Origin of the sequence: Arthrobacter sp. NPDC056886, assembly GCF_042788715.1 — a bacterium.
GTDB lineage: Bacteria > Actinomycetota > Actinomycetes > Actinomycetales > Micrococcaceae > Arthrobacter.
Map to the genome: position 1 here is coordinate 1 of NZ_JBHUBT010000004.1, position 109,892 is coordinate 109,892.

Consider the following 109,892-nt stretch of genomic DNA (forward strand, 5'->3'; position numbering starts at 1 on the left):
GGCGAGCTGAATTTGCGTTCCTCGCCCATGATGTTCAGCACCCCGGCGTCGTGCTGGTGCAGGCCGGCGATGATCTTGATCAGCGTGGACTTGCCCGCGCCGTTATCGCCCAGGACGCAGGTGACGCGGCCGTTGTCCACGGCCATGGTGACATCGGACAGGGCGATGATGTTGCCGTAGTGCTTGCCGACCCCGTCCAGGGAGAGCAGGTGCACCGGGGTGTGGGTGAGCGGGTCTTTTTCGTTCTGCAGCAGGGTCTGCTGGTCGATCTCTTTGGCGTTCATGGTTCTCTCCGGGCCCCTTCTATTTCAGTTCCGCGCGGCGCTTGACGATGAGGTTGACGATGGTGGCCAGCAGCAGCATCAGGCCCAGGAAGAACTTGAACCAGTCCGGGTTCCACTGCGCGTAGACGATGCCCTTGTTGGCCATCCCGAAGATGAACGCGCCGATCGCGCCGCCGATCGCCGAGCCGTACCCGCCGGTCAGCAGGCAGCCGCCGATCACCGCGGCGATGATGTAGAGGAACTCGTTGCCCACGCCCTCACCGGACTGCACGGTGTCGAAGGCGAAGAGGTTGTGCATGCCCAGGATCCAGGCGCAGAACCCCACGGCCATGAACAACCCGATCTTGGTGGCCCTGACCGGCACGCCCACGGCGCGGGCCGCGTTCGCGTCCCCGCCCACGGCGAAGATCCAGTTCCCCACCCGGGTCCGCATCAGCACCCAGGTGGCCACCGCGACCAGCGCGAACCAGATGAACACCGTGATCTTCACATCCACCCCGCCGATGGTGATGGAGGACGCGAAGACCGCCCGGGCCGAGTCGAAACCGTCCATGTTCGAGATCGACGGGGAGGACACCGAGCCGCCGATCAACCGGGTCAGGCCCAGGTTCAGGCCGGTCAGCATCAGGAACGTCGCCAGGGTCACGATGAAGGACGGCAGCTTGGTCTTGATCAGGATCCAGCCGTTGATGAAACCGATCGACAAGGACACCAGCAGGGCCAGGCCGACACCGACCCAGACGTTCGTGCCGAAGTTCCAGCTGAACAGCGACGCCGTCAGCGCCGAGGTGATCACCGCGACACCGGTGGAAAGATCGAACTCCCCGCCGATCATCAGCAACGACACCCCCACCGCCATGATCCCGATCGTGGAGGAACCGTACAGGATGGTGGCCAGGGCACCGGGCTGGGTAAACGTCGGGGACACCAACGCGAAGAAAATGAAGAGGACGATCGCGCCCACCAGGGCACCGACCTCGGGACGCCCCAAAAGCTTCTGGAACGGACTGCGCTTGGCGACGCGCTCATCGGGCGCCGCTGACTCTGTCTTGGTCTGGGTGATAGTCATGATAAGTCTCCTTGCCGCCGGGCCGGCGCGGGGCCGGCCCGGCCAGCGGGCTGTTAGCGGATACCCTGCTCGGCGAACTTCAGGACATCGGCTGAGTTGTTCTTGTCGATGACAGCAGGGCCCGTGTAGACCTGCTGGCCGCCGCCGACCTTGAAGCCGCCCACCTTGTTCAGCCAGATCGAGTCAACGCTGCCGTAGCCCTGCAGGTACGGCTGCTGATCCACCGTGAATTCCACAGATCCGTCGTCGATGGCCTTGGCCAGCTCACCGTTGAGGTCAAAGGAGGCAACCTTGACCTTGCTTCCGGACTCCTTGACGGCTTTGACAATCGTCAGCGTGAAGGGGGCCCCGAGGCCGATAATGGCGTCGGCATCCGGGGTGGACTGGAGCTTCGCGCTGACCGTGGAGGAAACTGACGTCATGTCCGCGCCGTTGACGTTGAGGATCTCCGTTCCGGGGACGTTCTCCTTGACGCCAGCACAGCGGTTCTCAAGGCCCACGTGGCCCTGCTCCTGGATCACGCAGATGGGGTGCTTGATGCCCTCGGAAGCGAGCCGCTGTCCGACCGTGACGCCGGCGAGCTTGTCGCTCTGCCCGAAGTGGGTGAAGGCACCGAGGGCTTTGGACTGGTCTTCACCGGCGTTCATGCTGACCACGGGGATGCCTGCGTCCACGGCCTTCTTCACAACGTCTTTGAGGGCTTCGGGCTTGGCGAGCGTGACCACAATGCCGTCCACCTTCTGGTCGATGGCCTGCTGCACGAGCTGGGCCTGGCGGCCGCCTTCAGCGTCACCGCTGTAGAGCAGGTCGACGTTGTCCTTCTTCGCAGCGGTTTCGGCGCCTTTCCTCACGATGTCCCAGAACGTGTCGCCTGCGGCGGCGTGGGTGACCATCGCAATCTTGATGCGGGGGGTGTCGACGGCTTGGCCGCCTCCCCCGCCGGTACTTGCCGTTTCGGTCTTGCCGCCACTGCTTGAGCATGCCGCCAACGCCAGAAGCGGAACGACGGCGAGCGCAGTAACGCCCCGACGCCAGGTGAACTTTGCCACGAGAAATCTCCTTTGATTCGCGCTTTATCGGCCTTCGGAACGCTTCTGTCTCATGCCGCGGCATGGAGGGAAAACGGAGGCCGTCAGTTGGTGAACGATTGTGATCCACCTCTCACAGTGGAACGTTCCAACTCTAAGACGAGGGAAATCCAAATGTCAATGGAACGTTCCATCGATGTGTGGTTTCATACTTATATCGCCCTGACCGCTTCCAGCGGCCGTCCCGGATTTTGCTTCAAAGGAGAAGAATGGCCCACACACCTGCTCCGGAACTCGTCGCCTCCTGCTGGACCAGTGCCGGTAATGTTGCCCCGCTGCAAAGCCCCGAGACCAGCCCCGTGGCGATTGCCGACCGCATCGAAGCCATCGCCGGCACGGGATGGTCAGGCTTCGGGCTCGCCCATGACGATCTGGCCGACGCACGCTCCACGCTGGGTTTTCCAGCCTTGCGGAGCCTGATCGACGACGCCGGCCTCCGCTACGTTGAAGTTGAACTTCTCAGCGGCTGGTGGGACGAGAGCCTCTCCCACCAGTGGCGGGCCCAGTTCGACCTTCTCCTGGAGGCTGCCGGGACACTCGGCGCCAGATTCATCAAGGTCGGAACAGCTTTCGGGAAGCCCTTGGATGAGCTCGACTTTCTGGTGAAACCCCTCCGCCGCCTGACAGCTGAAGCCGCTCTTCGGGGGACGCGCATTGCTCTGGAACCAATGCCGTTCTCGATGGTCGGAACGGTCCCGGCGGCGGCTGATCTCATGCGAAAAGTAGACATGCCCGGATGCGGCTTGGTGGTTGACTTCTGGCACGTCTTCCGCGCCGGAACCACCCTGGACGAGTTGGCCGCCAGCCTCGACGCTCCTCAGGTTTTCGGAGTGGAGCTCAACGATGCAGACGCAGAAACCAGGGGAACTCTGTTCGAAGACACACGCGACAATCGCCGCCTCTGCGGACAGGGGGACCAGGATGTTGCCGGGTTCATCAAGACACTGAAGTCCATTGGTTTCAACGGTCCCTGGGGTGTGGAAATCCTGTCCGAGGAACATCGCGCACTTCCTGTTCGGGAGGCACTGCAGGCGGCCTACGCCACGGCATTGGCCTGCTTTCCTGCGAGCCCGCCCCTGGGCATAGCGGTTCCCGGTAAGAACGCCGACGTGGCGCGGTAACGCAGTCTCAGCAGGGGGGACCCGGCGAAAAATATGCTGCATCTGCAGGCCGAGCGGTTCCCGGTTGTGGGTGAGATTGCCGAAACCCGTCTCCATGACGACTCTGGCCGAGGTCGCCGGAGACCTGCGGGCTCGCCGGAACTTTCCGGCGACTGGGCACGTTTCCGGCGACTTCGGTCGCGGGCCCACTCCACGAACGTGACCGGGTGGTCGTTCGCGCGTCCTCTCACCCTTCAGTGCGTTCCGGTTCAGGACACCGGGCTGCTCTGAAGCGGTTCGCCCGCCGGGGCAGCGGCAATCGGGCCGGCGTCGGCCGGATAGATCATGTGCGCCGGTGCGTTCGAGTTTCGCTTGGCCAGCGGATAAAACACGAGGGCGGTGACCACCAGGCCAACCAGCCAGGAGATGTCGGCGCCGCCGAGCATCTTGGTCATCGGTCCCGTGTAGAGAGTCTGGGCAAGGAACGGAATCTGGACGAGAATGCCGACGGCGTAGGAGAAGAGCGCGGTCTTGTTCCACCGCCCGTACCGTCCATCAGGATCGTACAGCGCCGGGATGTCCACCTTTTCCTTCGAGACGAGGTAGTAGTCCACGAGGTTGATCGAGCTCCACGGGATGAAAACCATGAGCAGGAGCAGGACGAAGTTCTTGAAGTTGGCGATGAAGTCCGGCGAGGCCAGTACCGCGATGAGGACGGAGAGCCCGATGAAGGCGACCACGTAGACCAACCGGGTCCGTGACGGTGCCGTCGATTTGCGCGTGAACGCTGTTACAGAGGTCAGCATCGTCATGTATCCGCCGTAGGCGTTGAGGGTGTTGACGGTCAGTTTGCCAGTCACGATCACCAGGTAAATGACGACGGCGATCAGCCCGCCGCCGCTGAGGTTGCCGAGGAAGGCCACCTGACCGTCGAGGAACCGCTGGCCCTTGGGCAGCGCCAAGGCAGCAAACAGGGCGCCGAGGGTCATGGACCACTGTGATCCAAGCACCGTGCCAAAGAATGCGGCCAGGAACGTTCGGCGTGGCGCGGTGTCCGCCGGCAGGTAACGGGAGTAGTCGGCGACGTACGGGCCGTAAGTCAGCTGCCAGCCAGCGCCGAGGGAGACGGCCAGGAGGAACGTGGGGAATTCGAAGCTGCCGGAGCTGAGCAGTGCGCCGACGTCCTGGCTGGCCAGGAGCCTGATGCCCAGGTAGGTGAAGCCTAGGACGCCGACGACGGTCGAGATCCGGCCCATCAGGTGGATGTACTTGTAGCCCAGGGTCGCCACCAGCACAGTCAAGGCCCCGAAGATGACCATGCCCACGGCCGGCGTTCCAGTGTGTGTGATCTGCTCTACGGCCTGCCCCGCCAGGACAGTTCCGGTGGCCGCGAAGCCCAGGTACATGATGATGACCAACACCAGGGGGATCACGGCGCCCAGGACACCAAACTGCGCACGGCTGGAGATCATCTGCGGGAGACCCAGCTTGGGTCCCTGGGCCGCGTGCAGCGCCATCACGGCTCCGCCGAGGACGTTGCCGACCAGCAGTCCGAGGATCGCCCACAGGGCATCGGCGCCGAATAGCACCGCCAGCGCTCCGTCCACGATTGCCGTGATCTGCATGTTCGCGCCGAACCATAGGGTGAATTGCTGCGCCGGTGACCCGTGGCGTTCGTGTTCCGGGACGAAGTCGATGGAGCGGCGCTCGACGCGCGGCTCTGCTGTTCCCGTTCTGGTGGTGGCCTGCATGACTGTTCCTCACATTGAGAATGGATCCTGACGAAGTCGTGATTACATCTGAGCACGGCGCGTGAGCTGCATCACGGCAAAGATTGATTCTCCGTCCGGGATTTCAGACTAGGGTCCTAACCCTGCGGCCTACCCGGCGCGCCACTTCGCCGGAAACCCTCGAGTTCGCCGGAACGTTCCGGCGAGCCCGCAGCGTTCCGGCGACTTCGGCTGGGTGCGGGGCCTGCTACGCGCCTCTCCTGTCGCGGGCCGCCGCGTCCTTCCCGAACCAGGCGCTGACCAGCAGCCACACGGACCACACCAGGATCAAGACAATCCCGGCCAGTATGGGAATGGTGTTCGCCGCGGAGAAGCCTTCGACCCCGACGATCCAGCCCTGGGCAACGTACGCCAGCCCGGAGAGCGCCATGAGATAGCCGATCAGTCTGGAGACCCGGCGTGCCCCGACAATCACGGCACCGGTCAGGAGCAGGGCCGCGCCCAGCACGAAGCTCTGGTAGCTGCGCATGCCCCACTCGAGCCATCGGATGCCCTCGGCGGTCGCAAACCGGGCGGATTTCTCCGGTTCCGGGGCGGCAGCCCAGGCGTCCACGGCGTGCTTGAGGGCAACGCCGTCGACGGCCTGGAGCGAGGCATACAGGGCCAGCGCGGCGCCCGCCGCCGCAACGCCAAACCGCGCCGCCCAGGCCATGGCCCCCTCCGGCGCTTTCAGGACCACCAGCAGGACCAGCAGCCCTGAGATGAGGAGCGCCATGCCAGCGAACTGGCCCAGGTGGACCGCCGTCCAGATGCCGCTGCGGGCATACTCCGCGAACGTGGCCCGGTGGTCGTTCGCGCTGGCGGTGTCGGCATGGAACAGCCCAGCAATCACCGACACGGCGAAGCCGGCAAACGCCAGCGTGGCGGCAAGGCGCACCGGCGCGCGCAGTGATGAAAGCGGTTCCGGTCCAGCCGACGCGCCTGGCCGCGGGGTGTTGCCGTCCTGTGACTCGAACTTATTCATGGGCGCCGCCCGCCTCGTGCCGACGCGCAGGTGCGCAATACCCGCGCCTAAGCGCAGGCTACGCCGATCGCGCCGGCGAAGCCACGGACCTTGGATGGCATTTGGCGGCCGCATGTGCCGGCCACCGGGACCACCCGATGCGCGAATTCGCCGGAGACCTGCGGGCTCGCCGGAACTTTCCGGCGACTGGACAGGTTTCCGGCGACTTCGGCCGCGCGGGGCCGTGCAGCCCGCGGCGTGCGACCCGCGGCACCCTTCAGAAGCGCGCCGTCAGTGGCCAAGCCCGACTGCGAAACGCGCGACTGCGTCTTCCGGAGTTGGCGCGGGACCGAAGACTTCTGTCTGGCGGCTCGTGTTCGCCACGTATCGGCCGGTTTCGAACCAGGCCGCCATAGCTCCCATGTCCCACATACGCGAGCCGGACTTTCCTGAAATCTTGCCTATCCTGAGGAGCAGTCCGGTGGGAAGGGAGAGCACCCTAATTTTCTTATCCGCCAGCCGCGACGCCAGTTCAGCGCCTTCACGCATGCTGATGGGGCGCGTCCAGCCGAGATCGATGCGTTCGCCGTCGGCGATGTCGGCGTCAACGGCTTCGGCAAGGTATCTCGCGAGGTCGCTGGTCAGAATGAACGTCAGTGGGACGTTTTTGGAGCCGAGCCAGATGATCCGACCCTTCTCGAAGGGATCACCGCCAAGCCGGGCGATCTGGTCGAAAAATGCTCCGGGCCGCAGCGCGACGAACGGGACGCCGAGCTCTTCGAGCTTGTCCTCGGTGAGCTTCTTGTGCCAAAAATGTGGCACGCCGGGTGTCTGGTCACTCGTGAGGATGCTAGTGAGCACGAAGCGCGGCACCCCGGCCTTGCTGGCAGCGATGGCGAGATTGGCGTTGCCACGCGTGTCGATCTCGTCGGCGTTCTTGTTCTTGCCGGTGTAGCCGGCCGCGGTCGAGATTACCGCCGCGGTACCGGTCATCGCGACGACGAGCGAATCGAGGTCGAGCATATCGCCGCGGGCAATCTCGACGCCCTTGGCCTCAAGTTTGCCGGCGTCCGAGGCCGGGCGCACAAGGGCGCGCACCTTTTTGCCGCGGGCAAGGAGCCGGTCGACCACCTGGCCGCCGAGCCATCCCGTTGCACCGACCACCAGGACAGGTTCCTGTTCAGACATTGACTTCTCCTCGATTAACGGCCCCGCCCTTGGCAGCGCCTAGCCAGCCCCGTTCCACAGCCGCCGCCACCAGGACCGCTTCGGTTCCGGTTCCGGCAGGGCAGCGGCGGCGGCCGCATCCCTGCGCCCCCGCCAGCGCTCCAGTTCGACGTCGACGTCCCGGGTCTTGGTGATCACGGGCGGCCCGCCCTGGAGCTGCCGCCGGGCATCAATGACCCGGGCGTTGAAGTCCTCCACGATCTCGCGCACCTGCTTTTCACTGAACTGGGCATCGAGACGGGCATCAAGCTCGGCGTCCTCGGTGCGGAGCAGGATCGCCTTCGGGCCCAGGCCGGAGATGTTCTCCCGCTGGATCAGGCCCTTGACCCACCAGTCGGGGTCATACGCCTCGCCCAGCCCGGGAATGGGTTTGCCGGCGTACTTGAGGTTGTCGAACTTGCCCTGCGCCATGGCATCCCTGATCAGGTACTCGGCCTTGGCGGCGTCGTCGATCTTGGCGCGCTTTTGCCGGAGCTCTTCCTCGGCGGCGTTGAGCGCGTCGTTCTCCTGGGCGGTGCTGCCCGAGGCGCGCACCGCGCGGAGTTCCGCGGCACGCTCCACCCGGCGCCGGAACGCACTGCCGGAACCGTCTACCCCGCTGCTCATCAGTCGCCACCGTCCTCACCTGCCGGAATCGCGGATCTGCTTTCCAGTATGCGGAACAGCGGGGCGGTGGCAAAAGGTCCGTTCGGCGGTGTCGCCCCGGGGCCCGGCCAGCATGCGCACCCTCGACGAGACGGGATCCTTACACTCCCGTAACCCCGCGTTAACCCGCCCGTGCGAAGCTGGGGACTTCTGGTAAAACTAAGCACCCTTCCCTTCCTTTCTGCACCGCAGATCCCAAGGAGTTGCAGCCGTGAACAGCCAAAACCGCAGCGCGTCCGGAAACTCCCAACAAACCAGCGTCGAGCAAGCTGCACAGGAACAGAGCAGCACACACGTCACGCATGTCCGCGAAGACGTGGCCATGGCCGGACGGTGCGCCAACGTCCACTTGCCCACCGGGCGCACCTGCACCTTGCCCGTGCGCCACCCGGGCTCGTGCAACTTCGTCGGGCCCCAGGATGCGGAAGACGTCGCAGTCCACTAAACACGGGGCACTAGAACACAGGCACTAGACCGCAGGGCACAAAATCAAACCGGCGCCAATGCAGGTTTGCGCAAGGATTCCGGTGTCCGGCCGCGGCGTCACTGCGGGGGCGTCGAGAGTCAAAGACTTCGGTGGGACGTGGCTGCCGCCTCAGCCCCCTTCGAGGCAGAGGATGAAGCCGGGAAACACGTGCCGGCCGGGGCGTTCGCCCACCTCGTCGATGGCCCGGCGGATTTCCCGGAGCTGCCCGACGGTCATTTGCAGCGGTGGTTCGTCGGGCTGGTATGTGGTGAAGACCGGATAGTCGACGCCGGAGTCCCGCGACATTTCGATGTGGCAGCCCAGGACGTGCGTGACGGGGTGGGTGCTGCAGAACCCGATCAGCCGGTCGACGGTGCGGACAAACGCGGGCCAGTCCTGGATATACAGCCGGCCGGGGTAGACCGTGTCTCCGGTGAGGAGAAACCCGGTGTGGGGATCGTAGAACGTGACCGCCGCGTTGTGGTGCCCCGGGCTGGGCCAGCACTGCAGGACGCGTCCGCCCAGATCCACCTGCGCCGGCAGGGCGGTGCCGCCAACCCCGCCAGACCCGTCGCCGTCGTCGCCGGTATTGGCGGAAGCGCCGGGAGCGCCGGCAAAGCCGAAGAATTCCCAAGCACTATCCCGGTCGGCATCCACCACAACGGTGCCGGGGCGGCCAGCGAACTGGGAGTCCCCCGCAACATGGTCCCCGTGCGGATGGGTGTGCAGGACAAGGAGCTGGTAGCCGGGGCGGGGATGCGCGACCAGCCATGCGTCCAGGAGGCCGTCGATAACCTGGCGCAGCGGGAAGAAGTCCGCAGATGCGGTGGCGCCGGTATCGATGAGCACGGCCCGGTCGTTGCCGAACAGCAGGAACATGAACGGCGCCTCATAGTTGACCGCCATGTTCTGACGCAGGATGAACGTGTGCTCGTCGTAGGCATGGACCTGAATGTCCGGGTCCGTGTTGTGCTTCGCGGATTCCGAACCGTGGATCCAGGAAACGTCAAGATCACCGGAACGGGGGTGGCCTGCGGTGAAGTCGATCAGTTCCGGGGGCGTCTCCATGCGTTCTCCTGTGTGCGTCGGCGCCGGTGGCGGGTTGTGGCGGACGTCGGTCTGCAATGATGCACCAACACTCCATGATGACCGGTTTCCGACGGCGCCGGCGCGAGCCACACGTTGCGAGTGGGCAGTTCGCGGCTGGGGCTTACACCGCGACGCTCTGGGCGGCCGGATCGGCGTCGGGTTCCGGATCGGGAACGGCGGCCTTCCATGTCCCGGTGAGCGGAATGCCGTCATCGCACGCCTCGGCCCGGCCGCCCACCTCGCGAGAATTCCCGATCGCGGATGCGCCGGGGGGCAGGCTAACGCTTCGCGCGGATCGCCGGAAGGGCCAATAGCCTTTTCGCAAGCTATTCCCAATGTGCCGTGATTACTTTGTATGCATAACCGGGATTCGGCTCTCGTCTGCCTTCAAAGGAGCATTGGCGATGGAAAAGGAAAGGTCACACGACGTTGTGGATCTGGGAATGGCACTTCTCACCACGTTTGTCCACAATGACGCACAGGGATACACGGCGATGACTAGAGACCTTCCGGGGGGTGATTCCGAGGCTATTGCCGGGCTCGGCAGGGTAGGCGAACTGCTGGTCGGCATAATCGCCGAGATGCTGGGGGCGTCCAAGGAAGAATCTGTGCACCGGATTGCGGCGGCCCTTGCTGGTGCTGACTGAATCCGCGGACCGCTGCCCGGATCCTCACTGATCCCCGGATCGACTCCGGACTCCAAGAAGCGACCAACAGGGCGGCGACGATCCGCCCGCGTGGAGTTTCGCCGGGAAAGGTCCGTTGCCCACAAACGCATTTGCATGTTCCTGGTTGCGCTATCAGTCCTGGTTGTCATTCGGTGTCCATGACCGCCAAGACTGACAGCGCAACCGGTGGTTGGAGGGGTGCTTAGACGGACGACCACACGACGTCGGACGCGTGCCGGCGATGCGGCAGCGCTGACCAGCCGCGCATCCGCCCCAGCCCGGCCGCATACTCTCGCCGCATCGCCGCCTATCCCCCGGTCCCTGACCGGACGTCTACCCCCGTCTCGCCGCCTATCCCCCCGGTCCCTGACCGGACGTCTACCCCCGTCTCGCCGTCTACTCCCCCGTCTCGCCGTCTAGGGCCTCGCGGAGGAGGTCGGCGTGGCCGTTGTGCCGGGCATACTCTTCGATCATGTGGCACAGGATCCACCGCAGGCTCGGTGCCGAACCGTCTTGCCACGGGCGCCTGGCCAGCTGGTCCAGGCCGCCGCCGGCCAAGGCTTCCGCGACGCGGATCCGGGACCGATCCACGGCGTCCTGCCACAATGCACGCAGCTGGTCCGGGGTGTCCCCGGCGGCGGAATGCCATTCCCAGTCCGGGTCGGCCTTCCAATCCACGGTGTCGAACGGCGCCTCCCGGTCCCTCGCGTGCAGGGAATGGGAAAACCATGCGCTCTCCACGTAGGCCATGTGCTTCAGCATCCCGCCCAGCGTCATCGATGAGGCGGCGGTGGTGGCCCCGAATCCGGCGGCGTCCAGTCCGGCGCACTTCCACGCCAGCGTGGCCCGCTGAAAGTCCAGGAAGCCCAAGAGGGTCGCGGTTTCGTCGCCTGCCAGAGGAGGTTCCGGGCGGCCCTGATCGTCAACAATTGTCATGCGCGTGAGTCTAGCGGCGCGGCACCGGGCGGCTCCGTGGCGCGCCGATGCAGTCCACCCGGCTGCCCGCCCAGCCCCACAGCCCCGCCCAGCCTCGAATTCGCCGGAAATTCTCCGTTTCGCCGGAAGATTCCGGCGAGCCCGCACGCTTCCGGCGACTTCGACGGCGGGCGCGGGGGCGACGGGTGGGCGGGGGCGCCGGCGACGGGCGCGGGCGCGGCCGCACCTAGCCCGGCGTGACAGCCCCCGCCACGGCCGCCCGCACGGACCGCCTGGCGCGACGGCGGATGACGTACTCGGCCACCGCAACGTTGAGCACCCAGGCCGCCCCCAGGAGCACTGCCCTGGTCGGCTCGTCGGGCGGGCCCACCAGAAGGATCCACGGCAGACCCGTCAGCGCCTGCGTTCCCGCGGCGACGCCGATCGCGTAGCCCCGTGTCATCCACGCGCCGTGCTGCACAAAGTCCCGGCGCACAATCGCGGCGATTCCCAGGACGATGCTCGCCGCCATCGCCGAGCCGAAGACCAGCCGCAGGACGAAGAGCGCGGGCCCGTCGCCGGGCGGCAGCGGATAAAAGAGCGTCATCCACAAACCGGACAGGGCGGCCAGCAGGCCTGCCGGCGCCAGGATGCGGCCGGCCACCCGGTGCCAGCCGCGGCGTCCCCGCAGTGCGGGGAGGAATTGGAACGCCCCGAGCAGGCTGTAGATGGTGACGCTGACAATGTGCGTCACTACGGGGACGGGCGAGGCGAAGAACCGGGCGTTCTGGGCCGTGACGACGGCGCCCCCGGTCAGTTCCGTCAGCCGCGCCGCACCCGCGATCACCGGGATGAGGCTGAGAAGGATCAATCCGGCGGGCACGGGCCACTGCGGGCGGCGGCGGACACGGGGCACGGGGGCACTGCTGGCTCGAATTGTCACGGCGGTCCTTGGCTGGGAGGGCTGACGGCGGTAAATGCATGCGCCGTGGTGTACGGCGTACACCTGATGCGGCCAACGCTAGGTGTACGGCGTACACTTGTCAATAGAAATCCGTCACAGGGAGGTAGCCGGATGACCCAGCAAGCCGAACGCACGCGCAGGATTCCGTTGAGCCGTGCGCGTGTCCTGACTGCCGCCGTCGCGCTGGCCGATGACATGGGGATCGAGGCGCTGAGCATGCGGCGGCTGGCGCAGGAACTCGGCGTCGTGCCGATGGCGCTCTACAAGCACGTGGCCAACAAGGAGGAACTCCTCGACGGCATGGTGGACGCCCTTGTCAGCGAGATCGATCCTCCCGTCCGCGATGCCGGCTGGAAGGACGTCGTGCGCCTGCGGGTGCTCTCGGCGCGGCGGGCACTCCTGCTGCACCCATGGGGCCGGCAGGTATTGGAGTCACGCACCAACCAGACACCGGCCGTCCTTGGCTACATGGACTCGTTCATCGGCATGTTCCTGGCCGGCGGCTTCTCCGTGGACCTGACCCATCACGTTATGCATGCCCTCGGCAGCCGCATGTGGGGCTTCACCCAGGAGCTGTTCGACGACTCCGCCGGCGGGGGCACGGAGGCGCCGCCAGCCCTGCCGCCTGAGTCACAGGCCGCGATGTTCCGGGAGATGGCCGAACGGTATCCGAACATCCTGAAGGTCACCACCGCTTCCGTGCACACGGGCTCTGCGGTGGGACGGGGCTGCGATGACCAGTTCGAGTTCGAGTTCGCCCTCGACCTGCTCCTGGACGGCTTTGAGCGGCTTCACCGCGAGCACTGGACCTCTGCCCCGTAGATCCTCTACGGGGCAAAGGCTCCGACGCCGGCACGGTCCTCTCCGCCGACGGAACTAGTCCTCCAGGAACCGCAGCAGGTACGGGACGGCGGTCCGCATGGCCCGCAGGTCGCCGCCGCTGGCGGCCAACTCGCCAAGGTAGTCGCCGTGGCCGCCGGGCACGATCATCAGGCGCGCTCCCGGAATGACGTGGGACATGCGCACGGCATGTTCCGCACTGACGACGTCGCGGTCCGCGCTCAGCACCAGGGTGCGGGCCGTGATGCGGCGCAGGTCCTCGTCCGGCCAGCCGGAGAAGGTCAAGATCCGCTGGCGGTCCAGCTCGAACATTCGCTCGAGGTGCCCGGGCTCCGGGTTGAGCCGGCGGTCGGCGTCCTTGTACGCCTCCGGCATGTCATCGAGGGTGGCCTTCGCCATGCCTTCCCAGAACTCGTCGGCCACCGCGTCGCGGCTGACGAAGGTAGAGGCGGCGATCAGGCACCGCACGTACGACGGATGCCGCATGGCCAGCGTCAGCGCGGTGTGGCCTCCGGCGCTGAACCCGAGCACGTCCACGGAATTTACGTTGAGCGCATCCAGTACGGCTTTGACGTCCTCGGCCGAGTCTTCGGCGGTGAGCGGCCGGCCGGTGGCCGCGGTCCGGCCGTGGCCTTCCTCGTCGACGGCGATCACCTGGCGGCTCTCGGCCAGCAGCGCCGGGATGAGCCCGGCGAAGCTGGTCTCGATGGTGGAGCCTCCGCCGGGGATCAGGAGCAGCGGGGGCTGGTCGGCCAGCGCGTGGCCATGGACCTCGTAGTACATGCGGAGGTCGCCGTTCGCCGCGTAACCGTGCGTGAATGCCACAGGGCATGGTACCGCCGCGCGGGCCGGGCTGAACAGGGGCTTTGCGAACGACGGCGGGAACCTCCCGCCGTCGTCCGCTTGCGTCGCAGGTCAGGCGTTGACGGACTCGGCGAGGATCGCGTCGACCTGGCCCAGCGCCTCCCTCATGCCCTCTTCCATGCCCATGGCGACAATCTTCTCCATCTGTTCCTCCGCCTCGAACGTGGACAGGATGGTCATTCGGGTGCGGTCGCCGATGGGCTCCAGCGTCACAACACCGTGGATGGTGCCCATGTCCGCCACGGGGTCGCCGTTGTCATCCGCGAAGCCGTCGTCGAACTCAAGGCGGTGCGGCGCGTCAATGGCCGTGAACCGCCACCAGCCCCGGGCCTTCTCCCCCTCGGGCCCCGTCATGAAGTAGCTGGCCGCGCCGCCGGGGACAAACTCGTGCTTCTCGAAGGTGGCCGGCCATGTGGGCGGCCCCCACCAGCGCTCGAGCAGGCGCGGGTCTTCCCAGATTTGCCAGACGCGCCCGACTCCGGCGTCGAACTCGGCGACCACGGTGAGGCTCAGCGCCTCAAGATTCTTGACTGAACTGATAACCGTCATGACGAACCCTTCCTATCCTTAGGCTTTGTTGCGTTGCGTGTTCCTGGTTTCCTTGTTGCCTGTCTGTGTCTTGTCAGGTTCTGTGGTGGCTGTTTCGGCGAGAAGGTCTGCGATCCGGTCCGCCCGCTGCCGCCAGATGACCTCGTACTCGTCGAGCAGCCGGCGGGCCCGCTGCAGTCCGTCGTGATTGGCCCGCACAATCTGCTCCCTTCCCCGCCTCTCCTTGGAGACAAGGGAAGCGCGCTCCAGCACCGCCACATGCTTCTGGACGGCCGCGAAACTCATGGTGTAGAGGGCAGCGAGCCCCGAGACCGAGTACTCGCCAACAGTCACGCGCCGCACGATGTCCCGGCGGGTCGTATCGGCGAACGCCTGGAACAGGCGGTCGAGTTCTTCGTCGCTGAGCTGGGCCCGGAGCTGATCTACAACCATTTGGTTGTAGAATAGTCCGGCCGTTCGGAGGTGTCAATGGGTGTCCTGAGGTCCGCTTCACGGCCCAGTTCGCCACGTTCGCCATGCCTCCCCCGCCGAGTTCGCCGGAAAGTCGCGGGCTCGCCGGAACTTCCCGGCGAACCCGCACGGGTCCGGCGACTTCGCGCATGGTGCCGGGCCGCGCCGCGCTCTGCCCTCGGCCCCGCCATCGCCGCCGCACCCTGCCGCACCCGGACGGCACCGCCACGCCTGTAACCATCGGGGTGCCAGGGCCCCGGAATGACGGGTAGTTTTAGGGGATGACGGCAAGCTACAGGTACGACGTCGAGGTCCTCCACCTCCTCGTGTCCCCGGCACACGCCTACTTCGGCCGCGCACGCGATGGTGCAGCCCAAGTCCCCACCACAGACGCGGACCGGGTGGAGCTGGTGGCCGGCAAGGGCATCGTCGGAGACCGGTTCTTCGGCAAGGCCGCGCACATGGACGCCGCCGTCACCCTGCTTTCGATTGAGGCCCTTGAAGCGATGGCCGAGGAGCTGGGAGCAGCGCCCTTCGACCCGCTCCTGACGCGGCGCAATGTGGTCCTTAGGGGCGCGCACCTCGCTCCCCTGCTCGGCCATGACTTCGCGCTCGAATCAAGGGGCGACATGGTCCGGCTCCGGGCCGGACGGCCTGCCCATCCGTGCGCCTGGATGGATCGGATGCTGGCCCCGGGCGCGCACGCCGCCATGCGCGGACGGGGAGGCGTGCGCTGCCAGCCGCTCTCAAGCGGTCCGCTGAGCCGCGGACCGGCCGTGCTTGTGAGCCCCGTGCCGCTCGACCCGGGACAGGCAGGCATCGCCACACTGCTGCGCCCGTCGCGGCTGCCTTAGCCAACAGGCGCTGCTGTGGCCGACAGGCTTCGCGGCAGCCCGGACGAGTGGCAGCAGCAGTCACCGGCACCCGAACCGGATATTCCCGCCCGGCTTCGAACCTGGGCTATTCCCGCCCTAATTCTTCTTGCTCTGACTATTGCCGTTCGGCGATTGCTTTCACGCTCTTCACCAGGCTGTCCCACATGCCCTTCGAGTGCTCGGCCTCCTCGGCACTTGCATTGTTGTCCTGCGAAAGCGTGAATTCTGTGGCGCCGGAGTGGTCCTCGAGCGTCCAGGTGAGCGTGTGGTAGTTCTCGGGCACATCCTCCTGCCCGCTCAGCGGGCTGAAGTGCGTGACGACGAGCCGCCGGCCGGGTTCGAACTCCAGGACGCGGCCCCTGTCCTCGTACGCCTTGCCGTCCCAGACGCCGCGCCACACGATGGGGCCGCCGACGGTCCAGTCGGTCACCACATCGGTGCCGAACATGAACTCCTTGATGGCCGCAGGGGCGGTGAGCACGGACCACACGCGTCCCGCGGGCGCCTTGATGGTGATGGTCGACGTCGCTACATACTTCCCGGTCATAGCTTTCCCTTCCGCCGGAAACGGCTTCTCCCGGAATCGATTAGCGCCGGCAGCGCCCCGCACCGAGACTACTCCGCCGATCGGAACGTCCGTAAGCCCATCTCCGACGCCGCGATACCCATCGCGCCGCACCCGGCCCACGCTTCGCCGCGGCCCCGGCCGCCTGAACCCCGCTTACGCCGGATAGATGGCGATGGCGGCGGCCTTGATGACGAAGTAGACGGTCATGCCGGGCGTGAGGCCAAGGTCCGCGGACGCGGCCGGGGTGATGTCTGCGGAGAGGCCGCCGGCATGGACGCGGATCTGATCCCCGTGCGGTTCGAGGTCCGTGATTCTCACAGGGAAGGAGTTCCGCGGGCTGCCGTGCTCTTCGGTGAGGAACACGGACACGGCCGAGGGCGGAAAGACCGCCACGCCGTCCTGCCCGGGACCGACGGTGCCGTCGTGGTGGCCCGCAACCACCATCCCTTCGGCGGTGGTGACGCCGGCGTCGCTAACCGTGCCGGCAACCAGATTCAGCCCGGCCAGGCCCGCGGCGAACCGGCTGCGTGGCCTTTCGAGGACGTCGCGGGTGGGTCCTGCCTCGCTGATCCGGCCGTCCTCGAGGACGATCACCCGGTCTGCCAGCATCAGGGCGTCCAGGATGTCGTGGGTGATGATGATGGCCCGGCGGCCGGCGAGGACGCGCTTGAGGAGCCGGCGGAGAAGCGGGGCCGCATGGATGTCGAGGGCGGCCATGGGTTCATCGAGCAGCAGCAGCTCGGGATCGGCCGCGAGGGCGCGGGCCACGGCCACGCGCTGGGCCTGGCCGCCGGAGAGCTGCCCGGGACGCCGCGAGGCGAGGTCCCCTGCGTCGACTTCGGTGAGCCAGTGCATGGCCGTTTCGCGGGCATCGCTGTTGGACGCGCCGGCGCTGCGGGGTCCGAACGCGACGTTGTCCAGGGCGCTGAGGTGCGGGAAGAGGAGGGCCTCCTGGGCCAGGAGCGCAGTGCCCCTGGTGTGCGGCGCCCGCCAAATGTTCCTGTCGGCGGCGAGGTCGAACAGGACCCTGCCGCCCAGCACGGCCTTGCCCGTATCGGGGCGCAGCAGCCCCGAGATGATCGAGAGCAGGGTCGATTTCCCGGCACCGTTCGGGCCGAGGATGGCGATGGTCTCGGCCGGCCCGACGCTGAGGGAGACCTCGAAGCCCCGCGCCGCGAGCGTTGCGTCCAGCTCAAAGGTCACCGGAACACCCCTTCCGGTGCTGCTTCGACGCGCGGGCGCCGGTAGGAGAGTCCGACGACGGCGACGGCCACGGCGACCAGCAGGAGGGAGAGCGCGACGGCGGCGTCGGCGTCGGTTTCGCGTTGCAAATAGATCTCCAGCGGGAGGGTGCGGGTGACGCCCTGCAGGCTGCCGGCGAAGGTCAGGGTGGCACCGAATTCGCCTAGGCTGCGGGCGAAGGACAGCACGGCGCCGGAGGCCAGGCCGGGCAGCACGAGCGGGATGGTCACGCGGCGCAGCACGGTGCTCGGCCGTGCCCCGAGGGTCGCGGCGACCGCCTCGTATTTGTTGCCCGCGGTGCGCAGCGCGCCTTCGAGGCTGACCACCAGGAACGGCAGGGCGACGAAGGTCTGGGCGAGGACGACGGCGGTGGTGGAGAAAGCGATCTGGATGCCGGCCAATTCGAGGCTTCTGCCCAGGAGTCCCTGGCGTCCGAAGGTGTAGAGCAGGGCGATGCCGCCCACCACGGGAGGCAGGACCAGAGGCAGCAGGACGAAGGCCCTCAGCAGCCGCTGGCCGGGGAAGGGGCTCCGGGCAAGGACGAGTGCCAGCGGCACACCGAGGACGATGCAGGCGGCGGTGCTCGCCGCCGACGTGCGCAGGCTCAGGCCGAGGGCAGTCAGTGAAGATTCTGAGGTGATCAGCGGGATGAACTGCGGCCAGTTGACCTTGGCCACCATGGCCACCAGCGGCAGCAGGACGAAGACTGCCCCTGCCGCCGCGATGGCGTAGATCCATGGCGGGATGCCGGTGTACCCGGTGCCGCTGCGTCGATTCATGCGGCCCTCTACGGGGTGCCGAAGCCGGCGTCGCTCAGGACTTTCTTGCCCTCGCTGCCGGTGACCGCAGCGATGAAGGCGGCGGCCTGCTCCTTGTTCTTGCTCGTGCCGACGGCGGCGATCGGATAGGTGTTCACAGCCTGGTCCGACTCGGCGAAGGGGATGCCCTTGACCTTGTCACCGGCGGTCTTGACGTCTGTGACATAGACCAGCCCGGCGTCGGCCTCACCGGAGGTGACCTTGCCCAGGACATCGGTGACGGAGGATTCCTCACTGACCGGCGTCAGGGTGGTGCCGGTGGCTTTTTCGACCGTTTCGGTCGCGGCGCCGCAGGGAACCTGGGGTGCGCAGACCACCACCTTCACACCCGGCTTGGCGAGATCGGCGAAGGCGCTGATCGAGGCCGGGTTGGACGGCGGGACTGCGATCTCCAGGACGTTCGTGGCGAAGTTGACCGGTGCGCCGTCGACCAGTTTCGCGTCGGTCAGCTTGGCCATGTTCTTCGTGTCGGCGGAGGCGAAGACGTCGGCCGGGGCGCCTTGGGTGATCTGCGTGACCAGATCCGAGGAGCCTGCGAAGTTCAGCGTGACCTTGGCGCCGGGGTGCTTGGCCTCGAAGTCGCTGGCCAGCTGGGTGAAGGTCGATTTCAGCGAAGCCGCAGCGAAGACGGTGACCGTGCCCGTGAGTGCCGGCGCCGTGGACGCGCCGGCAGTGCTCGAGCCGCTTCCGGTGGCACCGGGCGCCCCGGAGGCGCAGCCGGCCAGGGCCGCGGTCAGGGCGCCGGCGGCCAGCAGCGCGGTGGCGAGTCTGCGGTGCGTGCTCATATGACGCTCTTTCCGTGGGGCGTTTCGATGATGACCGTGGTGGCCTTGACCACGGCGGTGGCGACAGATCCGAGCTCCAGGCCCAGTTCCCGGACGGCTTCGCTGCTCATCAGGGACACAACCCGGAAGGGGCCGCACTGCAACTCAACCTGGGCCATGACTTTGTCCGCGGTGATGCCCGTGACCAGGCCGACGAACCGGTTGCGGGCCGAGGACCCCACCCGGGTGGGGTCCTCGGGAAGCTGGGCCTGGTCGCGGGCGAGGTGGGCAAGCTCCAGACCGTCCACGGCCAGCCGCCCGGAGTCGTCCTTCACCGGGGTGAGGATCCCGTTCTCGGTCCAGCGCCGGACAGTGTCGTCACTGACCCCGAGAAAACGTGCTGCTTCTGATACGCGAATTTTCGGCATAGCTCCATAATCTCCTATTTGCGGAAAATATGGGCACGGTGATCCTCAAATCAGTAAACAAACTCGCCTCTGAGTGTCATCCGCGGTCTGGCGGAAGTCCCCCCGGTCCTCGCTGAGGCGCTGCGTCTAGGCCAGGACCTTGTCGAGCTTGGTGAACGAGGTGCCCCAGCCCTCGCGCGTCATGTCCACAAATTCGGCGCTGCCGAACGGGCCTTGGGTGAGGTGCAGCCGGGTCCGGCCGCCCAGGTCCTCGAACTCCAGCCGCATTTCGGTCCGGACGGTGGGGCCGGCGTCGGGCTCCGCCCGCTGGGTGGCCACCAGGAGCGACGGCGGGTCGTAGACGGAGATCACGGCGTCAATTGGTCCCTCCTTGGCGACGCCGGCTTCCTCCCAGACCATGACCAGCTGCCACGCGCCGCCGACACGGGGCTCCACCACGATCCGGTCCCGGGGCGAGTCCACCCCTACGGGGCCGAACCAGGCGGCGAGCTGGTCCGGGTCGGTAAAGGCGTCGAAGACCAGTTCGCAGGGAGCATCGAACTCCCTGGTCATGGTGAGGATGTGGGACTCACGGGTGTTCTGCTGCGTGTTCATTGCCTGGCTCCTGATTCTTGGGAACTTGCTGGATCTTCCGCAAATGCGCATCGAGACGACTGAAACTGGCATCCCAGAAGCGCCTGTACTCTTCCATGTATTCGGCAACCTCGCGCAGCGGTGCAGCCTCGAGCTTCGAGGAGCGCCACTGCGCATTCCGGCTCCGGGTGATCAGCCCGGCGGCTTCCAGCACCTTGAGGTGGCGGGAGACCGCAGGAAGGCTGATGTCGAAGGGCTCGGCCAGCTCATTCACGGTGGCCTCGCCCTCAGCCAGCCGGGCCAGGATGGCCCTGCGGGTCGGGTCGGCGAGCGCCGAGAAGATGAGGCTGAGCCGATCTGTTGGCATCTGGTGTGCGCGCCCTTCATATTTAACACTCTCGCTAATTAACTGATGTGTTAAATATGCTCCCGCGGCCGCCCGCGCGTCAAGGGTTTTCTGCTCCCGCCTTCATACACACAGTCTCTCGATTTCGGCGCCCGCCCGGCCCATAATCGGGGGTATCCAGTCAACGTTCTGCCGAGAGGAGCCGGCTGTGGCAACTACAACCTTGCTGGCAGGGATAAGGAATGTCGCCGTCGCTCTCACGCTGGGGGCGGTCCTCCTGACTGGCACCGGCTGCTCCTACGACAATCCGGCAGAAACCACGAAAATCACGCCCGCGACCAACGGGATCAACACAGTGGTCGGTGCCATAAAGCTGGCGGACTTCCTCATCCTCTCCCATGGCGCGGACCAGCCCGGCCGGATCATGGGAACTGTATTCAACACGTCGTCAACGGACGCGATCGTTACCATTTCAGGCAATTCCGGGCCGAAGGTATCGATTCCGGTCAAGGCCAACGGCAGTACCTCCCTGGCCCAACCGCCGGCCATGATGCTGGACCCCACGGCGGGAGCCCCCGGCTCCATGGTCACTGTAAGCGTCAGCGAAGACTCCACAGGCACGTCGGCCGATGTACAACTCCCGGTCCTCGACTCCACGCTGCCCGAATATCAGTCCTACATGCCTGCGGCGCCCGGCTCCCCACCCGCCACACCCGGGAGCACAGCTTCGCCAGGCACACCCGAGACCAGTCCAACCTCGCCCAGCCCCTCCCCCAGCCCAACCCACTGAGCCCCGTCCCGGCCCGCTGAATGCGCGCACAAACGCCGGGAGTGTCCGTTGAACAGTGGATCCACCGTTCAACGGACACTCCCGGCCGTGGCCGAGCAATCGCACTTCAGCGAGTTCCCGGAGACCGTTAGGGAATGGCCGCGACCACGTCAATCTCGACCAGGAAGTCCCCCAGGAACGATCCCACCGTGGTTCGCGCAGGGTAGGGAGCCTCAATGAACTCTGCGTAGATGGCGTTGAACCCGTCAAAGTCCCGTCCTGGGTGGTGCAGATGCACGGTCGCCTTGACCACGTGGGAAAAGTCCAGGCCGTGCCCGCCAAGGACGGCGGCCAGGTTCTTCATGGTCTGCGCGGTCTGTTCTTCAATGGTGGTGCCGACGGTTTCGCCGGTGTCCGGGTGGTGTGGCGTCTGGCCGGCGGTGTAGAGGAACCCGTTGGCGGCGATGGCCTGGGAATAGGGGCCCGCCGGGCTGGGCGCGAGGTCGGTGCTGATCTGCTGTCGCGGCATGGAGTGGTGTCCTTTCAGGCGGCCGGCCTGCTGGCCGGCCCGAATTGCTGATGGTCGGTGGATGTTGTTCTAGAGGACCTTTGAGAGAAAGGCCTGTGTGCGTTCGTGTTGCGGATTGCCCAGTACATCGGCCGGGGCCCCGCTTTCGACCACGACTCCCTGGTCCATGAAGACCACCTGGTCGCTGACCTGGCGGGCGAAGCCGAGCTCGTGCGTCACCACCACCATGGTCATCCCCGCCTCGGCCAGGGACTTCATGACGTCGAGCACTTCGCCCACGAGCTCCGGATCGAGCGCTGACGTTGGTTCGTCGAAGAGCATGAGCCGGGGTTTCATGGCCAGTGCGCGCGCAATCGCGATCCGCTGTTGCTGCCCGCCGGAGAGCTCCTGGGGGTAGGAGTGCCCCCTGTTGCCGAGTCCGACGCGCTCCAGCAGGGTCTGAGCTTCGGCGGTGACTTCGCTCCGGGGACGGCCAAGGACATGAACGGGCGCTTCCACGATGTTTTCCAGCACGGTCATGTGCGGGAACAGGTTGAAACGCTGGAACACCATTCCTGCGGTCCGTCGCGAGCGTGCCGTCTGCCGCTCTTTCATTTCGTAGAGCCGTCCGTTGCGCTCGGCGTAGCCCACCAGCTGTTCGTCCACGTACAGGCGTCCGGCGTCGACCTTTTCCAGGTGGTTGATGCAGCGCAGGAAGGTCGTCTTTCCGGAACCGGAGGGGCCGATCAGGCAGGTCACCGAGCCGCGTTCGACCCTGAGATCAATGCCTTTGAGGATCTCCGTGGAGCCGAAGCTCTTGCGGACTCCTTGGGCTTCCACCATGGCGGTGTTCATCGTAGTGTCCTTGTCGTTGTCCGGGTCGTTGAACGGGTCTTTGAACGGGTCTTTGAGCGGAGGCTCCGTCGCGGCGCTGCGTCGAAGCCGCGGCCATAGCGCCGTTCGAGTTTGGTTTGGAAGAAGCTGAGGATGGTTGTCATCAGCAGGTACCAGAGACTGGCGACAATCAGCAGCGGGATGGTTTGGTAGTTGTTGGAGTAGATAATCTGGGCCGAGTACAGCAGGTCCGAGATCGCCAGGACGCTGACCAAGGCCGTGCCCTTGAGCATGGAAATGACCTGGTTGCCGGTGGGCGGGAGGACCACGCGCATCGCCTGGGGCAGGATGACCCGGCGCATGAGCTGGCTGCCGTTCATCCCCAAGCCCCGGGCGGCGTCGTACTGGCCCTTGTCCACCGAGCCGATGCCGCCGCGGATAATCTCGGCCATGTAGGCGGCCTCGTTCAAGGACAGCCCCAGCAGCGCGGCGCCAAGGGGCGTGATGAGCACATTGGCCGATCCCAGGACCAGGGACGGTCCGCCGAGGGGAAGACCGAAGGCGATCACCGGATACAGGGCCGCGATGTTGTACCAAAAGATCAGCTGCACCAGCAGGGGTGTGCCGCGGAAGAACCAGATATAGCCCCGGCTGATGGTGCTCACGATCGGGTTTGCCGAGAGCCGCATGACCGCCAGGACCGTGCCGAGGGCGATGCCGACGCTCATGGACACCAGGGTCAGGAGGACGGTCAGCCCGGCTCCGGCCATGATCTGCGGGGCGAAGAGATAGGAGACGACGACGTCCCAGTGGTACCGCTGGTTCACCGCCACATCCCAGGCGGCGCTGAGCGCGACCAGGATGAGGACGACGGCGATCGCCAGCCGGAGCGGGTGCCTGAGCGGCACCACCGGGATGGGGTCGCCCGGCGTCGCCGGCGTGATCTGACGGGTGTCGGGGAGGGAATGTTGTTGCTGCACGGTTGTCACCTCCTATTGGGCGAAATTGACGCGGGCGTCGGTGATGGCGCTGGACTCCAGGCCGTACTTCCCGAGGACCTTGAGGTAGGAGTCGCTCTGGATGACACCGGAGAGCGCAGCGGAGACGGCTTTGACCAGGCCGGAGTCCTTGGGCATGCCCACACCGACCGGTGTGAAGTCATATTTTGAGGCGATTTCGATCTGGGGGTTCTGGGTGGCGGCGAAGTTCAGGATCGGTGAATCCGCCAGTACGGCGTCCAGCCGCCCGCTACTCAGGGCCGAAATGGCCTGCCGCGTGTCCTGGAATTCGCTTCTCTGGATCGTTTCCTTACCGCCCGCGGTGCAGGCTGTGTCGTACTCGGGGACGTTGACGGTGAGCTGGTAGGACCCGGTCAGGAGGCCCACCTTCTTCCCGCACAAGGCGTGTTGATCGCTGATCCCGTGCGGGTTCCCCTGGGCCACGGCAATGGAGTTGCCCATTTGCATGTAGTCGACGAAGTCCAGGACCTCCATGCGCTTTTCCGTGGGGGTCATGGAGGAGACGGTCATGTCGTACCGGCCAGCGGCAATCCCCGGGATGATGGAGTCGAAATTGGCTACCTGGATCTCCACCTTTACGCCCAGGGCCTCACCGAGGAGGCGGGCGATGTCCGGGTTGGTCCCGGTCATGTCCTGGGTTCCTTCACGGTAGAACTGTGTCGGCGGTTCGTTGGTGGGGATGGCAACGCGCAGGACCTTCGTTGATCTGATCGATTCCGGGAGCAACGCTGCGGCGGCGTCGTTGACCGCGAGGGCCGGGACGCCGGTGCCGGCGGAGTCTCCCGACGGCGTCGACTGTGTCGATTGTGAGGTGGCGGCGCTTGGCGCGCAGGCGGTGGCCGCCAGGAGGAGTGCGGCGGTGGCCATGACGGCAGGCACGCCGCGGCGAACGAGCTTCACAGGAGCGGGTGATGTGCGTGTTTTCATCAGGGGGTCCTCAGATCGGAGTAGGCCAGCTGGGACTGGGGGTCTTGGGCAGAGGGGATTTCGGTGGGAAGGTTGCGGTCGAAAGCCGCGCTGCGGTGCCGGATCAGGTCCAGGCCCTCGTCGCGCAGCTCCTGGATGGTGGATACTCCGAGCAGCATCATGGTGCGCGTCATTTCCGCAGCCAGGAGCTTCAGGACATGGGCAACACCGGCCTGGCCGGCGGCGGCAAGCCCGTACAGGTAAGGGCGGCCAATCGAACAGGCGTCGGCGCCGAGGGCAAGGGCCTTGACGACGTCGGAGCCGCGGCGGATGCCGCCGTCGACGATGATTTCAACCCGGCCGGCCGTCGCCTCGACGATTTCGGGCAGTACGTCCAGGGCCGAGGCCATGTGGTCCAGCTGCCTGCCGCCGTGGTTGCTGACCTGGATGGCGTCGATGCCGATCTCGGCTGCCAGGACGGCGTCCCTGGGGTTGACCAGACCTTTGAGAATGATGGGACCGTTCCACCTCTCCCTCAGGTCCCGGATGTCGTCCCAGTCCGTCGGTTCGTAGGACCCCGCCAGCAGCGTCCGCCACATGTCGGGGGTGCTGGAGAGCGGGCCTTCGGGGATTTCGGCGTCCAGGTTCGGGAAGGCGATCGCATCGTTGGCCAGGAATCCAAGGGCCCAGCGGGGGTGCAGCGCCCCTTCGATGACGGTCTTGGGCTTGATTGACGGCGGCGCGGTGAATCCGTTGCGGTAGTCGCGTTCCCGGTGGCCAATGGCGCGGCAGTCGACGTTGACCACAAGCGCCTCGTACCCGGCGTTCGAGACCCGGTCCAGGACAGCCTGCAGGAGGCCTTTGTCCGCCGTCGGCTCGAGGTTGAACCACCGCCGCAGCCCTGGGGCGGCGGCGCTGACGTGCTCCATGGTGGTGGTGCTCAGGTGTGCCAGCCCGTAGGGAACGCCGGCGTCGAGGGCCGCGCGGGCCACCGCCGTCTCGCCGCCGGGGTGGAACAACCTGGTGCCGCCCGTTGGGGACAGGGTCAGCGGCATCGCGACCCTGCCGCCCAGGAGAGTGGAGCTGAGGTCCAGGTGCTCCACCGATCCCCACTTCGGGAGGAAGGCCCAATCATCAAAGGACCGCCGGTTGCGCCGCAGGGAGACCTCGTCCTCGCCGCCGCCCTCGATGTAGTCGAACACGCTGCCGGGAAGGCGCTTGGCGGCCAATTTCCGCATGTCCTCAACGCTGTAGCACCGCCGCGACAGCCGCTCTGCCACTGTCCGGGCCGGCCCTTGAACTGCCGCCAGTGACTTGATGTCTTTGATTCTCATTTCGCGTCCTTCTGTGTCTTGCATGTATGTCCTGCGTGGAATCTTCGGTCAACTGCGTCCCTCAATGGTGACGAAGATCTCACCTCGTCTACATGTTGATTCCTCCAAAAGAATCGACTTTGGCCTGTGATATCGTCCACACATGGATGCAAGGGAACAGGGTAGTACTGAGCTTGACCAGAACGCTGCGCCGGTGCGGTTGTCGGACTGCATCCAGCTCATGCAGGCCGATCTGGTGCATGCCAATCCCGCGCCGGACAACCTCGCGCATGCCGTCTCGGACGTCCTCATGTATGACCCGATGGACGAATGGACCAGCATTGAGGACCGGATCATCCTGGCCGTCGGGCTCAGCTGTGGCTCGCCGGATTTCGACCAGCTGCTGCACCGGGCGTCCAACAGCAACGCGGCCGCAGTGATCGTCAAGGCGCACGGGGCATCCCTGGAGCAGCTGCGGTCGGCCGCTGTCCGCCACAGCCTCGCCGTTCTGGTCGCACCGGACAACGCGGATTGGACGCGGCTGGTGGCACTGGCCCGCGCATCGGTCATGGGCGCGGCCGTGGATTCCGTCTCAGGGGTGCGGCTCGGGGATCTCTACGCCTTCGCCAATGCTGCCGCGTCCATCACCAGCGGCGCAGCAAGCATCGTGGACCCGCTCGGACGGGTGCTCGGCTATTCGACCCTGCCGGGCCAGCCCATCGACGAGTTGCGCCGCGTCACCACGCTTTCCCTGCAGGAGATCACGCCGCCTGCCTTCGACGCCGACTTCAAGATCGTCTATGCGTCCGGGAGCGCGGTGCTGATCCCCGCAGCAGATGATGAGATGGCCCGCCTGGCCCTCGCCGTGAGAGCCGGCGGTGAACTGCTCGGCTCGATCTGGATCATCGACCCCGGCGACGACAAGCGGCAGACGGCCCTGGAGGCGCTCAACAGGATGGCGCCGCTGGCAGGGCTGCATATGCTCCATGCCCGCTCGGCGTCCGATTTTGGCGAACGCCGGAACGGGGACTTGATTCGAACGCTGATGGACGACACCGTCCATGCGTCCTTTGCCGCCGCCCAGCTCGGGCTCGATGCCGCCCCCGGGCTCGCGGTCGCGGCTTTTTCAATCAACCGCACCGAATCCGGGAGCCTGGAGTCGGTGCGTGAAATTCACCGGCTGCTGCACCTGGTCACAACGGTTTGCGACATCCAGTTCAAGTCGAGCCACACCGCCCTCATTGGCTCGGTGGTCTACGCCCTTCTGCCGTGCGGGGGAACCAGCCCCAGGGCCGTACACCGGCGCGTAGCCAGTGAGATCGGGGCGTACGCGCACACGATCAGTTCCTACCCGATCGTCGCCGCGGTCGGAGGCATCGCATCAAGGCTGGAGGACCTGCCTCGGTCCAGGGCTGAAGCACTGCAGACGCAGCAGTATCTGCTCCACCGGGAGGCGGCAGTGCCGGGCGATACTGGCGGCTCTGCTGCCGGGCTTTTCGAGGACCATCGGATCCCGCTGAACCTCTTGAAAGTCGGGGCATTCATCGAGGACAACGGGCTAGCGGATTTCGACGACATCGCAAGGATCCAGGCCCACGACGCCGACCAGCAGACCGACTATCTGGAGACCTTGCGGGCCTACCTGACGTCGAACGGTAATATCTCCGCGATGGCCGCACGCCTCCACGTGCACAACAACACCGTCCGCTACCGGGTGGGACGCCTGGCCAAGGATTTTGACCTCGACCTGGACGACCCGCAGCAGCGGCTCTGGCTCTGGCTGCGCCTGACAACCATGGACCTGGCCCCCAAGACTGCACCGACGGCGCCGGAGTAGGCGCAGGACACCGCCAGAGCCAAAAAGTCAGGGCAGGCGGGGCCGGTGATCACCGGTCCCGCCTGCCCTGACAGCTAATTTGGCTGTGGCTACGAGAATCGTCCCGGCCGGAAGGTGGCCAGCATCGGGTGCTTCGTGCCGGTCATGATCTCGCCCGCGAGAAGTTCGCCTGCGATCAGGCCGAGCGTGGCGCCCGAGTGTGTGAAGGCCACGAAGCAGCCGGGCACCGGGCCAAGTTCTCCGAGGACCGGCTCGCCATCGCCCGGGATGGGCTTGTAGCCGATCTTCCAGGAGGCCGGCTTCAGGTCCTGGTTGCCGGCGATCAGCTTGGAAGCTTCACCGGCGAGCTCCTGGACCACGTCGTCGGGAATGCTGAAGGAGCCGTCGGCGTGGTCGGTGATGTGCCCTTCATACCAGTCGTGGTCCAGGGCAAGGGTGTTACCTGGGTTGGGCCGGACGGCGGCCCGCGGGGTGTTCAGCACGGCCTTCAGCCCGTGGTTCACGGGCTTGGTCAGCACCAGCATGGAGACCGGGGAACCGTTTGGGATGTCGACGCCGAGAGGTGCGACGACGGCGGGCGTTGCGGCACCGCAGGCCACAAGGACAGCATCTGCCTCGTAGGTTTCGCCTGCGGCCGTCTCAACGCCAGTTGCCCGGCCGCCGTCGACAATAACGGACGCCTTGCCGGCGTTGAGTACGAGTTCTCCGCCCAAGGCGTGGAATTCCTCCATCAGGAAGTCCACCAAGTCGGGCAGGCTGACCCAGCCCTCACCGGGATTGAAGATGGCGTTCTCCGGCACGGCGCCCGAATCGATGCCGGGGGTGGTCGAGGAAATCAGTTCAGGCGCCAGGAGCTTGGAGTCATAGCCTATGGATTTCTCGTAGTCGTGGCGGGCCTTCGTGACGGCGCCCTGACCGGAGGAGTTCCACATGAGGCCGCCACCGAACTGCAGCCATTCCCTGCCCGGGTCGGCGGCAAAAAGGGTGCGGTAGCGGTCCACGCCGGCAACCCGCAGCTGGTGGTACGGGATGGAGCGTTCTCCGGCGGAGTTCAGCCAGGACAGGGACCGGCCGGTGGCTTCGCTGGCGAGACCGCGTTCGGTCAGCAGCACAACCGAGGCGCCGTGGCGGAGCAGGTGGACGGCGGTGGAAACGCCAAGGATTCCGCCGCCGATGACGGCGACGCGCTTGGCGGAAACAGCGGAGGACATATGAACTCCCTTTCTCAGGAATTGATGGGGCACGCGCGGAACCGGAATTCAGGCGAGGGCGTGGATTTCTTCGATGACCTTCAAAACGTCCATGGACTCTGAGGCAGTTACCGGAAGCGGGCCCTCGCCACGGAGGGCAGCCGCGAGCTCGGCATAGAACAGCGGATAGGCACCGGGAACAGGTGCGATGGGCTGCCGGTCTCCGTCGATACCCAAGGTCCCCCAATGGGTTTGGGGCTCGACGCCGTAGTCCGGGTCCGTGGGCAGCATGCCGGCCGCGAGCGCCTGTTCCTGGCCGTCCAGCCCCCACTTCGTGTAGCCAGCGTCGGAGCCGAGGACATGGAACCGGGCCCCGACCTGCGCTGCCATGCCGTTCATCCACAGCCGTGACCGGACCCCGGATTCGTGGAGCAAGGACACGAAGGCCCCGGTGTCGGCTCCGTCCCGGTCCGGGCCGTGATGCGCCGTCTCTCCATAGCTTTCCGCGACCGGGCCGAAGAGCTGGATGGCTTGGTCTATCAGATGGGCGCCGAGGTCGTTCAGGATGCCGCCGCCGTCGGACACGGCGGCGGTGTCCCGCCAGTTCCCGAAGCCCTCAGGCCGCCACCATTCAAAGCGCGATTCGAAGCTGCGGACCTCACCCAGCGCGCCAGCGCCAATGAGTTTCTGAAGCGTCAGGAAGTCAGCGTCCCAGCGTCGGTTTTGGAATACCGTGAGCTGCACGCCGGCGTCGGACGCGCGCGCGATGAGTTCGGCACCCTGGGCCGATGACGTCACAAACGGTTTGTCCACCACAACGTGCAGGCCGTGGGCGATAGCTGTGGCCGCCAAGTCGAAATGCGTCATCGGCGGCGTACCGAGGACCACGAGGTCCAGGTCCCCGGAGTAGGCAAACAGGGCCTCCGGCGTCGGGACGATCCGGGCCGTCGGGTAGAGCTTCGCCGCCTCGGCGACGCGGTCCGGATCCGCCGTGACGATAACGTCCAGCGAGTAGCCGGGATCCGCCGCAATCAGCGGTGTGTGGAAGACCTTGCCCGAGATCCCGAACCCGACAACGGCGGTGCGGATCGGTGCAGCTGCAGTGGTTCCCTTCAGGGTCTCCATCAGAGCACTTCCGAGAGGAAGCGCTGGAGGCGTTCGCTTTGCGGGTTGTCGAAGAGGTCGGCAGGCGTGCCGGACTCGACAACTTCGCCTTCGTCCATGAAGACCACCTGGTCGGCGACTTTGCGGGCGAATCCCATCTCGTGGGTGACCACCAGCATGGTCATGCCGCGCCGGCCCAGGCCCGCCATGAGGTTCAGCACGCCCTTGACTAGTTCCGGATCCAGTGCGCTGGTGGCCTCGTCGAAGAGCATGACCTCCGGTTCCATGGCCAGGGCACGGGCGATCGCCACGCGCTGCTGCTGTCCGCCGGAGAGATCCCTGGGCCGGTGGTCGGCGCGTTCGGCAAGGCCTACCTCGGCGAGGCGGCGCCGGGCGCGTTCCCTGGCTTCGGCCTTGGGCATTCCCTTGACACTCCAGAGTGCCAGGGCCACGTTCTCGAGGGCGGTGTGGTCGGGAAAGAGGTTGAAGTGCTGGAACACCATGCCGATGCGGCTGCGCAGGGTGTCCGGTTTGACCGCCAGTGCGCTCTCGCCGGCGAGGACCACATCACCGCTCCTGGGTTCGTGCAAACGGTTGACACCGCGAAGGAGGGTTGACTTGCCGGAGCCCGAGGGCCCGATGATGCAGGTGGTGGTGCCTGGGGCGACGCTGAGGCTGACGTTGCTCAGCACCTCGATGTCGCCGTAGGCCATGGTCAGGTTTTTCAGTTCCAGGCTGGAGCCGTGGAAGGTCTCGATGTCCGGAGCTGTGTTGTTGGTGTTGCTGGCGCTGGCGCTGGCGCTTGCGCTTGCGGTGTTGCTTGCGAGGCTCATGTGTTGCTCCCGGTGGTCAGCGGTGAGGCCGCGTCGAGTTCTTTGACTTCTTTTAGCCCGCTGCTGGGCGCCGCGGGGCGCCGCCGGCCGGTGCGGAAGCGGTTGTCGAAATAGTTGACCAGGTGGGTCAGGGGAACCGTGATCGCCAGATAGAAGATCCCGGCCATGACCAGGGGCGAGAGGTTGCCGGAAAGGACTGCGGCGTCCTGGCCCACGCGGAAGAGTTCCCGCTCGCTGACCAGCAGGCCCAGGAAGTAGACCAGCGAGGAATCCTTGACGATCGCGATGAACTGGTTGACCAGCGCCGGCAGGACCCGGCGGACACCCTGCGGGACCACCACCAGGGCCATGGACTTGGCGTAACTCATGCCCAGTGCGCGGCAGGCCTCGCCCTGGCCTTTGTCGACGCTCTGAATACCGGCGCGGAAGATTTCGCCGATGTAGGCGCTGGCGATCAGGCTCAGGGCGATGATCCCCAAGGGGTAGGGCGAGGGTCCGAAGATCGATTGGCTAAGGCGGGCGAAGCCCTGGCCAATCAGCAGGATGGTGAGGATGGCCGGGAGTCCTCGGAATAGGTCTGTGTAGATCCGGGCCGGGACGCGGAGCCATCGCGAAGGGGATATCCCCATCACCGCGACCACCATGCCGAGGGCAACGCCGATAATCGTTGCTGCGATGGAGATGATGAGGGTGTTGAGGAGACCGACTCCCAGAAGCTGGGGCAGGACCTCGGCCATTGCGCCGAAGTCGAAAAAAGTGCGGGTGATGGTGCTTAACCAGTCCATGGTTGCTCTCAGATGTAGGTAGCTTGTGGATCCCGGGCGGGCCGCGCCGTGCGGCCCGCCCGGTCTTGTGGCAGTCGGGCCGGGTGCCGGACGTGTGCCATGCGGTGCTTGCGGGTGCTTGCGGGGCCGTTTACTTGCTGGGCGTCGGGCTTGCCGTCTGCTCTGCCTTCGGCAGGTACTGCTCGGGCATCGGGGATCCCGGGAACCACTTCTGGTACAGCTTCTTCCAGGTGCCGTCCTCCATGGCTGCGGCCAGGCCCTTGTTGAGGGCATCCTTGAAGGCGGTCTTCCCCTTTGCCACGGCGAAGCCGGCGGGAGCATCGAATGACGGGATGTCCGCGGCACTGACCAGTCCGTACTGGTCCTGATAAGCCTTCGCGGCCTCGTAGTCGAGGAAGTGAGCGTCGACGGATCCGCTGTTCACTGCGGAGATTGCGGTGTTGTTGTCCGGGAAGCGCACCAGGTTCGCGGAGGTGAAGTTCTTGACGGCGTAGGCCTCCTGCAGGGTTCCCTGCACGACGCCGAGGCGCTTCCCGCCGAGCCCGTCGGCGCTGGAGATGCCCGACGACGGCTTGGTGATGACGGTCAAGTAGCCGGCCAGGTAGCCGTCGGAGAAGTCGACAGTCTGCTTGCGCTTGTCAGTGATGCCGATCGCCGCAACACCGGCGTCGAACTGGCCGTTAGAGACGGCCGCGAGCAGGCCGGAGAAGTCCTGTCCGGTGAAGACGACTTTGTCGACTCCGGCGCGGTGGGCGACGTCTTTGAAGAGTTCGACGTCGAAGCCGGTGAAGTTGCCCTGGGCGTCGGCGAAGGTATAGGGCTTCGAATCACCCAGGCTGGCGACGCGGATGGTGCCTGCCTCAATCAGGCCGTAGGGGTTGTCCGCCGGCGCGGATGAGGCGGATGAGCTGCCACCGCAGCCGGACAGTGCCAGCACCGCGGCAACAGCAGCGGCGATGAGCGCCGCGGGGCGCATTTTGTTTCCTGTGTTCACAGCGTTTCCAATCGTGGGAGTAAGGGGCGGGGCAGGCGGGCAGTGGGCCCCATTGATGCGGGACTTTGTCGATGGGTGTCTTGCTGAGTCCGGTCTCAGTCCTTAGGATTGAGACCGGACTCACATCGATTGCTAGAAATGTAATCGAAGCCACATGAGGCGTCAAGGGTCCGCTACGAAAGGCCGTAATGAATAGTGATGCTTCCCGGCGCCGCGATGTCACTGTCGCCGACGTCGCAAAAGCCGCCCAGGTCTCCAAGGCCCAGGCCGCCCGCGCCCTGGGCAACTACGGTGCCGTGAGCGACGACGTGCGTGAGCGGGTCCTGGCTGCCGCCGAAGAACTGGAGTACCGGCCCAACGAGCTCGCCCGCAGCATGAACACGGGGAAATCGCACACCATCGGGGTGGTGGTCGGTGATATCGAAAACCCCCATTTCGGCCTGGCCACACGGGGCATTACGGACACCGCCAAGCGCAGTGGCCTCAACGTCATCCTGATCAACACGGACGAGGACACCGAGGCGGAAATCGACGCCGTCAGGGTCCTCCTCGACAAGCGCGTTGACGGCCTGATCGTGGCGCCGGCGTCCTCCGTGGAAACGCAACATTTACGGCGCGTTTACGAATCCGGCCGTCCACTGGTCCTTCTGGACCGCAAGGCGCCAGGGCTCGACGTTGATACCGTGGCGGCGGACATGGAGGACATCTCCCATGAATCCACCAGCTATTTACTCAAGTCCGGCCACCGGAGAATCGCATTCGTCTCCACCCTCAAGACAGCTGGGCCGTACCACGACGGCATGCAGTTAGACTCGTCCCAGATTTCGGACCGCCGCGACGGCATGAAACGCGCGTTCGATGAGGCGGGGCTGAATCTGCCCGTCGATCTGATCCGCCTCAACGCCGGCGACGACGAGTCAATCAAGAAGATCACCCGGGAGCTGGTGCAGCGCCCGGACCCTGCGACCGCGATCATCGCCTCCGACGGGCTAATCGGTCTCAGCGTGGTTGAAGCCATCCACGAGCTTGGCCTCTCGATTCCCGATGATGTTTCCTTCCTCATGTATGACGACTTCGCCTGGACGCGCCTGACCACTCCCCCGCTTACGGTCATCGCGCAGCCGGTCTATGACATGGGCGTTGCGGCCGCGTCGGCCCTGATCCGGCAGATCGAAGGCCGCAAGGCACCGGCAGCGGCACCCATATTCACGGCCGCGCTGATCCGCCGCGGTTCGGTCTCGGCTCCGCGCGCGGTGGGCGAGGACACATGACCCGACCACTGCCGTTCCCGCATGACGCCGCGAGCCGCCCTCAGTCCCAGGACAGGGCTTAGTTCTCTGGCACTGTGCCGGGCCGAGGGGTTCAGTGAACTACACGGAACGTGTCGTGCAATCTGCGGCGGAGGGAGCGTGGTCTCTGTGGGCGGACCGATCCGGCCGTACGAATCGGGCAACCCTCACGTGGGGCCCACGGAAGCGAGCAAAGATCCGTCATGGAACTGACGGTCGTCCTCCTTGTCACCGCCGCCCTGTTCGCGTGGGCGCTGGTTTCGGTGCGGCTGGAGCAAGCGGACCTGACCGCTCCCATTGTGTTCACCGCCCTCGGCGCGGCCCTGGCCTGGTTCGGGCTCGTCGACGGCTCCGTTCCCCCGGCGGTTACCACCCCGATTGTCGAGGTCACCCTGGTGTGGGTGCTCTTCTCCGACGCCGCCCGCCTGCCGCTCCAGCAGTTGCGCCGGGACGTGGGCCGCTATGTGCGGCTGCTGGGAGTCGGCCTGCCCCTGACGATTGTGTTCGGGTGGGCCTTGGCCGCCTGGTTCTTCCCGCACTTCGGGCTGTGGCTGGCCCTCCTGGTCGGCGCGGCGCTGGCCCCTACCGACGCAGCACTCGGGCTCCCTGTGGTGACGAATCCGGCGGTGCCGTCGCGGATCCGCCAGCTGATCACGGTCGAGAGCGGCCTCAACGACGGCATCGCCACCCCGGTGGTCCTGCTCGCGATCGCCGGTGCAGCTGCCGCGGCAGGCCTGGAAAGCGCCGAAGGTCCAGGCAGTGCGGCCGTCGAGCTGCTGGTCGGCGCCGGTGTCGGCGCGGCAGCCGGCGCCGCGGGCGGCTGGCTGCTGAAGCTGGCCCGCCAGCGCGGGACCGCTGCCGAGGACTTCGCCGGCATCGGCGTCCTGGCCCTGAGCCTGCTCGCCTACAGCGCCGCCCTCGCCGTGGGCGGCAACGGGTTCGTCGCCGCGTTCTGCGCCGGGCTGGCGTTCGGTACGTGCGCCGGTCAACGCGGGCCGGCCGAACTCGTCTTCGTCGAGCAGATGAGCGGGCTGGTGTCACTGCTCGTGTGGCTGGCCTTCGGAGCCATCACCGTGCCGATCATGCTGACGCACTCCGTCCCCCTGACCATCGCGTATGCCGTCCTCAGCCTCACAGTGGTGCGCATGCTGCCGGTGGCGCTGGCCTCGATTGGTGCCGGCCTCGACCGGGCCACCATCCTCTTCGTCGGCTGGTTCGGTCCCCGGGGCCTGGCTTCCCTCGTGTTCGCACTGCTGGCGCTGGAGGCCCTCGGACCAGTGTCCGATCAGGCTGTGGCCGTCATCGCGGCCACCGTACTGCTCAGCGTCGTGGCCCACGGCTTCAGCGCCGCGCCCCTGGCCGCACGATATGGCCGGGCCGCAGCCGGACCGGAGCCGGGCGGGCCGGTGCCTGTCACGCCCGCTCCCGCCCGGGGCCTGAGCCGCAAGCACACGCTCGCCCCGCGGCTTTGGCCGAAGCGGGCCCGCCACTAGGCACCGGACCGTTCACCCTGGGCTTCGGCGCCGGCGTCGCCGTTCGCCTCACGACGTGCGGCTGTGATGAGTCTCACGCGCAATTTTCGTTATCTGGCTTGAGCCGCCCGCAAGGCGCTGTGCACTATGGAAAGGCAAGGCGGGGAACGAGGTTTCCCGCCGACGCAGCCCTGACGTTCCCTCCGACGCTACGCGTCAGTGAACTTGGGGCACCCATCCTGGTGGACGCAATGAGGCCAAACCGGTGAGCTCAATGAGCTGCCCAAGGTCTCAGGCGTTCCTGGTTTGGCCCCACGGCGGCTCCGCATCGGTGCGGCAGCCGGACCTCCGGATTCATGAATGGAAGCACTGAACAATGACGTTTGAAACTGCCAACTCTGTCACCCACAAGCTCTGGGACCGCTCCACCATGCACCACGAGCTGGACGCCCTGATCCACGAGCACTCCGAGCGCCACAACACCTCCAAGAGCAACATCGCGGTCCACGCCAGCGGCCCGAACACCTTCACGCTCAGCCTCAACCACGGGGCAGCAAACCTTGAGGCAGTTTCCGCCTAGCAAGCACAACGACGACGGCGGGAGCCACTTCCCGCCGTCGTCCCCTCGTGGCAATTCCCGGTGACAGATCCACGTTCCTCCCCGCTGTTACCGTCGACTACCTCGCCGGGTTCATTGCCCTGGTTCCTACCGCTGAGGAAACGCGCGGCCAGTCGTACTGGGTGCTCGACGACGCCACCCCGCCATTGGGCGAATTGCTGATCTTGGTTGGAGATCACTTGTGAGGCTGGGTTCGTTCTTAAGTCGCAAATCAGGCCGCCCGGCGGCGGCGGGGCGGTCGACGGCGCCGGATTCGTGGGCGGAAAGATCCACCAGATCCGGCTGAATGGCCCAGGGCCGGGGCAAACAAGTCTGGTGGACGGTTCCATCGCCATGCGCCGGGTGCCGTTGCCAGCGGCCGCGCTTCTTATTCCGAAGGTTGCTGTGTAGTCTCTGTCTTAGTAGACAGACTTGTTTGGTCTGGTGGCCCTCAGAGGCCTTATTCCGCTCAGTGACCGGGAGCATTGCTTCGAAAGTCTTAGAAAGCAGCCCCGTGGAACCGAACATTGACTCAATCACCCCTCCTTTGTCTATCGCCCAAGTCGACTCGACCGTATACGTGGAATCCGAGCTGCAGTCTCCCGGGTCTGAAAGGGCGGCGGCTGACCTGTCGGCCCTGCGCGAGGCGCTACTAGCCGCGGTGGTTACCCGTGTCGGCGAGGTAGAAGCCGCTGAGTGGGCCCTTGACCAGGCAAAAGCCGCGTGCGACGTGCAAATTGTTGCCGCCTTGTCGGCCGGAGTGCCGGCTGAGAAGATCGTGGAGGCGGCAGGAGAACTGGCGTCGGCCGCCCTGACTGGGTTCGTCGGAGACCGGGAACCGGTGCCCGCGGAAGGCTAGTCCACGCAAAGGTCACATCTGGTACGTCCCCACTCTTGCTGGCACACTGAGCCGATGAGTGATCCTCTCCCCCAGTCCAGGCGGCCTGGCATCCGCGCCGCGATGTTCGTGGACTTCGACAACGTCTACACGGGCTTGATGGCCTTGGACCCGGCGGCCGCGAAGAGGTTCGCCGAGGACCCCAAGCATTGGACGGAAGCGCTGGCCGCCGGCGGCGCGGGCGAGGAATCCCGGCGCTTCCTGATCCGCAACTGCTACCTCAATCCGGTGATCTATTCCAAGTACAGGCCGTACTGGACGCGCGCGGGCTTCCGCGTGATTGACTGCCCGTCCCTGACCCAGCGGGGCAAGTCGAGCACCGACATCAACTTGGTGCTGGACGCGATGGATGCGCTGTCCGGCGCGGCACATGTTGAGGAATTCTTCGTCGCGTCGGCGGACGCGGACTTTACGTCGCTGGTCCAGCGGTTCCGGGCGGCCGACCGCATGACGACGGTGATCGCGGCCGGCGCCGTGGCATTCGCGTACCGGGAGATGGCCGACAGTGTGGTGGAGTCCCACGACTTCGTGGCGATCCTCAACGGGACCTCAGCCGGAGTCCCGCGCATGGTGCCAACCGCCGGACTTGGCGCCCCGCTCCGCACCGCACCAGGTGTTCCCGGCTCCGCGACGACGGCCGCCGACGAGGTCCGTGCCCTGGTGCAGGCCGCACCGGGCCCGGTCACGGGAGCAGTGGCGGCACACCGGGCCCTGACCGCAGACCCGTCGCTGAAGACCGATTGGGGCGGCCACGGCAAGTTCGGGGCCTGGATCGCCCAGATCGGCCAGGGCGTCCAATACTCGTCCACGCCGTCGCCTGGCTGGGTGTGGGACGCGAAGCGGTTTTCGCCAGAGCTGTCCTCGCTGGCACCGGAGGACCGGCCGGCCATCGAGGAGCAGATCACCCGGGTCACGGACGTGCCGGCGCTGTCCTCCGAACAGTTCCGGCAGGTGTTCCTTTCGCTCGAGGCGAAGCTGCGCGAGCACCTGGGCAACCGCGGGGAGCTGGCGCGATCTGTCCGGGACGACTGTGTTGCGGCCGGGCAGCCGGTGTCCCGCTCGGCCGTCAACTTCGTGATCCAGGGCGTGGTGTACGCCGGGGGCTCCCTTTCCGCGGAGATGGCGGCCAGGGACCTCGCCGCCGCATGGACCAGAAATGTGGAAGAGCTGTGCCGGCTGGCCCTGATGGAGTTCGACGACGCCGAGAAGCTCGCGCTCAGGCGCTGGGCCGGCGGCGGGCTGCTGGAGTCCGGACCAGGCGAGTCCCGCTCGGATTGATCCATCAAACCTCTTTGATCGATCTATCTGAATTGATAGAATTGTGGCGTGAGACACACCACGCTCCCGGAGGCTCAGGCGGCGTCGTCGGGATTCCTCCGCCTGGTGGGACACCCCGTGCGGTGGCAGCTGCTGGCCGAGCTGGCACGCAGCGACCGGCAGGTGCGCGAGCTAACCGCACTGGTGGGTCAGAGGCAGAGCCTGACCTCCTACCATCTGGGCCAACTGCGCGCAGCCGGGCTGGTGTCCATGCGGCGCAGCTCGGCTGACGGACGCGACACGTACTGCAGCCTCAACCTGGCGGCCTACCGCGAACGGCTTGCCGCATCCGGCGCGGCCCTGCACGCCGGCTTGCGGCTGGTCCCTGCTGGGCTGACGCAACCGGCCGAGGGTCTTGGCGCACCGCCGGGCCAGTCACCGGCGCAGTCGCCCGTGCGGGTGCTCTTCCTGTGCACGGGCAACAGCGCCCGGTCCCAGATGGCCGAGGCGATTTTGGGGCGCCTGGGCGGTTCCCGGGTCGAAGCCGCCAGCGCCGGCAGCCACCCGAAAGACCTGCACCCCAATGCCGTACGCGTGATGCGTGAGCGTGGCATGGACATCAGCGGCGCCCGCTCCAAGCATCTGAGCGAGTTCACCGAGCAGCGGTTCGACTATGTGATCAGCCTTTGTGACCGCGTGCGGGAAGTGTGCCCGGAATTCCCGGGGGCACCGGCGATGGTGCATTGGAGCATCCCCGATCCTGCGGCCGAGGCAGCCAATCAGGACAGTTATCCGGCGTTTGTTCGCACAGCAGAGGAACTGAACACGCGGATCCAGTTCCTGCTTTACGCAATCGAGTACTCCCAAAAGAGTTCGGAGAGGAGCTAGAAATGCCCAACGATCTGTCGGAGCTGGTCAGCGTCCGGTACATGGTGACCGACGTCGATGCGGCGATCGAGTTCTATACAAAGCACCTCGGATTCACCCTCAGAATGAGCGCCGCACCGGCGTTCGCCGACGTCACTCGCGGCCGGCTGAGGCTCCTCCTGAGCGGGCCCAGCAGCTCGGCGGGGCGGCCCATGCCGGACGGCACGGTGCCCGCACCGGGCGGATGGAACCGCATCCACCTCATCGTGAGCGATATCGGGGCGGAAGTGAACCGGCTGCGCGAGGCGGGCCTCACGTTCCGAAACGACATAGTCAAAGGTCCCGGCGGACAGCAGATCCTGCTGGAAGATCCGTCCGGCAACGTAGTCGAGTTGTTCCAACCTGCCGGCCAATAGGGCTCAGGGCCTCCTCTGGACCTGAGGATGCCTAGCCCGGCCGAGGGAAGGCGCACCCCTCCGTGTGTGAGCCGTGCGCATCAGTAGACCCGACGCGTGCTCATCTAGAAAGCGCCGCCCGCTTTTCGCAGCCGAAGAACGGCACTGACCCCTCAGAGCAAGAGTTTGAAGCCTAAGTGCGAGGGTTCGAAGCCAAGACGCTCATAGAACCGGTGCGCTGCGACCCTGGACGCGTCAGATGTGAGCTGAACCAGTTTTGCACCGCGTCGGCGCCCTTCGGCGATTGCCCACGTGATCATCGCCCCTCCAAGGCCGTTGCTGCGAAGATCGGAACGCACGCGGACCGCTTCAATCTGCATTCGTGTAGCTCCAGCACGGGCGAGTCCGGGAATGAACGTCAGTTGCATGGTCGCAACCACCTCATCTTCGGTCGTCACGACTGCGACCAGTAACTGGGCGGGATCGGCGTCAATTGCCTGGAAGGCAAGGTCGTAGGGAGGCCGGTCCTCGATCGCAATCGAATCGACAGAAGCTCTGAGCTGGTCGGCCACCAGAAGTGCAACGATAGGCCCCACATCAGATGCGTCAGCCTGCCTCATGGCAAATGGGCCGCCAGGCAGATCGAATTCAGCGAGTGTCATTTCCCTAGTATTCCCCAGCGGTAATACATCCAGTCAACGTCGGTCACGTTGCCCCAAGTCGGCTTCCTGCCGCGACACATTCCGAACGCTTTCCCGTATGGTCTGGCGGCCAGCCGCTGAGGCGTCGGTGGAGAGAACTGGACAGAGTTGTCTCCCTGGCATAAATTCGTCTTTGACAGCGGGCCGTGGCGCGCTGCCAAAGCTTCGGCGGCGGAGCATCCTGGAGATGCAAAAGGTACAAAGGAACAGATATGAGCGCGCATTTTGACCAGTTCCTCGCAGAGGCTTTGACCAGCGACCGGGAAACCGACGGCGGGTTGGCCAAGGAAGAACTGTACGGCCTGTACACCAGCTGGTGCCTGATAAACCAGAGCCAGCCAGAGCCAGCCGAGGCCCTTTGGGCGGCGCTCGAAGGCCACCGAATCAAGCCTGAGGACAACACTCTCGCCATGTCCGGTCCCGCCGCGTTGGATTACATCGTGAGCAGTTCCCCCGACCTGGCGTAGAAGGCACAACGAAGAGTTGGTAGAACCCTAAGCGGATCACGATCCGCTTAGGGTTCGACCGTGTGGGCTGTATTCGAACAGGGGGAACGAATATGCAATGGAGCACGCCGGAACCGGGCAATCCATGGCCGAATGACATGATGATCCGCGTCGATGACGACCCACACCACCTGACTCTGCTGTTGTTTGTCCGGCAGGCATGGTCCATAGCTGGCGACCTGAATATCCGCCCCTAAGCCCCGTACCAGACAGTGGTCATTCACGGATGCCGGAAACAGCTGATGCCTCCACATGGGGCAGGCGCTGGAAGACGTCTCGGGATCAGGCGTGGGGTTGGTACCAGATCGAAGATTCAATGCACCATCCCGCGCCAGCGGGAAATGCGAGACTCCGGGGACCCTAGCCAGGGGCTGAATCCTTTAATCAGATCTCGGAGCGGCGCGGCCGCCAGGCCAGACACTCCGCCGGGCAGCCAGCTAGCTAGGGCACCGGCGGTGCGGGTGGGTTCGTTGGGTCAGCAAAGAACGCGCCAAGTCGCTTACCGATGTCCTCCGTCGTCCAGAACGACAGCAGTTGCTGACCGTCCGCGGCATCAACGTCCAATTCCACGGTGAAGCCTGGCTCGTCGCCTATAGTCCGGCTAACGCCGAAGCCGATCAGCCGGTTGTGGTCCGGTAGATCTTCTCCCATGAGGATGCTGATTCCCGCAGCCCCTTCGGAACCCTCGTCAGACGGCGAGCCGGTGCCACCATTGACCATCCAACGAGCACCGCTCGCCAGAACCGCTTTGTGCCCGGCACAGACAGGCACTTCCAGGTTGGAACCGGGCATCAGCTTGAAGACGACTGTCGGAGTCCCGGCACAGCGCAGCACAGCACACGTGGTCATGCTGGCGATGCTACCGAAGGGGAGAGTGCTCTGGGGTCCGAATCCCCTTCGTCAGCCCCGCAACCCCGCAAAGCGGCTCTTTTGTCGGCCCGTCCGGCTACACTGAATGTATCGAACATATATTCGAATAAAGGTGTGTTGTGGGCGTTGTTGTCGGTCCCCGTGTGATAGATGCGGGCATGTCGTTGCTATCCGTGCTGATCTCTCCGGTCCCAGTCGCGGCGGGGTACCCTTCGCCGGCGCAGGACTATTTTGACGGCCGGATTGACCTGAATGAGCATCTGATCAAGGACATCACCAGCACCTACGTCGTGCGGGTGTCCGGGGACTCGATGGAAGGCGCCGGCATCAGCGACGGCGACGAACTGATCGTGAACCGAGCCCTGGAACCCAAAGACGGGTCCGTGGTCATCGCCGTCCTGGACGGGGAGCTGACCATCAAGCGGCTGCGGGTCACAGGAACCGGGGTGGTGCTGCAGGCGGAGAATCCGGCGTACCCGGACATCCGGGTCCCGTCGGTCTCGGATCTGGTCATCTGGGGCGTCGCGACCCGGTGCCTGCACCATGTCTGAGGCGAGCCATGTCTAAGCCGGCCACGATGCGGCGGATGCCGCAGATCGCGCATGTGGATGTGAACTGCTTCTACGCCTCGGCCGAGCGGGCCTTCGCCCCGTCCCTGGAGGGCCGGCCCGTCGTCGTCCTATCCAACAACGACGGCTGCGCCGTCACCCGGTCCGCGGAAGCCAAGGCCCTCGGCATCCCCCTGGGCGAGCCCTGGTTCAAACTCGCCCCGCGGGCCAAGGAATGGGGTCTCGTTGCCCTCTCCAGCAACTACGAACTCTACGGGGACATCAGCGCCCGGGTGATGGAACTGCTGGGCCGGTACTCGGCGTGGCTGGAGGTCTACAGCATCGACGAGGCCTTCCTCGGCGTCAAAGGCACCCCGGGAGAACTCTTAGCCTTGGGCCGGACGATGAAGACAGCCGTGCGGCGCAACGTCGGGGTACCGGTCTGCGTCGGAATCGCCGGGACCAAGACCCTGGCGAAACTGGCGAACAAATGGGCCAAGAACAACCCGGCCTTCGACGGGGTCTGCCACTGGGACTCCGTGGCCGCCGCCGACAGGGAATCCCTGATGGCCCGACTGTCCGTGATCGAGATCTGGGGTGTCGCTACCCGGCTGACCAAACGACTCAACGCCCTCGGCATCCAGTCCGTCCTTGACCTGTCCCAGGCCGATCCGGTCATGATCCGGGACCGCTTTTCCGTGGTCATGATGCGTACGGTCCTGGAACTGCAGGGAACCCCGTGCATCCCGATGGAGGAGGAACGGATCGGCCGGGACCAGCTCATCTTCTCCCGCTCCTTTGCCACCCCCATCACCACCGCGGCAGGGATGCGGCAGGTCCTGAGCGTCTACGGCCAGCAGGCTTCGGCGCGGCTGGCCAAACACGGACTGCAGGCCAAGGTCCTCACGGGGTTCGCCGGCACCTCACACTTCAATCCGAAAGACACCTCCTATCCCTCGGTATGCGTGCCGCTGCCGATGCCCACCGCGGACCCGGTCCTGCTCACAAGGGCTGCCCACGCGCTCCTCCCCCTCATCCACGAGGGCATCAGGTACGCCAGGGCCGGCATCATGGTCACCGACCTGCGGCCCACCGGCAACCAGGCACCCCTGGCCCTGTTCGAAAACCCGCACGAGGAACGCCGCGTCGGCACCCTCTTGGAGGACGTGACCCGCCGGTACGGCCGCGGCTCCATCGGCCTCGGCCACGCCGGAATCCGGGGCGGGCCGGACTGGACCATGAAACGAGACATGCTTTCCCCCCGCTACACCACCCACTGGGACGAACTCCCCCTCGTCAAAGCCGCCTAGCCCAACCCAAGGCCGCACCGCGGCACTGAACTGCTCCCCGAAAGAACTCCCCCATGACCCTTGCACCCGAAGCCCCCACCGAGACCTCCCACCTGCAGGTCCGGACCGACCCGGACGGCAAACCCCTCGCCATCCGGCACGACGGACGGATCTGGGTTGTCGATCCCGGGACGGAGTCCCAGCACTGGTCCGGGCGTGACGCCGGCTGGGACACCCGGCGTGCTCCCGCCGCAGGCAGCGCCGGCCCGGGCAGCACCGAACACTGGCGTGTGCAGGCACGCCTCTGCTCGACGTCGGCGCTGCGGACCTTCACGCTGCGCCGTGAACCGCTCTCTCCCGGGTGGTTCCTGGCGGACATCAGCGACGGCGAAGAGACAACAGAAAAGTGAACCGTCAACCCATCAGCGATCAGACATGGGAGGGGATCAGAAAAGAATTCACGCTACCGGCCCTGGACCAGGTCCGCCGCCGCCTCTCGGAGCTCATGGAGGACCCGGAACCGGTGATGCAGCAACTCGTTCGGGTCTTCATCGACGACGGCACCTTCTGCCCCGGGTTCCAGTTTCTCCCCGGCGGACAACTCCGCCCGCCGGTAGTTGAGCTCTTTCAGCGTGCATTGGAGCTGCAGATCCCGCACAACTACTTCACGGTTTGGATGGTCACTCCGTCCCGGGACCTTGCCGGCTCCCGCCCCGTTGACCTGCTGAAGAACAGCCGCGCCCCTCTGCTTCGCGCGCTGGAATCCTACCGCCGGCGCTAGGACTGGCTCTTGCCCGCGCTCGTGGGCTGCGTGGCGCCGGAGGCCCGGTAGTGACGCACGGCGCTGGACGGATCAGGTGCGATCGATTCTGCTGGCGCCGCTCTGTGGAGCGATCCGATTCAACTGTTCCTCGTCGGCGTCGCCGTGCCGTTCACGCAGTTCGCGGCCACGCCGGATGTCTTCTTCTTCGTTCGCCTGCAGCTTGTCGCTCTTCTTGGTGTCCCGGGGCGGCAGCTGGATGGTCTCCTCGGCCTCGATGCCGGCCTGGAGCTGGCGGCCGCGTTCCATCTCGGCGTCGAACTCGGCACCGAACAGCAGTGACATGTTCAGGATCCAGAGCCACAGCAGCGAGATGATGACGCCGCCGATCGCACCATAGGTCTTCTCGTAGCTGCTGAAGTTGGCAACGTACAACGCGAAGCCGAGCGAGGCCAGCAGGAAGATCACCAGCGCGATGAAGGATCCCAGGCTCATCCAGCGGAACTTGGGCTGCTTCACGTTCGGCGTGGCGTAGTAGAGAATGGCGATCGCCAGCACGACAAGCACCGCCATGACCGGCCACTTAAGGATGTTCCATATGGCCAAGAAGGCGTCGCCCAACCCAATCACGTTGCCGACGGACTCAGCCACCGGCCCTGTGAGGACCAGCATGGCGGCCAGCACGACGACGATCAGCAGGTTGACGATGGTGACGCCGAGCACGGTGCCCCGGAGCTTGATGAACGGCCGGCCCTCGTCGATTTCGTAGACCCGGTTCATTGCGCGAGCAAACGCCCCGACGTAACCGGAGGCGGACCAGAGGGCGGTGAGGATGCCGAGTACCAGGGTGAGTCCGGCAGTGGAGGAACTGCTGAGCTGCTCGACGGGCTGGCGGATGGCTTCCACTGTGTCGCCGGGCGCGAAGCCCTGGACGATCTCCAGGAGCGCGGATGTGGTTTTCCCGGCCTGCCCGAAAATGCCCAGCAAGGACACGAGGGCCAACAGCGCCGGGAAAATGGAGAGGACCGAGTAGTACGTCAGGGCTGCGGCGAGATCCGGGCACTGGTCCTTCGTGAATTCACGCAGGGTCTTCTTCGCGATGTACTTCCACGACGGCTTGGTGACGTCCGTGGGGCTGTCCGGTTTGCGGGAGTCGTCCGGGGCGGGCGCCGTCCGGGCCTTAGCGGTGCTGCTCTCGTCCGTTTCGGCGTCGGCAGCGTGCTCTGCGGTGTCGTTCTTTGCCATGGGGGCCATCCTTTTAGGGGTTCCGGTGCAGCGGCCGGCCGCCTCTCACGTCAGCGAGAGGCGGCCGGCCGGATTCAGATGAGGCCTCAGGCCTGCTGAACGTTGTCCTTGGCTTCGGCGGCCTTGTCCTTCACATCGGACACGGCGCCCTGGCCTTCGGTCTTGACGTGATCGGCGGCGTCCGCGGCGGTGGCCTTGACGTTCTCCATGGCTTCCTGGGCGGGCTCCTTGAGTCCCTCCGCCACGTGCTTGGCGGCGTCCGTCAGTTCCGTGGTGAGCGGCTCGGCGGCCGTCTTGAGGGCGTCGGCGGCTTCGCGCTCCTTCTGGCTGGCCGGAACCAGGGAGGACACCAGGAGCCCGGCGCCGAAGGCGATCAGCCCGGCGGCCAGCGGGTTCCCCTGCGTCTTGCTCTTGACCTGTGCGGGGGCGTCGCCGATTGCCGCGCCGGCGTCGCCGAGGTGCGACCCGGCGCTGTCCTTGGCCGAGTGCACGTTGTCGGCGGTGTGGTCCGCGGCTCCCATGACCTTCTCCTTCACTCCAAAGACGACGTCCTTGACCTTGTCGGTTTGCCGCTGGACGATGTGCGACGGCGTGACCTTGTCGGCGACGGCGTCCACGTTGGTGCCCAGGCGGGCCCGGGTTGCTTCGATATCTGCTCGGATGACATCCGGGTTTTCACTCATACTGTTTCCTCCGCTGGATCTAAGAATTGGGCTTAAGCGTGGGTGGGATTTCCTGCAGGGTCTCGGCGGTCTGCGGCAGGCCCTTGATCGCCTTGAGTTCCTTCTTGCCCGTGGAGGCAAGAACGGCTCCAACGATGCCCCAGACGATGGCGACGACGACGGCGGACCAGCCGAGTCCCATCAGGTCTCCGAGCGCCCACCAAAGGGCCACGGAGAGGAACACCAGCACGAAGTGGCCAGCCACGCCGGCACCGGCCAGCATGCCGCTGCCTTTACCGGCCCGGGTGGCGGACTGCTTGAGTTCGACCTTGGCGAGTTCGACTTCCTGACGCATCAGGGTGGACATGTCGCGCGTCACGTCCCCGAGGAGGTCCCCCAAGGACGAAGTTTCGGCCCTCGCGTGCGCGGCGGTGGGAGGTGCCTCTGGTAGTTGGTGGCTCATAGCTGGCCGCCCTCTCGGCTCGGGAAGGGCACGTTGTCCCGAAGGGTGGTATCGGCTGCAGTGCCGGCCGGCAATGTCTGGGTCGAAACAGGACCCGCCGTGCCGGGAAGGCCCGGCTCATCGAAGAACCGGTCGCCGGAGCCGGCGGCGATAACCGTCTCCTGATGGGCCGGGACTGCTGCGCGGGCCGGGGTTGCTGTGGGGGAGGACAGGTGAGCGGGTTTCGATGGCGCCTGCTGCGTGTCCGGGGCTCCGGCCTGTAGGCTTCGTCCCAGTCGGCCGGCAAGGATGCCGGCGCCGGCTGCGGCCAGGAGGAACGTCCCCGGGCGCTGACGCGCGAAGGACTTCACTTCCTCCAGAAGCGATCCTGGATCCCGGTTTTCAAGCCAGGAAGCCACTGACTGGGAGCGTTCCGCGGCCTGGCGGATAAGGTCAGCTGCGACGCCCGGCTGGTCGGATGCGTCAGCCATGGTGTGCAGCTGCGAAGAGATGGTGCGGATCCCCTCAGCGGCCTTCTGCTGCTGCGTGCCTGCCTGATCCGTCAGGTCGGCTTTTGCCTGGTGCAGCAGGTCGCGTGTGCTGGTCTTTACCTCCGAGGCGACGTTTGCAGCCTCCGCCTTGGCGGTATGAGCGACGTTCTTCGCTTCCCCAGCGGCATGCCCTGCCACTGCTGCGGCTTCGTCTTTCACTGACTCTGTGGTGGATCCGGAGCTCGCCGCGCCGCCGGAGGGGACTGCCCCGGCGCTCAGGTACTCGTCCGTGGATGCCGACGGAGACGTCTGGGGCCATTGGTTTTCTGTCATCGTTGCTCTCTTTCGGGAAAGGTCCGCGGGTGAATCGTGAACCAGCGATGGCGGTGAATTAGTAAGTACGGTTACTAGTTAGATACTAAGCATACTTTCTGTTTATTCCGCAAGGCCCTCGCCGCTTCGGCGGACGATTGAAGAAAAATAGTAAGCAAGCTTGCCAAGTGATTGCTAAGCATGCTTATGGTAGGTCCTGCAACGTTCACTCGAAGTCGTTGCAGCCCCAAACCGCATCACAGATCCAAGGAGACCTCATGCTCGCCAAGGAACATATCGATGACCTGCTTCAGCGCAACGGAAACATCCTTTCCACTGATGGGGACAAAATCGGATCCATCAGCCAGGTTTACGCGGACGACGACAACGGCCAGCCCACATGGGTTACGGCCAGGACCGGACTGTTCGGCACTTCGGAGTCGTTCGTTCCGCTGGAAGGGGCCCGCGTCGAAGGGGACGACATCCTCGTCCCATACACCAAGGACCATGTCAAGGACGCCCCGCGGGTGGACGCCGACGGGCACCTCGAGCCTGCCGAAGAGGAACGGCTCTACGCCCACTACAGCCTGGGCGGCGGAAGCCAGACCTACACCGATGCAACCGCCGGCCGGGACGCGGATTACCGCGAAGTTACAGATACCGAGAGTGGCACGGTAGGACGGGACACCTCAGGTCCCACCACCGACGATGCCATGACCCGCTCGGAGGAGCGCCTGAACGTCGGCACCGAAAGGGAAGCCACCGGTCGGGTGCGGCTGCGCAAGTACGCCACCACCGAAAATGTCACCCGGACCGTTCCGGTGCAGCGTGAAGAGGTTCGGATCGAACGTGAGCCCATCACCGACGCAAACCGCGGGGCGGCATTGTCCGGCCCGGGCATCAGCGAGGAAGAACACGAAGTCGTCCTCCACGAGGAGCGCCCCGTGGTGGAGAAAGAAACGGTCCCGGTCGAACGCGTCCGTCTCGACACGGAAACCGTGACCGACGAAGTGACCGTCAATGAGGAAGTCCGCAAGGAGCGCATCGAAACCGACGGCGACGACGCCGCCCGCCGATAACGATCGGGGCAGATCAGGGTGACGGCTAACGCCGACCCCTGATCTGCCCTCCTTGTTTGACCTTTGTTCCGCTCAAGGAAGGCCGCCATCCGTGCCCCTCGACCCCCAGACCCCCGCCCGGGACGGCTACCTGCTTCTCACCACAGCGGCCCGTTTGGTTCAGCGCCGCTGGGATGAGGCACTCGCACCCCTGGGCCTGACCCGGGCCGCCGTCATTGCCCTCGGAGGCGTCGCACTCCGCCCCATGAATCAGGAACAGCTAGCAGCTGTGATCCACGTTCAAAGCCAGACCCTAGGCCGCGTCCTGGCGCGCTTGGAGGCCCGAGGCCTGATCACGAGGAAACGAAATCCCCAGGACCGCCGTCAGTTCCACGTTGAGATAACCGACGCCGGGACAGCGGCCCTCAGCGCAGCCCGCGAGGCTGAGAGCGCCGCCGTTTCCGCAGACTTCGACGGATGGGAAACCCTTCGGGACCAACTCTCCCGGTTTGTGACTTCCTTCCAAATTCCCGACAAGCTCTGGGTTCGACCCGCACCTGATCCGCCTCGTTGAGGCAGGCAGCGGGAGCCCGCCACTTCAACGAGGCCGGCTCCCGTGGACCGGTAACCCAATGCCGGCTGGCGGCCTCAGGCCTGGGCCCTCTGCAGAGACGGCGCCCGCGTCCACGTCGGCCCCGCTTCAGCGAGCCGCCCTCCCGACCGCGGCCACCAAAGGCCCCAGCCAACAAGAACGCCGGCCTCACAAATCGCAAATGCTAAGGTTGCTTATTATTTGGGAGTGCGGTCTTGAACGAAGGGCAAGAAACGTGACGCTGGAAAATCGGCATCCGCGCCAGGGCGGCGAACAGGGCGAAGTCCAACAGGACCGCTTCGTCGGCGGCAGTGACCTTACGCGATGGGACACTCGGCTCGGCCAGCACCTCGCCGTAGCTGTCGGGCGTGCCAGCCGCGTCCTCGGCCCGCACGCGACCCTGATCCTGACGCTGACCATCGGTGCGGCCTTGGCCATTTCCCTCACGGCGGTCTTCGCCCAGGTCTACGAATCCGTTGTCGAAGCTGACGGGGTGGCCGGCCTGGACCATCCGGTCCTAGCCACGGCCAAGACGCTTCGCTCCCCCGCGCTGGACATCATCACCACTGCGTATACCGACATCGGCGGGACCATCGGCATGCCGCTCCTCGCGCTGTCTGTCATGGCAACCCTGGCTCTGCGACGCCGCTCCTGGACCCCTGTCATCCTCATCGTCATCGCTGGTACCGGGTCATTGCTGATGACAATCGCGGGAAAATCACTCATTGGGAGGACCCGACCCCCGCTGACCGACGCCGTTCCGCCGTACGAACACTCGGCGTCCTTTCCCAGCGGCCATTCGCTGAACGCGGTGGTTATCGCCGGCGTCGTCGCGTACTTAATCATCCTCCGCCTGAAGTCCCCCCGCGCCAGGATCATCACAGCCCTCCTGGCAGGACTCTTCGCCGCGACCATAGGCCTGAGCCGGGTCTACTTGGGCCATCACTGGCTCACGGACGTCCTTGCCGCGTGGGCCCTCGGCGCCGCATGGCTGGCATTGGTTATTACAGCCCACCGGCTTTACCTCACCGAGCGCACGCGCCGCGTCGGGCACACTCTTGCCGCGAGAAATCCCCGTCAGATATCCCTCCCGCCGAAATAAAAGGACGTCATCGAGCTTCCCTCCGGCCCTCACGTGCGGACAGAACCGGCGGCCGCGATGAACTCGCGGCCGCCGGTTGTTGCCGGATGCGCCCAGGTCTCAACGCACCGATTTCCGCTCGTAGATCGCCATCGACCAGGCGTACCCGGAAACCACGATCACGACGCACCACCCGATCGCAAGCGCCGGGCTCCAACCGAGCGGGGTACCGAGCAGCAGCCCGCGGATGGCCTCGATGAACGGCGTGAACGGCTGGTACTGCGCAAACCACTGCAGCCACTCCGGCATCGACGCGGTCGGCACGAAGCCGCTGCTGAGGAAGGGCAGGAAGGTCAGCAGCAGGGGCCAATTGCTGGCCGTCTCGACCGACTTCGCCTGCATGCCCATGGCGACCCCGAGCCAGCTGATCGCGTACGCGATCAGCGCCAGCAGGCCCGCGGCAGCGAGCCACTCGACCGGTCCGGCCGTCGGGCGGAAGCCGATCAGCAGACCGACGCCAAGCACCAGAGCGACGGCGATGATCGCCTGGATGGTGTTGCCCAGCACGTGCCCTGCGAGCACGGCAGCCCGCGAGATCGCCATCGTACGGAACCGCGCCGTGATGCCCTCGGTCATGTCCATCGCAACCGTTGTCGCGGTGCCGCCGGCGCTGCCGGCGATGGTCAGCAGCAGGATGCCCGGCATGATGTACGCGACGTACGCTTCGCGCCCGCCGGCCGGATCCGCACCGGGCAGGCCGGCGCCTAGGGTGCCGCCGAACACGAACACGAAGAACAGCAGGAGCACCACCGGCCCCACGATGGTGAACACCGACAGGCCCGGGTAGCGCACCATGTGCAGGAGGTTACGGTGCAGCATCGTGATCGAGTCGGCGACGACGTGCGACTGCCGGCTGGTGCCCGGGGCAGTCTTACGCTGGGCGGTGATGGTGGTCATGACGCCGTTCCCTTCGTGTCTGCCCGACCGGTGAGCGCGAAAAACACGTCATCGAGGTCCGGGGTGTGGATGCTGAGGTCCTCGACCTCGACGTCGGCCGCACCGAGGCGGTCCAGTACGGTGCGCAGGGTGCCGACCCCGCCGTCGCTCGGCACGGTGAGCGCGAGCCCGGCGTCGTCGCGGTCGGACTCGTCGAGCAGGCGGGAGGCAGTGTCGAGCGCCGCGGCATCCGCGAACCGGAGCCGGATGTGCCCGCCGGGCACCAGGCGCTTGAGCTCATCCGGCGTCCCGTCGGCGACGACGCGGCCGCCGTCGAGCACCGCGATGCGGTCCGCGAGTTCGTCCGCTTCGTCGAGGTACTGCGTGGTGAGCAGTACGGTGGTGCCGTCCGCAACGAGGCTGCGCACGATGTCCCACATGGTGTGGCGGCTGCGCGGGTCCAGGCCCGTGGTGGGCTCGTCGAGGAAGATCACGCTTGGTGTCGCGACGAGGGTCATCGCGAGGTCGAGGCGGCGCTGCATCCCGCCGGAGTAGGTGGCGAGCGGCTTGCGGGCGGCCTCGACCAGGTCGAACTGCTCGAGCAGCTCGGCCACCCGGGTCTTCGAGCGCTTTGCCCCGAGGTGCCGCAGCCGCGCCATCAGCAGCAGGTTTTCCTCGCCGGTGAGCAGTTTGTCCACCGCGGAGAACTGGCCGGTGAGGCCGATCGCGGCGCGCACGCCGTCGTGGTCGCGGACGACGTCGCATCCGTTGACGAATGCCGTGCCGGCGTCGGGCCGCACGAGCGTGGATAGGATATGCACGGTGGTCGTCTTGCCGGCGCCGTTCGGGCCGAGCAATGCGGTGACGGTGCCGGCGTTGACGGTGAGGTCGACGTCGTCGAGCACCACCTTTCCGCCGTAGGACTTCCGCAGCCCGCGGACTGCGATGGCTGGCGTATTCATGTGCGTGGTTCCCTTCTGTTGGTTGCCCGGATTCACCGCGCGCGCCGGATATTGATGTTGCCGTGCTGTGTGCGTGCACGTACTTCGACGGTCTGTTCGGACGCGCCGGGGGCGCCGTCGCCGTCGAGCTCGTTGCGGACGTGCCCGGCCTTCGAGGACAGGTCCAGCCAGGCGGCAACGCCGGGCCGCACGCCGATGGTGACCTGGCCGAAGCCGCTTTCGACCTGGATGGAACCGCCCGAGACCTCTGCCAGCTGGATGCTGCCGTAGGCGGTCTTCGCCGTAACGGAGGCGCGTGCCTTCGTGATTTCGAGGTCGCCGTAGGAGAGCTTCGCGTCGAGGTCGCCGCCGGAATCCCCGACCTGGATAGTGCCATGCGAGGCCTTGAGGATCGCGTCGCCGGTGACCGTGCCGACGCGGATCTGGCCGTGGTCAGCCGTGATCTCGATGCCGCCGTCGGTGGTGCCCACGGTCGCGTTGCCGTGCGAGGCGCGCAGCCACAGGTCGCCGGTGGTGTCGACATCCACGGGGCCGAGCGAACTCTTGATGCGGGTGGCGCCGAGGCGGCCCTCGGTACGCAGGCCGCCGACCGCGATCTCGGCGGCGAGCCGCGATCCCGTGGGCAGCTCAACCTTCACATCGACCGACTCGGTGGGGCCGATCCAGCTGAGGCGGGGTTTCGGGCCTGTGATGGTGAGCCGCTCGCCGTCGACGTCGACCCTTGTCTCCTCTGCGCCCCGGCGGTCCACTGCCTTCTCGGGGTTGGTCGGCGAGACGGTCACGACGGTGTCGGTGCGGTCGCTGGCGAAGACATCGATGGCGCCGACCTGCAGGTTGATGGCGAGGTCGATCGGGCCGGGGGTGTTGTAGGTGGGCATGCTGAAGCCTGCCTTTCTCTGCGCGTGTTCGTATTACCCCGCGGGTCCGCGGGGTTGGTGAATGACGGTGGTGGGCTGGCGGGTTAGCGGGCCCAGCCGGCGAAGTTGTCGCCGGTGCGCAGCGTGCGCTGCGTGGATCGTCGTTGCTTGGGTTGGAGGGCGGCCGCAATCGCACGGACCAGCCAGGTGTTGACGGACATGCCGTCGGCCGCCGCCGCCTCGTCTACACGCGCCTTGAGGGCGTCCGGCAGGCGGAGCGTGGTGCGCGAGGTGCTCGCGTCGTCGAGGTCGACGGTTGCGGCGGGCCGCTCGTCGCTGTCCGGCTCGGTGTTCGGTTGGGTAACTACGAACTCGATCTCGCGTCCGCGCAGCCGCATGTCAACCGATCCGGGTGCGAGGTCGCGGGTGATCTCGCCGGCAGCGGCCGACAGAGCGTCGAGCAGCACGAGCCGCACCGCGGCATCTAGTCCGGCTGCGAGCCGCTCGGCGACGGCGCGGGTGTCTTCCGTGCCGTTCTCCGCGGCATCCACTAACTGGCGCTGCAGGTCGCTGACATATTGTCCAAGTTCCATGCCACCATAGTGACACCACAGTGGTGTCACGTCAAGGCATTGTGGTGTCACGGGTTTCGATGTGCCGATGACCGCGGCACAAATGCACGCGTCCCTGAAGGGGTGGCACTCGACCTTCTCCCTACAATCAAGCCTTCTCCCTACAATCAAGGGGTGACCACCACAGAGCCTCAGCCTTCATCTCCCACAGTCCAGAAATACTGGGACGCGGTTTCGCGGCGGTTGAGTATCGAGTCACAAGAGATGGCGGGCTTGATTAAGCATCAGGGGGAGAAGGGGAGAGCCAACGAAAATTCAGTTCAGTTGCTGCTCGCGAAGGTCCTTCCCCCTTCCGTGAGGGTGGCCTCCGGCGAAATTATCGATTCCGACGGTAGCGCCTCCGCCCAGATGGACACGCTGGTGCTGTCCAACACGTCCCAGCCGGTGCTCTTCGCACAAACGGATGAAAAGATCTTCCCCGTTGAATCTGTCCTGCTCTGCATTGAGGTCAAAACGACTCTGACGCAAGAAGAGGTCACTGACATCGCAAAGAAAGTTCGGAGGCACCGAAAGCTGAAAGGCTCGACCGGGACCGATCCCGTCTTTGCCGTTTTTGCCCATAAGGCAGGATCTTCGCCCCGAACAGTCGCCAAGTGGTTCTTCGAATTGGATCCGGCTGACCGGCCGGCATTCTTCCTGGTTAACGATGCAGCAATTTTCGGCGTCGTAGACGACACAGCACCCTCTGGCTACCAAGTTGTCATGCCTTTCGCGCCGAAAGCAGGAGAAGCGGACAAGTACGCCTTCGGCGACCCCGCCACCTCGGATGTGCACTACTGGAAGCCATTTGCTGCGCCAGCCGGAGATCAGGTGCGCATCGATCACGGGGCAAGCATGCTGCTATTCATCAGGGCAGTCTTGAGGGCGCTGAGCGAGCAAGACCATGCCCAGATCGAGTGGCTAGAAAGCTATCTCAATAAAGTTCGTTCTCAGCGGGTCAAGTTCAGAAAGGATGCTGAACCTGTTTTGGAGACCTCACCGCCTAACTAGATTCCACCGCATCCAAGAAGTCGCTGACGGTGAGGTGCTTTACCTGCAGCACGGCGCACGCGGTCATCACGATGCATCTGTTCTCCGCCGTGAATGTTTCGTCAGACACAACAATCACCTCGAACGCATCTTTGAGCTGGTAGGCCAGGGACATCGTAGCGAGCGCCTGTTGATCTAGGTTTTCGGCATCGTCCATGTCCATGATGCTTGACTCGTTTCCGTCGTGGGGAAACAACTTCATGACAGCCTGGACGCTTGTGAAGTTCAAGACTGCGCGCGATTGTATGCTCCGCCATCCGGACGTCGCCCAGATTGTTATGGGTTCCCCCTTGGCATACGTCCGGCGCCGGTCCTTGACCACCTCGCAGTAGACCAGCAAACCTGTGTCTCGAAGGTCCACCAAGCGATCGGTGATGGTGTCGTCGTCGATAGCCAGCGTGTTCAAAGATTCCATGGCGGAGCAATCCAGAATATAGATGTCCGCCATATCTACTCAGCCCCCAGACCGAGCTCAAAGAACTACCAAGCTCGGGCCCGTGAGTGTGTCAACCCGATTCAGGACCACTGAGACGGCCTGATCCGGTCCACTCACGGACCCTTTCAACCAGCGCCAGCGAATGCGCTAATACCGATCACCGTTGTGCCAATTGCCATAAGGAGCACGAACGTCAGCCAATGGTGAGCCGAACCCCGAACGGGGCGTTTTTACGGTGCGGTCTCCGAGAGTCTCTTACGCTCCGCATCACGAGGAATAGGCGGGCTCAGATTCCTGTGCCAATTATTGAAAGCTTCGCGAACCCGCCCGTTCCAGTCGCATTCCGTGGCCCAGAACTGGGCTCGTACGAGTAGTAGGAAATTCAGGGAAAGGGGATGGTCATCTACCGTGATCACCATGTCATGCGGCCAAGGATTCCCTGGCTTCGGCATGCTCCATTGCATATCGTTACCCCCCGTTCGACCACAGCCCAATCGGCCGTGATGCGTTCAGCATGGCACTGACCCCATGCCCTGTAAACGGAATAGTCGGTCACGTTTCTGACACCACGATTTCCACTGCCTGCGCATGGCAACGCGCAGGCCCGGGCGACCTTCAACAATCACCTCCCAATGAGATGGCTGGGCTCCCGTTCCTCCCGAATCGGGAGCCCAGCTGCGCCTGGATCCGGCCTGACGGAGGACGTTAGGCAATCACCAGAAGCGGGCGCATCTTCGCTACGGCTTCAGGATCACCTTGATGCAGCCGTCTTCCTTTTTCTGGAAGATCTCGTAGGCGGCCGCGGCGCCGTCGAGGTCAACCTCGTGTGTTTTCAGGTCCATGACGCCGAGCGGGTCTGCGGGATCTTCCACGAGCGGGAGCAGCTCGTCCGTCCACCGGCGGACGTTGCACTGGCCCATCCGCAGTTGGATCTGCTTGTCGAACATGGACAGCAGGGGCATGGGGCTCGCTGTGCCCCCGTACACCCCGCTGAGCGAGACGGTGCCGCCCCGGCGCACGGAGTCGATCGCCGCGTGGAGGACCGTCATGCGGTCTACGCCGGCAGTCTCCATGGCCTTCTTTGCCAGGGCATCCGGCAAGAGCCCCACCGCATTCTGTGCAAAGGCGCCGACGGGCGAATTGTGCGCTTCCATGCCGACGGCGTCGACCACCGCGTCAGGGCCCCTTCCGTTGGTCATATCGCGCAGCTGGTCACCAACGTCCTTTGTGAAGTCAATCGTTTCCACTCCGTGCCGCTCTGCCATGCGGCGGCGTTCCGGAACCGGCTCGACGGCGATGACCCGCTGGCCCAGGTGCCGGCCGACCCGGCTGGCGAACTGCCCCACCGGCCCGAGCCCAAAGACGGCCAGTGTGCCGCCGGCGGGGACGTCCGCGTATTTCACGCCCTGCCAGGCGGTGGGAAGAATATCGGAGAGGTAGAGGTAGCGCTCATCGGGCAGCTCGTGCCCCACCTTGATCGGTCCGTAGTCGGCGTGGGGCACGCGCAGGTACTCCGCCTGTCCGCCGGGGACCGAGCCGTAGAGCTCGGAGAACCCGAACAGGCTTGCCCCGCTGTTGTGGGCATGGACCTGGGTGGTCTCGCACTGGGACTGCAGGCCCTGTTTGCACATCCAGCAATGGCCGCACGAGATGTTGAAGGGGATGACCACCCGGTCGCCCGGCTTGAGGTTCCTGACCTCGGAGCCGACCGCCTCAACCACACCCATGGGTTCGTGGCCCAGGATGTCGCCGGCCTTCATATACGGGCCAAGGACCTCATACAGGTGAAGGTCTGAGCCACAGATCGCCGTTGAAGTGATCCGAACGATGGCGTCTGTCCCCTGCTCAATGACCGGATCCGGAACCATCTCCACGCTGACTGACCGCTTTCCCTGCCACGTAAGTGCCCTCATGTTCGCTCCTTCAGTCGCAATCCAAATTAGTAAGTCTACTGATCAATACGATCATTCCTTGTTCGCGCCCGAATGGGAAGCCGCCCTGTCCCCGGCGTTCGCGGCAAGGCGCGGGCGGGGAGGGATACGAAACATCGGATGTATTACTTGCCCATGCTCAATTCGCCGCTAGTATTGACTGAAGATATGGACTAGAAAATGACCATATCCGCTCATAACTCCGATGTTTGCTGTGCTTCGCAGTCCGCGACAAATTGCGTCACGCACCCAGGAAGCGCCCGAAGGGATACGACAGAGTGAAAATCGCACGGCTGGGACCGGCAGGACAGGAAATACCCGTCATTTACGCTGCGGCGGCGAACGGCGAGGAAAAGGCATACGACGCGAGCACCATCACCGCCGACATCGACGGGGCCTTCCTGGCGGCCGACGGCGTTGCCCGGCTCCGCTCCGCCCTCATGGCAGGCGCCCTGCCCGATCTGCCCGGGGCAGCCGGTCTGCGGGTGGGAACCCCGCTCGCCCGGCCCAACAACGTGATTTGCATCGGCATGAACTATGCCGCCCATGCTGCTGAGTCGGGGTCCGCTGCACCTGTTACCCCGGTGGTCTTTCTGAAACCGAACAACACCGTCGCCGGCCCCTACGACGACGCCCCGATACCGCCGGGCAGCCGCAAGTACGACTGGGAAGTCGAGCTGGGCATCGTCATCGGCAGGGAAGCCAGCTACCTGGACACTCCCGCAGAGGCGATGACCGCGGTCGCGGGCTACCTTGTGGCCAATGACCTCTCCGAGCGGGAATATCAGCTTCCGGGCGCCGCCGGGCAATGGACGAAGGGCAAATCACTGCCCAAGTCCACCCCGCTGGGGCCCTGGCTGGTGCCGGCTGATGAAGTGGACGCCGGAAACCTGCGGCTGCGCAGCTGGGTGAACGGCGAAGCGCGCCAGGACTCGAACACCGCGGACCTGATCTTCGACGTCGCGACGGTGGTGCACCACGTAAGCCAGTACATGCTGCTGGAACCGGGGGACGTCATCCTCACCGGCACCCCGGAAGGCGTGGCCCTCTCCGGCCGCTTCCCCTACCTGCAGGACGGCGACGTCGTCGATCTCGAGATCGAGGGGCTGGGAAGACAACGTCAGACCTACGTGCGCACCCCTGTCCCGCGAGCGCCTGTCCGGGCCGGCGCCACCCCCGCACCCGCCTCGAAGTAGCCACCAGCACCAGCACAGCAAGGAGGCCTGAATGGGCCAGGAAATGAATGGGCTCGTCGCCGTCGTCACCGGCGGGGCATCCGGGATCGGCGCCGCCATTGCCGCCCGCCTGCAGGAGTTCGGCGCCACAGTTGCCGTGCTGGACCTCCGCCCCACCGGTCTGCCGGACGGCCAACTCGGCCTGGTCTGCGACGTCGCCAGCGATGCGTCCGTGCGCGCCGCCATCGAGACGGTGCGGGCCTCGTTTGGGCGGCTGGATATCGTTGTGAACAACGCCGGCATGGGTGCCCTGGGCACTGTGGAGGACAACGACGACGACGAATGGCACCGCGTCTGGGACATCAACGTGGTCGGGATGGTCCGGGTTACCCGGGCCGCCCTGCCACTGTTGCGCAGGTCGCCGTCGGCCGCCATAGTCAACACCTGCTCCATTGCCGCCACCGCCGGGCTGCCCCAACGCGCCCTCTACAGCGCCACCAAAGGGGCTGTGCTCTCCCTGACCCAGGCCATGGCTGCTGACCACCTGCGCGAAGGCATCCGCGTCAACTGCGTCAACCCCGGTACCGCGGACACGCCCTGGGTCGGGCGGCTGCTGGACGCCGCCGTCGATCCCGAGGCCGAACGCATGGCGCTGAACGGGCGGCAGCCGCATGGCCGGCTGGTCACTGCGGACGAGGTCGCGGGCGCTGTTGTCTACCTGGCCAGCCCGCTTTCGGGTTCCACAACGGGCACCTCCCTGGCCGTTGACGGCGGCCTCCAGGCACTTCGGCTGCCCGCGGCCCGGCCCTCATGACCGTCACCGACGAAGCGATTCTGAGGATCAAGGAAATGATCCTCGATGGACGGCTCACGGCAGGAGAGCGCCTACCGCCGGAGAAGGAACTCAGCGAGCAGCTCGGGTTGTCCCGGAACTCGCTGCGCGAAGCGGTCAAGGCCCTCGAGATTATCCGCGTCCTCGATGTGCGCCGGGGCGACGGCACCTACGTCACGAGCCTGGAGCCGCGGCTGCTGTCAGAAGCGATGGCGTTCATCGTGGACCTGCACCAGGACACCTCAGTACTTGAGCTCTTCGAGGTCCGTCGCATCCTGGAGCCGGCAGCTGCATCCATCGCCGCCAGCCGGATCAGCGATGACCAGCTGGCCCTGCTGCGGGCAAGCATGGCCACGGTCCGGAAAGACACCTCGGTGGAGGAACTGGTCTCCCACGACCTGGAATTCCACCGCATCATTGCCCACGCCAGCGGCAACAGCTACCTCGCAACCCTGCTGGATGGCCTCTCCAGCGGCACCGTGCGGGCCCGGATCTGGCGCGGCCTGACCGAGGAACGCGCGGTGGCACGAACCGTTGACGAGCACGCGGCCATTGTGGAGGCGCTGGCTCGCGGCGATGGCGAGCTGGCCCGGGCCCTGCTGACGGTCCACATCTCCGGCGTCGAAACCTGGCTCCGCGAAGCGGTCTAAGGGTTCCGCCAAGCGGCCTAAGAAGTTCCGCGAAGCGGTCTGAGAAGCTCAGCGAAGCGGTCTAAGAATGAGATGAGACCTGTGCCGTGGCGCGCCGGGACCGGCCCACGTCGCCACGGCACAGGTGCCCAGCTGCTCCCCCGGTCAGTCCCCCACTGCCGAGGTCGGCAGGGTGGTGGCGGATCCGGTGCGCTGGAGATAGCCCAGCAGATCACGGATGCCGTAGCTCCAGCGCGGCAGCTCTTCGGTAGGTCCCACCTCGTTGATCAGGGTCCCCAGATGGGAGCTGGAAATTTCCACGGTGTCACCCATCTGGTGAGTGAATCCTCGGCCGGGCTCGCCCCTGTCCTGGGTGGGGGCGAACAGCGTGCCGGTGTACAAGGCGAAGCCGTCCGGATACTGGTGGTGGTCGCCGTGCGTCGCGGAAATCAGTTCTTCGAAGCTGCGGCTGATCCGGCCGACGCTGCTGTTCCCGGTCAGCAGGTAGCCTTCCGGGCCCTGGACTTTGAGCAGGATTTCCTCGGTCCGCAGGGTTTCCAGGGTGAAGTCCTCGTCAAAGAGGCGGATGAAGGGACCCAGCGCGCTGGACGCGTTGTTGTCCTTTGCCTTCCCCAGCAGCAGGGCGCTGCGGCCCTCTACATCGCGCAGGTTCACGTCGTTGCCGAGCGTTGCCCCTACGGCGGCCCCGCGCGAGTTGACTAGGAGCACCAGCTCCGGCTCCGGGTTGTTCCATGACGAGAAGGAGGGGATCCCGATCATGGCGCCTGTTCCGACCGAGGAGAGCACGGGGGCCTTGGTGAAGACCTCCGGGTCTGGACCGATGCCCACTTCGAGGTACTGGGACCAGAGCCCTTCCTCGATCAGCACTTTCTTGGCTTCCACGGCTTCTTTCGAGCCAGGCCGGACTCCTGCCAGGCTGCCGCCAAGGGCCGCGCCGACGCGGCCCCGGATGTCTGCGGCCTTTTGCGGGTTGCCGCCGGATCGTTCCTCGATGACGCGTTCGATCATGCTGTCCACGAAGGTCACTCCGCAGGCCTTGATGACCTGCAGATCCACCGGGGCCAGCAAATGGGAGCGCTCAGGGTCCCTGGAAAGAGACGCGTCGATGATGTCCGCCGTGCGCCAGCGGGGCGTTGTCATGGCCGCTTTGACATCGGCGAGGAGGGTCCTGGATTCGAGCAGGTCCGACACCGTGGCGGTGATGGGCTGCAGGTCGAAGGCATCCTCCCCGCGGAAGGCCGCGACGCGCGGGCCCCGGGTTTCAACGTCCCAGACACGTCCGATCAACACGGCGTTCCCGGCGTCCTCGGGGAGCACGTCCCTCATCGTCAGGCGCTGCGGGAGGTTTTCGCTAGGAATAGTCATCGGGCATCCACCTTTGGCTGCGGTCGGGTCCAGGTTCCGTCGATGCGCTGCGGCACCGACCAGGGGTTCGTGTCTTGAAGTGGTTCCGGCAGCCGGGCGGCAGGGAAATCCTGGTGCGCCACCGGACGCATGAAGCGCCCGACGGCGGCCGTCCCCACGGACGTCGTGGCCGACGTCGTGGCCGGGTAGGGGCCGCCGTGGTGCTGGGCAAAGCTGACCGTAACGCCGGTGGGCCAGCCGTTCCAGAGAACCCGTCCGCTGATGTCGGCAAGCCGGGCCGCGAGTTCGCTGACGTCGTCGTCCGCCTCAGCCTGCAGCGTGGTGGTCAGCTGGCCCTCGAGCAGTTCGGCGAGCGCCGTCAGCTCGGATTCCTCCCGGTATTCAACCAGGAGGCTGGCCGGGCCGAACATCTCCTGGCGCAGCAGCTCGGGCTGTTCGAACACCGCAGCGCTGGCCGCGCGCAGCACGGTCGGCATCGGGGCGGCGTCGAACGTGCCCTCCACCAGCGGTTCCACGCCAGGCTGTCCGGCAACCTCCTTGACGGCGTTGCGGTAGCCCTCGTGCAGCCGTTCGGTGAGCAGCGGCGCCGGCTCGAAGTCCGTGAACGCTGTGCGCAGTGCCTCGGCAACTTCCGCCGTCGTCCCCGCGGGGACAAAGAGGAGTCCCGGTTTGGTGCAGAACTGCCCCATGCCGAGGCTGAGTGACGCCGCGTAGCCGCTGAGGATGCTGTCTTTGCGCGCCGACCAGGCCTTTTCGGTCACGAACACGGCGTTGATGCCGCCGAGCTCTCCATAAAATGGAATCGGCTCCGCCCGGGCGAAGGCCCGTTCCGCCAAGGCGCGTCCCCCCGCCGTGGACCCGGTGAAGCCGATGGCCTTAACCAGCGGGTGGTCTACGAGCGCTTCGGCCGCCGCCCGGCCCGCGATCAGGGTGAAGAGACCGGCCGGAGCGCCCGCCTCCCGGAGGGCGCGCTGCACGGTTTCGGCCGTGCGGAGCGAGAGTCCAAGGTGGCCCTCATGGGCCTTGTAGACAACGGAACATCCGGCTGCGAGGGCCGATGCGCTGTCCCCGCCCATGACGCTGAAGGCAAACGGGAAGTTGGATGCGCCGAAGACGCCCACAACACCCAAGGGGACATTCATCCGCCGCAGGTCAGGCCGGGCGCCCATCCCCCAGCCGGGATCCGCATGGTCGATGGTCGCGTCAAGGTGCTCACCGGAGCGGACTTCCGCGGCGAACAGCCGGAGCTGGAAAACGGTGCGCTTCAGTTCGCCTTGGAGCCTGGCTACGCCGAGGTTGGTCTCGCGGGCTGCCAGCGGAACCAGGACGTCGATGTCCTCTTCCAGGGCCGCAGCCACCGCCTCGAGCCATCCTGCCCGGGTGGTCAAATCGGCGCGGCGCCCGAGCAGGAACGCTTCGTGCGCCTTCTCAACAGTCGCGTTCAGTTCCTCGACGCTGGTTCTCACTGAGGCCTCGTCGCGGGTGGTGCTGGAAATCGTCGGTGCCATGAAGTCTCTATCTCCTGAGCGGATCGGATCATATATGGATGCATCGCATCATATATGCAATGTGACCCGGATCAAATGCTGCTGGGCGTCAGGGTGTCATTCGTCCGAGCGCGGCGCCCGGCAACGCGGCGGGCAACGCGACCGGCCCAGCGCCGAAGGCGCGGGCGAAACGATGGAAGGAGCTCCGGAGGTGCGCGCTCATGGCTTCCTCGGCAGCTACCGGATCCGCGGCCGCAATGGCGTCGCGGATGCCGCGGTGCTCCATCAGGGTGACCTCGCTGTCCAGGTCCGAGGGGTACAGCCGGAACATGTGCAGGTGGCAATGCGTCTGGACGTACGCCTGCTGGACCACCGGGTTGCCGGCAGAGGCCAGGATCAGGTCGTGGAAGCGTGCATCGTGGGCCAGCAGGTCCTGGCGTACGTTGACGGTGTCATCCACCTGCCGCTCGAGCACCTCAAGTTCCGCCCGCAGGGCAGCCGAGGGATTGGACAGCCGGTCCACTGCTGCCGATCGCGCCGCCCAGGGCTCAACCAGCAAGCGGAACTCAAACAGGGAACGAAGCTCCGGCAGGCTCAACAGGGGCGTGGTGCTGTAGCCCCGGCCGGGGTAGTACACCAGCAGGTTGTCGCCCTCCAGATGCTGCAGCGCCTCGCGGACTGGGGTCTGGGACACGCCCAGCCGCCTGGAGACCGCGTCGATGTTGATGCGCGTACCCGGAGCGATGTCGCCATCCAGTATTGACTGGCGCAGGGCTGAATACACCTCGCTGGCAGCGACCTTCGCCATCGTTGCGTCGCCTGCGGTTGATATCGTCACTCGCCCCTCATTTCAGTAGCCGTCGAGATCGTGAGCGCCCAGCATGGCGGGTCACCCCGCCGGCCAGGCTGCAGCAGGCCGCTCAAACAAAGACTTGACCTAGATCACATTGCATATATGATACTACATATTCCTACAGGATCTCCTGCGGCGCTATCAGCCCGGGATCCCGGAACGCTGTCACAGTCCGCTTCCGTACGCAGTAAATAATCACCAGGAGAGTACTCATGTTCAGAGCAACGCCGAAGTTGCTTCTTGTTCCGGCCGTCGCCTTGGCCCTTACTTTGGGGGGCTGCTCTTCCGGCGGCGCTTCAAACGGATCCGGTGCCGCAACAGGTGCCGTTGGAGACAGCCATCTCACCCAGATTCTCAAGTCGAAGACCGTCAGGATCGCCGTCAGCGCCGACTCCCCGGGATACGGCGTTATGAATTCCTCCGGTACCCACGAGGGCTTCGACATCGACGTCGCCAATGCCCTCGGCGCCTCGCTCGGCGCAAAGGTCGAGTTCGTTACCGCCACGAATGAAAGCCGCATTCCCCTGCTGCAGACCGATAAGGCTGATGCCGTGATCGCCACCTTCACTGCTTCGGATGCGCGCGCCCAAGTGGTGGACATGTCCGAGCCGTATGCCGCGAGCTCCACTGTCTTCATGGTGCCCGCGGGAAGCCCGATCTCCAGCTACGCGGACCTTGACGGCAAAGCCGTGGCCACGTCACGGGGCAGCGTTGGTGAGCAGATCCTCAAGGCGAGTTTCCCCAACGCAAAGATCACCGGCTTCAACACGACGGCGGACTCCATCCAGGCGCTCAAGAGCGGCAAGGTGGACGCGCTGATTGAAAACAACGCAATTGTCGGCGGGCTCGTAAAGAAAGAACCGTCCGCGTTCCAGGTTCTGAAGGGTGATCCGATCAAGCCGGCGCTGTTCTCCATCGGGGTCAAGCAGGGCGACCAGACCTGGCTCAACTACCTCAACAACTTCCTCCGGAACTACAACATCTCCGGGCAGAACGAGGCCTCCTTGCAGAAGTGGTTCGGGCTGTCCCTCCCCCCGTTCCTCGCCCACTAAACAGCATTCGAACGCGCCCTCAGGCGTGGGTGGCTGACGTGCAGTCGCCGCCCACGCCTGCCGTTCACGGATAGGATCCCCTGCTCATGGCTCTATATTTCGGAGACCTTCTCCCGTACAGCTCGCTGTTACTCGAGGGGCTTTGGACCGCTTTGTACATCACCCTCGTGGCCATGCTGGCGGGAAGCGCCCTCGGCGTTCTCGTGTACCTGGGGAAGGTCGGGCCCGGAAAACCGCTCAGCATTCTGTGCACCTGCTACATCGAGGCCATCCGCAACACGCCCCTGCTGGTGCAGCTGTACCTGATCTACTTCGCACTTCCCGCCCTGGGCATCAACCTCGAGCCCGTCTGGGCCGCCATCATCGGCCTGACCCTGAACAACGCTGCGTACACGGCGGAAATCTACCGGGCCGGTTTCGAATCGGTGCCCCACGGCCTGCGTGAAGCTGGCAAAGCGCTGGGCATGAAGTCTGGCCAGATCGTGCGCTACATCATCCTGTTGCCGGCCACGCGAAACGTCTTCCCCGCACTGACCAACCAGTTCATTCTGCTGTTCCTGGCTTCGTCGATTGGATCCATCATCTCGCTTCCTGAATTGACCAACGCGATCATGAGCGTCAGCAACACGACGTACCGAACCATCGAGGTACTCGCCGTCGGCGGACTGCTCTATCTCGGGGTATCAGCACTGATGTCGCTGGCCTCCAAACGGGCCGAAACAACGCTGTTCCGGTGGGCGGTGGGCACCCATGTTTAGGCCCTTCGATTGGCAGGACCTGATTCCGCTGCTCCAGGGAGCATGGCTGACCATTCAGCTCTGCGCCGTATCCGGCATTCTCGGAGTCTTCTTTGGCCTGATTCTCGGCATCGCCCGTACGTCGCCGAGCAGGATCGCGCGATGGGTCAGCACCATCTACATCAGCTGCGTGCGCGGCATTCCCGTTCTGGTCATCATCTTCTTCGTCTTCTTCGGGATCCCGTTGCTGTTTCCCGGCCTGGAACCGGACAAATTCTCCTCAGCTGTCATCGCACTGACCTGCTTCGCCGCAGCCTACGTAGCCGAGATCGTGCGCGGCAGCATCGAAGCCGTGGCCAAGGGACAAAGCGAAGCGGCGGATGCCCTGGGCCTTAACTACTGGCGGAAACTGACCTACGTCATCCTTCCCCAGGCCGTGAAGATCATGGTTCCGCCGGGCATCGGCTTCCTCATCGGCCTGGTCAAGGATTCGTCGCTGGTCACCGTCACCGGCCTTCTCGAACTGACCCATGCAGGGAACATCGTCACCAACCTCACCGGTGACCCCATCAAGACGTTCCTGGTGGTCGCCGCCATGTACTTCGTCATCTGCTACGGCATCTCGCGGCTGGGCCGACTCTACGAAAAGCGCACCGGCGTCCATGTCGATCCCCTCAAACTTCCAGAGCCCGCGGGCATTTAGATCGGAATGCACAATGATTTTTGTTGAGAATTTGAATAAGAAGTTCGGGCCGAACCATGTGCTCAAGGGCATCGATTGCCACATCCGCGAGCGTGAGGTGGTGTGCGTCATCGGCCCCTCAGGATCCGGCAAAAGCACCTTCCTCCGGTGCATGAACGGCCTGGAGACGATCTCCTCGGGCAGCATCGTCATCAACAAGCACCGCTTGGACGATTCGAAGACCAATATCAATCTGGTCCGGCAGGAGGCGGGGATGGTCTTCCAGCACTTCAACCTGTTCCCGCACCTGAAAGTCATCGACAACGTCATGCTTGCCCCGCTCAAGGTGGGCAAGACCTCCAAGGAGGAAGCCCGCGCCAAGGCTGAAATGCTGCTGACAAAGGTGGGCCTCGCGGAAAAGATGGACACCTTCCCCGGGAACCTGTCGGGCGGTCAGATGCAGCGGGTCGCCATAGCCCGGGCCCTGGCGATGGATCCCAAAATCATGCTGTTTGACGAACCCACCTCGGCGCTCGACCCCGAAATTGTCGGCGAAGTGCTGGCCGTGATGAAGGACCTCGCAAATGAGGGCATGACCATGGTGGTTGTCACCCACGAAATGGGCTTCGCCCGGGAAGTGGCCGACCGCGTGATCTTCATGGATCAGGGACGGATCGTCGAGGAAGGCACGCCGGAAGAGATCTTCTCCGCCCCTCAGCACGGACGAACCCAGGGGTTCCTGAGCAAGGTACTCTAGCGGCCCTTCTCTACCCGCCGTTCTCCGGCCACCGGACTCCGGCTCCCCTTCAGCGTCCGGTGGGCATACCCCCACCGGACGCCCCTATCCCGTGCATAACCTACGGCCCGGACGTGCCCGCATCATCGACGGCCCGATTCGAATCCGTCCTGCCAAACATCGAACAAAGGTTCATCCCCGTGGCCACTGCCATTGCGCCCCTCATCCACCTTCATACCGAAGACAACGTGGCCATCACCACCCAGGACATGCAGGTCGCCTCAACGGCCAGCGCCGGCGACCAGCTGGTGACGCTGGCCGCCGCGGTTCCGCGCAGCCACAAGGTGGCCGTGCGCGACATCGCCGAGGGCGACGCGGTCCGCCGGTACGGCCAGATCATCGGCTTCGCCCGGTCGGACATCAGCACCGGGGACCACGTTCACCTGCACAATCTTGACTACAAGGAATTCGACCGCGAGTACGAGTTCTGCGTGGACGCGAAGGTTGAACCCGTCCTGCCCCTCAGCGAGCGGGCAACCTTTCAGGGCTACGTCCGCTCGGACGGCAGGGTGGGAACCCGGAACTACATCGGCGTCCTGAGCACGGTCAACTGCTCCGCCACGGCAGCGAGCCAGATCGTCCAACGCCTCCGGTACTCGGGTGTCCTGGACCAGTATGAGAACGTCGACGGCATCGTTGCCCTGACGCATGGCACCGGATGCGGCATGGCCCAGGAGGGCGAGGGGATGGACATCCTCCGCCGGACCATGAGCGGGTACCTCACCCATCCCAATTTCGGCGGCTTCCTGGTGCTGGGCCTCGGCTGCGAAGACAACCAGATCAATCAACTGACCCGGGACGTCCAGCTCCGCCCGGACCTGCCCATCGTCTACTCGACCATCCAGGAGCTCGGCGGCACGTCGAAGACCATTGCCGCCGGCATCGATTGGCTCACCGGCATGCTGGGGCAGGTCAACGAGACGAAGCGCACCACCGTCCCGGCCTCCGAGCTCATTCTCGGAACCAACTGCGGCGGCTCCGATGCCTACTCCGGGATCACGGCCAATCCCGCTCTCGGCAACGCCGTGGACCGTCTGGTCCATCAAGGCGGGACCGGGATCGTCGGCGAGACCCCCGAAATCTACGGCACCGAGCACATGCTCGTCCGGCGGGCGGCCACCGAGGCCGTGGCCCACAAATTGCTGGCACGCATCGACTGGTGGCGCGACTACACCGCGAAAAACTCGGGATCCATGGACAACAACCCGTCCCCGGGCAACAAGGAGGGCGGCCTCACCACCATTCTCGAAAAGTCCCTGGGCGCCGTCGCCAAGGGAGGCACCACCACCCTCGCCGACGTCGTGGAGTACGCGGAACCCGTCACGTCCAAAGGGTTCGTCTTCATGGACACCCCTGGCCACGATCCCGTGTCCGTCACCGGCATCGTGGCCGGCGGGGCCAATCTGGTCTGCTTCACCACCGGCCGCGGATCAGCGTTCGGATGCGCTCCGGTGCCCAGCATCAAGCTCGCAACAAACACCGAACTCTATGACCGCATGACCGAGGACATGGACATCAACTGTGGCGGCGTGGCTGACGGCACTACCACCATCGAGGACCTTGGAGAGGAAATCTTCCGGACGATCCTCGACGTTGCCTCGGGGACCCACACCAAGAGCGAAGACTTCGGCTATGGCGACAAGGAATTCGTTCCGTGGATGGTCGGCACGGTGATGTAGCCCTAGCGCTGGAGCCGGAGCGGCGGCCGCTTCGTGTGGACCAGCGTCGGGGATCCTGCACTGACATCAAAGGCCACGGAAAACCGTCCAAATGAGTTTTTGATGTGGTCGGACATCGCCAGCTCCGCCTGCTCCGGTTCGGCGTTGGCGACGGCGGTGGCAATCCGTCGATGCTCATCGACCGTCTCAGCCCGGTACAGGTCCCGGGGGTACAGCCGGAATATGTGCAGGTGGCAGTGGGTCTGTGCGTAGGCCTGCCCGATGACCGGGTTTCCGGTGGCCGTCAGGATCAATTCGTGGAACCGCGCATCGTGCGCCACCATGTCCTGGCGCAGGTCCTGGTCCTCAGCCGCCGTGTCGGCGAACTTTTCCACCTCATGGAGGAGTTGGGTTCCGGGGTTGGAAAGCCTGTCCACCGCTACCGCCCGGGCCGCCCAGGGTTCGACCAGCAGCCGGAACTCAAAGAGGTCATGCAGGCCCTGAAGATCCAGCAGCGCCGTGGTGCTGTAGCCCCTGCCCGGTGCGTAGTTAATCAGGTTGTCGCCTTCAAGGCGCTGCAACGCCTCACGAACCGGGGTCTGGGACACGCCAAAGGTCCGCGAAATAGCCTCGATATTGATCCGCGAGTCCGGCGCGATTTCCCCGGACATGATGGCCGCGCGGAGCAACGTGTACACCTCGCTCGTAGGGACCTTGGCTTGATCTGCGGGCGCCCGATTTGGCATGAAACCCTTCCGTCCCTCCGAGTGTGTGGCTTAAACGAAGCATATGTGATCGGCCGCTGCCCAGCACATCACACACGATCGCACCTGCGGCCATCCGGGTGCGGCCCCGCGGCAGGGGCAATTGCTTGACTCAGATCACACCCTATATATAATTATGAACATTCCTATAGGATTCGATCTCAGCGCATCCCTTATGGAACGCCACGCCCGCACTCACCAGCTCATTCGCTAAGGAATCAAAATGACAGTCATCACCGGGGTCGACGTCGTAGACGTCCGCTTCCCCACATCGCTGACCGCGGACGGCTCGGACGCCATGAACAAGGATGGCGACTACTCCGCCGCCTACGTCGTCCTCCACACCGACAACCCGGAGCTCTCGGGCTACGGGTTCACCTTCACGATAGGCCGCGGCAACGACCTCTGTGTGGCCGCCGCCGAGCAGCGCGCGCTGCCGCTGATCGGACGGAACGTCGAAGAAATCACCTCGGACCTGGGCGGCATCTATCGCGAGCTGCAGTCCGACTCCCAGCTGCGCTGGCTCGGGCCGGAGAAAGGCGTCATTCACCTCGCCCTCGCCGCGGTCATGAACGCCGTGTGGGACCTGGCCGCACGCCGGGCCGGAAAGCCGCTGTGGAGGCTGCTGGCTGAGATGACGCCGGAAGAGCTCGTCAACGCTGCGGACATGCGTTACCTCTCGGACGCGCTCACGCGCGACGAAGCACTGGAGCTACTGAGGAACCTCGAAGGAACACGCAAGGACCGGATCGCGCAGCTGGATGTTTCCGGCTACCCCTCCTACACCACGTCTGCCGGCTGGCTCGGTTACTCCGACGACAAGCTCCGCATGCTCTGCCAGGAGGCCGTGGACTCGGGCTACCGCCACATCAAGCTGAAGGTCGGCGCCGACCTTCAGGACGACATCCGCCGCTGTTCAATCGCCCGCGAAGTCATCGGCGACGACGCCCACCTGATGATCGACGCGAACCAGGTCTGGGACGTTCCGGAGGCGATCGAGTGGGTCAGCGCCTTGGCCGAATTCAAGCCGCTGTGGATCGAAGAGCCCACCAGCCCTGACGATATCCTCGGGCATGCCGCGGTCCGGAAGGCCGTGACCCCCATCGGCGTGGCCACCGGCGAGCACGGCATGAACCGTGTCCTTTTCAAGCAGCTGTTCCAGGCCGAGGCCATCGACTACTGCCAGCTGGACGCCTGCCGGCTGGGCAGCGTCAACGAGGTCCTCTCCGTGCTGTTCATGGCAGCCAAATTCGGGGTCCCGGTCTGCCCGCACGCCGGCGGCGTGGGCCTCTGCGAGCTGGTGCAGCACCTGTCGGTCTTCGACTTCGTTGCCGTCTCGGGAAGCCTGGAGGGACGGGTCACCGAGTTCGTTGACCACCTCCACGAGCATTTCGTCGATCCCTGCATCGTGCGCGACGGCGCGTACGTCCTGCCGTCCCTTCCCGGTTACAGCGCCGAGATGTTTGAGTCCACCCTCGCCGAGTTCTCCTTCCCGGCAGGCACGTACTGGGCTAAAGCCAGGAACGCCGCTCCCGTCAGCGTCTAAGTCACCCGCGGGGCCGGGCCAGGCCCGGCCCCGCAAAGCCTCCCAGCAAAGGAAAAAGACATGCCAGCGGCAACATATATCGGCAACAGCACCATCAACATCGTCGAAAGCAGCCAACGCCCGCCCGCGCCGGGCGAGGTCCAGATCGACGTCGCCTTCACGGGAATCTGCGGGACAGATCTTCACATCCTGCACGGCAACATGGACTCCAGGGTCACCTTTCCGGCGATCATCGGCCACGAAATGTCCGGCCGCATCTCGGCTCTCGGCGAAGGCGTCAGCGGCTGGAGCATTGGCGACCCCGTCACGGTCATGCCCCTGGACTGGTGCGGCGACTGCCCCGCGTGCAAGGCCGGGCATCAGCATATTTGCCAGAACCTGAACTTCATCGGCATCGACTCGGCCGGCTCGCTGCAGAAGCAGTGGAACGTCCCGGAGACCGTCCTTGTCCGGCTGCCGGAGTCCCTGCGCCTGGATCACGCAGCCCTTGTTGAACCTGTCGCGGTCTCGGTCCACGATGTCCGCCGCGCCGATATCCAACCGGGCGAGAAAGCCGTGGTCATCGGCGGCGGACCCATCGGCGTCCTCATCGCCACCACCGCCCGGCACGCCGGCGCCGAGGTTGTTGTGCTGGAGCTCGACGGCGACCGGCGCGCCATGATTCAAGAGCTGGGCTTTGAAGTACTGGACCCGCGGACGCAGGACCAGGTCGAATGGGTCAACACGTGGACCGGCGGCGCCGGCGCCGACGTCGTCTTCGAGGTTTCCGGGGCCGCAGCCGCGGTGCTCGGCGCGACCGCGCTGGCAAAGGTGCGCGGCCGGCTGGTGATCGTCGCCATCCACCCCCAGCCCCGGCCTGTGGACCTTCAGCGGGTGTTCTGGCGCGAACTGACCCTAGTGGGCGCCCGGGTCTACGAACGCCGGGACTTCGAAACGGCGGTGGAGCTGCTGGCCGCCGGGATCATCCCGGCCGATCAGATGATCACCGGAACCGTACCCCTCGAGCGGACCGCGGATGCCTTCAGCCGGCTCGCGGCCGGCGACGCCATGAAGATCCTGGTCGACTGCCAGGCGGTGCCGGCGTGAGCACACATCCCTTCGACCTGACCGGGAAGCTTGCGGTTGTCACCGGCGCGAAGCGCGGGCTGGGCCGGGCAATGGCCGAGGCCCTGGCCGCCGCCGGAGCCGACATCATCGGCGTCAGCGCGACCCTGGAGCCCGAGGGCAGCGAGGTCGCCCAGGCGGTCGAGTCACTCGGGCGCGAATTCACCGCCCGCACCGTCGACTTCTCGGACCGGGCCGCCGTCGGCGCCCTTGGCGCCGAACTCGCCGCCATGGACCGGCCCGTTGACATCCTCGTCAACAACGCGGGCACCATCGAGCGGGCACCCGCGGCAGAGCACTCGGACGATCTCTGGGACCACGTGCTGCAGGTGAACCTGTCCTCGCAGTTTGTGCTGAGCCGCGAAATCGGACAGGCCATGATCCAGCGCGGCGCCGGCGGCAAGATCATTTTCACCGCGTCCCTGCTCAGCTTCCAAGGCGGCATCAACGTCCCCGGCTACACCGCCGCCAAATCCGGCATCGCCGGACTGACCAAGGCGCTGTCCAACGAGTGGGCGGCCCACGGCATCAACGTCAACGCCATCGCCCCCGGATACATCGCCACAGATAACACGGAGGCACTGCGCAACGACCCCAGCCGGTCCAAAGCAATATTGGACCGGATTCCGGCAGGCCGTTGGGGGACTGCCGACGACATGGCAGGGGCCGTCGTCTTCCTGTCCAGCCCTGCCTCGGACTACGTCTCGGGCACGGTACTGTCAGTGGACGGCGGATGGCTGGGACGATGACTCACACCTCCACAGCCACCGTCACCGGGATGCTCGCTGAAATCCAGATCGTTCCGGTAGTGGTCCTGGACGACCCGGCCGGGGCCAACGAACTCGCCGACGCCCTGGTTGCGGGCGGCATCCCCTGCGCCGAAATCACCTTCCGCACGCCAGCCGGCCTGGAGGCGCTGAGGGCGCTTCGCGGGCGCACCGATCTCCTGCTCGGTGCCGGCACGGTGCTGAACGCCGCGGACGTGGATCTCGCCGCCGACGCGGGCGCGAAGTTCGTCGTCAGCCCCGGGTTCGGAACCGACGTCGTTACTCGGTGCCGTGAACGCGGAGTCACCGCGATCCCGGGAGTCGCCACAGCCTCAGAACTGCAGGCCGCCGTAGCCGCCGGGCTCCGGCACGTGAAGTTCTTCCCCGCCGAACAGGCAGGCGGCCTGCCGGTGCTCAGCGCACTCTCCGGCCCCTTCCCCGACGTGCACTTCATGCCCAGCGGCGGCCTGCGCCCGGACAATGTGAACGCCTACCTCGACCATCCCGCGGTGTTCGCCGCCGGGGGCAGCTGGATGGTCCCGCGCGCCGCGATTGTTGCCGGCAACTTCCAGGAAATAGCCCGGCTGTGCGCTGAAACCCGGTCAGCGCTGGCCGACCACCGCCGCATGAACAAGGGATCGATCTGATGCCCCTGACGGTCAAGGCCGACGCGGCCTACGACGCCTTGGCGCTGGGTGAGATCATGCTCCGCCTGGACCCTGGCGCCGGGCGGATCCGCACGGCCCGGCAATTCGACGTCTGGGAGGGCGGCGGCGAGTACAACGCGATCCGGGCCCTGAGCCATGTCTTCGGGCAGCGGACGGCGGCCTTGTCAGCGCTCGTCGATAACGACATCGGGCACCTCATCGAAAGCCTGGCCCGCGCCGGCGGCGTGGACACCTCCCTTATCAAGTGGGTTCCCTACGACGGGCTGGGGCGTGATGCCCGCAACGGGCTGAATTTCACGGAACGGGGCTTTGGCATCCGCGGCGCGCGCGGCGTCTCCGACCGCGGAAACACGGCGGTGTCACAGATGCGCGCGGAGGACGTGGACTTCGAGGACCTCTTCGGTGTCCGCGGCGTCCGCTGGTTGCACACCGGCGGCATATTCGCGGGGCTCTCCGAAAACTCCTGCGCAACGGCGATCGCCGCCATGGCGTCCGCGAGGAAGCATGGCACGGTTGTCTCCGTTGACCTCAACTACCGCCCCAGCCTGTGGGCAGACCACGGAGGCCAGGAGCGGGCAGCGTCCGTCTTCACGCAGCTCGCCGAAGCCGCCGACGTCGTCATTGGAGGTGAAACGGACTTTGTCGACAGGCTTGGCATCGAGGCTCCCCCCGAGTCCCTGGCTGGCACGCCGCGATTTACCTCAATCGCGTCCCGGGCACTGGCCCGGTTCCCCAACCTGGGCATGGTCGCCACCACCACCCGTCGAGTCAGCAGCGCCAGCCGCAACGACTGGCACGGCATGTGCCACACATCAGTCGCGGGAACCGTCACGTCCCGGGAGCGGACGGACCTGGAGATTCTGGACCGGGTTGGCGGGGGCGACGGCTTCGCGTCCGGCCTGATCTACGGCCTGCTGCAGGGACTCTCGGTCCAGGAGGCCGTAGACATCGGCGCCGCCCACGGCGCACTGGCAATGACCACACCCGGCGACAATTCCATGGCGACCCTGGCGGAAGTCCTGGCCGCGGCCCAGGGACAGGGCATGTCCACGAACCGCTAGGGCAGAAGCCGACCGCACGATAGCTGAAGTTATTTTTTATGGCCAAGAGGTCCCCTGGCCGATCCGTAGGCATAGGCTACAAACAGAACGTCCCAACCACGCCGGGGAGCTCATCGTGGACACTGAAACCGCCGATGTCGTCGACCATGATGTCACCACCATCACCTGCGTTTGCGGCAACACCGTCAGCCAAAACGGATTGATCCAGTGCAACTCACAAGGCATCCCCGTTCACAACGGAGGAGACACCCCTGTCCCCGCAGGGCTGGCCACATGGCCTGAGGACGAGGACCTCTACACCCTCTGTCCATCATGCGGCCGCGTATACCGTGACTCGGTCATCGAAGAGACAGGGACCGCGCCCGTTGCTTTCCGGGTCGATGTCGCCGCTGGCCCAATTGCCGAGGCCATCCGAGTCCATTGGGAGCTCAACACCTAGGGCCGACGACAACCGGTGCCAGGACCGGCCGCGTTCTTTGGGCAGGTCTGGCCTAGGCAGTTGGGCCAGGGCGCTGGCCCTTGAGTCGGCCCGTTTCAGGCAGTCTCATAAGCCGGGTTCTTCCTCCTCCGCCAGCCTGATCATGCGCAGTTCGTCTTCAACCGCGTGGGAAGGCCAATAATCCTTGGCCAGCTCACTTGCCCGGACTTTATCCGCTGCCGGGACGAGCTTGCCCAGCAGCCCGGCCGCCTGAAGCAGTGCGATCAGCGCCGTTGTCCTGGCATCGGGTGCCTTGGCCTCAGGCTTCGCGGGAGCGGGCGTCCCGGTGTCAGATACTCCGGCGGCGGGCGGCGTGGCAGAGGGCGTCCCGGCAGCGGGCGCTGTGTCATCAGACGTCCCGGCGCCGGTCGCGCCTTCCGTCGCCGTCGAATCTGATGCCGCGACGCCGGGCGTTACACCCCCGAGTGCAGCCTGGATTTTTTTCAGGAGAGCCGCCTCCGGAGCGTGGTTTTTCTCCGGGTACCGCACGCTCCGGAACACACCCAGGTGCTTTTCGCCGACATGTTCCACGATGCCCAGTGCCGCCATCCCCTCGTAGACACGCTGCAGTTCCGTGCGGCCCTCCAGCATGGAGACCCACCGCTTGGGAGTGTGTGGCCGGGATTTGCCACGGATGAGCTCCAGCTCGTGCTGGAAGTCCGTTGGCGGGGCGGCGCCGGTAGCCCTGACATGCTTCCCCTGCAGCCCGATTGCACCGATCAGCTCCAGCTCGGCCAATATTGCCCCCGCCAAAGTGGTTCTGAGTGCGTACACCGGCACGTCAGGCGTGCCGTCTTGATCGTTCGTCGCCAGTAGGAGGAAGGCCTGGGGAAGGCTCAGCTCCGCTGCCTTCGGTGTTTCAGCGTTCATACGAACATCGTGGCGCGGTTAGGCGGCCGCCACAATTATTTTTTCCCTGGGCCCACGACGGTGAAAACCTTGCCCGCCGCTGCCCACGGGATACAAAATTTTTGCGGTCCATTTTCCGGGCGGAGGGGGGGACGCCCCGCCGTCGTCCGCGGTGCAACTCGCGACACGGGCTCTGTGCGCGAGGAAGGTCAGTACTTTCGTAGACTCAATGGAGATCCGACGTGTCTCCTCTCTAGAGACAGCCCGCCACAGGAAGAGCCATCGATGAAGATTATCGTCCTAGTTAAGGAAGTCCCCGACACGTACGGGGACCGAAAGCTGAACCTTGAAACAGGCCTCGCCGATCGAGAAGCCAGCGAGACAGTCATTGATGAGGTCGGTGAGCGGGCCCTTGAGCTGGCACTGACGTACGCCGACGCGAACGCGGGCACTGAGGTCGCAATGCTCTCCCTCGCTCCCGAGGGTGCCACGGCGACGATACGCAAGGGGCTGGCGATGGGCGCTGGGAGCGCTACCCACGTCTGTGACGAGGGGCTGCGGGGTGCGGATCTTGGCCTGACCGCTGAAACCCTCGCAGCGGCGATCCGTCGCGTTGAGTTTGACCTTGTGATCACGGGCAACGTTTCCACCGATGGATCCGGCGGCATGATTCCCGCGATGCTTGCCGAATTGCTTGACCTGCCGCTTGCGAGCGGCCTCAGTACCGTAGAGATCAGCGACGGCGCCGTGTCCGGCACCAGGAACGTTGAATCCGGCGTGCAGACGGTGTCCGCGAACCTGCCCGCAGTGATTTCCATAACCGAGGCGCTTCCCGGGCCGCGCTTCCCGAACTTCAAGGGAATCATGGCCGCGAAGAAGAAGCCCCTGGAGGTGCTTACCCTCGCAGACCTCGGGATCACGGCCGACAACCCGGACTCGGCCCGGTCGATCATGCTGACCGTCGCCGAGAAGCCCCCGCGTGCTGCGGGCGTAAAGATCGTTGACGAGGGTGATGCCGGCGAGAAGCTGGCTGACTTCCTTATTGAAAACCGACTGGCGTAAGGCGTATCGACATGACTGAATTCCCTCGTGACGCGATCCTCGTCGTCGTGGAAACCGGGCCTTCCGGTGAACTCGAGAAGGCTGCACCCGGACTGATCGGCGCCGCCGCTGCAGTTGGCACGCCAGTTGCACTGGTGCTTGCCTCACCCGGCACCGGGAGCGCCACCGCCGCGGAGGCCGCGGCCCTGGGGGCCGCGCAGGTCCTGCTCGCGGAGACTGACGATCCGTCCGCGCTCGGGGTGCCGAGCGCTGACGCGCTGGCCGCAGCTGCGGAGCAGGTGCAGCCGGATGCGATCCTGATTTCGCATTCTCTGAATGGGCGCGACCTGGCTGGCCGCTACGCCGCACGTTCGCGTGCAGCGATTTCCGCCGATGCAATCGGCGTTTCTCGTGATGACGAGGGCGTCGTGGCACACCACTCCGTCTACGGCGGTGCCTACAACGTGACCTCAACGTCAACGTTTGGGGCGCCGATAATTACGGTGCGCCAGGGCTCCATCGAGGCGCGCGCTGCGGCTCAGCCGCCGGCGTCGGAGTCCCTGGCGGTGACGCCCTCCGGGAAACCGGCCGCGCGGATCGACGCGTTCGACGAGGCAGTTGCCGCCACCTCGCGGCCGGAGCTGCGTGGTGCCACGAAGGTTGTGGCCGGTGGCCGCGGCCTAGGGTCGGAGGAACAGTTCGCCCTCGTTGGACAGCTCGCCGATACCCTCGGCGCCGCCGTTGGCGCTTCGCGTGCCGCGGTGGATGCAGGCTACATCCCGCAGTCGCAGCAGGTGGGCCAGACCGGAGTTTCCGTGTCATCACAGTTGTACATTGCGCTGGGCATTTCCGGCGCGATTCAGCACCGGGCTGGCATGCAGACGGCGAAAACGATCGTCGCCATCAACAAGGATTCAGACGCGCCGATCTTCGAGATCGCCGACTTCGGCGTGGTGGGCGACGTCTTCAAGGTTGTGCCCCAGCTGATTAGCGCACTTGAGGCTCGGAAGAAGTAGCGATGGCAACTCTGTCTCGGAAAATCCGGCGGGGCCTGCCGCGCGTCGAAGGCGGTGACCCCTGGCCTGCAGCAGGCGAGGCGCCCGCACGCATTCTCACGGCCGAAGCGGCAGCCCCGCCGGCCGCTGTTTCTGCGGTGGCACCGGTCGCCGCCGCGCCAGCGTCTCCCGCTCCAGTGGCCTCCGCGCCGCCCTCCGTCACCCCTGCTTCCCAGGAAACGACGACGGTAACGGCACCGGGTGCGGCATTGTCCGCCCCGGTCCCGGCAGTGGACGCAGCCGCCGCAATGGCGCGGCCGCTTCGCCGTGGCCTGCCGCGCGTGCCGGGCGGCGAGCCTTGGCCGCCAGCGGGCGAGGTCTCGGTGTCAGTGCCGGCCCCGTCCAAGGGTCCTGCCGCCGTCGCCGCCGTCGCCACGCCCGCGCCGGCGGCAGCTGCTGCCGCTGCAGATGCTGGTGAGAAAGCAGCGGTGCCGGTAGCGACGTCGCCGGCAGCTGGCCCGGCCACCGCACCCGCCACACTGACGGCGGGAAGCACCCCGCTTCGTCGCGGGCTTCCCCGCGTCCCCGGCGGTGAACCCTGGCCGCCCGCCGGACTTGCTCCGGCTAGCAGCTTGATGGCTGCCGCTGCCGCCCCCGCGGTTCAGGCGGAACCCGAACACGTTGCGCAGGCCCCTGCCCCGGCTGCCAGCCGGGCGGAGACCAGTGCCGAGGCGGAGACCGGTGCCGAGGCTGCCAGCGTGGCCGAGGCCGTCGCCCCGGCTGCCAGCGAGGCGGAGACCATTGCCGAGGCGGAGCCACGTGCTGCCGCGACTGCACCCGCGGTTACGGCCGCCCCAGCATTGGCGGCACCGTCCGTCGCCCCGGCATCAGTCGCACAGCCCGCCGCCGTCGAAAAGCCCGTGCAGCCAAAGGCCGAGGCGAGGCTCTACGGATCGCGCACCCTGGGCCAGTGGATCAAGCTCGCCGTGCTCCTCGCGCTCGGCGCCGTGGCCGCCGCCGGGATTCTTGTGCTCGCCGCGCGCGGTGTGACCACCCTGCCGGGTGTGCCGGAGTTCCTCGAGAGGTACCCCGGCGCGTATGACCTGCCGGAGACGGCCGAGCCAGGCTTCCCATGGTGGGCGCAGTGGGCGCACTTCTTCAACCTTTTCCTGATGGTGCTCATCATTCGCTCCGGTTATCAGGTGCGCACCGAGCAGAAGCCGCCGGCGTTCTGGACGCCGAAGCGCGGTGGCAAGAAAATCAGCATCAACCTGTGGCTGCACCAGTCGCTCGACATTTTGTGGCTGGCCAACGGACTCATCTTTGTGGTGCTGCTGTTTGCCACCGGCCGCTGGGTGCGGATCGTGCCGAGCAGCTGGGAGGCGTTCCCGAATGCGCTCTCCGCGCTGCTGCAGTACATGACACTGGACTGGCCGGTTGAGTCCGGCTGGGTGAATTACAACAGCCTGCAGCAGATCATGTACTTCGTGGTGGTGTTCATCGCGGCCCCGCTCGCGGCGATCACGGGTGTGCGCATGAGCGAGGTCTGGCCGAAGGACGCCAAGACGCTGAATAGGGTTTACCCGGTGGAAGTTGCGCGCGCGATCCACTTCCCGACCATGCTGTTTTTCGTGCTGTTCATTATCGTCCACGTTTTCCTGGTGTTCGCGACCGGTGCGCTGCGCAACCTGAACCACATGTTCGGCGGCACCGACGAGGTGAACTGGGTCGGGTTCTGGCTCTTCGCGGCCGCACTCGCCATCACGGCAGCCGGTTGGTACGCCGCCCGTCCGCTGGTGCTCGCACCAATCGCGAAGCAGTTCGGTCAGGTGAGCAGCCGCTAGGCTTCACTGTCTGCACGCTCACCGCCGGCGCATGGAAGTATTCACTTATGACTTTCGACAATGATGCAGCCAACCTCCCGGCGCCAGTGGACTCTCACGGCACAGACGACTCGACCGAAGTCAGCCGCAGTTGGGACCACATCGGGGCCATCATTGTCGATGCTTCGCTGCAGCGACGACAGAACTACCACGAGACAGTCAGGCCGCGCGTTGTCGCTCTGGTCGCGGCCTGGCCGGACGCCGCCACGACCAGTGGATTCCGGCGGTGCCTCGATACGGGGACGCTTTCCGAAGTCATCAGCTGGCCGTCGCCTGGCCGCCTCGCCCAGGTGGAGGACATGACGCGCGTGTTCGAGAGCCAGGGCATCGAGACCGTATTAGAACTCCGAGGAGCGCTTGGTGACCCCGCCAGCAGAGCCGTTCTCCGGGAGGCGCTTGGGACCGTGCGGCATGTCAGTCCCAAAACGTTGGATTACATCGACACCCTCAGCGGAGTATCAACGGGCGGGGCTGTCGAAGAGTAGATACGGGAGTGGTCCAGGCCCGCCCTGGTCCGAAAGGCGCAAACCCTCGCTGGACCAACGGTGCCGCAATCGGGGGCTAGCCATACGCTCGACCGGATTCGAGAAAGTGGTTCCGGGAAGTTCGTGAATCTGGATCGCCGTGCCGATCACGCGTTCGACCATGCCGCCGTCGAACTGCAACGGCCTCACCGCATCGGCCCCTTAATCCACGAGCACTGGGAAAGTAGGGACTTCGTTTCTTGGCAGCACCCGTGGACGGGATTGCCTAGGGACGCTGCCCATTACTGCCGTTTCGGCGCAATGCGCAAGGGCCGGACGTCCCGTAGGCAGCGTCCGTCCCGGCGGGTAGGTTGGGGTAGACGGACGACGTCGTCCGCAGCGGCCGGCGCCTTACGTCCGGCGGAACAGAGAGCAAAGGCGAAGAAAAGTACATGGCAACTGGCACAGTGAAATGGTTCAACTCCGAAAAGGGCTTCGGATTCCTCAGCAACGACGACGGCTCCGCGGACGTCTTCGCCCATTACTCCGCCATCGTCAGCAACGGCTACCGTTCTCTGGAGGAGAACCAGAAGGTCCAGTTCGACGTGGTCCAGGGCCCGAAAGGTCCCCAGGCGGACAAGATCCACCCGCTCTAGATCCCGCCGCCCGGCGGCAACTAGTGGCGGCTCCTCCTGCCGGGAAGGAGATGGTCAATGGGCGGCAGGCCTGCATAGTCGTCGGGACATGCAGATGCGGCGGGCCAAGGTGCCCGGTGGATACTGCCGGGTCCAGACACCGGTGACTGCCGGTAGACCGCCGCCACGTTAAACAGAATATTTTCTGCTTCCGGACAATGCAGTTGGGGGTACAGCAATGAACAGTACGAGTATCGAGGGCCTGTGGACCAGACTGGATCCAAAGACTCAGGAATGGCTGCGGGCCCACCCCGGCAGCGTGATCCTTCCGCGGAGCGTGACGGAGGCGCTCGTCCGGGCCGGCGATCAGCAGGACACTCTGGAGGGTGTCGATCAACACGGCCAGTTCCTGCTCTCCCCGCAAGACAGCAGCTTCCTCAAATCCATGGCCGCCTCAACCCCGGTTGATCATCCAGTGCCGCCGGGTAGGCCATAGGTCCCACCCCTCGCGGACCGTCCCGACGGGCACGCTGGGGATGAACTTGGACCTCCAGGCGGTCGAGAGCCGACAGCCGGGGCGGCCATTCGGACGCCGGTGGGGGGACATGAACGTCCCACCGACGCGGGTCGGTCAGTGAGTTACAGCTCCAAGTGCCGCTGCCAGGGCTCTGCCAAACCGCGCCGGTTGCTCAAGCATCATCATGTGCCCTGCAACGGCCAGTGTCGTGAAAGTGGCAGCTTGTTCGCGCGCCCAGCCGGGAACGTGCCAGTCTTTTGATGACCTCTGTCCGGCGACCAAGTGAACCGGCATGGACGCGAAGACGCTCCGGAGCAGTTCCTCATAGTCCGGTCCTGAAGTGGCCCCGACGATCGCCTTCGCCGACTCCCAAATCGTTGGCCATGGCTGATAGGCGAGGGCTTCACGCGCCCGTGCCAGGTATTCACCAGCGACCGCGATATCGTCGCCCGTCAGGAATCCGACTGGATCAGAGAGCCGCGACTCGATTGACAATCGGGCTTCGTCCTCGGACATGACGGCGATTGACCGTGACCAGAACGCATCGGCGAGCGAAAAGTTGCCCTCGACGGAGGTCACGGAGGCGACCAGCCAAGGCGATTGATTTGCCAAAGTGAATGCGTACACGCTCCCTATGGAGTGCCCGACGAGGTGGACGGGTCCATCCCCGTGTTCTTTCTCGACGTGCGCGCGCAGGGACGCGACCTGCCCGGCCAATGTGACTGGCCGATCGGTCTCGGGACCGTACCCGTCGAGATCCGGGGCGGTGCATAGGGCCGGTTCAAGCTGGGCGAACGTCTCCCATTCTGAAAAAGGACCGAACAAGCCATGGACAAACACCGTGGGAAGGCAGTCAGACATGGCCTCCATTCTCACAACGTGCACGCCAATACCCAGATGCCACGCCCAACGGGTACGTCATGCGGCCGCCTTGGGTGTGTCACATTTCGGGCCTCTGCGGTGTCCTATGTTCAAACGTTCGTTTAGCGATAGGAGAGACAGTGTCAGACCGTATTCGGGTGGTTATTATCGGCGCCGGGTATGCCGGAGTCATGGCCGCGAACAGGCTCGCAGGAAGTCCGCGACTTTCTGACTCCATCAGGGTTACCGTCATCAACCCGATTTCCGATTTCGTGGAAAGGATTCGCCTTCACGAGGTCGCGGCAGGAAATCGGGAATCAGCCGGGGTGCCGATGCGGTCGCTGCTGCATGAGCGTGCGGACCTCATCGAAGGCACTGTCTCGCGTATTGACCCTGGACACCGCAACGTGCACATATCAGGCGGTCGCGCACCGCTCGACTACGATGTCTTGCTGTACTCCGTGGGCAGTACCCAGGCATCGGGCAAGATTCCGGCCGGTGCGTACGGGTTGAGGGATCCCGAAGACGCGAACCGTATGCAGGCCAGGCTTTCGCAATTGGCTTCAGGCTCAACCGTCAGCATCATCGGAGCTGGCCTGACGGGTATCGAGGTTACTGCCGAAATCGCGGAAAGCTATCCGCAGCTACAGGTACATCTCATTTCCCGGGGAGCCATTGGCGACAACCTCTCCGCCTCCGGTCGACACGCGGTAATGAAACGGCTTTCAGGGCTCGGGGTCGAAATGATAGAGAATACCGATGTGCAAGGATGCGACGATTCCTCGGTCATAACGTCAGGTGGTGACACCTTGCGATCTGACTGCACGATCTGGACCGCAGGATTCAGCGCTCCGGATTTGGCACGTGACAGCGGACTGCCAACCGATGCCCTCGGGCGGCTCATGGTCGACGAGTCACTGGCGTGCCCGCAGTTCCCTGAAATCTTCGGTGCGGGCGATGCCATACAAGCCCCCCAAACGGTCGCCGGCCACCTGCGCATGAGCTGCGCGGCGGCCCTACCGCTTGGGGCTCACGCAGCCGACAGCATCATGGCCCGCCTCGATAAACGAGCTCCGGCCCCGGTATCGGTGGGATACATGCTCAGGTGCATCAGCCTGGGACGTACGTCAGGACTCGTTCAGACCGTGCGTGCCGACGACCGGCCGCGCCGGTTCGTCCTCCGGGGGCGTCTCGCGGCAACGGCGAAAGCGCAGATATGCCAAATGACGCTTTCCTGGATCAGAGGCGAGCTTCGCCGGAGCGGTTCGTACAGCTGGCCCAAGGGCCCCCGGCCGGCAGAAGCCAGGTAGGACTGTGGGGACCGCGGGCGTTTTCGAGGAACACCGTTCCCTGCTTTTCGCCATTGCCTACGAAATCACCGGGACAGTCACGGATGCCGAGGACGTCGTTCAGGAGAGCTTTCTGAGATGGTCCGGTGTTGATGCGGAAGCTGTCCAAAATCCGCGAGCCTACCTGGCCAAAACCGTGACGCGTCAAGCGTTGAACTCCCTCAGGGCAGCTCAACGCCGCCGGGAAGACTACATTGGTCCGTGGCTCCCGGAGCCTGTGGTGACGGCCCCGGATGTCGCTGAGAATGCCGTACTGAGTGAATCACTGTCTTTTGCGATGCTCGTGGTGCTCGAGACCCTGTCCCCCGATGAGCGGGCAGTTTTCGTCCTCCGCGAGGTTTTCGACTTCCCCTACGCGGAGATCGCCGAAGCCACAGACAAGTCGCTTGCGGCCGTCCGACAAATAGCAAGCCGGGCAAAGGCGCACGTGCGCGCGCGGCAACCGCGCTTTGAGGTGGATGCGCGACGGCAACGAGCGGTCGCTGACCGGTTCCTCACGGCTCTGCTTGGGGGCGATATGCAGTCCCTCATGGACGTACTCGCCCCCGGAGCCGTCCTCCTCTCCGATGGGGGCGGAAAAGTCACAGCGGCCCGCAAACCCGTTATCGGCGCGGAGAACATCGTGCGCTTCCTCACCGGCATCGCAAAAACCCCGGTCCCTGATCAGCGGGTTGAATCGTCATCTTTGAACGGAATGCCGGCCCTCATCATTTACAGCGGAGACAGGGTTGACCTTGTGGCCCTTGTTGAATCAAGCAACGAACAGGTTACGGGCATCTACCTCGTACGAAATCCGGACAAACTCGGCGCGACCACCAAAGCCCGAAGCTTCCGCACACTCGTGGCTCATCGCGAGCCGTTCATTGGCGAGGGCCAATGACGCTCGGACCCATGCATCCTGAACTTGAACGCTTCACAAAGCCAGCAGACCATCTAGATGCAGTGAGCGCATACGCATCCTCGTCGCTGCGTGAATGCATCAGCAACGCTCTCTCGTGGCAGCCGACCTGGCTGAAGCTCCTGTTCCTCGCCCGTGGAGGGCTTGCCCGTCTAATGCGCCTCGAGCATCCTTCAAGCCGTCCAGGTCGCCTCCTCCGGCCGGAGGAGATCAGCTTCCACCCTGGTGGCGGACTCGCCTTCTTCACTGTTTCGGCCGGCAAGGAGGACGCATTCTTGGTGCTCACGGCCGAGGACACGCATCTGGTCGGCCATTTAATCGTCGAAGTAGACCCGACGGACACGGGAGCCGAGCACCGATTTCGGATCATCACCGCCGTCCAATACCGCCGCTGGACGGGGAGGCTTTATTTCAACATCATCCGGCCTTTCCACCACATCATCATGCATCGCATGATCGCCGCAGCAAGCAGACCAGGCGAAACCGTCCGGTGAGTCGAGATTGACCGGGGCCGTGATGGGCGTCGGGACAGTGGCCTGAATCGCGCTGGTCCTGGCCGATCCGGCCTTTCAGGATCACGTCGGAGGTAGCGCCGCAGGCCATTAGCCCGGCACATCCTTCGAACCTTTCATTGGGGACGGGAACACGGAGCGCCGATCCTAGGCCGCGACGAACAGTGCCCAGTCAGGAAAGGGATCCACTGGTAACGGTGGCCCGGTCTCTCCGGGTCCGACGGCGCCGGCAAGTTCGTCGAGCCAGTTGGGCGGTTCCAACTCCCAGCCTTCACCGGCGTGGCCGAGGTGCTGCGGCCAGTCTGGTGGTTCCCAGTCTTGTTGTTCACTGGGATAGGAGCGTCCCGCGGGTGAGATCCAGCCGGGTGGCTGGTCCCGGGTCGCGCCAACCGGCCTCCATGCTGTGGTGTGTCTGAGTCGGTGGTGCCGCCGGCATGGTTGGCCCAGGTTGGTGACGCCGGTGCCGCCGCCGTCGGACCAAGCCAACAAATGATCGGCTTCGTTATCCAGGGAATGGTTATTGCAGCCCGGAAAAGAGCACCGGCCATCCCGAAGCCGCAACCATTGGCGCATCGCTTTCGGAACCCGGTAGCTGGTCCGTCCGATCTCCAACGGCGCTCCGCTGCGCGGATCGGTCAGCACACGCAGGAACGATCCGGCGCCATCCCCCACAAGCCGGCGGGCGATGCTCGGCGGAACGGGACCATACCCGTCCAGCATGGCCGGTTCTGTCCCTGCGCCCAAAAGAGACAGCACCGGCACGGTCACCAGGACCTGCGCCTTGGGTGACGGAGTTCCTTCCGCCACCCCCGCCAGCAGCCAGTCAGCGGCGACGTCCGCACGGAGCTGGGCCAGGGTCCGGGATTCATTCGGCGCCTGCAGGGCACGCGCCGCTTCCGTGGCACGGGACCATCCAGCCACCGCCACATCCGCAGTCACATAGGCCGAGAGCCAGGCCATGCCGTCCCGGTCCGGCACATATTCCAGCCGACGGTCCTCCGCACCCTTGCGGTGACGCGTTTCGATGCTTACAGGATGGTGCAGCTCACGCCATTTGCGCGCTTTGGCCCGGAACCTGCCCGGCACCAGTTCCCCCGCCGGGCAGCCCCGCGCGGCAAAGGGAGCTTCGGGGTCCAGGAAATGAGCCTCCAAAGCAGCCGCCGCGGCTGGGTCCAGACCGGACGTTTCATCACACATCGCCCGCGCGTGTTGCCATGAAATGCTCCCTGCCTGCAGCGCTGACAGCGTCAGGGGCAATCCAGTGGTCAGGGTGGCTGACTCCGCCAGGAGCGCCGCCGCCGATCTTTCACTCACGGTCAGGACACAGGCCACCTCTGCTGTCACCGCCATTTCCTGGGTGCTGCGCTCCTGCGGGGAAACGGCTGGGCCCGCCATGGCCACGGTAGCGCGGGCATAGCCGGCGGCGAAGTGCACTTTCAGCGCGGCTAGCCTGGCTTCCATGCTGCCCACTTCAGCCAGGCCGTCCAGGCACGCATCCGATTCGTCCCGAAGATGGTCAGCGCCGGTCGAGGCCGCTTTCTCGGCTCCGCGACCGGCAAATGCAGCCAACCTGGCAAGGGAAGCCTCCATGGCCTCCAACGTCTCAGCAGCTGCTCTGCCTTCCATACCCACAGCGTAATAGGAGCCACTGACAATAACGCCGGCGTCAAAGTTGCAGGCAGAGTCCGTCATCCAGGATCTGCCTGATCCCGAACTTTCCTACGGCGAACATCCGCGGATTATCGTCGGAGTTGCTCAGCATGGCAGTCGCCAGGATGAGAGCCCAACCGCGTGCCCTCATCCAGGTGTCCCCATCCACTGCGGAGCCAAAGGCGCCGATGAAGCGGCGGCGAATGACGGCGTCGAACATCAGCCACCCCACCGCAAGATCGACAGCCGGGTCCCCTGCCCCGACGTCACCGAAATCGATGACGCCGGCCAGGGAGCCGTCGTCCGCCAGCAGAATGTTGCCGGGGTGGAGGTCCCCGTGGAGCATCATCGCCGGCCCATCCCATGCTTTGGCGGCACACGCCTGCGCCCACACTGCTCTCAGCGCTGCCGCCTGCGGGTAGCGTTCGTGGTCCCCGAGCCGTTCCACCAGTACAGCTTCACGGTCTGTAAGCGGCACGCCTCGGAAAGGGTTCACCGGGACGTCGGGTTCGGCGGGCACGTGAAGGGACAGCAGGAAATCGGCCAGGCCTTTAGCCGCCGGCCCGCGGCCTGCCGGGCCGACGCCAGCCGCAGCAGTTCCTGGGACCCACCGCACGATGCTCCACGGCCATGGAAAGTCCGACGTCGGCCTGCCGGCATGGACGGGGACAGGGACCGCAACCGGGGAGCGGCGAGCTATGTCTGGAAGGTAGCGCTGCTCATGCAGTATCAGGGAAACGGCCTCCGCCCTGCGCGGCAGCCGGACGGCCATGCCGTCACCGAGCCGGAAGGTCGCGTTGTCCCAGCCGTTCTCAACCCATGCTAAAGGACAATCACCGAGGTCCGGCCGCTGGTCCCGGACGAGGCGCTGGACGACGGCGCTACTCACTTCCACCGTGGCTGGCGGCATTCGCGCCATTCAGAAATCCGCCTTCCTTGTCCCTGCAGTGCAGTCCGGTCCATTCCCTTGTCCGAATATAGTTCAACACCCCAAGAGCGGACGGGCGCGGAACGAGGTCAGCGTCGAACGGTCCAGGGTGGCCGACGCGGGGTTGTTACTGACACGGTGTTGCGACGCAAAGGGGTCCGGGCATGGTCCAGCCCGCTGCAGGACATGGAATCGGACGACGGCGGGACCTCCCGCCGACGTCTGGGCCCGGGGGCCTGAAGTTGTGGCTAACTCATCCGGCGGGGACCACCGGGTTCTCGGCGATCAGCCAGCGCCCTGACCCTCGCGGGCCATCTCTTCCAGAATCCTGGCTGTCGGTGCTGCCGTCATCAGCTGCCCAATCACCTCGGGCTTGTCCCACACCTGGCTGCGCAACTTTTCCAGAAAGCCGGTCGCGGCGTCCCTGGTGTCGAAGTCAAGCAGCACGCCAACGCTGTTCTGGTCCTCTGTATCCCGGAACAAGCGGACAGACCGGGCGCCCGAGGCAGCGCGGCCTGCGGGATCGGTGTCGAAGACTTTCTTAAATGCCTCGTAGTCCCGGACCGGGTAGCTAATTTGCAGGGTGAACATCGTCGTTCCTTTCCCTCGGGCTGTGTCAGGGCCACGATAGGCCGTCCGGCGTTATCCGGGTAGGGCCGGACGGAGGAGTTGATCCGGCGCTGCGCTGCCCTCCTGACACAGGGGAACGAGCGACACATACGGACGACGGCGGACATCCGGCCGTCGTCCGCTTGCGTTGGGGTGCCGCTCCCTACAGTGCCGACCAGCCGCCGTCGGACGGGAGGATGCCGCCGTTGAAGTTGGTGCCGTCATCACTGAGCAGGAAGGTGACGAAGGCGGCTAGCTGCGCGGCGGTGGCGGGCGTGGGGACGGTGGCCAGCATCAGCGGGCCGAAGCGTTCGGCCGCTGGACCGGATCTTTAGCCAAAATATCACCCGCCTACGCTACTTTCATCAAAGTGACACAGGGCTGCGCTACGGTAGGCAGCACCATCAATTCTCAGGGGGACAAATGGAGTTTGCAGAAAAACTTTCAGCTTTGGCAGCAAAGGTGCGCCAACAGCGGGGAGTAATCCAAACGGAAGAGGCCACAAAGAATGCCTTCGTCATGCCCTTCATTTCTACAATTCTTGGCTATGACGTCTTCAATCCCATGGAAGTTGTCCCGGAGTTCATTGCGGATGTCGGGCTCAAGAAGGGTGAGAAGATCGACTATGCGATCGTCAAGGACGGCGAGGTCCAGATCCTGATTGAGTGCAAGAAGTCCACGGAACCGGTGAAGATCGAGCACGCATCCCAGCTCTTCCGGTACTTTGCCGTGACCAATGCCAGGATCGCCATCCTTACCAATGGCGAGGTGTACCAATTCTTCACGGACCTTGATGCTCCGAACCGCATGGACGCCAAGCCGTTCCTCGTGCTCGATTTGAACGACATCGATGAATCCCTCATTCCGGAGCTGCAAAAGCTTTCCAAGGATGTCTTTGATCTCGACTCGATCATCAGCGCGGCAGGTGAACTGAAATACATCGGTGAACTCAAGAGGACACTGGCGGCACAATTCAAGGAGCCGGAGGACGAGTGGGTTAAGTTCCTCACCGGTCGCGTGTATACGGGTCCCTACACCCAGAAGGTGCGTGAGCAATTCACCGCGCTGGTAACCAAAGCGTCCAAGCAGTTCCTCAACGATCAGGTCAATGAGCGGCTGAAGAAAGCCCTCGGCGCCCCGGCCTTCCCGCAAAATGATGACGCCACAGTGGCCGCTAGCGTCACCAGCGCACCCGTGGCCGAAGCGGACCTGGCCGAGGCTGACGGACTGGAGACCACGCTGGAGGAAATCGAGGGGTACCAGATCGTGCGGGCCATCGTCTGCAGCGAAGTCAAGCCTGCTCGCGTGGTGCAGAGGGATGCCAAGTCGTATTTCGCGGTCCTGCTGGACGACAACAACCGCAAGCCGATCGCGCGCCTGCACTTCAACCGCACCCAGAAGTACATCGGCATCTTCGACGACAATAAGGAAGAGACGCGGGTGCCCATTAGCTCACTGGAAGAGATCTACGAGCACACGGCAGCACTCCGCGCGAGCGTCAAGAGCTACCTGTAAACACACCCGCACTTTGACGGGAACGCCTGCACATTCCGGAGGCATACGCCGCCGGACGGCACAACTGCACTGAAGAGCAGGCCGGAAAGACCCCGAGCCACCGGGGTAGGAATAGCGGACGACGGCGGGGCTTCCCGCCGTCGTCCGCTTGCGTTGGGGTGCCGCTCCCTACAGTGCCGACCAGCCGGCGTCGGAGGCGAGGATGGCGCCGTTGACGTTGGTCCGTCATCGCTGAGCAGGAGGGCGTCGGGGGCAGCGCCGCAAGCCATTAGTCGGCACAACCTTCGGACCTTTCATTGGACGGGCAGGCGTCGCATCATAGGCGCATGACTGAATACGCATCAGCCGACGAATCCGCTGCTGCCAAGGCTCAGCGCGAGCTCGAAGCGGCCGGCGTCCGCACCGTGATCGGCACCGTGGTGAACGCTTCGGGCATCACGCTGGCCAAGAGCGTTCCGTTAGCCCGGCTCAAAGCCTTCCACCAGTCCGGGATGGGCGCTGCCCCTGTCTGGCATGTTTTCACCATCGACGGCGGGATAGCGTTTACGGACAGCATCACCACCGTTGGCGATATGCGCCTCAAGATCGATATCGCCGGGCTCCGCGTTCTGCAGGGTGGCCGTGCATGGGCGCCGGGCAGCCTTTTCGAACAAGACGGGTCCGCGTCTCCGGCCTGTGCCCGCGGCCTTCTGGCCGACGTCGACGGCAGCCTCGAGGTGGCCGGATACCAGGCCCTCGTGGGCCACGAACTTGAATTCTTCCTGGTCGCCCCGGACGGTTCAGCGCTGGAAAACGCACCCTGGGTTCCGTACGGGGCAACCGGCCTTCTGGACCGATCGGAATTCCTCGATGATCTGCTGTCAGCGCTGAACCATGCCGGCATTCCGATGGAGCAGATCCACGCCGAATACGGCAGAAACCAGTTCGAGTTTTCCCTTCCCCCTGCTTCGCCGGTTCAGGCCGCGGACACCGTGGTCCTTGCCAGGATCATCGTTGGCGTCGTCGCCCGGGCCCACGGCATGCAGGCCTCGTTCTCCCCTCTGCCCTTCCCCGGCACCGTCGGAAACGGTGCCCACCAGCACCTTTCGCTCCACAAGAACGGCCTGCCGCTGTTCTCCGGCGGCAGCGGACCGCACGGCATCTCCGCCGAGGGCGGCGCGGCCATTGGCGGAATCATCGCAGGACTCCCCGATATCCAGGGTTTCCTCACGGGATCAATCTTGTCCGGAAGCCGCCTGACACCCGGCACGTGGTCAGGCGCCTACTTGTGCTGGGGCCTGGAAAACCGGGAAGCCTCGGTGCGCTTCCTGAACGAGGGCAAGAGCAATCCGCACGGAGCCAACGTCGAGGTGAAAATCGTCGATCCGTCGGCCAACGTGTATCTGGCGTCAGCGTCCATCCTCGCGCTCGCCCTTGACGGTATCCGCGGCGGGCGCAGTCTTCCGGAAGAGATCCCGGGCGACCCCGGACGGCTTTCGGAAGGCGAGCGGCACCGGGCCAACATCCTGCTGCTCTCGGACTCCCCCACCGCCATCATCGACACGCTGGACAAGTCACGCCTTGCACGCGGACTTCTCGGAGACGCGATCGTCGATGCCACGGTGGCCGTCCGGCGCTACGAACAGCGGATCTCCGCGGACCTCTCACCGGACGAGCTTGCTGAACGCTTTCGACTGGCCTGGTCGATCTAATGGCGGGCGGTTCATTCCCCGACTTCGTCGAAGAAGTCAGCCTGATCGATCACCACGTGCATGGCGCGTTTAACTCCGACGGTGATGAGGCACGCTTTCAGAACTCGCTCAACGAAGGAAACACCGAACCTCTGGCCCACCCCGAGGACGCCTACACCACACAGGTAGGGCTCGCCATCCGCCGGTGGTGCAGCGGCATTCTTGATTTGCCACGGCACGCCTCACCGGCGGACTACTGGAGCCGGCGCTCCGAGCTTGGAGAACTCGAGGTCAGCCGGCGCATGACCCGCGCTGCCGGCGTGAGCGACTGGCTGATCGATACAGGCTTGGATGCCGCTGACTACCTCGGCAAGGCCGGCATGGCCGACGTCTCCGGCGGGCGAACCCACGAGATCGTCCGGCTGGAACTGGTCGCCGAGTCGCTAATCCAGGAGATCGCCAACCCGGAAAACTACGTCACCGAATTCGGGCAGCGGCTTCACGAGCTCACCCGCACCGCCGTGGGCGTCAAAACCGTTCTCGCCTACCGCGCAGGATTCGACCAGAATCTCCGCCGGCCCACACCGGCTGCCGTCGCTGAAGCGGCCCGCCGCTGGCAGGAGAACGCCCGCGCCGGCACCCAGGCGAAGCTCACCGACGTGACACTCATTGCCCACGGGATCCACACAGCGGTGTCGATGCAGCTTCCGCTGCAGTTCCATGTGGGATTCGGCGACCGCGACCTGGACCTCCACAAGACCAATCCCCTGTACCTCTTGGATTTTCTGCGGTCCCCCGAAGTCCGGGACACACCCATCATGCTGCTCCACTGCTATCCATTCGAACGCGAAGCCGGCTATCTGGCCCACGCCTTCGAAAACGTCTACATGGATGTGGGCCTTGCCGTGAACTTCACCGGGTCACGGAGCCGGGATCTGGTGGCCCGCTCCTTCGAGCTGGCTCCCTTCACGAAAATCCTCTACTCCTCCGACGCATACGGCCCGGCCGAACTTCACTACCTCGGGGCCAGGCTGTGGCGCACCGCAATCACCAAGATAGTCGGCGGATGGATCGACGACGACGACTGCTCCGCAGCGGACGCGCGCAGGATCGTGCAGCTCGTCGCACACGAGAATGCCCGCCGCGTGTACGCGCTCCCCTGAGCGGCAAGCCGAGATCCCGGGCCAGCAGAACGGAAACCCTGCTGACCCCTCGGGCAGCGGGCGACGGTGGAAGCTCCCGCCGTCGTCCGGGTGGTAGTTGGCCCCACCTCCGCCAGTACGGCCCCGCAGGAGATCATCCAATCTGCTCTGACCGCCCGCTATCGTCGCGCCGCTTTCACGCACCAACCTCTTGTGTACTTCCGAAGAACCTTACGAAAATCGGGCGGGTAGTCATTCCACAAGAAATCCTGCCCAGGACCGGTGTCACACCAAAGATGATCTACAAGAAACTGATGTCACCCTCAAGCGCGAACGATTCCAGGACATCTGCAGGTGCGTTGTCCCAGTTTCGGTATACCGTGACATCCCAGCGGGTGCGACAGTGCTGATTGAGGGCGAAGTGGACGAGTTGGTACGGATCCTGCGGGCCCGCCGGTCCTCCTAGCCTTGGCCCGGTCAGATCATCTTCCACCGGTCGAAGCGGCCTGATAGGCAGGGTGGCTTTCATCTGCGCCCCTTCCGTGGCCCAGGGGGTGCCCGCCGTGCGCGAAACGCTGAAAGTCATGCAAGCCGCTGCCACGGAGATTGAGCTCCGCGGGAAGGAAAGATCGAAGAAGTCGAGAAGCCATGTCGGCGAGCGGCCGGCAGCGGCGACGAAGACAAGAGAAGATTGAGCCGAGGCGTTCGGCCGCGAGCTGGGATCCCCAGTTGGCCACGATGTTGGTGATGGTGGAGCCGGGCGCGACGACGTTGAAGCGCAGGCCCTGAGGCCCGTACATCACGGCCGAGTTCTTGGTCAGGCCGCCGACGGAAGGTGAGTCGGGGTGGCCGCGTCAACTAGGCAACGATACGAGAATCTCTACACCGGCCGATATGGATATCACCGGGACGTCGTCGATTCTCCGCCCACCGCCCTCCGCGGATCCGATGAAACCGGGGGCCCGTAAAATGGTGCCATGGTGAAATCAGCTCCGCGGTTCGCGGGATGAAGAGCGCTGGTGGCCGCCTGCTCGCCGGACTTGAGCTCGACCGCGCCGCGGCTCAGCCCCTGCACCAGCAGCTGTACGCGCAACTGCGCACCCAGATCCTGACGGGTTCGGTGCCGAATGGAACGCGTTTGCCCTCGACCCGCACACTCGTTACCGAATTGGGAGTATCGCGGATCACGGTCGTGTCTGCGTTCGAGCAACTCACCGCCGAGGGCTTCCTGCGCTCGCGCGCGGGAGACGGCACGTACGTCGACACCCTGTGGAGCGATGCAGCCCCGCAGCGGCCGATGTCCCGGCCGCCACTGTCCGAACGTGGAGCCGCCACCTCTTCGCGGGGCACGGACCTGTTCAGCGAGGCGCCGAACGCGTGGGCGCCGGCCGAGACCGAATCGTTCGTTGCCAGCCAGGTTGCGTCGTCGGCTTTCCCCGCTGCGACCTGGAAGCGCCTGCTGGGGCGCCATGCCGGGCGCACCGATCCGCGTGCGATCGGGTACAGCGATCCCCACGGCTATCGCCCACTGCGCGAAGCGATCGCGGACTACGTCAACGACGTTAGAGGCCTGGGGTGCACGGCGGACCAGGTCGTCGTCACCTCCGGTGCACAGCAGGCCTTCAACGTGCTGGCGGTGCTCCTGCTCGACGCCGGCGACCCCGTCGTCGTCGAGGACCCGGGGCACATCTCCGGACGGCTCGCCTTCCAGTCCCAGGGCTGTCCTGTCCGAGGCGTTCCCGTCGACGACGAGGGGGCGGTCCTCCCGGACGATCACGACGACGCGGCTCCGGCACGCCTGGCCTGCTTGACCCCAGCGCGGCAGCATCCGCTCGGCATCGCGATGAGCCCGGCGCGGAGGGCGGAGTGGATCGCGTGGGCGCAGCGAAACGGGGGCTGGATCGTCGAGGACGACTGCGACAGCGAGTTGCGCTACCGCGGGAAACTCTTCCCGACGCTGTTCGGGCTCGATCTGAGCAGGCAAGTGATCACCGTGGGCTCCTTCAGCAAGGTGCTCGCGCCGTCGATCCGCCTCGGATACTGCGTGCTGCCGGAGGACCTGGTGGAGCCGTTCGCATCCGCTTCATCGGTAATCGGGCGCCCGCCCGCGATGGTGCTCCAGATGGCACTCGCGGACTTCCTGTCGGAAGGGCATCTGCACGCCCATCTTCGCCGCACCCGGCGTCTGTACGCTGCACGTCAGGACGCCCTGCTCGAAGCAATCGATCATCAGCTGAGCCACAGGATTGAAGCCGCCCCGGTCGACGCTGGCCTGCACGTCATGGGCTGGCTCCGTGAACCGGTCGACGATATCGAGGTAGCGCGGGGACTTGCTGCAGGCGGGGTGTACACCTACCCCCTCGGCGAGTACCGGCTGACCCGACAGCTTCCCCCGGCGCTGCTGATCGGGTTCGCCGGCACCGCGGAGGAGCACATGCCGCAGGCTGTCGGCAGGATGGCCGCCGCATGGGACCGATGGGAGCACGTCACTGCAGGTTCTTGAATGGACTTAACGGCTGCATCCTTAATGGACCTTTTTCGAAATCCATTACCGGCGTACAAATGAGTGAGTGACATTCGCCACCACCCCTGACACGCCTCCCGAGGAGCCAACGATGCCCCCTGCCGACGCCCAATTCCAGGCGCTCCTGATACCCCGCCTCAACGAAGAGGAGATCGAGTCCCTGCCCCGCCTGACCGACAAGCTGGCCCGGACCCTGATCGAAAGGATCGACCACGCCCCTCTGTTCGCACACGCCTACGCCCTCCTTGGCAACCTGACCTACGGCGGGTACGGACCCGATGACGTGCTCGACTTCGCGCACCGGCACGGCCTGGCCGGCGCATGCATCCACCTCCTCGACGGCGAGGAGCGGAGCCTGGGCCGGATGAGCGACGGCAGGCTGTGCGAGTTCGCCGACCGCGCGCGCCGCCTGGGTCTGAGCATCCACCTCGAGATCAGCACCACCCTGCGCGCGGACGTGGACGAGGTGGTCCGGATCGCGGGCGTCCTCGGCGTCCAGCACATCCGCGTCTACTCGCGTTTCGAGGGCATGCTCTCGGAAGTTACGACTCTGATCGAGCAGGACCTGCGCCGGCTCGCCGTGCTCGCAGACGAGCACGACCTGCACTTCTCCTTCGAGCAACACGAGGAACTGCGCTCCACCGAGATCGCCGAGTTGCTCCGCCGGGCCTCCCATCCGCGCCTGCATGCCATGTTCGATTTCGGGAACATGATTAATGCCTGTGAGCGTCCCATGGATGCCCTCTCCGCGCTCGCGCCGCACATCCTGCAGGCGCACCTGAAAGGGGTCCATGTTCTCCCCGAGGGGGACGGATATGGTCACCGCGGTGTGCTGCAGGGAAGTCCTGAGGACGACTTGCCCGGTGCGCGGATGCTCTTCGAACTCCTGATGCTCGGTGAAGACAAGCCCCAGGTCATCGCCCTGGCCCTCGAACAGGAAAACCTCTACTACGCTCCCGCCTTCCGCCAGGCCGGCGAGGGCGAGGACCCGTTCATCCCGTACCGCGATCTGAGCACTACCGGCATCCCGGCCGGATGGACCCGGGATGAGCTGCTCGCTGCAGAACCAGGCTGGGCCGACCACCAGGTGGCCTATGTGAAGGATCTGCTCACCTCGCTGCGCGACATCGCCGTCTCGCAGCTCGACACAACGAACTCTCTGGCAGGTGCACGATGACCACATTGGCCCAGACCCCCCGGAAGACCACGAACCGCGTCGACTGGAGCAAATGGATCCGCTTCGCTCTGCTCGTCATGGCGGGCGGCACCATCTACAAGCTCGCCAACCTCAAGGACGCGTTCTACGTCCCCATGCAGGAGGCAATGGGCCTCAGCCACACTGAGATCGGTACGCTGCTGAGCGTCAACTCGATGGTCGCGACGGCGCTCTTCATCGTCGGCGGCTACCTCGCCGATCGCTTCTCCACGCGGATCCTCATCCCGCTCGGACTCGTCGGCACCGGAGCGCTGGGCCTGTTCCTCAGCACCTTCCCCGGCTTCAGCACGCTCCTCCTCCTGTTTGCCCTGCTCGCCGTGTGCTCGGACTGCCTGGTCTGGCCCGCGTTGCTGAAGAGCATCCGCCAGCTTGGCGGTTCGAACGAACAGGGGCGGCTCTTCGGCCTGCTCGAGGGCGGTCGCGGCGTCGTCGACACTGTCGTGGCGTTCTCCGCGCTGGGAATCTTCGTCCTGCTCGGTTCGGGTACCGGCGGATTCCGTGCGGCCATTGCCTTCTACGCCATCATCGACGTCGTCGTCGGCGTGCTGTTGTTCCTGCTGCTTCGCAGCCAGACCCGCGAGCAGGCGAGCAAGCAGCCCGTGCCGAAGAAGCAGAAGGCCGGCCCCGGCGAGATCTGGCGCGCGGCGAAGCAGCCGCAGCTGTGGTGGGTGAGCTTCACGGTGTTCATGGTGTACGTCGTGTACTGCGGCCTCACCTACTTCATCCCCTATCTGACCTACGTCTACGGGCTGCCTGTTGCGCTGGTCGGCGCCTACGGCATCATCAACCAGTACGGCCTGAAAATCATCGGTGGCCCCATCGGCGGAGTCCTCGCGGACAAGGTGTTCAAGGGTGCGAGCCGGTACATCCGGTTGGCGTTCCTGTGCCTGATCCCGGTGGTGGCGGTGCTGCTGCTCCTCCCAACCGATCCGAGCAGCCAGATCCCGGCGATGATCGTGACCCTACTGTTCTCGCTCATCGTCTTCACCATGCGAGGTGTGTTCTGGGCGCCGATGGACGAGGTCGGGATCCCGGAGGAGACCAGCGGCACGGCTTTCGGAGTCGCATGCCTGGTCGGCTATGCACCAGGGATGTTCGCGTTCATCCTCTACGGGGCAATCCTCGATGCGAATCCGGGAGCCAGCGGCTACCACATCGTGTTCATCGTGCTCGCGGCGCTCGCGCTCGTGGGAGCGATCGTGTCCAGCGGGCTCGTGCGAGTCGCCCGGGCCCGACGGGCTGTGGCCGAGGTCTGATCGGCTACCGGACGACGGCGGGACCTCCCGCCGTCGTCCGCTGGCGTTTGGGCGCAGCCGCCTGCAGCGACCCAGATCTCAATTTTTTGACGTTATTGCAATCTTTTTGATTTGAAGCCGCGCCTCGGCCCCATGCTGCAGGTGGCGCGACGGCACGCCGCACCGGCTGCGGTCGCTGAAGCAGCGCGCCGAGCTTGGAGAACTTCACTGGGCCCGTACATCACGGCCAAGTTCTTGGTCAGGCCGACGACGGCGTGCTTGGACGCGGTGTAGGCGGCGCCGGCGGCGGACCCGCGCAGGCCGGCCTCGGACGCGACGTTGACCACGGAGCCGGTGCCAGCGTCCAGCATCAGCGGCACCACGGCACGGGTGAGGCGCATGAGGGCGGTGACGTTAATCCGGAAGACGCGGTCCCAGAGCTCGTCGCCCACCTCGTGGATCGGGGCGAAGTTGTCCATGATGCCGGCCAGCGCCAGCGCGTCCTTTGCCATGGCCGCTGCCGCCGCCCTCTTCGGTGGCACCGCCCGAACGGTCTGACCCCGCCTGCTGTTCGGACAAGTGCCTGCGCTTTTCCGCCGGATCAGTGGTACCCGAGTGGATCCCGCGGGCTGGTCTGGACCGTCAACCTGTGATGCGTGAAGCTTAGTGGCATGACAGTTTCTCCACTTGTTTGGAGCGTTACCGTCGTCTTCATCCTTGCTTTGCTGGCTTTCGACTACTTCTTCCACATCGGCAACAACCTGGTGGCCGCCGAACCGGATGTCGTCCTTACCTACGACCTCATACCCGCACCAATGCGCTGCTGCGCAAGGCAGCTGTCGAGGTCATTACCCTAGTCGGTGCCGAGCTGGGGCGGGGCCGCCGCGGCGGACGCTGTGCCCAGCAGTTGCTCCGAAGAGCGGCCACGGCTCAACGCCTGGCAGCAGGTACTGTTGATTGCGAGCCCCTCCGCTGCCGGGCGGACCGGAACCGTGGGGAAGTCCCGAATTCCACAGGGGAACGCACGGTTGAGGGCCAGCGTGACCCGCGTCCACGGATAGGTCGTGCGCATGATGACACCAAACGGGCTCTTCTCCGTAGCAGCAACGCTTCCACCCGTGCTACCCATCTCGGTCCCAGCGACGTCGCCTCATCTCAGCCGGATTGGCATCTTTGCCGCTGGCATCGCGGCCCAAGGCGCTGCCCAGCTCGCGGCGTTCTTCGTGGCGTACTTCGGCGCGGTTCCGTCCCTCGTGACCGCGGTCATTCATCCCTACGAGGAGGCCGCCACACCCGAGGCAATCCGCGACGCCCTGTTCTGGTGCGCTCTCCTACTGATCTTCCTTGGACTGGTCGTCATCATGAATCGCTATGCGCGATACATGCACCAGTGGTGGTTGGGGGAAGTCGCCTCGCGGGTGGTCGCCGCCTATGACGTGCCCTGGCATCTCGTTGCCAAGGCGACCCGGTACAAGCCGCTCGCGGTCCCGTACTGGCCGTCCCCGAACCGGGTGCTGCGCCTCCACGACAAGAACGGCTGGTTGTCCGGCCAAGCAACCATTGAGATCCTGGTACCGGTCCGGGCCGACCGGCCGATTGTGGTAGCGATGAGTGATCGCTGGAGGTAACCGTCAGACTCGGATCCCGATCGGAATATCACCGGACGGCCTGGGATTACCGCGGAACGGAAGTTATCTGGTGTTCTGTACGGGTACGACGACTTTCTTAGTGATCAGCAAGATCGCAGCCGTCACCGGGCAGGCGATGAGGGCTCCCAGCAGTCCCAGAAGCGTTCCTCCCACCATCGCGCCGATCAGGACCAGCGATCCTGGGATGCTGATGGCTTTTCCAACAACGCGCGGGGTGAGGACGTAGGCCTCCACCTGCATGTATGCCAACATCACGAGGAACACCACGAGTGCCGTCGTGGGTGACGTGAAGAGAGTTACCACGGTCACTATGCAGGTGTTAATTACGCTGCCCACGAGCGGTATCAGAGTGATCGGGAATGCCACGACGGCGAGAACGGCCGCATAACTGACTCCTGCCAAGCTGAGGGTGATATAGGTAAACACCGCGTTGAATAGGGCGAGAATGGCCATGCCGCTCAGATACCTACCGACAGAAGCGGTAATCGTCTCGGTGATTTCGATGAATCCTTTCCTGCGGGAGGCCGGCACCAGAAGATACAGGTTTGATTTCATGACCTCGAGGCTGGCGACAAAATACAGCGTCAGGACCACCACAAAGATGGCTCCGAAAGTAGCGTTGGCGACCCCGAAACCAACCCGCAGGGCACCCCCGCCAACGGCAAGCCAAACATTGGGATCTGCAGCTGACTGTTCCAACCAGTCCACTAGCGGAGTGAGTGCCCCTCCCAAGGTGTCGTTTAGCTCCAGAAACCAGGGCCGCTGACCGAGCGCGTCGAAGCTGGACGGGAGGCGGTCGACGAGTGTGGCCCCTTCTTCCAGGATGATCGGGACGACGAACCGGAGAAAAAGGGCCACAGCGAGCACGAATCCGGACAGCACAATCAGCACCGCGCCCAGCCGCGAGAGTTTCCGACGTTCAAGCCACCGCACCAGCGGGTAGAGCCCCAGGCTCACGAATAAAGCCACAAAAATGAGCGTCAGCGCGTACTTCAAACTTACGATGGCAGACCCGAGAGCCAAGGCCAACAAAGCACCGAGTGCCGCAACGAAGCCGAAGCGGAACGGGCCGCCCTCCAATAGGTGAAAAGCCTTCAAAGGACTGTTCCCCTCCGTTTAGAGCCTCGGATCGTGGAGTCAGTCCGGGAGGTCCACGCTGTTGCTCGGCGGGGTCGTTTTCCGTGCTGGCACAGGACCCGCCGGCGTCAGAAGTCCACGGGGTCGCGGGTGATCGGGCACGTCATGCAGTGACCGCCGCCGCGGCCACGGCCAAGTTCGGCCCCGACAATGGTGATGACCTCGACGCCCTGCTTCCGCAGCAGCGCGTTGGTGTGGGTGTTGCGGTCGTAGGTGAAGACCACGCCCGGTTCCGCGGCCACCGCGTTGTTCCCGCTGTCCCACTGCTGGCGTTCGGAGGCGTAAACGTCTCCGCCGGTCTCCACAATCCTGAGGTGTTTGAAGTTCAGGGCCCGGGCAACGACGTCGACCAACGGTTTCGATTCCGTGGTTACCTCGATGCCGGGGGCCTTGTCGCTCGGCCGCAGCGTGAACGCGTGGATGCCGTTGACGATGTTCGGAAAGATTGTGGCGAGGTCCCGGTCGGCAAAGGTAAAGACCGTGTCCAGGTGCATGGCGGCACGCAACTTTGGCATGCCGGCGACTATGACCTGTTCGGCGCCGCCCTCCGCGAACAGGGAGGCCGCGAGCTGCGTGATGCCCTGCCGCGATGTTCGTTCGCTCATGCCGATCAGCACCGTACGGTTGCCGATCGGCATGACGTCGCCGCCCTCGATCGTTGCCTGGCCCCATTCCCGGTCCGGGTCGCCCCACCAAACCTTGGCCGCCGTGAAGTCCGGGTGGAAGGTATAGATGGATTTCATCAGGAGGGTTTCGTCATGCCGGGCCGGCCAGTAGAGCGGGTTCAGGGTCACGCCGCCATAGATCCAGCACGTGGTGTCACGGGTATAGAGCGTGTTGGGCAGCGGCGGCAGCAGGTACTCGCGGACACCGGTCTGCTCCCGGGCCAGCGCAAGGTATCCGGAACGGAAATCCGACGGGAGGTCCGCCGTCGACAGGCCGCCGATTAGGTACTCGGCCAGCTGGCGGCCCTCGAGGGACTCCAGGAAGGCGCGGGTATCGTCGACGAGGCCGAGGCCGACCTCGTTGGGTACGATGAGGCGGTCCAATAGCCAGCTTCTGGCTTCCGGCCGTCCCATGGTCTCTGTGAGGACGTTGTGCAGCTCGAGGACTTCGATCCCGCGCTCTCGCATTTTGGCGATGAAGTCGAAGTGGTCGCGCTTGGCGTTCTGCACCCACAGGACGTCGTCGAAGAGCAGATCGTCGCAGTTGGTGGGAGTTAGCCGGCTGTGGGCCAGACCGGGGGCGCAGACCAGCACCTTGCGCAACCGTCCGACTTCGGAGTGGACGCCGAACGTGGCGGACGTTGCGTTCATTGTTTTTCCTTCCCCTAGATGCTGACAAAACCGGTAACGAGTCCTACGACGCAGACAACGGCGCCAACGAGGACGATGATGAAGACCGCCAAGCCGGGTGCGGTGAACAGGCGCTGCTTCTGTTCGCGGCGCGCGAGGCCGTACAGCACGGTTGCCGGAGCGAGCAGGAGGCAGGCGAGGAGGAGGAACTGCAGTCCGGCCGCGAAGATCAGGAAGAGCGTGTAAACCACAGCCAGTGCCGCAACGATGAGGTCCCGGGTGCGGACGGATGGGGCAACGCCGGTGTAACCGTCCCGGGTGATCGCGATCTTCAGGGCGTACCCGGCCGCGAGGGCGAACGGCATGAGGGCCAGGGCGGCCGTGAGATCGAGCATGAAGTCGAGCGCCCCTTCGGCGAAAAGCACCACGACCAGCAGCAACTGGATGAACAGGGTCGAGATGAGCAGCGCGTTGCCCGGGACTCCTTTCGGTGTCCAGTTGGCGAGGAACGCCGGCATGTCCTTGTCCTTGGCGGCAGCGTAGAGCACTTCGGCGGCCATGAGGCTCCACGCGAGGAAGGCGCCGAGCACCGACACGATGAGTCCCGCGGAGATGAACCAGGCACCCCATGGGCCGACGGCCGCTTCGAGGACGCTGCCCACCGAGGGCTGCCGGAGTGTCGCGAGTTCGGCCTGCGGGAGGATGCCGTAGGAGATAATCGATACCGTCGCGAACAGCGCGAGCACCGAGAGGAAGCCGAGGACCGTGGCCCTGCCGACGTCCTCGCGTTTCTTCGCGTAGCGCGAATACACGCTGGCGCCCTCGATGCCAAGGAAGACGAACACCGTGACGAGCATGGTGCCCCGCACCTGGTCGAACAGGCTCTCCCCGCCGATGTCGTATCCGCCCGTGAGGTTCCCGATGAACACATCGGGCTTGAACGCGAAAATGACGACAACGACGAACAAGAGGAGGGGAATGATCTTCGCCGCGGTGACGATCGTGTTGATTCCCGCGGCCTCCTTCACGCCACGCATGATGAGCAGGTAGAAGCCCCAGACAAATACCGACGAGACGGCGACCGCCCAGATGGTGTCTCCGTCTCCGAAGGCAGGGACCAAGGGCTTGAGTGTCGAGGTGATCAGTACCCAATAGAACGTGTTGCCCGCGCACGCGCTCGCCCAGAAGCCGAAGGCCGACAGGAAGCCGGGATAGACGCCGAACCCGGTACGGGCGTAGACGTACACTCCGTTATCGAGATCCGGCTTGCGAACGGCGAGGCTCTGGAATACGAACGCGAGCATGAGCATCCCGGCGCCGGCGATGGCCCATGCGATGACAGCTCCGTAAACGCCGGTCTGACTCGCGAATCGTTGGGGGAGGGTGAACACGCCCGCCCCCACCATCGATCCGACCACCATCGCAGTGAGGGCTATCAGGGGCATCTTTTGTGCGTCGGCCTTAACTTCTGTGGACATCGGTTCACTCCTTCTCCGGTCCCGCCGGCTGGTCCGGGTCCGTCTTGCCGTGCGGCTGCAGCTCACTGGATGGAGCGGTTTTCTCCACCTTGAACCCGGTGATTCCGTAGATCACGCTGAGGAGCGGGCTCAGGATGTTGAAGAAGGCGAAGGGTAGATAGAGCAGTGTCGGGACGCCCAACGCCGCGGCCATAAAGGCGCCGCAGGAATTCCACGGCACCAACGGCGAAGTGACAGTTCCGCTGTCCGCCGCCAGCCGGGAGAGGTTGGTTGGTGCAAGGCCGCGTTTGGCGAACTCCGCCCGGAACACGCGGGATGGCAACACCAACGCGATGTACTGGTCGCCGGCCACCACATTCAGGCCGAAAGCGCAGCCAAACACGGTCAAGTACAGCCGCCCCCGGCTCCTGGCCGCGGCGACGAGCGGGTTGATCAGCCGGTCGATCAGCCCAAACGCCTCAAGCAACATGCCAAAGGTCACCGCTCCAATGATGAGCCAGATCGTCAGGAGCATGCTGTCCATGCCGCCGCGCGAAAGCAAACTGTCGATGTCGCCGATCCCGGACGCCTTCACGAAGCCGGTGGACATGGCCTGCCATGTGCCCTTGACCGCAGCCAGTACTGGATTGCCGTTCACACCGGAGAACTCCGCGACGACCTGCGGCTGCAGGAGTGCACCGGTGATACCCGCGAACAGGGCCGAGGACATCAGCGCCAGCGAGGCCGGTACTTTCCTGGCCGACAGCACGACCAGCAGCGCCAGCGGTAGAAGGTTCAGCGGTGTGATGTTGTACAGACGGCCGAGCTCAGCCAGCTCGCTGTCGGTGGACACCGGGTCCTGGGCGGGTCCCTGGATGAAGCCCAGGATGAGGAACAGAATGAAGGCGATGACAAAGGCCGGTACCGACGTCCAGGCCTGGCGTTTGATGTGTTCGTGCGTATCGACGCCCACCATTTGCGAGGTCAGGATGGTCGTCTCGGAGAGGGGGGACAGCTTGTCTCCGAGGTAGGCTCCAGAGATCACGGCACCGGCTGTGATGGCCGGAGAAACCCCGAGCATCACCGCGATACCGACCAGACCCACCCCGATGGTTCCAGCTGTCGTCCATGAACTGCCGATGCTCATGGCGACGACGCCACAGATCAAGGCGGTCGCAGCGAAATACCAGGAGGGCGCAAGCACTTGGATCCCGTAATAGACCAGCGTCGGGATGGTGCCGGACATGTTCCAGACACCGATGAGCCCACCGACCGCCAGTAAGATGAACAGGGCACTGGTGATGGATCCCATCGCGGACTGCCCTGCCTGCTGGATCTCCACCCAGCTGTGTCCGTTCTTCATGGCGATGAGGGCGGCGACCATTGCGCTCAGCACCATGGCGGTCTGGATAGGCCCGTCCAGGGCGTCCAGTCCGAAGAGCAGAATCGAACCGCCGATCAGCAGGACCAATGCCGCCAACGGGATAATCGCATCCGTTAGAGAGGGCGCCCTGACACTGCGTGAACCGGCCACATCCATCCCATCAGACCTCCGTGCAATCGCTACGTTGGCGCCAGCCCATTCAACCTCTGGCCCGGCGGGCTGACATCACACGCGACGGATGATTTGTGTCTAGCACCGCCCAACGAGGACGCCAGGGACCCGGCCATCTGAGGAGCCTGCCCCGTCCGCGCCATCGCCGGGGACTATTTCGGGCTCCAGGTCAGTTACCACGCCGTTCACGCCCACCCCGTCCGGACCCTCATCGCACTCTCCCGGGATGCCCCGCATGCTGGTGGTCGGATCCCGAGGGAAAGGGGCCTTGGCCGGCATGTTGCTCGGCTCGGTCAGTGAAAAGTGCGCACGGCAGGCAGCTTGCCCTGTCCTGATCGTGCCGGCGCCGGCCGCCGAACGCGGAACTTCTTGATCGCCGTACACGTCGTCGTCCACCTCGGGGATCGGACCCAGAGGGGTTAATCCATTCGGTGCATTATTCTGGATGGGGTACTTAACTTTTTCGTGCGCGTCCCTCCAAGGCGCTCATACGCAAGGAGCCTCAGTGAGCCTTCCGGATCAAGCGATGGAACAGGCAGCTCCCAGCAGACCGCCAGGCCGGACTCCAGCCGGGGATGCAGCTTGGGGGTGGCTGATCGGGATCCTGGCAGGATTGCTCGGCCTGGGCCCTTGGCTGGTATCTGGCGCACAGCTCCCGTTGCAGAATTTGTGGGGCGCAGAGGTCGTTCCTGACCAGATGCCCGTGTCGCTACTGCCGCTAAGCCAGTACGAACTCACCACGATCGTGGCCCTCCTCACCGTGGGAGGTGCAGCAGCCGGACTCGCGGTGCGCATCTGGGCGCCCGCCCGACGGCGACTGGTGGCGTGGTGCGCGGCAGGCGGCCTGCTTGTGGTTCAGTTCACGGCGGCCATCCAGTCCTTCACAGTGCTCGGCGACGGCTTGACGGGCGGCACAATGGCGGGCCTCTACTTCGCCGGGCTACTCGCGGGCGTGACCGCATCCCTCGCCGCGGCCCTCGTGGCGCACCTGCTGCTCTGTTCAACGTCACGGAGCATGGCGGCATTGGGCGCCGGACTCGTGGCGGTGCCGTTCGCTGGCTGGATGGTGGAGTGGGTTGTCGGCTTCGTTGGGCACATCAACGTCCCGGTTGCAGTGCCGTCAATGGCTCACTGGGTTCCCGCCATCCTCGTGGGTTGCGCCCTGGCATGGTGCGGCCTTCGTCCTGCGCGGCGGGTCGCGGTGTGGGCCGTGAACCTTGCCCTGTTGTGGGTGGTTCCCGCCCTGTTCATCTCCGTCAACTACGTCCTGGGAACGCGTGTCCTGGCCGGCGACCTGCAGGAGATGCTGCTGATGAGTCGGCAAATCTTGGCGGCAACACTTGGGCCCGCGGGCGGAGCAGCTCCCCATGTCTTGCTGGCTCTGGTCATCGCGTTGGCGGGATTGGGCGCCAAATCAATTGCCGCTCGCCGGCGGCCGGACGTGCCCACCTTCCCGTCTACGTAAGATCCGGGCTCACCTGCGATGTGTGAACGGCCACCTCTCAGAGCCTCAGAGGAAGCGTCCTTGTGACACCCTGCGCACGATCACGAAGTTCGTCCGACACGGAGGCCCTCAGCCCACGGCGACTCCCGCGACGACTCTTAGGTCGCCACGGCTCGCGGCTTGGGCCACGTTGCGTCCGGCGATCCGTCCGGAAACCATCGCCCAGCCGATGTGCAACCCGTGGTTGAGCAGCTGAAGCCCGCCCTGCCCGGTTGATCCGGCAGCCCACAAGCCTGGGATGGCGTCGCCGTCGGCCGTGGTCACCCGGAGTTCGGTGTCGACGGCCAGTCCGCCGTCGGCCAGGGTAATAAAGGCGTTCATCGGGCCGAGCGCGTAGAACGGCCCCTCGCTCACGCCCTGGCCCAGGTGCTGGCGGTCGAAGTCGCCGTCCTTGCCGGCCGCCACCTTGGCATTCCATTCCTCAACGCTCGCCGTCAACACCGCGGGATCGAGGCCGGTGCTCGCGGCCAGTTCCTCGATGGTGCCGGCCCGGTGGTAGACGTCCGGGCGGTACCGCTTGTAGTCGTCAACGTAGGCGTAGGCCACGCCGGGGAACGTGGAGACCGGATTTGGCCAGGCCGAGAACATCTTGGCCACCCGTTCATCGAAGATCATGTACGCGGTGTTTTTGGCGTCCGCCGCGGTGGCCCGAGCCATTGCCTTGTCCGAGTCCTCGTTGGCGATGCGCTTCCCGCCGTGGCCCACCAGGATCGCCCCGGCGCGGTACATGGTGTTGTTGGGGCCAACCCAGCTGGTCAATGCTCCGCGAACCACGTAGGCCAGAATTTTCCGCGGCAGACGCTCGATCACCAGGCGCATGGCCTTGGAAATGAGCGGATGGGACGGCAGCATCTTGATCGGGTCCACCCGCGCGGAGGGTGCAAAGCGAAGGCCTTCATATAGGCGGTCCATCTGGATCATGACCCCGCCTGCGTCGGCCCCGAGCTTAAAACCATCGCCCGTGTTGTTGGGGTTAACCGGCGGGATCTTGGCCGCCTCCTCCCCCACGAACTTGGCCTTCATTTCGGTGGACGCCGAGTAGTCGCCGGTGGCCAGGATGACGCCGCGGCGGCCGAAGTACTCCCTGCCGTTGGCCCGCGCGCCGATGATCTCGCCGTCGGCGTTGCTCAGCAGTTCCTCCACGCGCATGGAGGTGTGGATGACGACGCCGCGCTTCCTGCACTCGCGCAGCAGCGCCTCGGCATAGGCTCCGGAGTTCGGCAGGACGTTGTGCATGCGCGGCTTCTCGTAGGGCGGTTCCGGGGTGGGGCCGAGGAACTGCACGCCGATGCTGCCGAGCCACTCCACCGTGGGGCCCGCATTTTCGGCGAGGATTCGGCGCAGTTCCTTGTTTTCGCGCTGCTCGAATTCGCCGTTGGCCAACTTCATGTCCTCAACGAACAGCTCGATGCTGTCATTGACGCCGGCCCGGTACTGGTAGGCCGTGTTGGCCGCGGTGAAGGAGCCCACGGACATCGCCGTACTGCCGCCCACCTTAGGGCACTTTTCCAGCACGATCACCGTGGCACCGCTGGTGGCCGCGGAAATCGCGGCACTCATGCCGGACCCTCCCCCGCCGATCACCAGGACGTCTGCTGTTGAACTCACTGCTGTCGAAATCACTGCTGTCGAACTCACTGTGCATTCCTTTCAATTCCGTGCCCGTCGGCGGCACCGCTTCCGTTTCCGTTTCGTACCAGTGCGGCCGCCCGTTCGGCCGCCGAAGTCCCGGCCCACCGGCCGGTGATGTAGCCCGGGGCCAGGCCGCCGGCGTAGCCGTAATTGGACAACCCGCCAACATCGGCACCCGCGGCGTACAGCCCGGGCACCGCCACGCCGTCGTGGTCGAGGGCCTCGCCGCATGCATTGGTGCGGATCCCGCCGAAGGTGAAGGTGATGGACGGCTGGACCATGAGTGCGTAGAAGGGACCGTGTTGCGGCGCCCGGGCGGAAGACGAGACCGGAACGCCATCGGCGGTGCCGCCCTGGCCCGCAAGTTCCGCATAGCGGTCCAGGGTGCGCGAGAGCTGATCGCGGTCAACGCCCCAGCCGGCCAGCATGTCCACGAGTTCCGGCAGGGTGTGTGCGACGGCGTGCTGCCCGCCGGCGTCGATGGCGATGCCGAGGCGGTCGATGCTGCCCAGGCCCGGGAACGGTTCCTCGAGCACTTCCGTGCTCCGCACGAACTCGTCGAAGATGAGGATGCCGCGCGCTTCGGGCTGGAAGGTGATGGCTTGGTTGAGCAGTTCGTCGCCGTCGGTCTCGTCCGCAAAGCGCTTGCCCTGCAGGTTCACCAGCACCGTGGAGCCGGAGTAGTACTGGGAATAGGGCAGGTAGTGTTGCGTCTCGAACGTGGAGAGCGGATATGGCAGCAGGTGCCCGTAAAAGGTGCTCATCGCCGTCGTCCCGCCGGTTCCTGCGGCGCGCGCGAGGCGGAGCCCGTCGCCGACGCTGCCGGGATTGGAGCGCAGCACCAGCCGGTCCGCAGTGGGGCCGATGGACCGCGTCAGTTCTGCGCGGTCACCCTGGAATCCGCCGCTGGCGAGTACGACGGCGCCGGCCTCGTACCGGATGCGGCGCCCGTCCGCGGTGCGCACCAGGACGCCGGTGACGGTGCCGCCGTCGCGCACGAGTTCTGTGACGACTGTTCCCGCGGTGGTCTCTCCCCCGGCCGCGAGGACCCGGTCCCGGCACCAGGCCAGGATGCCGTGGATGTCGGTGGAGTAGCCGATGCCGAAGGTCATGATGTCCCGCTTCGGTTCCTCGGCAACCCGGACGCCGGTGGACCGCAGCTCGGCCAGCGCTTCCTCGTAGTCGCCCACGAGTCGGCTGCCGAGGTCCACGTTGCCCAGCGGGATCCGCTTCCGGTAGGCGTCCACGGTGGGTGCGGTCCAGAACATGCCGGCCGAGAGCGCGGCCGATCCGCCGAACGCCGTCTGCTTCTCCAGCAGTGCTACTTTGGCGCCCTGCCGGGCGGCGGTCATGGCGGCGGCCGAACCGCTGACGCCGGATCCGACCACCACCACGTCCACGCGGCGGACCTCGTCCACACCATGTAGCTCGCCCACGCCACGGTGCGGGGCCGGAACACTGTCCTGATGCTGCGTTGCCGTGCTCATTGCGCCACGCCCGATGCCAGTTTGGCGGCGGCGTGCTCGGCGGCGATGCGGCCGAAGACGGCGCCCTTGCCCAGCGAGGTGCCGGTCATGTAGGCGGCGCCGTGGAATCCGCCGGTGAGCTCGCCGATGGCGTACAGACCGGAGATCACGTCGCCGTCGACGTCCACCACCTCGGCGTTGGGATTGATGGTCAGGCCACAGTAGGTGGTGGTCATCAGGGACTTGGCCGGGTAGGCGTAGAACGGCCCCTGGTCCAGCGGCAGGAGCTCGCCCACGCCGTTGCACAGGTTGGTGCGGCCCACTTCGTCCCCCTCGTGGCTGGCTACCGAAGCGTTGTAGCGGGCCACGGTCGCCGTCAGGGCGGCGGAGTCGATGCCGGCGGCCTCGGCCAGTTCCTTCAGGGTGTCGGCCTTGAAGAGGTGGCCGAGGTCCTCGATCATGCCGATGTCGTTGAGCGGGATGCCGGGATGCGATTTGGCCCGGACCTTCGCATCGAAGATCTCGAAGCCCAGTCCCTCAGGCTGCTTGAGCACCTCGCGGCCCAGGGTCTTGTAGGACTTGGACTCGTCAACGAACCGCCGGCCGTCCTTGTTCACGATGATGGCGCCCATGTAATAGGCCGTGAGCAATTCGTGGAACTCCTCGCCCGTTTCCGGGTGGGAGCCGTAGGTGGCGGTGATGTAGGACATGTCCGCCACGCCCGCGCCCAGTTTCCAGGCCATCTTGAGGCCGTCACCGGTGTTGCCCGGCCCGCCGTAGGGAATGGCCGCAAGCTGCTCCGGCGCAAAGGTGCGCAGCAGATCGGTGCTGCGGCTGAATCCGCCGGTCGCCAGGACCACGCCAGCGCGTGCGTTGAACAGGGACTCGGTGCCGTCGGAGTCGACGACGACGCCGGTCACCGGGCCGTCGTTGCCGCGCACCAGCCGGACTGCGCGGTGTCCCAGCAGGGTTTCCCCGCCGTTTTCGGTGAAGGTCCGGTGCAGGTTGGCGAGCAGTTCGGTGATCACGGTGTTGTGGCTGCGCGGCGCGGACTGTCCGGAGCTGATTTCCAGGGCCCGGAACTTCGCGCCCTGGTCCTTGAGCCAGTGGTAGGTCTCGTCCTGGCGTTCGAGATAGGTATCCAGCAGTGCACGGCTGTTGACGCCGCCGCCGGTGGAGAGCAGGTCCTGCAGGAACAGTTCCGCGGAGTCCTGGACACCTTGGGCCGCCTGCTCATCGGTTCCGGAGAAGGCAAA

Annotated in this window: 116 protein-coding genes and 2 pseudogenes (1 of these 118 running past the window's edge); 57 read left to right on the top strand and 61 right to left on the bottom strand. The window is 65.3% G+C overall.

Annotated elements, in window-relative coordinates; all coding sequences use genetic code 11:
- The 3 genes from ACFRJ8_RS08095 to ACFRJ8_RS08105 form a co-directional block, all read right to left on the bottom strand.
- Positions 1-284 (bottom strand): ATP-binding cassette domain-containing protein (locus tag ACFRJ8_RS08095; protein ID WP_377985599.1); only part of this gene is annotated, 284 nt, incomplete at its 3' end.
- Between the two features lie 19 nt (positions 285-303).
- Positions 304-1,353 (bottom strand): ABC transporter permease, encoded by a 1,050-nt coding sequence (locus tag ACFRJ8_RS08100; protein ID WP_377985600.1) that lies wholly within the window; start codon positions 1,351-1,353, stop codon positions 304-306.
- A gap of 53 nt (positions 1,354-1,406) precedes the next feature.
- Entirely contained in the window at positions 1,407-2,402 is a 996-nt protein-coding gene (locus ACFRJ8_RS08105) for a substrate-binding domain-containing protein (protein ID WP_377985601.1), read from the bottom strand.
- Between the two features lie 248 nt (positions 2,403-2,650).
- Here ACFRJ8_RS08105 and ACFRJ8_RS08110 point away from each other — a divergent pair, with 248 nt between their 5' ends.
- Positions 2,651-3,562: a sugar phosphate isomerase/epimerase family protein gene (locus ACFRJ8_RS08110; protein WP_377985602.1), complete on the top strand. Its 912-nt coding sequence runs from the start codon at positions 2,651-2,653 to the stop codon at positions 3,560-3,562.
- 248 nt (positions 3,563-3,810) lie between these two features.
- On the opposite strand, the gene ACFRJ8_RS08115 is transcribed toward ACFRJ8_RS08110, so the two are convergent.
- The 4 genes from ACFRJ8_RS08115 to ACFRJ8_RS08130 form a co-directional block, all read right to left on the bottom strand.
- Positions 3,811-5,292 (bottom strand): purine-cytosine permease family protein, encoded by a 1,482-nt coding sequence (locus tag ACFRJ8_RS08115; RefSeq protein ID WP_377985603.1) that lies wholly within the window; start codon positions 5,290-5,292, stop codon positions 3,811-3,813.
- Between the two features lie 226 nt (positions 5,293-5,518).
- Positions 5,519-6,295: a DUF4386 family protein gene (locus ACFRJ8_RS08120; RefSeq protein ID WP_377985604.1), complete on the bottom strand. Its 777-nt coding sequence runs from the start codon at positions 6,293-6,295 to the stop codon at positions 5,519-5,521.
- Between the two features lie 270 nt (positions 6,296-6,565).
- The gene (locus ACFRJ8_RS08125) at positions 6,566-7,462 is read right to left on the bottom strand and encodes an SDR family oxidoreductase (protein ID WP_377985605.1); all 897 of its coding nucleotides are present in this window, start codon (positions 7,460-7,462) and stop codon (positions 6,566-6,568) included.
- A 39-nt stretch (positions 7,463-7,501) separates the two neighbouring features.
- Positions 7,502-8,107 carry a DUF1992 domain-containing protein gene (locus ACFRJ8_RS08130; RefSeq protein WP_377985606.1) on the bottom strand — a complete coding sequence of 202 codons (606 nt, stop codon included), beginning with the start codon at positions 8,105-8,107 and terminating at the stop codon, positions 7,502-7,504.
- 250 nt (positions 8,108-8,357) lie between these two features.
- Between ACFRJ8_RS08130 and ACFRJ8_RS08135 the strand changes: the two genes are divergently transcribed.
- Positions 8,358-8,591, top strand: coding sequence for a hypothetical protein (locus tag ACFRJ8_RS08135; RefSeq protein ID WP_377985607.1), 234 nt, complete (start codon positions 8,358-8,360; stop codon positions 8,589-8,591).
- A gap of 150 nt (positions 8,592-8,741) precedes the next feature.
- Here the strand turns inward: ACFRJ8_RS08135 and ACFRJ8_RS08140 are convergent, their stop codons facing one another.
- On the bottom strand, positions 8,742-9,680 hold the full coding sequence (locus tag ACFRJ8_RS08140; RefSeq protein WP_377985608.1) for an MBL fold metallo-hydrolase: 939 nt from the start codon (positions 9,678-9,680) through the stop codon (positions 8,742-8,744).
- A gap of 425 nt (positions 9,681-10,105) precedes the next feature.
- Here ACFRJ8_RS08140 and ACFRJ8_RS08145 point away from each other — a divergent pair, with 425 nt between their 5' ends.
- On the top strand, positions 10,106-10,348 hold the full coding sequence (locus tag ACFRJ8_RS08145) for a hypothetical protein (RefSeq protein WP_377985609.1): 243 nt from the start codon (positions 10,106-10,108) through the stop codon (positions 10,346-10,348).
- A 417-nt stretch (positions 10,349-10,765) separates the two neighbouring features.
- Here the strand turns inward: ACFRJ8_RS08145 and ACFRJ8_RS08150 are convergent, their stop codons facing one another.
- Together ACFRJ8_RS08150 and ACFRJ8_RS08155 are read right to left on the bottom strand one after the other, a co-directional pair.
- On the bottom strand, positions 10,766-11,305 hold the full coding sequence (locus tag ACFRJ8_RS08150; RefSeq protein ID WP_377985610.1) for a DinB family protein: 540 nt from the start codon (positions 11,303-11,305) through the stop codon (positions 10,766-10,768).
- Positions 11,306-11,531: 226 nt separating this feature from the next.
- Positions 11,532-12,227 (bottom strand): DUF2306 domain-containing protein, encoded by a 696-nt coding sequence (locus ACFRJ8_RS08155; RefSeq protein WP_377985611.1) that lies wholly within the window; start codon positions 12,225-12,227, stop codon positions 11,532-11,534.
- 132 nt (positions 12,228-12,359) lie between these two features.
- Here ACFRJ8_RS08155 and ACFRJ8_RS08160 point away from each other — a divergent pair, with 132 nt between their 5' ends.
- Complete coding sequence (locus ACFRJ8_RS08160) at positions 12,360-13,070, top strand: TetR/AcrR family transcriptional regulator (protein ID WP_377985612.1); 711 nt, start codon at positions 12,360-12,362, stop codon at positions 13,068-13,070.
- A 54-nt stretch (positions 13,071-13,124) separates the two neighbouring features.
- On the opposite strand, the gene ACFRJ8_RS08165 is transcribed toward ACFRJ8_RS08160, so the two are convergent.
- The 3 genes from ACFRJ8_RS08165 to ACFRJ8_RS08175 all read right to left on the bottom strand — a co-directional run bounded on the left by ACFRJ8_RS08165 (position 13,125) and on the right by ACFRJ8_RS08175 (position 14,933).
- Positions 13,125-13,913 carry an alpha/beta fold hydrolase gene (locus tag ACFRJ8_RS08165; protein WP_377985613.1) on the bottom strand — a complete coding sequence of 263 codons (789 nt, stop codon included), beginning with the start codon at positions 13,911-13,913 and terminating at the stop codon, positions 13,125-13,127.
- Positions 13,914-14,003: 90 nt separating this feature from the next.
- The gene (locus ACFRJ8_RS08170; RefSeq protein WP_377985614.1) at positions 14,004-14,501 is read right to left on the bottom strand and encodes an SRPBCC domain-containing protein; all 498 of its coding nucleotides are present in this window, start codon (positions 14,499-14,501) and stop codon (positions 14,004-14,006) included.
- Positions 14,502-14,519: 18 nt separating this feature from the next.
- The gene (locus ACFRJ8_RS08175; RefSeq protein ID WP_377985615.1) at positions 14,520-14,933 is read right to left on the bottom strand and encodes an ArsR/SmtB family transcription factor; all 414 of its coding nucleotides are present in this window, start codon (positions 14,931-14,933) and stop codon (positions 14,520-14,522) included.
- 299 nt (positions 14,934-15,232) lie between these two features.
- Between ACFRJ8_RS08175 and ACFRJ8_RS08180 the strand changes: the two genes are divergently transcribed.
- Entirely contained in the window at positions 15,233-15,805 is a 573-nt protein-coding gene (locus ACFRJ8_RS08180; protein ID WP_377985616.1) for an MOSC domain-containing protein, read from the top strand.
- 136 nt (positions 15,806-15,941) lie between these two features.
- On the opposite strand, the gene ACFRJ8_RS08185 is transcribed toward ACFRJ8_RS08180, so the two are convergent.
- From ACFRJ8_RS08185 to ACFRJ8_RS08215, 7 genes are all read right to left on the bottom strand, one after another.
- Positions 15,942-16,373 carry an SRPBCC domain-containing protein gene (locus tag ACFRJ8_RS08185; protein ID WP_377985617.1) on the bottom strand — a complete coding sequence of 144 codons (432 nt, stop codon included), beginning with the start codon at positions 16,371-16,373 and terminating at the stop codon, positions 15,942-15,944.
- 174 nt (positions 16,374-16,547) lie between these two features.
- Entirely contained in the window at positions 16,548-17,597 is a 1,050-nt protein-coding gene (locus tag ACFRJ8_RS08190) for a sulfate/molybdate ABC transporter ATP-binding protein (protein ID WP_377985618.1), read from the bottom strand.
- On the bottom strand, positions 17,594-18,415 hold the full coding sequence (locus tag ACFRJ8_RS08195) for an ABC transporter permease (protein WP_277527719.1): 822 nt from the start codon (positions 18,413-18,415) through the stop codon (positions 17,594-17,596). Before ACFRJ8_RS08195 ends, ACFRJ8_RS08190 begins: the two co-directional genes overlap by 4 nt.
- 8 nt (positions 18,416-18,423) lie before the next feature.
- Positions 18,424-19,239 carry a molybdate ABC transporter substrate-binding protein gene (modA, locus tag ACFRJ8_RS08200; protein WP_377985619.1) on the bottom strand — a complete coding sequence of 272 codons (816 nt, stop codon included), beginning with the start codon at positions 19,237-19,239 and terminating at the stop codon, positions 18,424-18,426.
- Entirely contained in the window at positions 19,236-19,646 is a 411-nt protein-coding gene (locus tag ACFRJ8_RS08205; protein ID WP_090583966.1) for a molybdopterin-binding protein, read from the bottom strand. Before ACFRJ8_RS08205 ends, modA begins: the two co-directional genes overlap by 4 nt.
- Positions 19,647-19,772: 126 nt before the next feature.
- Positions 19,773-20,240, bottom strand: coding sequence for an SRPBCC domain-containing protein (locus ACFRJ8_RS08210; protein WP_377985620.1), 468 nt, complete (start codon positions 20,238-20,240; stop codon positions 19,773-19,775).
- On the bottom strand, positions 20,215-20,586 hold the full coding sequence (locus tag ACFRJ8_RS08215; protein WP_277527716.1) for a helix-turn-helix transcriptional regulator: 372 nt from the start codon (positions 20,584-20,586) through the stop codon (positions 20,215-20,217). Before ACFRJ8_RS08215 ends, ACFRJ8_RS08210 begins: the two co-directional genes overlap by 26 nt.
- Before the next feature lie 187 nt (positions 20,587-20,773).
- Between ACFRJ8_RS08215 and ACFRJ8_RS08220 the strand changes: the two genes are divergently transcribed.
- A complete protein-coding gene (locus ACFRJ8_RS08220) occupies positions 20,774-21,355 on the top strand; it encodes a hypothetical protein (RefSeq protein WP_377985621.1) in 582 nt (193 codons plus the stop codon).
- A gap of 127 nt (positions 21,356-21,482) precedes the next feature.
- Here the strand turns inward: ACFRJ8_RS08220 and ACFRJ8_RS08225 are convergent, their stop codons facing one another.
- The 5 genes from ACFRJ8_RS08225 to ACFRJ8_RS08245 form a co-directional block, all read right to left on the bottom strand.
- Positions 21,483-21,863, bottom strand: a complete 381-nt coding sequence (locus ACFRJ8_RS08225; protein WP_377985622.1) for a RidA family protein — start codon at positions 21,861-21,863, stop codon at positions 21,483-21,485.
- Between the two features lie 69 nt (positions 21,864-21,932).
- Complete coding sequence (locus tag ACFRJ8_RS08230) at positions 21,933-22,697, bottom strand: amino acid ABC transporter ATP-binding protein (protein WP_377985623.1); 765 nt, start codon at positions 22,695-22,697, stop codon at positions 21,933-21,935.
- Complete coding sequence (locus ACFRJ8_RS08235) at positions 22,694-23,656, bottom strand: amino acid ABC transporter permease (protein ID WP_377985624.1); 963 nt, start codon at positions 23,654-23,656, stop codon at positions 22,694-22,696. The genes ACFRJ8_RS08230 and ACFRJ8_RS08235 overlap by 4 nt, the downstream gene beginning before the upstream one ends.
- Before the next feature lie 12 nt (positions 23,657-23,668).
- On the bottom strand, positions 23,669-24,622 hold the full coding sequence (locus ACFRJ8_RS08240; protein WP_377985625.1) for an ABC transporter substrate-binding protein: 954 nt from the start codon (positions 24,620-24,622) through the stop codon (positions 23,669-23,671).
- Entirely contained in the window at positions 24,622-25,935 is a 1,314-nt protein-coding gene (locus ACFRJ8_RS08245; protein ID WP_377985626.1) for an alpha-hydroxy-acid oxidizing protein, read from the bottom strand. Before ACFRJ8_RS08245 ends, ACFRJ8_RS08240 begins: the two co-directional genes overlap by 1 nt.
- Positions 25,936-26,077: 142 nt before the next feature.
- Here ACFRJ8_RS08245 and ACFRJ8_RS08250 point away from each other — a divergent pair, with 142 nt between their 5' ends.
- The gene (locus ACFRJ8_RS08250; RefSeq protein ID WP_377985627.1) at positions 26,078-27,751 is read left to right on the top strand and encodes a PucR family transcriptional regulator; all 1,674 of its coding nucleotides are present in this window, start codon (positions 26,078-26,080) and stop codon (positions 27,749-27,751) included.
- 89 nt (positions 27,752-27,840) lie between these two features.
- Here ACFRJ8_RS08250 and ACFRJ8_RS08255 read toward each other — a convergent pair whose 3' ends face one another.
- The 5 genes from ACFRJ8_RS08255 to ACFRJ8_RS08275 form a co-directional block, all read right to left on the bottom strand.
- Entirely contained in the window at positions 27,841-28,962 is a 1,122-nt protein-coding gene (locus ACFRJ8_RS08255; protein ID WP_377985628.1) for an NAD(P)/FAD-dependent oxidoreductase, read from the bottom strand.
- A 48-nt stretch (positions 28,963-29,010) separates the two neighbouring features.
- A complete protein-coding gene (locus ACFRJ8_RS08260; RefSeq protein ID WP_377985629.1) occupies positions 29,011-30,066 on the bottom strand; it encodes a Gfo/Idh/MocA family oxidoreductase in 1,056 nt (351 codons plus the stop codon).
- Positions 30,066-30,878, bottom strand: a complete 813-nt coding sequence (locus ACFRJ8_RS08265; RefSeq protein ID WP_377985630.1) for an amino acid ABC transporter ATP-binding protein — start codon at positions 30,876-30,878, stop codon at positions 30,066-30,068. Before ACFRJ8_RS08265 ends, ACFRJ8_RS08260 begins: the two co-directional genes overlap by 1 nt.
- Complete coding sequence (locus ACFRJ8_RS08270) at positions 30,875-31,663, bottom strand: amino acid ABC transporter permease (protein WP_377985631.1); 789 nt, start codon at positions 31,661-31,663, stop codon at positions 30,875-30,877. Before ACFRJ8_RS08270 ends, ACFRJ8_RS08265 begins: the two co-directional genes overlap by 4 nt.
- A 130-nt stretch (positions 31,664-31,793) precedes the next feature.
- On the bottom strand, positions 31,794-32,639 hold the full coding sequence (locus ACFRJ8_RS08275; protein WP_377985926.1) for an ABC transporter substrate-binding protein: 846 nt from the start codon (positions 32,637-32,639) through the stop codon (positions 31,794-31,796).
- Between the two features lie 206 nt (positions 32,640-32,845).
- On the opposite strand from ACFRJ8_RS08275, the gene ACFRJ8_RS08280 reads away from it, so the two are divergent.
- The 8 genes from ACFRJ8_RS08280 to ACFRJ8_RS08315 all read left to right on the top strand — a co-directional run bounded on the left by ACFRJ8_RS08280 (position 32,846) and on the right by ACFRJ8_RS08315 (position 39,454).
- On the top strand, positions 32,846-33,928 hold the full coding sequence (locus tag ACFRJ8_RS08280; RefSeq protein WP_377985632.1) for a LacI family DNA-binding transcriptional regulator: 1,083 nt from the start codon (positions 32,846-32,848) through the stop codon (positions 33,926-33,928).
- Positions 33,929-34,149: 221 nt separating this feature from the next.
- Complete coding sequence (locus ACFRJ8_RS08285; RefSeq protein ID WP_377985633.1) at positions 34,150-35,439, top strand: cation:proton antiporter; 1,290 nt, start codon at positions 34,150-34,152, stop codon at positions 35,437-35,439.
- 355 nt (positions 35,440-35,794) lie between these two features.
- Positions 35,795-35,998 (top strand): hypothetical protein, encoded by a 204-nt coding sequence (locus ACFRJ8_RS08290; RefSeq protein ID WP_377985634.1) that lies wholly within the window; start codon positions 35,795-35,797, stop codon positions 35,996-35,998.
- A 47-nt stretch (positions 35,999-36,045) separates the two neighbouring features.
- Complete coding sequence (locus tag ACFRJ8_RS08295; RefSeq protein WP_377985635.1) at positions 36,046-36,222, top strand: hypothetical protein; 177 nt, start codon at positions 36,046-36,048, stop codon at positions 36,220-36,222.
- Between the two features lie 308 nt (positions 36,223-36,530).
- A complete protein-coding gene (locus tag ACFRJ8_RS08300; protein WP_377985636.1) occupies positions 36,531-36,875 on the top strand; it encodes a hypothetical protein in 345 nt (114 codons plus the stop codon).
- Between the two features lie 54 nt (positions 36,876-36,929).
- On the top strand, positions 36,930-38,192 hold the full coding sequence (locus ACFRJ8_RS08305) for an NYN domain-containing protein (RefSeq protein ID WP_377985637.1): 1,263 nt from the start codon (positions 36,930-36,932) through the stop codon (positions 38,190-38,192).
- A gap of 48 nt (positions 38,193-38,240) precedes the next feature.
- A complete protein-coding gene (locus ACFRJ8_RS08310; RefSeq protein ID WP_377985638.1) occupies positions 38,241-39,059 on the top strand; it encodes an ArsR family transcriptional regulator in 819 nt (272 codons plus the stop codon).
- Between the two features lie 2 nt (positions 39,060-39,061).
- Positions 39,062-39,454 carry a VOC family protein gene (locus tag ACFRJ8_RS08315; RefSeq protein WP_377985639.1) on the top strand — a complete coding sequence of 131 codons (393 nt, stop codon included), beginning with the start codon at positions 39,062-39,064 and terminating at the stop codon, positions 39,452-39,454.
- 152 nt (positions 39,455-39,606) lie between these two features.
- Here ACFRJ8_RS08315 and ACFRJ8_RS08320 read toward each other — a convergent pair whose 3' ends face one another.
- Positions 39,607-40,095, bottom strand: a complete 489-nt coding sequence (locus ACFRJ8_RS08320; protein WP_377985640.1) for a GNAT family N-acetyltransferase — start codon at positions 40,093-40,095, stop codon at positions 39,607-39,609.
- A 251-nt stretch (positions 40,096-40,346) separates the two neighbouring features.
- Between ACFRJ8_RS08320 and ACFRJ8_RS08325 the strand changes: the two genes are divergently transcribed.
- The gene (locus tag ACFRJ8_RS08325) at positions 40,347-40,601 is read left to right on the top strand and encodes a hypothetical protein (protein WP_377985641.1); all 255 of its coding nucleotides are present in this window, start codon (positions 40,347-40,349) and stop codon (positions 40,599-40,601) included.
- Positions 40,602-41,081: 480 nt separating this feature from the next.
- Here ACFRJ8_RS08325 and ACFRJ8_RS08330 read toward each other — a convergent pair whose 3' ends face one another.
- Positions 41,082-41,489, bottom strand: coding sequence for a hypothetical protein (locus ACFRJ8_RS08330; protein ID WP_377985642.1), 408 nt, complete (start codon positions 41,487-41,489; stop codon positions 41,082-41,084).
- Positions 41,490-41,629: 140 nt separating this feature from the next.
- Between ACFRJ8_RS08330 and ACFRJ8_RS08335 the strand changes: the two genes are divergently transcribed.
- Genes ACFRJ8_RS08335 through ACFRJ8_RS08350 form a run of 4 tightly spaced genes read left to right on the top strand, consistent with a single transcriptional unit; the run spans position 41,630 to position 44,128 of the window.
- Positions 41,630-42,061 carry a LexA family protein gene (locus ACFRJ8_RS08335; RefSeq protein WP_377985643.1) on the top strand — a complete coding sequence of 144 codons (432 nt, stop codon included), beginning with the start codon at positions 41,630-41,632 and terminating at the stop codon, positions 42,059-42,061.
- 8 nt (positions 42,062-42,069) lie between these two features.
- Positions 42,070-43,368, top strand: coding sequence for a Y-family DNA polymerase (locus ACFRJ8_RS08340; RefSeq protein WP_377985644.1), 1,299 nt, complete (start codon positions 42,070-42,072; stop codon positions 43,366-43,368).
- A gap of 53 nt (positions 43,369-43,421) precedes the next feature.
- The gene (locus ACFRJ8_RS08345) at positions 43,422-43,757 is read left to right on the top strand and encodes a hypothetical protein (protein ID WP_377985645.1); all 336 of its coding nucleotides are present in this window, start codon (positions 43,422-43,424) and stop codon (positions 43,755-43,757) included.
- Positions 43,754-44,128 (top strand): hypothetical protein, encoded by a 375-nt coding sequence (locus ACFRJ8_RS08350; protein WP_377985646.1) that lies wholly within the window; start codon positions 43,754-43,756, stop codon positions 44,126-44,128. The genes ACFRJ8_RS08345 and ACFRJ8_RS08350 overlap by 4 nt, the downstream gene beginning before the upstream one ends.
- A 72-nt stretch (positions 44,129-44,200) precedes the next feature.
- Here ACFRJ8_RS08350 and ACFRJ8_RS08355 read toward each other — a convergent pair whose 3' ends face one another.
- From ACFRJ8_RS08355 to ACFRJ8_RS08370, 4 genes are all read right to left on the bottom strand, one after another.
- Positions 44,201-45,352 (bottom strand): YhjD/YihY/BrkB family envelope integrity protein, encoded by a 1,152-nt coding sequence (locus ACFRJ8_RS08355; protein ID WP_377985647.1) that lies wholly within the window; start codon positions 45,350-45,352, stop codon positions 44,201-44,203.
- An 86-nt stretch (positions 45,353-45,438) separates the two neighbouring features.
- On the bottom strand, positions 45,439-46,035 hold the full coding sequence (locus tag ACFRJ8_RS08360) for a DUF3618 domain-containing protein (protein ID WP_377985648.1): 597 nt from the start codon (positions 46,033-46,035) through the stop codon (positions 45,439-45,441).
- A 19-nt stretch (positions 46,036-46,054) separates the two neighbouring features.
- Positions 46,055-46,477 carry a phage holin family protein gene (locus ACFRJ8_RS08365; RefSeq protein ID WP_377985649.1) on the bottom strand — a complete coding sequence of 141 codons (423 nt, stop codon included), beginning with the start codon at positions 46,475-46,477 and terminating at the stop codon, positions 46,055-46,057.
- Positions 46,474-47,280 (bottom strand): hypothetical protein, encoded by an 807-nt coding sequence (locus tag ACFRJ8_RS08370; RefSeq protein ID WP_377985650.1) that lies wholly within the window; start codon positions 47,278-47,280, stop codon positions 46,474-46,476. Before ACFRJ8_RS08370 ends, ACFRJ8_RS08365 begins: the two co-directional genes overlap by 4 nt.
- 257 nt (positions 47,281-47,537) lie before the next feature.
- Between ACFRJ8_RS08370 and ACFRJ8_RS08375 the strand changes: the two genes are divergently transcribed.
- From ACFRJ8_RS08375 to ACFRJ8_RS08385, 3 genes are all read left to right on the top strand, one after another.
- A complete protein-coding gene (locus tag ACFRJ8_RS08375; RefSeq protein WP_377985651.1) occupies positions 47,538-48,338 on the top strand; it encodes a PRC and DUF2382 domain-containing protein in 801 nt (266 codons plus the stop codon).
- Between the two features lie 91 nt (positions 48,339-48,429).
- A complete protein-coding gene (locus tag ACFRJ8_RS08380; RefSeq protein ID WP_377985652.1) occupies positions 48,430-48,891 on the top strand; it encodes a MarR family winged helix-turn-helix transcriptional regulator in 462 nt (153 codons plus the stop codon).
- A gap of 253 nt (positions 48,892-49,144) precedes the next feature.
- Entirely contained in the window at positions 49,145-50,011 is an 867-nt protein-coding gene (locus tag ACFRJ8_RS08385) for a phosphatase PAP2 family protein (RefSeq protein ID WP_377985653.1), read from the top strand.
- A gap of 99 nt (positions 50,012-50,110) precedes the next feature.
- Here ACFRJ8_RS08385 and ACFRJ8_RS08390 read toward each other — a convergent pair whose 3' ends face one another.
- The 4 genes from ACFRJ8_RS08390 to ACFRJ8_RS08405 form a co-directional block, all read right to left on the bottom strand.
- The gene (locus tag ACFRJ8_RS08390; protein ID WP_377985654.1) at positions 50,111-50,947 is read right to left on the bottom strand and encodes an ABC transporter permease; all 837 of its coding nucleotides are present in this window, start codon (positions 50,945-50,947) and stop codon (positions 50,111-50,113) included.
- Positions 50,944-51,888, bottom strand: coding sequence for an ATP-binding cassette domain-containing protein (locus ACFRJ8_RS08395; RefSeq protein WP_377985655.1), 945 nt, complete (start codon positions 51,886-51,888; stop codon positions 50,944-50,946). Before ACFRJ8_RS08395 ends, ACFRJ8_RS08390 begins: the two co-directional genes overlap by 4 nt.
- Positions 51,889-51,920: 32 nt before the next feature.
- Positions 51,921-52,766, bottom strand: coding sequence for a DUF4097 domain-containing protein (locus ACFRJ8_RS08400; RefSeq protein WP_377985656.1), 846 nt, complete (start codon positions 52,764-52,766; stop codon positions 51,921-51,923).
- An 83-nt stretch (positions 52,767-52,849) separates the two neighbouring features.
- Positions 52,850-53,338: a histidine kinase gene (locus ACFRJ8_RS08405; protein WP_377985657.1), complete on the bottom strand. Its 489-nt coding sequence runs from the start codon at positions 53,336-53,338 to the stop codon at positions 52,850-52,852.
- Between the two features lie 153 nt (positions 53,339-53,491).
- On the opposite strand from ACFRJ8_RS08405, the gene ACFRJ8_RS08410 reads away from it, so the two are divergent.
- On the top strand, positions 53,492-54,367 hold the full coding sequence (locus tag ACFRJ8_RS08410; RefSeq protein WP_377985658.1) for a DUF6602 domain-containing protein: 876 nt from the start codon (positions 53,492-53,494) through the stop codon (positions 54,365-54,367).
- On the opposite strand, the gene ACFRJ8_RS08415 is transcribed toward ACFRJ8_RS08410, so the two are convergent.
- Positions 54,360-54,854: a hypothetical protein gene (locus tag ACFRJ8_RS08415; protein WP_377985659.1), complete on the bottom strand. Its 495-nt coding sequence runs from the start codon at positions 54,852-54,854 to the stop codon at positions 54,360-54,362. The genes ACFRJ8_RS08410 and ACFRJ8_RS08415 overlap by 8 nt on opposite strands.
- Before the next feature lie 725 nt (positions 54,855-55,579).
- Positions 55,580-56,755, bottom strand: coding sequence for a zinc-dependent alcohol dehydrogenase (locus tag ACFRJ8_RS08420; RefSeq protein WP_377985660.1), 1,176 nt, complete (start codon positions 56,753-56,755; stop codon positions 55,580-55,582).
- 296 nt (positions 56,756-57,051) lie between these two features.
- Here ACFRJ8_RS08420 and ACFRJ8_RS08425 point away from each other — a divergent pair, with 296 nt between their 5' ends.
- The 3 genes from ACFRJ8_RS08425 to ACFRJ8_RS08435 are packed head-to-tail and all read left to right on the top strand — an operon-like array spanning position 57,052 to position 59,430.
- Positions 57,052-57,969 carry a fumarylacetoacetate hydrolase family protein gene (locus tag ACFRJ8_RS08425; RefSeq protein WP_377985661.1) on the top strand — a complete coding sequence of 306 codons (918 nt, stop codon included), beginning with the start codon at positions 57,052-57,054 and terminating at the stop codon, positions 57,967-57,969.
- Positions 57,970-58,000: 31 nt separating this feature from the next.
- A complete protein-coding gene (locus tag ACFRJ8_RS08430) occupies positions 58,001-58,762 on the top strand; it encodes an SDR family NAD(P)-dependent oxidoreductase (RefSeq protein ID WP_377985662.1) in 762 nt (253 codons plus the stop codon).
- Positions 58,759-59,430, top strand: coding sequence for a FadR/GntR family transcriptional regulator (locus ACFRJ8_RS08435; RefSeq protein ID WP_377985663.1), 672 nt, complete (start codon positions 58,759-58,761; stop codon positions 59,428-59,430). The genes ACFRJ8_RS08430 and ACFRJ8_RS08435 overlap by 4 nt, the downstream gene beginning before the upstream one ends.
- Before the next feature lie 144 nt (positions 59,431-59,574).
- On the opposite strand, the gene ACFRJ8_RS08440 is transcribed toward ACFRJ8_RS08435, so the two are convergent.
- The 3 genes from ACFRJ8_RS08440 to ACFRJ8_RS08450 form a co-directional block, all read right to left on the bottom strand.
- Positions 59,575-60,795 carry a fumarylacetoacetate hydrolase family protein gene (locus ACFRJ8_RS08440; protein WP_377985664.1) on the bottom strand — a complete coding sequence of 407 codons (1,221 nt, stop codon included), beginning with the start codon at positions 60,793-60,795 and terminating at the stop codon, positions 59,575-59,577.
- Positions 60,792-62,303, bottom strand: a complete 1,512-nt coding sequence (locus ACFRJ8_RS08445; protein WP_377985665.1) for an aldehyde dehydrogenase (NADP(+)) — start codon at positions 62,301-62,303, stop codon at positions 60,792-60,794. The genes ACFRJ8_RS08440 and ACFRJ8_RS08445 overlap by 4 nt, the downstream gene beginning before the upstream one ends.
- Positions 62,304-62,391: 88 nt before the next feature.
- Positions 62,392-63,120 (bottom strand): GntR family transcriptional regulator, encoded by a 729-nt coding sequence (locus tag ACFRJ8_RS08450; RefSeq protein WP_377985666.1) that lies wholly within the window; start codon positions 63,118-63,120, stop codon positions 62,392-62,394.
- 227 nt (positions 63,121-63,347) lie between these two features.
- Between ACFRJ8_RS08450 and ACFRJ8_RS08455 the strand changes: the two genes are divergently transcribed.
- From ACFRJ8_RS08455 to ACFRJ8_RS08475, 5 genes are all read left to right on the top strand, one after another.
- Positions 63,348-64,187: a transporter substrate-binding domain-containing protein gene (locus ACFRJ8_RS08455; protein WP_377985667.1), complete on the top strand. Its 840-nt coding sequence runs from the start codon at positions 63,348-63,350 to the stop codon at positions 64,185-64,187.
- A gap of 86 nt (positions 64,188-64,273) precedes the next feature.
- A complete protein-coding gene (locus tag ACFRJ8_RS08460; protein WP_377985668.1) occupies positions 64,274-64,945 on the top strand; it encodes an amino acid ABC transporter permease in 672 nt (223 codons plus the stop codon).
- Positions 64,938-65,627 (top strand): amino acid ABC transporter permease, encoded by a 690-nt coding sequence (locus tag ACFRJ8_RS08465; protein WP_377985669.1) that lies wholly within the window; start codon positions 64,938-64,940, stop codon positions 65,625-65,627. Before ACFRJ8_RS08460 ends, ACFRJ8_RS08465 begins: the two co-directional genes overlap by 8 nt.
- A gap of 13 nt (positions 65,628-65,640) precedes the next feature.
- Positions 65,641-66,363, top strand: coding sequence for an amino acid ABC transporter ATP-binding protein (locus tag ACFRJ8_RS08470; protein ID WP_377985670.1), 723 nt, complete (start codon positions 65,641-65,643; stop codon positions 66,361-66,363).
- Positions 66,364-66,542: 179 nt separating this feature from the next.
- Positions 66,543-68,081 carry a UxaA family hydrolase gene (locus ACFRJ8_RS08475; protein WP_377985671.1) on the top strand — a complete coding sequence of 513 codons (1,539 nt, stop codon included), beginning with the start codon at positions 66,543-66,545 and terminating at the stop codon, positions 68,079-68,081.
- 2 nt (positions 68,082-68,083) lie between these two features.
- Here the strand turns inward: ACFRJ8_RS08475 and ACFRJ8_RS08480 are convergent, their stop codons facing one another.
- Positions 68,084-68,806: a GntR family transcriptional regulator gene (locus ACFRJ8_RS08480; protein ID WP_377985672.1), complete on the bottom strand. Its 723-nt coding sequence runs from the start codon at positions 68,804-68,806 to the stop codon at positions 68,084-68,086.
- 241 nt (positions 68,807-69,047) lie between these two features.
- Here ACFRJ8_RS08480 and ACFRJ8_RS08485 point away from each other — a divergent pair, with 241 nt between their 5' ends.
- The 6 genes from ACFRJ8_RS08485 to ACFRJ8_RS08510 all read left to right on the top strand — a co-directional run bounded on the left by ACFRJ8_RS08485 (position 69,048) and on the right by ACFRJ8_RS08510 (position 74,409).
- Positions 69,048-70,370, top strand: coding sequence for an L-fuconate dehydratase (locus ACFRJ8_RS08485; RefSeq protein WP_377985673.1), 1,323 nt, complete (start codon positions 69,048-69,050; stop codon positions 70,368-70,370).
- Positions 70,371-70,430: 60 nt separating this feature from the next.
- Positions 70,431-71,456, top strand: a complete 1,026-nt coding sequence (locus tag ACFRJ8_RS08490) for a zinc-binding dehydrogenase (protein ID WP_377985674.1) — start codon at positions 70,431-70,433, stop codon at positions 71,454-71,456.
- Entirely contained in the window at positions 71,453-72,223 is a 771-nt protein-coding gene (kduD, locus tag ACFRJ8_RS08495) for a 2-dehydro-3-deoxy-D-gluconate 5-dehydrogenase KduD (protein ID WP_377985675.1), read from the top strand. Before ACFRJ8_RS08490 ends, kduD begins: the two co-directional genes overlap by 4 nt.
- Entirely contained in the window at positions 72,220-72,888 is a 669-nt protein-coding gene (gene eda / locus ACFRJ8_RS08500; protein WP_377985676.1) for a bifunctional 4-hydroxy-2-oxoglutarate aldolase/2-dehydro-3-deoxy-phosphogluconate aldolase, read from the top strand. Before kduD ends, eda begins: the two co-directional genes overlap by 4 nt.
- Entirely contained in the window at positions 72,888-73,970 is a 1,083-nt protein-coding gene (locus ACFRJ8_RS08505; protein WP_377985677.1) for a sugar kinase, read from the top strand. Before eda ends, ACFRJ8_RS08505 begins: the two co-directional genes overlap by 1 nt.
- Before the next feature lie 115 nt (positions 73,971-74,085).
- The gene (locus ACFRJ8_RS08510) at positions 74,086-74,409 is read left to right on the top strand and encodes a hypothetical protein (protein WP_377985678.1); all 324 of its coding nucleotides are present in this window, start codon (positions 74,086-74,088) and stop codon (positions 74,407-74,409) included.
- A gap of 105 nt (positions 74,410-74,514) precedes the next feature.
- On the opposite strand, the gene ACFRJ8_RS08515 is transcribed toward ACFRJ8_RS08510, so the two are convergent.
- Positions 74,515-75,318: a GPP34 family phosphoprotein gene (locus ACFRJ8_RS08515; protein ID WP_377985679.1), complete on the bottom strand. Its 804-nt coding sequence runs from the start codon at positions 75,316-75,318 to the stop codon at positions 74,515-74,517.
- Between the two features lie 264 nt (positions 75,319-75,582).
- Here ACFRJ8_RS08515 and ACFRJ8_RS08520 point away from each other — a divergent pair, with 264 nt between their 5' ends.
- The 6 genes from ACFRJ8_RS08520 to ACFRJ8_RS08545 all read left to right on the top strand — a co-directional run bounded on the left by ACFRJ8_RS08520 (position 75,583) and on the right by ACFRJ8_RS08545 (position 80,811).
- Positions 75,583-76,359 carry an electron transfer flavoprotein subunit beta/FixA family protein gene (locus ACFRJ8_RS08520; RefSeq protein ID WP_377985680.1) on the top strand — a complete coding sequence of 259 codons (777 nt, stop codon included), beginning with the start codon at positions 75,583-75,585 and terminating at the stop codon, positions 76,357-76,359.
- Between the two features lie 11 nt (positions 76,360-76,370).
- A complete protein-coding gene (locus ACFRJ8_RS08525; RefSeq protein ID WP_377985681.1) occupies positions 76,371-77,354 on the top strand; it encodes an electron transfer flavoprotein subunit alpha/FixB family protein in 984 nt (327 codons plus the stop codon).
- A gap of 2 nt (positions 77,355-77,356) precedes the next feature.
- Positions 77,357-79,177 carry a cytochrome b/b6 domain-containing protein gene (locus tag ACFRJ8_RS08530; RefSeq protein WP_377985682.1) on the top strand — a complete coding sequence of 607 codons (1,821 nt, stop codon included), beginning with the start codon at positions 77,357-77,359 and terminating at the stop codon, positions 79,175-79,177.
- A gap of 47 nt (positions 79,178-79,224) precedes the next feature.
- Entirely contained in the window at positions 79,225-79,701 is a 477-nt protein-coding gene (locus ACFRJ8_RS08535; protein ID WP_377985683.1) for a hypothetical protein, read from the top strand.
- 431 nt (positions 79,702-80,132) lie between these two features.
- Positions 80,133-80,336 carry a cold-shock protein gene (locus tag ACFRJ8_RS08540; RefSeq protein WP_377985684.1) on the top strand — a complete coding sequence of 68 codons (204 nt, stop codon included), beginning with the start codon at positions 80,133-80,135 and terminating at the stop codon, positions 80,334-80,336.
- A gap of 217 nt (positions 80,337-80,553) precedes the next feature.
- Complete coding sequence (locus tag ACFRJ8_RS08545) at positions 80,554-80,811, top strand: hypothetical protein (protein ID WP_377985685.1); 258 nt, start codon at positions 80,554-80,556, stop codon at positions 80,809-80,811.
- A gap of 135 nt (positions 80,812-80,946) precedes the next feature.
- Here ACFRJ8_RS08545 and ACFRJ8_RS08550 read toward each other — a convergent pair whose 3' ends face one another.
- A complete protein-coding gene (locus ACFRJ8_RS08550) occupies positions 80,947-81,693 on the bottom strand; it encodes an alpha/beta fold hydrolase (RefSeq protein ID WP_377985686.1) in 747 nt (248 codons plus the stop codon).
- A 140-nt stretch (positions 81,694-81,833) separates the two neighbouring features.
- Between ACFRJ8_RS08550 and ACFRJ8_RS08555 the strand changes: the two genes are divergently transcribed.
- From ACFRJ8_RS08555 to ACFRJ8_RS08565, 3 genes are read left to right on the top strand one after another with little or no spacing between them, the layout of a single operon-like run.
- Positions 81,834-83,003 (top strand): NAD(P)/FAD-dependent oxidoreductase, encoded by a 1,170-nt coding sequence (locus ACFRJ8_RS08555; protein WP_377985687.1) that lies wholly within the window; start codon positions 81,834-81,836, stop codon positions 83,001-83,003.
- 4 nt (positions 83,004-83,007) lie between these two features.
- Positions 83,008-83,922 carry an RNA polymerase sigma-70 factor gene (locus ACFRJ8_RS08560; protein ID WP_377985688.1) on the top strand — a complete coding sequence of 305 codons (915 nt, stop codon included), beginning with the start codon at positions 83,008-83,010 and terminating at the stop codon, positions 83,920-83,922.
- 11 nt (positions 83,923-83,933) lie between these two features.
- Positions 83,934-84,434, top strand: a complete 501-nt coding sequence (locus ACFRJ8_RS08565) for a DUF2867 domain-containing protein (protein ID WP_377985927.1) — start codon at positions 83,934-83,936, stop codon at positions 84,432-84,434.
- A 165-nt stretch (positions 84,435-84,599) separates the two neighbouring features.
- Here the strand turns inward: ACFRJ8_RS08565 and ACFRJ8_RS08570 are convergent, their stop codons facing one another.
- From ACFRJ8_RS08570 to ACFRJ8_RS08585, 4 genes and pseudogenes are all read right to left on the bottom strand, one after another.
- A complete protein-coding gene (locus tag ACFRJ8_RS08570) occupies positions 84,600-86,078 on the bottom strand; it encodes a DUF222 domain-containing protein (RefSeq protein ID WP_377985689.1) in 1,479 nt (492 codons plus the stop codon).
- A 40-nt stretch (positions 86,079-86,118) separates the two neighbouring features.
- Positions 86,119-86,991: an aminoglycoside phosphotransferase family protein gene (locus ACFRJ8_RS08575; protein ID WP_377985690.1), complete on the bottom strand. Its 873-nt coding sequence runs from the start codon at positions 86,989-86,991 to the stop codon at positions 86,119-86,121.
- A 324-nt stretch (positions 86,992-87,315) separates the two neighbouring features.
- Positions 87,316-87,621 (bottom strand): hypothetical protein, encoded by a 306-nt coding sequence (locus ACFRJ8_RS08580; protein WP_377985691.1) that lies wholly within the window; start codon positions 87,619-87,621, stop codon positions 87,316-87,318.
- A gap of 181 nt (positions 87,622-87,802) precedes the next feature.
- Positions 87,803-87,958, bottom strand: a pseudogene (locus ACFRJ8_RS08585) (short-chain dehydrogenase); the annotation flags it as partial.
- A 104-nt stretch (positions 87,959-88,062) separates the two neighbouring features.
- On the opposite strand from ACFRJ8_RS08585, the gene ACFRJ8_RS08590 reads away from it, so the two are divergent.
- The 3 genes from ACFRJ8_RS08590 to ACFRJ8_RS08600 all read left to right on the top strand — a co-directional run bounded on the left by ACFRJ8_RS08590 (position 88,063) and on the right by ACFRJ8_RS08600 (position 91,987).
- On the top strand, positions 88,063-89,154 hold the full coding sequence (locus tag ACFRJ8_RS08590) for a type I restriction endonuclease (protein ID WP_377985692.1): 1,092 nt from the start codon (positions 88,063-88,065) through the stop codon (positions 89,152-89,154).
- 326 nt (positions 89,155-89,480) lie between these two features.
- Positions 89,481-90,845, top strand: coding sequence for a glutamine synthetase (locus ACFRJ8_RS08595; protein ID WP_377985693.1), 1,365 nt, complete (start codon positions 89,481-89,483; stop codon positions 90,843-90,845).
- Positions 90,845-91,987 carry an amidohydrolase family protein gene (locus ACFRJ8_RS08600; RefSeq protein ID WP_377985694.1) on the top strand — a complete coding sequence of 381 codons (1,143 nt, stop codon included), beginning with the start codon at positions 90,845-90,847 and terminating at the stop codon, positions 91,985-91,987. The genes ACFRJ8_RS08595 and ACFRJ8_RS08600 overlap by 1 nt, the downstream gene beginning before the upstream one ends.
- A gap of 461 nt (positions 91,988-92,448) precedes the next feature.
- Here ACFRJ8_RS08600 and ACFRJ8_RS08605 read toward each other — a convergent pair whose 3' ends face one another.
- Positions 92,449-92,769, bottom strand: a complete 321-nt coding sequence (locus tag ACFRJ8_RS08605) for a hypothetical protein (RefSeq protein WP_377985695.1) — start codon at positions 92,767-92,769, stop codon at positions 92,449-92,451.
- A gap of 203 nt (positions 92,770-92,972) precedes the next feature.
- On the opposite strand from ACFRJ8_RS08605, the gene ACFRJ8_RS08610 reads away from it, so the two are divergent.
- From ACFRJ8_RS08610 to ACFRJ8_RS08620, 3 genes are all read left to right on the top strand, one after another.
- Entirely contained in the window at positions 92,973-94,469 is a 1,497-nt protein-coding gene (locus ACFRJ8_RS08610) for a PLP-dependent aminotransferase family protein (protein ID WP_377985696.1), read from the top strand.
- Positions 94,470-94,536: 67 nt separating this feature from the next.
- On the top strand, positions 94,537-95,667 hold the full coding sequence (locus ACFRJ8_RS08615; protein ID WP_377985697.1) for a sugar phosphate isomerase/epimerase family protein: 1,131 nt from the start codon (positions 94,537-94,539) through the stop codon (positions 95,665-95,667).
- A complete protein-coding gene (locus ACFRJ8_RS08620; protein ID WP_377985698.1) occupies positions 95,664-96,962 on the top strand; it encodes an MFS transporter in 1,299 nt (432 codons plus the stop codon). The genes ACFRJ8_RS08615 and ACFRJ8_RS08620 overlap by 4 nt, the downstream gene beginning before the upstream one ends.
- A gap of 209 nt (positions 96,963-97,171) precedes the next feature.
- Here the strand turns inward: ACFRJ8_RS08620 and ACFRJ8_RS08625 are convergent.
- Positions 97,172-97,546 (bottom strand): annotated as a pseudogene (locus ACFRJ8_RS08625) (SDR family NAD(P)-dependent oxidoreductase); the annotation flags it as partial.
- Positions 97,547-97,612: 66 nt separating this feature from the next.
- On the opposite strand from ACFRJ8_RS08625, the gene ACFRJ8_RS08630 reads away from it, so the two are divergent.
- Both ACFRJ8_RS08630 and ACFRJ8_RS08635 read left to right on the top strand, forming a co-directional pair.
- Complete coding sequence (locus tag ACFRJ8_RS08630; RefSeq protein WP_377985937.1) at positions 97,613-97,798, top strand: hypothetical protein; 186 nt, start codon at positions 97,613-97,615, stop codon at positions 97,796-97,798.
- Positions 97,799-98,011: 213 nt separating this feature from the next.
- Entirely contained in the window at positions 98,012-98,569 is a 558-nt protein-coding gene (locus tag ACFRJ8_RS08635) for a hypothetical protein (protein ID WP_377985938.1), read from the top strand.
- Positions 98,570-98,632: 63 nt separating this feature from the next.
- On the opposite strand, the gene ACFRJ8_RS08640 is transcribed toward ACFRJ8_RS08635, so the two are convergent.
- The 4 genes from ACFRJ8_RS08640 to nhaC form a co-directional block, all read right to left on the bottom strand.
- The gene (locus tag ACFRJ8_RS08640) at positions 98,633-99,688 is read right to left on the bottom strand and encodes an AI-2E family transporter (RefSeq protein WP_377985699.1); all 1,056 of its coding nucleotides are present in this window, start codon (positions 99,686-99,688) and stop codon (positions 98,633-98,635) included.
- A gap of 107 nt (positions 99,689-99,795) precedes the next feature.
- Complete coding sequence (locus ACFRJ8_RS08645) at positions 99,796-101,043, bottom strand: arginine deiminase (RefSeq protein ID WP_377985700.1); 1,248 nt, start codon at positions 101,041-101,043, stop codon at positions 99,796-99,798.
- Positions 101,044-101,057: 14 nt separating this feature from the next.
- A complete protein-coding gene (locus ACFRJ8_RS08650) occupies positions 101,058-102,500 on the bottom strand; it encodes a basic amino acid/polyamine antiporter (protein WP_377985701.1) in 1,443 nt (480 codons plus the stop codon).
- A gap of 4 nt (positions 102,501-102,504) precedes the next feature.
- Positions 102,505-104,019 (bottom strand): Na+/H+ antiporter NhaC, encoded by a 1,515-nt coding sequence (nhaC, locus tag ACFRJ8_RS08655; RefSeq protein ID WP_377985702.1) that lies wholly within the window; start codon positions 104,017-104,019, stop codon positions 102,505-102,507.
- A 292-nt stretch (positions 104,020-104,311) separates the two neighbouring features.
- Here nhaC and ACFRJ8_RS08660 point away from each other — a divergent pair, with 292 nt between their 5' ends.
- Positions 104,312-104,407, top strand: coding sequence for a universal stress protein (locus ACFRJ8_RS08660; RefSeq protein ID WP_377985928.1), 96 nt, complete (start codon positions 104,312-104,314; stop codon positions 104,405-104,407).
- Between the two features lie 132 nt (positions 104,408-104,539).
- Complete coding sequence (locus ACFRJ8_RS08665; protein WP_377985703.1) at positions 104,540-105,499, top strand: hypothetical protein; 960 nt, start codon at positions 104,540-104,542, stop codon at positions 105,497-105,499.
- A gap of 108 nt (positions 105,500-105,607) precedes the next feature.
- On the opposite strand, the gene ACFRJ8_RS08670 is transcribed toward ACFRJ8_RS08665, so the two are convergent.
- The 3 genes in view from ACFRJ8_RS08670 to ACFRJ8_RS08680 are tightly spaced (each overlapping or abutting the next) and all read right to left on the bottom strand, a layout consistent with a single transcriptional unit that may run on beyond the window.
- Positions 105,608-107,176, bottom strand: coding sequence for an FAD-dependent oxidoreductase (locus tag ACFRJ8_RS08670; protein WP_377985704.1), 1,569 nt, complete (start codon positions 107,174-107,176; stop codon positions 105,608-105,610).
- Positions 107,173-108,657 carry an FAD-dependent oxidoreductase gene (locus ACFRJ8_RS08675; RefSeq protein WP_377985705.1) on the bottom strand — a complete coding sequence of 495 codons (1,485 nt, stop codon included), beginning with the start codon at positions 108,655-108,657 and terminating at the stop codon, positions 107,173-107,175. The genes ACFRJ8_RS08670 and ACFRJ8_RS08675 overlap by 4 nt, the downstream gene beginning before the upstream one ends.
- Positions 108,654-109,892: the 3' portion of a flavocytochrome c gene (locus ACFRJ8_RS08680; RefSeq protein ID WP_377985706.1), read on the bottom strand. It continues 348 nt past the right edge of the window; 1,239 of the gene's 1,587 nt are visible here — the last part of the coding sequence; its start codon lies off the right edge, out of view — the gene reads right to left on this strand; its stop codon occupies positions 108,654-108,656. Before ACFRJ8_RS08680 ends, ACFRJ8_RS08675 begins: the two co-directional genes overlap by 4 nt.

Coding starts and splice junctions, on each gene's coding strand:
- ACFRJ8_RS08465 (WP_377985669.1), top strand. CDS start 64,938: ATGTTTAGGCCCTTCGATTGGCAGGACCTGATTCCGCTGCTCCAGGGA.
- ACFRJ8_RS08370 (WP_377985650.1), bottom strand. CDS start 47,280: ATGACAGAAAACCAATGGCCCCAGACGTCTCCGTCGGCATCCACGGAC.
- ACFRJ8_RS08260 (WP_377985629.1), bottom strand. CDS start 30,066: ATGGAGACCCTGAAGGGAACCACTGCAGCTGCACCGATCCGCACCGCC.
- ACFRJ8_RS08635 (WP_377985938.1), top strand. CDS start 98,012: ATGATGACACCAAACGGGCTCTTCTCCGTAGCAGCAACGCTTCCACCC.
- ACFRJ8_RS08115 (WP_377985603.1), bottom strand. CDS start 5,292: ATGCAGGCCACCACCAGAACGGGAACAGCAGAGCCGCGCGTCGAGCGC.
- ACFRJ8_RS08225 (WP_377985622.1), bottom strand. CDS start 21,863: ATGCCGCGACAGCAGATCAGCACCGACCTCGCGCCCAGCCCGGCGGGC.
- ACFRJ8_RS08305 (WP_377985637.1), top strand. CDS start 36,930: ATGAGTGATCCTCTCCCCCAGTCCAGGCGGCCTGGCATCCGCGCCGCG.
- ACFRJ8_RS08110 (WP_377985602.1), top strand. CDS start 2,651: ATGGCCCACACACCTGCTCCGGAACTCGTCGCCTCCTGCTGGACCAGT.
- ACFRJ8_RS08180 (WP_377985616.1), top strand. CDS start 15,233: ATGACGGCAAGCTACAGGTACGACGTCGAGGTCCTCCACCTCCTCGTG.
- ACFRJ8_RS08540 (WP_377985684.1), top strand. CDS start 80,133: ATGGCAACTGGCACAGTGAAATGGTTCAACTCCGAAAAGGGCTTCGGA.
- ACFRJ8_RS08550 (WP_377985686.1), bottom strand. CDS start 81,693: ATGTCTGACTGCCTTCCCACGGTGTTTGTCCATGGCTTGTTCGGTCCT.
- ACFRJ8_RS08315 (WP_377985639.1), top strand. CDS start 39,062: ATGCCCAACGATCTGTCGGAGCTGGTCAGCGTCCGGTACATGGTGACC.
- ACFRJ8_RS08320 (WP_377985640.1), bottom strand. CDS start 40,095: ATGACACTCGCTGAATTCGATCTGCCTGGCGGCCCATTTGCCATGAGG.
- eda (WP_377985676.1), top strand. CDS start 72,220: ATGACTCACACCTCCACAGCCACCGTCACCGGGATGCTCGCTGAAATC.
- ACFRJ8_RS08565 (WP_377985927.1), top strand. CDS start 83,934: ATGCATCCTGAACTTGAACGCTTCACAAAGCCAGCAGACCATCTAGAT.
- ACFRJ8_RS08600 (WP_377985694.1), top strand. CDS start 90,845: ATGGCGGGCGGTTCATTCCCCGACTTCGTCGAAGAAGTCAGCCTGATC.
- ACFRJ8_RS08325 (WP_377985641.1), top strand. CDS start 40,347: ATGAGCGCGCATTTTGACCAGTTCCTCGCAGAGGCTTTGACCAGCGAC.
- ACFRJ8_RS08125 (WP_377985605.1), bottom strand. CDS start 7,462: ATGTCTGAACAGGAACCTGTCCTGGTGGTCGGTGCAACGGGATGGCTC.
- ACFRJ8_RS08595 (WP_377985693.1), top strand. CDS start 89,481: ATGACTGAATACGCATCAGCCGACGAATCCGCTGCTGCCAAGGCTCAG.
- ACFRJ8_RS08100 (WP_377985600.1), bottom strand. CDS start 1,353: ATGACTATCACCCAGACCAAGACAGAGTCAGCGGCGCCCGATGAGCGC.
- ACFRJ8_RS08630 (WP_377985937.1), top strand. CDS start 97,613: ATGACAGTTTCTCCACTTGTTTGGAGCGTTACCGTCGTCTTCATCCTT.
- ACFRJ8_RS08405 (WP_377985657.1), bottom strand. CDS start 53,338: ATGGAACTTGGACAATATGTCAGCGACCTGCAGCGCCAGTTAGTGGAT.
- ACFRJ8_RS08535 (WP_377985683.1), top strand. CDS start 79,225: ATGACTTTCGACAATGATGCAGCCAACCTCCCGGCGCCAGTGGACTCT.
- ACFRJ8_RS08195 (WP_277527719.1), bottom strand. CDS start 18,415: ATGAATCGACGCAGCGGCACCGGGTACACCGGCATCCCGCCATGGATC.
- ACFRJ8_RS08255 (WP_377985628.1), bottom strand. CDS start 28,962: ATGTCCTCCGCTGTTTCCGCCAAGCGCGTCGCCGTCATCGGCGGCGGA.
- ACFRJ8_RS08485 (WP_377985673.1), top strand. CDS start 69,048: ATGACAGTCATCACCGGGGTCGACGTCGTAGACGTCCGCTTCCCCACA.
- ACFRJ8_RS08160 (WP_377985612.1), top strand. CDS start 12,360: ATGACCCAGCAAGCCGAACGCACGCGCAGGATTCCGTTGAGCCGTGCG.
- ACFRJ8_RS08445 (WP_377985665.1), bottom strand. CDS start 62,303: ATGGCACCGACGATTTCCAGCACCACCCGCGACGAGGCCTCAGTGAGA.
- ACFRJ8_RS08580 (WP_377985691.1), bottom strand. CDS start 87,621: ATGTTCACCCTGCAAATTAGCTACCCGGTCCGGGACTACGAGGCATTT.
- ACFRJ8_RS08440 (WP_377985664.1), bottom strand. CDS start 60,795: ATGACTATTCCTAGCGAAAACCTCCCGCAGCGCCTGACGATGAGGGAC.
- ACFRJ8_RS08645 (WP_377985700.1), bottom strand. CDS start 101,043: ATGAACGCAACGTCCGCCACGTTCGGCGTCCACTCCGAAGTCGGACGG.
- ACFRJ8_RS08245 (WP_377985626.1), bottom strand. CDS start 25,935: ATGAGAATCAAAGACATCAAGTCACTGGCGGCAGTTCAAGGGCCGGCC.
- ACFRJ8_RS08490 (WP_377985674.1), top strand. CDS start 70,431: ATGCCAGCGGCAACATATATCGGCAACAGCACCATCAACATCGTCGAA.
- ACFRJ8_RS08285 (WP_377985633.1), top strand. CDS start 34,150: ATGGAACTGACGGTCGTCCTCCTTGTCACCGCCGCCCTGTTCGCGTGG.
- ACFRJ8_RS08430 (WP_377985662.1), top strand. CDS start 58,001: ATGGGCCAGGAAATGAATGGGCTCGTCGCCGTCGTCACCGGCGGGGCA.
- ACFRJ8_RS08415 (WP_377985659.1), bottom strand. CDS start 54,854: ATGGCGGACATCTATATTCTGGATTGCTCCGCCATGGAATCTTTGAAC.
- ACFRJ8_RS08505 (WP_377985677.1), top strand. CDS start 72,888: ATGCCCCTGACGGTCAAGGCCGACGCGGCCTACGACGCCTTGGCGCTG.
- ACFRJ8_RS08270 (WP_377985631.1), bottom strand. CDS start 31,663: ATGGACTGGTTAAGCACCATCACCCGCACTTTTTTCGACTTCGGCGCA.
- ACFRJ8_RS08480 (WP_377985672.1), bottom strand. CDS start 68,806: ATGCCAAATCGGGCGCCCGCAGATCAAGCCAAGGTCCCTACGAGCGAG.
- ACFRJ8_RS08185 (WP_377985617.1), bottom strand. CDS start 16,373: ATGACCGGGAAGTATGTAGCGACGTCGACCATCACCATCAAGGCGCCC.
- ACFRJ8_RS08330 (WP_377985642.1), bottom strand. CDS start 41,489: ATGACCACGTGTGCTGTGCTGCGCTGTGCCGGGACTCCGACAGTCGTC.
- ACFRJ8_RS08175 (WP_377985615.1), bottom strand. CDS start 14,933: ATGGTTGTAGATCAGCTCCGGGCCCAGCTCAGCGACGAAGAACTCGAC.
- ACFRJ8_RS08610 (WP_377985696.1), top strand. CDS start 92,973: ATGAAGAGCGCTGGTGGCCGCCTGCTCGCCGGACTTGAGCTCGACCGC.
- ACFRJ8_RS08355 (WP_377985647.1), bottom strand. CDS start 45,352: ATGGCAAAGAACGACACCGCAGAGCACGCTGCCGACGCCGAAACGGAC.
- ACFRJ8_RS08620 (WP_377985698.1), top strand. CDS start 95,664: ATGACCACATTGGCCCAGACCCCCCGGAAGACCACGAACCGCGTCGAC.
- ACFRJ8_RS08590 (WP_377985692.1), top strand. CDS start 88,063: ATGGAGTTTGCAGAAAAACTTTCAGCTTTGGCAGCAAAGGTGCGCCAA.
- nhaC (WP_377985702.1), bottom strand. CDS start 104,019: ATGGATGTGGCCGGTTCACGCAGTGTCAGGGCGCCCTCTCTAACGGAT.
- ACFRJ8_RS08290 (WP_377985634.1), top strand. CDS start 35,795: ATGACGTTTGAAACTGCCAACTCTGTCACCCACAAGCTCTGGGACCGC.
- ACFRJ8_RS08205 (WP_090583966.1), bottom strand. CDS start 19,646: ATGCCGAAAATTCGCGTATCAGAAGCAGCACGTTTTCTCGGGGTCAGT.
- ACFRJ8_RS08660 (WP_377985928.1), top strand. CDS start 104,312: ATGTTGCTCGGCTCGGTCAGTGAAAAGTGCGCACGGCAGGCAGCTTGC.
- ACFRJ8_RS08435 (WP_377985663.1), top strand. CDS start 58,759: ATGACCGTCACCGACGAAGCGATTCTGAGGATCAAGGAAATGATCCTC.
- ACFRJ8_RS08530 (WP_377985682.1), top strand. CDS start 77,357: ATGGCAACTCTGTCTCGGAAAATCCGGCGGGGCCTGCCGCGCGTCGAA.
- ACFRJ8_RS08365 (WP_377985649.1), bottom strand. CDS start 46,477: ATGAGCCACCAACTACCAGAGGCACCTCCCACCGCCGCGCACGCGAGG.
- ACFRJ8_RS08130 (WP_377985606.1), bottom strand. CDS start 8,107: ATGAGCAGCGGGGTAGACGGTTCCGGCAGTGCGTTCCGGCGCCGGGTG.
- ACFRJ8_RS08145 (WP_377985609.1), top strand. CDS start 10,106: ATGGAAAAGGAAAGGTCACACGACGTTGTGGATCTGGGAATGGCACTT.
- ACFRJ8_RS08390 (WP_377985654.1), bottom strand. CDS start 50,947: ATGACCACCATCACCGCCCAGCGTAAGACTGCCCCGGGCACCAGCCGG.
- ACFRJ8_RS08265 (WP_377985630.1), bottom strand. CDS start 30,878: ATGAGCCTCGCAAGCAACACCGCAAGCGCAAGCGCCAGCGCCAGCGCC.
- ACFRJ8_RS08140 (WP_377985608.1), bottom strand. CDS start 9,680: ATGGAGACGCCCCCGGAACTGATCGACTTCACCGCAGGCCACCCCCGT.
- ACFRJ8_RS08525 (WP_377985681.1), top strand. CDS start 76,371: ATGACTGAATTCCCTCGTGACGCGATCCTCGTCGTCGTGGAAACCGGG.
- ACFRJ8_RS08420 (WP_377985660.1), bottom strand. CDS start 56,755: ATGAGGGCACTTACGTGGCAGGGAAAGCGGTCAGTCAGCGTGGAGATG.
- ACFRJ8_RS08520 (WP_377985680.1), top strand. CDS start 75,583: ATGAAGATTATCGTCCTAGTTAAGGAAGTCCCCGACACGTACGGGGAC.
- ACFRJ8_RS08545 (WP_377985685.1), top strand. CDS start 80,554: ATGAACAGTACGAGTATCGAGGGCCTGTGGACCAGACTGGATCCAAAG.
- modA (WP_377985619.1), bottom strand. CDS start 19,239: ATGAGCACGCACCGCAGACTCGCCACCGCGCTGCTGGCCGCCGGCGCC.
- ACFRJ8_RS08395 (WP_377985655.1), bottom strand. CDS start 51,888: ATGAATACGCCAGCCATCGCAGTCCGCGGGCTGCGGAAGTCCTACGGC.
- ACFRJ8_RS08210 (WP_377985620.1), bottom strand. CDS start 20,240: ATGAACACGCAGCAGAACACCCGTGAGTCCCACATCCTCACCATGACC.
- ACFRJ8_RS08400 (WP_377985656.1), bottom strand. CDS start 52,766: ATGCCCACCTACAACACCCCCGGCCCGATCGACCTCGCCATCAACCTG.
- ACFRJ8_RS08470 (WP_377985670.1), top strand. CDS start 65,641: ATGATTTTTGTTGAGAATTTGAATAAGAAGTTCGGGCCGAACCATGTG.
- ACFRJ8_RS08375 (WP_377985651.1), top strand. CDS start 47,538: ATGCTCGCCAAGGAACATATCGATGACCTGCTTCAGCGCAACGGAAAC.
- ACFRJ8_RS08340 (WP_377985644.1), top strand. CDS start 42,070: ATGTCTAAGCCGGCCACGATGCGGCGGATGCCGCAGATCGCGCATGTG.
- ACFRJ8_RS08650 (WP_377985701.1), bottom strand. CDS start 102,500: ATGTCCACAGAAGTTAAGGCCGACGCACAAAAGATGCCCCTGATAGCC.
- ACFRJ8_RS08170 (WP_377985614.1), bottom strand. CDS start 14,501: ATGACGGTTATCAGTTCAGTCAAGAATCTTGAGGCGCTGAGCCTCACC.
- ACFRJ8_RS08360 (WP_377985648.1), bottom strand. CDS start 46,035: ATGAGTGAAAACCCGGATGTCATCCGAGCAGATATCGAAGCAACCCGG.
- ACFRJ8_RS08150 (WP_377985610.1), bottom strand. CDS start 11,305: ATGACAATTGTTGACGATCAGGGCCGCCCGGAACCTCCTCTGGCAGGC.
- ACFRJ8_RS08240 (WP_377985625.1), bottom strand. CDS start 24,622: ATGAAAACACGCACATCACCCGCTCCTGTGAAGCTCGTTCGCCGCGGC.
- ACFRJ8_RS08215 (WP_277527716.1), bottom strand. CDS start 20,586: ATGCCAACAGATCGGCTCAGCCTCATCTTCTCGGCGCTCGCCGACCCG.
- ACFRJ8_RS08345 (WP_377985645.1), top strand. CDS start 43,422: ATGACCCTTGCACCCGAAGCCCCCACCGAGACCTCCCACCTGCAGGTC.
- ACFRJ8_RS08675 (WP_377985705.1), bottom strand. CDS start 108,657: ATGAGCACGGCAACGCAGCATCAGGACAGTGTTCCGGCCCCGCACCGT.
- ACFRJ8_RS08120 (WP_377985604.1), bottom strand. CDS start 6,295: ATGAATAAGTTCGAGTCACAGGACGGCAACACCCCGCGGCCAGGCGCG.
- ACFRJ8_RS08230 (WP_377985623.1), bottom strand. CDS start 22,697: ATGAACACCGCCATGGTGGAAGCCCAAGGAGTCCGCAAGAGCTTCGGC.
- ACFRJ8_RS08460 (WP_377985668.1), top strand. CDS start 64,274: ATGGCTCTATATTTCGGAGACCTTCTCCCGTACAGCTCGCTGTTACTC.
- ACFRJ8_RS08455 (WP_377985667.1), top strand. CDS start 63,348: ATGTTCAGAGCAACGCCGAAGTTGCTTCTTGTTCCGGCCGTCGCCTTG.
- ACFRJ8_RS08570 (WP_377985689.1), bottom strand. CDS start 86,078: ATGGAAGGCAGAGCAGCTGCTGAGACGTTGGAGGCCATGGAGGCTTCC.
- ACFRJ8_RS08515 (WP_377985679.1), bottom strand. CDS start 75,318: ATGAACGCTGAAACACCGAAGGCAGCGGAGCTGAGCCTTCCCCAGGCC.
- ACFRJ8_RS08275 (WP_377985926.1), bottom strand. CDS start 32,639: ATGCGCCCCGCGGCGCTCATCGCCGCTGCTGTTGCCGCGGTGCTGGCA.
- ACFRJ8_RS08280 (WP_377985632.1), top strand. CDS start 32,846: ATGAATAGTGATGCTTCCCGGCGCCGCGATGTCACTGTCGCCGACGTC.
- ACFRJ8_RS08250 (WP_377985627.1), top strand. CDS start 26,078: ATGGATGCAAGGGAACAGGGTAGTACTGAGCTTGACCAGAACGCTGCG.